95 protein-coding genes and 2 pseudogenes (2 of these 97 running past the window's edge) are annotated in these 115,343 nt (G+C 53.6%); 39 read left to right on the top strand and 58 right to left on the bottom strand.

Features of this window, described 5'->3' with window-relative positions:
- Both AC2IBB_RS29915 and AC2IBB_RS29910 read left to right on the top strand, forming a co-directional pair.
- Nucleotides 1-1,244: the 3' portion of an SAM-dependent methyltransferase gene (locus AC2IBB_RS29915; protein WP_486330312.1), read on the top strand. 73 nt of this gene lie to the left of the window's left edge; only the last 1,244 of its 1,317 coding nucleotides appear in the window; its start codon lies off the left edge, out of view; the stop codon is at nucleotides 1,242-1,244.
- The gene (locus AC2IBB_RS29910) at nucleotides 1,237-2,379 is read left to right on the top strand and encodes a hypothetical protein (protein ID WP_486330311.1); all 1,143 of its coding nucleotides are present in this window, start codon (nucleotides 1,237-1,239) and stop codon (nucleotides 2,377-2,379) included. The genes AC2IBB_RS29915 and AC2IBB_RS29910 overlap by 8 nt, the downstream gene beginning before the upstream one ends.
- Here AC2IBB_RS29910 and AC2IBB_RS29905 read toward each other — a convergent pair.
- Nucleotides 2,363-3,058, bottom strand: coding sequence for a 2OG-Fe(II) oxygenase (locus AC2IBB_RS29905; protein ID WP_486330310.1), 696 nt, complete (start codon nucleotides 3,056-3,058; stop codon nucleotides 2,363-2,365). The two genes, AC2IBB_RS29910 and AC2IBB_RS29905, sit on opposite strands and share 17 nt — an antisense overlap.
- A 233-nt stretch (nucleotides 3,059-3,291) precedes the next feature.
- On the opposite strand from AC2IBB_RS29905, the gene AC2IBB_RS29900 reads away from it, so the two are divergent.
- From AC2IBB_RS29900 to AC2IBB_RS29890, 3 genes are read left to right on the top strand one after another with little or no spacing between them, the layout of a single operon-like run.
- Complete coding sequence (locus AC2IBB_RS29900) at nucleotides 3,292-3,807, top strand: GNAT family N-acetyltransferase (RefSeq protein ID WP_486330309.1); 516 nt, start codon at nucleotides 3,292-3,294, stop codon at nucleotides 3,805-3,807.
- A complete protein-coding gene (locus tag AC2IBB_RS29895) occupies nucleotides 3,804-4,997 on the top strand; it encodes a nucleotidyltransferase domain-containing protein (protein WP_486330308.1) in 1,194 nt (397 codons plus the stop codon). Before AC2IBB_RS29900 ends, AC2IBB_RS29895 begins: the two co-directional genes overlap by 4 nt.
- 19 nt (nucleotides 4,998-5,016) lie before the next feature.
- Nucleotides 5,017-6,756: an ABC transporter ATP-binding protein gene (locus tag AC2IBB_RS29890; protein ID WP_486330307.1), complete on the top strand. Its 1,740-nt coding sequence runs from the start codon at nucleotides 5,017-5,019 to the stop codon at nucleotides 6,754-6,756.
- 20 nt (nucleotides 6,757-6,776) lie between these two features.
- On the opposite strand, the gene AC2IBB_RS29885 is transcribed toward AC2IBB_RS29890, so the two are convergent.
- Complete coding sequence (locus AC2IBB_RS29885) at nucleotides 6,777-8,669, bottom strand: asparagine synthase-related protein (protein WP_486330306.1); 1,893 nt, start codon at nucleotides 8,667-8,669, stop codon at nucleotides 6,777-6,779.
- Nucleotides 8,666-9,505: a 2OG-Fe(II) oxygenase gene (locus tag AC2IBB_RS29880; protein WP_486330305.1), complete on the bottom strand. Its 840-nt coding sequence runs from the start codon at nucleotides 9,503-9,505 to the stop codon at nucleotides 8,666-8,668. The genes AC2IBB_RS29885 and AC2IBB_RS29880 overlap by 4 nt, the downstream gene beginning before the upstream one ends.
- A 197-nt stretch (nucleotides 9,506-9,702) precedes the next feature.
- On the opposite strand from AC2IBB_RS29880, the gene AC2IBB_RS29875 reads away from it, so the two are divergent.
- Nucleotides 9,703-10,602 (top strand): hypothetical protein, encoded by a 900-nt coding sequence (locus tag AC2IBB_RS29875; RefSeq protein WP_486330304.1) that lies wholly within the window; start codon nucleotides 9,703-9,705, stop codon nucleotides 10,600-10,602.
- 23 nt (nucleotides 10,603-10,625) lie between these two features.
- Here AC2IBB_RS29875 and AC2IBB_RS29870 read toward each other — a convergent pair whose 3' ends face one another.
- Together AC2IBB_RS29870 and AC2IBB_RS29865 are read right to left on the bottom strand one after the other, a co-directional pair.
- Entirely contained in the window at nucleotides 10,626-10,763 is a 138-nt protein-coding gene (locus AC2IBB_RS29870; protein WP_486330303.1) for a hypothetical protein, read from the bottom strand.
- A 66-nt stretch (nucleotides 10,764-10,829) separates the two neighbouring features.
- Nucleotides 10,830-11,123, bottom strand: a complete 294-nt coding sequence (locus AC2IBB_RS29865) for a PqqD family protein (protein WP_486330302.1) — start codon at nucleotides 11,121-11,123, stop codon at nucleotides 10,830-10,832.
- Nucleotides 11,124-11,418: 295 nt separating this feature from the next.
- On the opposite strand from AC2IBB_RS29865, the gene AC2IBB_RS29860 reads away from it, so the two are divergent.
- Nucleotides 11,419-11,721, top strand: a complete 303-nt coding sequence (locus AC2IBB_RS29860; protein ID WP_486330301.1) for a DUF6916 family protein — start codon at nucleotides 11,419-11,421, stop codon at nucleotides 11,719-11,721.
- Between the two features lie 72 nt (nucleotides 11,722-11,793).
- On the opposite strand, the gene AC2IBB_RS29855 is transcribed toward AC2IBB_RS29860, so the two are convergent.
- The 4 genes from AC2IBB_RS29855 to AC2IBB_RS29840 all read right to left on the bottom strand — a co-directional run bounded on the left by AC2IBB_RS29855 (nucleotide 11,794) and on the right by AC2IBB_RS29840 (nucleotide 14,131).
- The gene (locus AC2IBB_RS29855; RefSeq protein ID WP_486330300.1) at nucleotides 11,794-12,324 is read right to left on the bottom strand and encodes a phage tail protein; all 531 of its coding nucleotides are present in this window, start codon (nucleotides 12,322-12,324) and stop codon (nucleotides 11,794-11,796) included.
- An 18-nt stretch (nucleotides 12,325-12,342) separates the two neighbouring features.
- Nucleotides 12,343-12,882 carry a phage tail protein gene (locus tag AC2IBB_RS29850; RefSeq protein ID WP_486330299.1) on the bottom strand — a complete coding sequence of 180 codons (540 nt, stop codon included), beginning with the start codon at nucleotides 12,880-12,882 and terminating at the stop codon, nucleotides 12,343-12,345.
- Nucleotides 12,883-12,959: 77 nt separating this feature from the next.
- Entirely contained in the window at nucleotides 12,960-13,490 is a 531-nt protein-coding gene (locus tag AC2IBB_RS29845; RefSeq protein ID WP_486330298.1) for a phage tail protein, read from the bottom strand.
- Nucleotides 13,491-13,606: 116 nt separating this feature from the next.
- The gene (locus AC2IBB_RS29840) at nucleotides 13,607-14,131 is read right to left on the bottom strand and encodes a phage tail protein (RefSeq protein ID WP_486330297.1); all 525 of its coding nucleotides are present in this window, start codon (nucleotides 14,129-14,131) and stop codon (nucleotides 13,607-13,609) included.
- A 237-nt stretch (nucleotides 14,132-14,368) separates the two neighbouring features.
- Here AC2IBB_RS29840 and AC2IBB_RS29835 point away from each other — a divergent pair, with 237 nt between their 5' ends.
- From AC2IBB_RS29835 to AC2IBB_RS29825, 3 genes are all read left to right on the top strand, one after another.
- On the top strand, nucleotides 14,369-14,905 hold the full coding sequence (locus AC2IBB_RS29835; protein ID WP_486330296.1) for a hypothetical protein: 537 nt from the start codon (nucleotides 14,369-14,371) through the stop codon (nucleotides 14,903-14,905).
- Between the two features lie 85 nt (nucleotides 14,906-14,990).
- Nucleotides 14,991-15,341 carry a hypothetical protein gene (locus tag AC2IBB_RS29830; protein ID WP_486330295.1) on the top strand — a complete coding sequence of 117 codons (351 nt, stop codon included), beginning with the start codon at nucleotides 14,991-14,993 and terminating at the stop codon, nucleotides 15,339-15,341.
- Entirely contained in the window at nucleotides 15,338-15,709 is a 372-nt protein-coding gene (locus tag AC2IBB_RS29825) for a hypothetical protein (RefSeq protein WP_486330294.1), read from the top strand. Before AC2IBB_RS29830 ends, AC2IBB_RS29825 begins: the two co-directional genes overlap by 4 nt.
- 61 nt (nucleotides 15,710-15,770) lie before the next feature.
- On the opposite strand, the gene AC2IBB_RS29820 is transcribed toward AC2IBB_RS29825, so the two are convergent.
- Nucleotides 15,771-18,503, bottom strand: a complete 2,733-nt coding sequence (locus AC2IBB_RS29820) for a methyl-accepting chemotaxis protein (protein WP_486330293.1) — start codon at nucleotides 18,501-18,503, stop codon at nucleotides 15,771-15,773.
- 859 nt (nucleotides 18,504-19,362) lie between these two features.
- On the opposite strand from AC2IBB_RS29820, the gene AC2IBB_RS29815 reads away from it, so the two are divergent.
- From AC2IBB_RS29815 to AC2IBB_RS29805, 3 genes and pseudogenes are all read left to right on the top strand, one after another.
- Entirely contained in the window at nucleotides 19,363-19,992 is a 630-nt protein-coding gene (locus AC2IBB_RS29815; protein WP_486330292.1) for a DNA-methyltransferase, read from the top strand.
- Between the two features lie 11 nt (nucleotides 19,993-20,003).
- A pseudogene (locus AC2IBB_RS29810) lies at nucleotides 20,004-20,318 on the top strand (DNA methyltransferase); the annotation flags it as partial.
- 74 nt (nucleotides 20,319-20,392) lie between these two features.
- Nucleotides 20,393-20,641 carry a M15 family metallopeptidase gene (locus AC2IBB_RS29805; protein ID WP_486330291.1) on the top strand — a complete coding sequence of 83 codons (249 nt, stop codon included), beginning with the start codon at nucleotides 20,393-20,395 and terminating at the stop codon, nucleotides 20,639-20,641.
- A 71-nt stretch (nucleotides 20,642-20,712) separates the two neighbouring features.
- On the opposite strand, the gene AC2IBB_RS29800 is transcribed toward AC2IBB_RS29805, so the two are convergent.
- Nucleotides 20,713-21,495 carry a substrate-binding periplasmic protein gene (locus AC2IBB_RS29800; protein WP_486330290.1) on the bottom strand — a complete coding sequence of 261 codons (783 nt, stop codon included), beginning with the start codon at nucleotides 21,493-21,495 and terminating at the stop codon, nucleotides 20,713-20,715.
- 162 nt (nucleotides 21,496-21,657) lie between these two features.
- Between AC2IBB_RS29800 and AC2IBB_RS29795 the strand changes: the two genes are divergently transcribed.
- Entirely contained in the window at nucleotides 21,658-22,032 is a 375-nt protein-coding gene (locus tag AC2IBB_RS29795) for an HNH endonuclease (RefSeq protein WP_486330289.1), read from the top strand.
- Here AC2IBB_RS29795 and AC2IBB_RS29790 read toward each other — a convergent pair.
- From AC2IBB_RS29790 to AC2IBB_RS29695, 20 genes are all read right to left on the bottom strand, one after another.
- Nucleotides 21,956-22,456: a GNAT family N-acetyltransferase gene (locus AC2IBB_RS29790; protein ID WP_486330288.1), complete on the bottom strand. Its 501-nt coding sequence runs from the start codon at nucleotides 22,454-22,456 to the stop codon at nucleotides 21,956-21,958. The two genes, AC2IBB_RS29795 and AC2IBB_RS29790, sit on opposite strands and share 77 nt — an antisense overlap.
- A gap of 1,111 nt (nucleotides 22,457-23,567) precedes the next feature.
- Nucleotides 23,568-24,170, bottom strand: a complete 603-nt coding sequence (locus AC2IBB_RS29785; protein ID WP_486330287.1) for a DUF2239 family protein — start codon at nucleotides 24,168-24,170, stop codon at nucleotides 23,568-23,570.
- A gap of 240 nt (nucleotides 24,171-24,410) precedes the next feature.
- Entirely contained in the window at nucleotides 24,411-25,028 is a 618-nt protein-coding gene (locus AC2IBB_RS29780) for an RNA ligase 1 family protein (RefSeq protein ID WP_486330286.1), read from the bottom strand.
- 507 nt (nucleotides 25,029-25,535) lie between these two features.
- On the bottom strand, nucleotides 25,536-26,267 hold the full coding sequence (locus AC2IBB_RS29775; protein ID WP_486330285.1) for a DUF1295 domain-containing protein: 732 nt from the start codon (nucleotides 26,265-26,267) through the stop codon (nucleotides 25,536-25,538).
- A gap of 104 nt (nucleotides 26,268-26,371) precedes the next feature.
- A complete protein-coding gene (locus AC2IBB_RS29770) occupies nucleotides 26,372-27,499 on the bottom strand; it encodes a nitroreductase family protein (protein ID WP_486330284.1) in 1,128 nt (375 codons plus the stop codon).
- A gap of 37 nt (nucleotides 27,500-27,536) precedes the next feature.
- Nucleotides 27,537-28,340, bottom strand: a complete 804-nt coding sequence (locus tag AC2IBB_RS29765; protein WP_486330283.1) for a 4'-phosphopantetheinyl transferase family protein — start codon at nucleotides 28,338-28,340, stop codon at nucleotides 27,537-27,539.
- A complete protein-coding gene (locus tag AC2IBB_RS29760) occupies nucleotides 28,327-28,644 on the bottom strand; it encodes a RedY protein (protein ID WP_486330282.1) in 318 nt (105 codons plus the stop codon). Before AC2IBB_RS29760 ends, AC2IBB_RS29765 begins: the two co-directional genes overlap by 14 nt.
- Before the next feature lie 29 nt (nucleotides 28,645-28,673).
- The gene (locus AC2IBB_RS29755; protein WP_486330281.1) at nucleotides 28,674-31,502 is read right to left on the bottom strand and encodes a beta-ketoacyl [acyl carrier protein] synthase domain-containing protein; all 2,829 of its coding nucleotides are present in this window, start codon (nucleotides 31,500-31,502) and stop codon (nucleotides 28,674-28,676) included.
- Between the two features lies 1 nt (nucleotide 31,503).
- Nucleotides 31,504-33,129, bottom strand: a complete 1,626-nt coding sequence (locus tag AC2IBB_RS29750; protein WP_486330280.1) for an amino acid adenylation domain-containing protein — start codon at nucleotides 33,127-33,129, stop codon at nucleotides 31,504-31,506.
- An 87-nt stretch (nucleotides 33,130-33,216) separates the two neighbouring features.
- Entirely contained in the window at nucleotides 33,217-35,466 is a 2,250-nt protein-coding gene (locus AC2IBB_RS29745) for an aminotransferase class I/II-fold pyridoxal phosphate-dependent enzyme (protein WP_486330279.1), read from the bottom strand.
- A gap of 30 nt (nucleotides 35,467-35,496) precedes the next feature.
- Nucleotides 35,497-35,739, bottom strand: a complete 243-nt coding sequence (locus AC2IBB_RS29740; RefSeq protein ID WP_216738632.1) for an acyl carrier protein — start codon at nucleotides 35,737-35,739, stop codon at nucleotides 35,497-35,499.
- Between the two features lie 51 nt (nucleotides 35,740-35,790).
- Nucleotides 35,791-36,810: a methyltransferase gene (locus tag AC2IBB_RS29735; protein WP_486330278.1), complete on the bottom strand. Its 1,020-nt coding sequence runs from the start codon at nucleotides 36,808-36,810 to the stop codon at nucleotides 35,791-35,793.
- A gap of 34 nt (nucleotides 36,811-36,844) precedes the next feature.
- Nucleotides 36,845-39,385 carry a prodigiosin MAP biosynthesis aminotransferase PigE gene (gene pigE / locus AC2IBB_RS29730; RefSeq protein ID WP_486330277.1) on the bottom strand — a complete coding sequence of 847 codons (2,541 nt, stop codon included), beginning with the start codon at nucleotides 39,383-39,385 and terminating at the stop codon, nucleotides 36,845-36,847.
- A 39-nt stretch (nucleotides 39,386-39,424) separates the two neighbouring features.
- Entirely contained in the window at nucleotides 39,425-41,890 is a 2,466-nt protein-coding gene (pigD, locus tag AC2IBB_RS29725; RefSeq protein ID WP_486330276.1) for a prodigiosin MAP biosynthesis protein PigD, read from the bottom strand.
- Between the two features lie 193 nt (nucleotides 41,891-42,083).
- Entirely contained in the window at nucleotides 42,084-44,819 is a 2,736-nt protein-coding gene (pigC, locus tag AC2IBB_RS29720; RefSeq protein WP_486330275.1) for a prodigiosin ligase PigC, read from the bottom strand.
- 26 nt (nucleotides 44,820-44,845) lie between these two features.
- Nucleotides 44,846-46,543: an FAD-dependent oxidoreductase gene (locus AC2IBB_RS29715; RefSeq protein WP_486330274.1), complete on the bottom strand. Its 1,698-nt coding sequence runs from the start codon at nucleotides 46,541-46,543 to the stop codon at nucleotides 44,846-44,848.
- A gap of 109 nt (nucleotides 46,544-46,652) precedes the next feature.
- A complete protein-coding gene (locus AC2IBB_RS29710) occupies nucleotides 46,653-47,066 on the bottom strand; it encodes a DUF6041 domain-containing protein (RefSeq protein WP_486330273.1) in 414 nt (137 codons plus the stop codon).
- A gap of 232 nt (nucleotides 47,067-47,298) precedes the next feature.
- Complete coding sequence (pigA, locus tag AC2IBB_RS29705) at nucleotides 47,299-48,447, bottom strand: prodigiosin MBC biosynthesis dehydrogenase PigA (protein WP_486330272.1); 1,149 nt, start codon at nucleotides 48,445-48,447, stop codon at nucleotides 47,299-47,301.
- Between the two features lie 385 nt (nucleotides 48,448-48,832).
- Nucleotides 48,833-49,702 (bottom strand): 4-hydroxy-tetrahydrodipicolinate synthase, encoded by an 870-nt coding sequence (gene dapA, locus AC2IBB_RS29700; RefSeq protein WP_486330271.1) that lies wholly within the window; start codon nucleotides 49,700-49,702, stop codon nucleotides 48,833-48,835.
- 276 nt (nucleotides 49,703-49,978) lie between these two features.
- Entirely contained in the window at nucleotides 49,979-51,751 is a 1,773-nt protein-coding gene (locus AC2IBB_RS29695) for a hypothetical protein (RefSeq protein WP_486330270.1), read from the bottom strand.
- Nucleotides 51,752-51,989: 238 nt separating this feature from the next.
- Here AC2IBB_RS29695 and AC2IBB_RS29690 point away from each other — a divergent pair, with 238 nt between their 5' ends.
- The gene (locus AC2IBB_RS29690; protein WP_486330269.1) at nucleotides 51,990-53,246 is read left to right on the top strand and encodes a diguanylate cyclase; all 1,257 of its coding nucleotides are present in this window, start codon (nucleotides 51,990-51,992) and stop codon (nucleotides 53,244-53,246) included.
- Nucleotides 53,247-53,261: 15 nt separating this feature from the next.
- Here the strand turns inward: AC2IBB_RS29690 and AC2IBB_RS29685 are convergent, their stop codons facing one another.
- Together AC2IBB_RS29685 and AC2IBB_RS29680 are read right to left on the bottom strand one after the other, a co-directional pair.
- On the bottom strand, nucleotides 53,262-54,152 hold the full coding sequence (locus tag AC2IBB_RS29685; RefSeq protein ID WP_486330268.1) for a DMT family transporter: 891 nt from the start codon (nucleotides 54,150-54,152) through the stop codon (nucleotides 53,262-53,264).
- Between the two features lie 209 nt (nucleotides 54,153-54,361).
- Nucleotides 54,362-54,871 carry a GAF domain-containing protein gene (locus AC2IBB_RS29680; RefSeq protein ID WP_486330267.1) on the bottom strand — a complete coding sequence of 170 codons (510 nt, stop codon included), beginning with the start codon at nucleotides 54,869-54,871 and terminating at the stop codon, nucleotides 54,362-54,364.
- Nucleotides 54,872-55,222: 351 nt separating this feature from the next.
- Between AC2IBB_RS29680 and AC2IBB_RS29675 the strand changes: the two genes are divergently transcribed.
- A complete protein-coding gene (locus AC2IBB_RS29675; protein WP_486330266.1) occupies nucleotides 55,223-55,741 on the top strand; it encodes a hypothetical protein in 519 nt (172 codons plus the stop codon).
- Nucleotides 55,742-55,747: 6 nt separating this feature from the next.
- On the opposite strand, the gene AC2IBB_RS29670 is transcribed toward AC2IBB_RS29675, so the two are convergent.
- The 13 genes and pseudogenes from AC2IBB_RS29670 to AC2IBB_RS29610 all read right to left on the bottom strand — a co-directional run bounded on the left by AC2IBB_RS29670 (nucleotide 55,748) and on the right by AC2IBB_RS29610 (nucleotide 71,537).
- Nucleotides 55,748-56,029: a circadian clock KaiB family protein gene (locus tag AC2IBB_RS29670; RefSeq protein ID WP_486330265.1), complete on the bottom strand. Its 282-nt coding sequence runs from the start codon at nucleotides 56,027-56,029 to the stop codon at nucleotides 55,748-55,750.
- Nucleotides 56,013-59,801, bottom strand: a complete 3,789-nt coding sequence (locus AC2IBB_RS29665) for an EAL domain-containing protein (protein ID WP_486330264.1) — start codon at nucleotides 59,799-59,801, stop codon at nucleotides 56,013-56,015. The genes AC2IBB_RS29670 and AC2IBB_RS29665 overlap by 17 nt, the downstream gene beginning before the upstream one ends.
- A 217-nt stretch (nucleotides 59,802-60,018) precedes the next feature.
- The gene (purD, locus tag AC2IBB_RS29660) at nucleotides 60,019-61,317 is read right to left on the bottom strand and encodes a phosphoribosylamine--glycine ligase (protein WP_486330263.1); all 1,299 of its coding nucleotides are present in this window, start codon (nucleotides 61,315-61,317) and stop codon (nucleotides 60,019-60,021) included.
- Between the two features lie 96 nt (nucleotides 61,318-61,413).
- Nucleotides 61,414-62,991 (bottom strand): bifunctional phosphoribosylaminoimidazolecarboxamide formyltransferase/IMP cyclohydrolase, encoded by a 1,578-nt coding sequence (gene purH / locus AC2IBB_RS29655; protein WP_486330262.1) that lies wholly within the window; start codon nucleotides 62,989-62,991, stop codon nucleotides 61,414-61,416.
- Between the two features lie 183 nt (nucleotides 62,992-63,174).
- Nucleotides 63,175-63,483, bottom strand: coding sequence for a DNA-binding transcriptional regulator Fis (gene fis, locus AC2IBB_RS29650; protein ID WP_011399718.1), 309 nt, complete (start codon nucleotides 63,481-63,483; stop codon nucleotides 63,175-63,177).
- Complete coding sequence (gene dusB / locus AC2IBB_RS29645; protein ID WP_486330261.1) at nucleotides 63,480-64,490, bottom strand: tRNA dihydrouridine synthase DusB; 1,011 nt, start codon at nucleotides 64,488-64,490, stop codon at nucleotides 63,480-63,482. Before dusB ends, fis begins: the two co-directional genes overlap by 4 nt.
- A gap of 255 nt (nucleotides 64,491-64,745) precedes the next feature.
- Nucleotides 64,746-66,014 (bottom strand): DUF3426 domain-containing protein, encoded by a 1,269-nt coding sequence (locus AC2IBB_RS29640; protein WP_486334011.1) that lies wholly within the window; start codon nucleotides 66,012-66,014, stop codon nucleotides 64,746-64,748.
- A 30-nt stretch (nucleotides 66,015-66,044) separates the two neighbouring features.
- A pseudogene (locus tag AC2IBB_RS29635) lies at nucleotides 66,045-66,107 on the bottom strand (MJ0042-type zinc finger domain-containing protein); the annotation flags it as partial.
- A 232-nt stretch (nucleotides 66,108-66,339) separates the two neighbouring features.
- Nucleotides 66,340-67,218 (bottom strand): 50S ribosomal protein L11 methyltransferase, encoded by an 879-nt coding sequence (gene prmA, locus AC2IBB_RS29630; RefSeq protein WP_486330260.1) that lies wholly within the window; start codon nucleotides 67,216-67,218, stop codon nucleotides 66,340-66,342.
- A gap of 14 nt (nucleotides 67,219-67,232) precedes the next feature.
- Nucleotides 67,233-68,573 carry an acetyl-CoA carboxylase biotin carboxylase subunit gene (accC, locus tag AC2IBB_RS29625; protein ID WP_486330259.1) on the bottom strand — a complete coding sequence of 447 codons (1,341 nt, stop codon included), beginning with the start codon at nucleotides 68,571-68,573 and terminating at the stop codon, nucleotides 67,233-67,235.
- An 89-nt stretch (nucleotides 68,574-68,662) separates the two neighbouring features.
- Entirely contained in the window at nucleotides 68,663-69,118 is a 456-nt protein-coding gene (gene accB / locus AC2IBB_RS29620) for an acetyl-CoA carboxylase biotin carboxyl carrier protein (protein ID WP_486334010.1), read from the bottom strand.
- A 16-nt stretch (nucleotides 69,119-69,134) separates the two neighbouring features.
- Nucleotides 69,135-69,578, bottom strand: a complete 444-nt coding sequence (gene aroQ / locus AC2IBB_RS29615; RefSeq protein ID WP_486330258.1) for a type II 3-dehydroquinate dehydratase — start codon at nucleotides 69,576-69,578, stop codon at nucleotides 69,135-69,137.
- Between the two features lie 342 nt (nucleotides 69,579-69,920).
- Entirely contained in the window at nucleotides 69,921-71,537 is a 1,617-nt protein-coding gene (locus AC2IBB_RS29610) for a GGDEF domain-containing response regulator (protein ID WP_486330257.1), read from the bottom strand.
- Between the two features lie 262 nt (nucleotides 71,538-71,799).
- Here AC2IBB_RS29610 and AC2IBB_RS29605 point away from each other — a divergent pair, with 262 nt between their 5' ends.
- Together AC2IBB_RS29605 and AC2IBB_RS29600 are read left to right on the top strand one after the other, a co-directional pair.
- Nucleotides 71,800-73,803 (top strand): EAL domain-containing protein, encoded by a 2,004-nt coding sequence (locus tag AC2IBB_RS29605; RefSeq protein WP_486330256.1) that lies wholly within the window; start codon nucleotides 71,800-71,802, stop codon nucleotides 73,801-73,803.
- Between the two features lie 38 nt (nucleotides 73,804-73,841).
- Nucleotides 73,842-74,891 (top strand): DUF2333 family protein, encoded by a 1,050-nt coding sequence (locus tag AC2IBB_RS29600; protein ID WP_486330255.1) that lies wholly within the window; start codon nucleotides 73,842-73,844, stop codon nucleotides 74,889-74,891.
- Between the two features lie 26 nt (nucleotides 74,892-74,917).
- Here the strand turns inward: AC2IBB_RS29600 and AC2IBB_RS29595 are convergent, their stop codons facing one another.
- Nucleotides 74,918-75,694, bottom strand: coding sequence for an aldo/keto reductase (locus tag AC2IBB_RS29595; protein WP_486330254.1), 777 nt, complete (start codon nucleotides 75,692-75,694; stop codon nucleotides 74,918-74,920).
- Nucleotides 75,691-76,893, bottom strand: coding sequence for an NAD(P)/FAD-dependent oxidoreductase (locus AC2IBB_RS29590; RefSeq protein ID WP_486330253.1), 1,203 nt, complete (start codon nucleotides 76,891-76,893; stop codon nucleotides 75,691-75,693). The genes AC2IBB_RS29595 and AC2IBB_RS29590 overlap by 4 nt, the downstream gene beginning before the upstream one ends.
- A gap of 150 nt (nucleotides 76,894-77,043) precedes the next feature.
- Between AC2IBB_RS29590 and waaA the strand changes: the two genes are divergently transcribed.
- Nucleotides 77,044-78,321 carry a lipid IV(A) 3-deoxy-D-manno-octulosonic acid transferase gene (waaA, locus tag AC2IBB_RS29585; protein WP_486330252.1) on the top strand — a complete coding sequence of 426 codons (1,278 nt, stop codon included), beginning with the start codon at nucleotides 77,044-77,046 and terminating at the stop codon, nucleotides 78,319-78,321.
- Between the two features lie 67 nt (nucleotides 78,322-78,388).
- On the opposite strand, the gene AC2IBB_RS29580 is transcribed toward waaA, so the two are convergent.
- Nucleotides 78,389-79,717: a TolC family outer membrane protein gene (locus AC2IBB_RS29580; RefSeq protein WP_486330251.1), complete on the bottom strand. Its 1,329-nt coding sequence runs from the start codon at nucleotides 79,715-79,717 to the stop codon at nucleotides 78,389-78,391.
- A gap of 397 nt (nucleotides 79,718-80,114) precedes the next feature.
- On the opposite strand from AC2IBB_RS29580, the gene nudF reads away from it, so the two are divergent.
- From nudF to gcvH, 5 genes are all read left to right on the top strand, one after another.
- On the top strand, nucleotides 80,115-80,762 hold the full coding sequence (gene nudF, locus AC2IBB_RS29575) for an ADP-ribose diphosphatase (RefSeq protein ID WP_486330250.1): 648 nt from the start codon (nucleotides 80,115-80,117) through the stop codon (nucleotides 80,760-80,762).
- Nucleotides 80,763-80,798: 36 nt separating this feature from the next.
- A complete protein-coding gene (locus AC2IBB_RS29570; RefSeq protein ID WP_486330249.1) occupies nucleotides 80,799-81,242 on the top strand; it encodes a DUF1249 domain-containing protein in 444 nt (147 codons plus the stop codon).
- Between the two features lie 208 nt (nucleotides 81,243-81,450).
- Nucleotides 81,451-82,254: a 3',5'-cyclic-AMP phosphodiesterase gene (cpdA, locus tag AC2IBB_RS29565; RefSeq protein ID WP_486330248.1), complete on the top strand. Its 804-nt coding sequence runs from the start codon at nucleotides 81,451-81,453 to the stop codon at nucleotides 82,252-82,254.
- 54 nt (nucleotides 82,255-82,308) lie between these two features.
- A complete protein-coding gene (locus AC2IBB_RS29560; protein WP_486330247.1) occupies nucleotides 82,309-82,902 on the top strand; it encodes a YqiA/YcfP family alpha/beta fold hydrolase in 594 nt (197 codons plus the stop codon).
- 91 nt (nucleotides 82,903-82,993) lie between these two features.
- The gene (gcvH, locus tag AC2IBB_RS29555; RefSeq protein WP_486330246.1) at nucleotides 82,994-83,389 is read left to right on the top strand and encodes a glycine cleavage system protein GcvH; all 396 of its coding nucleotides are present in this window, start codon (nucleotides 82,994-82,996) and stop codon (nucleotides 83,387-83,389) included.
- Between the two features lie 64 nt (nucleotides 83,390-83,453).
- On the opposite strand, the gene AC2IBB_RS29550 is transcribed toward gcvH, so the two are convergent.
- Entirely contained in the window at nucleotides 83,454-84,329 is an 876-nt protein-coding gene (locus AC2IBB_RS29550; RefSeq protein WP_486330245.1) for an HDOD domain-containing protein, read from the bottom strand.
- A 191-nt stretch (nucleotides 84,330-84,520) separates the two neighbouring features.
- Here AC2IBB_RS29550 and AC2IBB_RS29545 point away from each other — a divergent pair, with 191 nt between their 5' ends.
- Nucleotides 84,521-85,714, top strand: coding sequence for a class I SAM-dependent rRNA methyltransferase (locus tag AC2IBB_RS29545; protein ID WP_486330244.1), 1,194 nt, complete (start codon nucleotides 84,521-84,523; stop codon nucleotides 85,712-85,714).
- A 192-nt stretch (nucleotides 85,715-85,906) separates the two neighbouring features.
- Here AC2IBB_RS29545 and AC2IBB_RS29540 read toward each other — a convergent pair whose 3' ends face one another.
- Nucleotides 85,907-87,049, bottom strand: coding sequence for an imelysin family protein (locus AC2IBB_RS29540; RefSeq protein WP_486330243.1), 1,143 nt, complete (start codon nucleotides 87,047-87,049; stop codon nucleotides 85,907-85,909).
- Between the two features lie 2 nt (nucleotides 87,050-87,051).
- Nucleotides 87,052-87,708 (bottom strand): histidinol-phosphatase, encoded by a 657-nt coding sequence (locus AC2IBB_RS29535; protein WP_486330242.1) that lies wholly within the window; start codon nucleotides 87,706-87,708, stop codon nucleotides 87,052-87,054.
- A 239-nt stretch (nucleotides 87,709-87,947) separates the two neighbouring features.
- On the opposite strand from AC2IBB_RS29535, the gene rppH reads away from it, so the two are divergent.
- From rppH to AC2IBB_RS29520, 3 genes are all read left to right on the top strand, one after another.
- Entirely contained in the window at nucleotides 87,948-88,433 is a 486-nt protein-coding gene (rppH, locus tag AC2IBB_RS29530; protein ID WP_127973470.1) for an RNA pyrophosphohydrolase, read from the top strand.
- 12 nt (nucleotides 88,434-88,445) lie between these two features.
- Complete coding sequence (gene ptsP / locus AC2IBB_RS29525; RefSeq protein ID WP_486330241.1) at nucleotides 88,446-90,722, top strand: phosphoenolpyruvate--protein phosphotransferase; 2,277 nt, start codon at nucleotides 88,446-88,448, stop codon at nucleotides 90,720-90,722.
- A gap of 281 nt (nucleotides 90,723-91,003) precedes the next feature.
- The gene (locus AC2IBB_RS29520) at nucleotides 91,004-92,260 is read left to right on the top strand and encodes a patatin-like phospholipase family protein (protein WP_486330240.1); all 1,257 of its coding nucleotides are present in this window, start codon (nucleotides 91,004-91,006) and stop codon (nucleotides 92,258-92,260) included.
- 78 nt (nucleotides 92,261-92,338) lie between these two features.
- Here AC2IBB_RS29520 and AC2IBB_RS29515 read toward each other — a convergent pair whose 3' ends face one another.
- The 5 genes from AC2IBB_RS29515 to AC2IBB_RS29495 all read right to left on the bottom strand — a co-directional run bounded on the left by AC2IBB_RS29515 (nucleotide 92,339) and on the right by AC2IBB_RS29495 (nucleotide 97,721).
- On the bottom strand, nucleotides 92,339-92,704 hold the full coding sequence (locus tag AC2IBB_RS29515; protein ID WP_486330239.1) for a gamma-butyrobetaine hydroxylase family protein: 366 nt from the start codon (nucleotides 92,702-92,704) through the stop codon (nucleotides 92,339-92,341).
- 22 nt (nucleotides 92,705-92,726) lie between these two features.
- Complete coding sequence (hslU, locus tag AC2IBB_RS29510; RefSeq protein WP_486330238.1) at nucleotides 92,727-94,055, bottom strand: ATP-dependent protease ATPase subunit HslU; 1,329 nt, start codon at nucleotides 94,053-94,055, stop codon at nucleotides 92,727-92,729.
- Nucleotides 94,056-94,070: 15 nt separating this feature from the next.
- Entirely contained in the window at nucleotides 94,071-94,616 is a 546-nt protein-coding gene (gene hslV / locus AC2IBB_RS29505) for an ATP-dependent protease subunit HslV (RefSeq protein WP_486330237.1), read from the bottom strand.
- Between the two features lie 155 nt (nucleotides 94,617-94,771).
- Nucleotides 94,772-95,326 carry an SPOR domain-containing protein gene (locus AC2IBB_RS29500; protein ID WP_486330236.1) on the bottom strand — a complete coding sequence of 185 codons (555 nt, stop codon included), beginning with the start codon at nucleotides 95,324-95,326 and terminating at the stop codon, nucleotides 94,772-94,774.
- A 154-nt stretch (nucleotides 95,327-95,480) separates the two neighbouring features.
- Nucleotides 95,481-97,721, bottom strand: coding sequence for a primosomal protein N' (locus tag AC2IBB_RS29495; RefSeq protein ID WP_486330235.1), 2,241 nt, complete (start codon nucleotides 97,719-97,721; stop codon nucleotides 95,481-95,483).
- 160 nt (nucleotides 97,722-97,881) lie between these two features.
- On the opposite strand from AC2IBB_RS29495, the gene rpmE reads away from it, so the two are divergent.
- Together rpmE and AC2IBB_RS29485 are read left to right on the top strand one after the other, a co-directional pair.
- Nucleotides 97,882-98,100, top strand: coding sequence for a 50S ribosomal protein L31 (rpmE, locus tag AC2IBB_RS29490; protein ID WP_486330234.1), 219 nt, complete (start codon nucleotides 97,882-97,884; stop codon nucleotides 98,098-98,100).
- A gap of 239 nt (nucleotides 98,101-98,339) precedes the next feature.
- Nucleotides 98,340-99,611: a malic enzyme-like NAD(P)-binding protein gene (locus tag AC2IBB_RS29485; protein ID WP_486330233.1), complete on the top strand. Its 1,272-nt coding sequence runs from the start codon at nucleotides 98,340-98,342 to the stop codon at nucleotides 99,609-99,611.
- Between the two features lie 197 nt (nucleotides 99,612-99,808).
- Here AC2IBB_RS29485 and AC2IBB_RS29480 read toward each other — a convergent pair whose 3' ends face one another.
- Complete coding sequence (locus AC2IBB_RS29480; RefSeq protein ID WP_486330232.1) at nucleotides 99,809-102,220, bottom strand: penicillin-binding protein 1A; 2,412 nt, start codon at nucleotides 102,218-102,220, stop codon at nucleotides 99,809-99,811.
- A gap of 177 nt (nucleotides 102,221-102,397) precedes the next feature.
- Between AC2IBB_RS29480 and AC2IBB_RS29475 the strand changes: the two genes are divergently transcribed.
- The 9 genes from AC2IBB_RS29475 to gltB form a co-directional block, all read left to right on the top strand.
- Nucleotides 102,398-103,462 carry a pilus assembly protein PilM gene (locus tag AC2IBB_RS29475; RefSeq protein ID WP_486330231.1) on the top strand — a complete coding sequence of 355 codons (1,065 nt, stop codon included), beginning with the start codon at nucleotides 102,398-102,400 and terminating at the stop codon, nucleotides 103,460-103,462.
- On the top strand, nucleotides 103,462-104,025 hold the full coding sequence (locus AC2IBB_RS29470; protein WP_486330230.1) for a PilN domain-containing protein: 564 nt from the start codon (nucleotides 103,462-103,464) through the stop codon (nucleotides 104,023-104,025). The genes AC2IBB_RS29475 and AC2IBB_RS29470 overlap by 1 nt, the downstream gene beginning before the upstream one ends.
- A gap of 1 nt (nucleotide 104,026) precedes the next feature.
- On the top strand, nucleotides 104,027-104,641 hold the full coding sequence (locus tag AC2IBB_RS29465; protein WP_486330229.1) for a type IV pilus inner membrane component PilO: 615 nt from the start codon (nucleotides 104,027-104,029) through the stop codon (nucleotides 104,639-104,641).
- Complete coding sequence (locus tag AC2IBB_RS29460) at nucleotides 104,641-105,183, top strand: pilus assembly protein PilP (protein WP_486330228.1); 543 nt, start codon at nucleotides 104,641-104,643, stop codon at nucleotides 105,181-105,183. Before AC2IBB_RS29465 ends, AC2IBB_RS29460 begins: the two co-directional genes overlap by 1 nt.
- Nucleotides 105,183-107,300 carry a type IV pilus secretin PilQ gene (locus tag AC2IBB_RS29455; protein ID WP_486330227.1) on the top strand — a complete coding sequence of 706 codons (2,118 nt, stop codon included), beginning with the start codon at nucleotides 105,183-105,185 and terminating at the stop codon, nucleotides 107,298-107,300. Before AC2IBB_RS29460 ends, AC2IBB_RS29455 begins: the two co-directional genes overlap by 1 nt.
- A 90-nt stretch (nucleotides 107,301-107,390) precedes the next feature.
- Nucleotides 107,391-107,969, top strand: a complete 579-nt coding sequence (gene aroK, locus AC2IBB_RS29450) for a shikimate kinase AroK (protein WP_486330226.1) — start codon at nucleotides 107,391-107,393, stop codon at nucleotides 107,967-107,969.
- Between the two features lie 11 nt (nucleotides 107,970-107,980).
- Nucleotides 107,981-109,063, top strand: a complete 1,083-nt coding sequence (aroB, locus tag AC2IBB_RS29445; RefSeq protein WP_486334009.1) for a 3-dehydroquinate synthase — start codon at nucleotides 107,981-107,983, stop codon at nucleotides 109,061-109,063.
- Between the two features lie 15 nt (nucleotides 109,064-109,078).
- A complete protein-coding gene (locus tag AC2IBB_RS29440) occupies nucleotides 109,079-110,755 on the top strand; it encodes an AAA family ATPase (RefSeq protein ID WP_486330225.1) in 1,677 nt (558 codons plus the stop codon).
- A gap of 202 nt (nucleotides 110,756-110,957) precedes the next feature.
- A protein-coding gene (gene gltB, locus AC2IBB_RS29435; protein ID WP_486330224.1) for a glutamate synthase large subunit crosses the window boundary here: on the top strand, nucleotides 110,958-115,343 show its 5' portion. It continues 66 nt past the right edge of the window; 4,386 of the gene's 4,452 nt are visible here — the first part of the coding sequence; the start codon lies at nucleotides 110,958-110,960; the stop codon falls past the right edge of the window.

Genomic DNA, 115,343 nt, shown 5'->3' with positions numbered 1-115,343 from the left:
CGACTTCTGCGGGTGACGCAAAATCGCACCTGGATACGTTAGTCAGAGCGCTTGCTACCGTGGCGGGCATTGATCTGTACCCTGCCAACTACTCTGAAGACCTGGCTACACAAACCGGATTCGGCAAGGCGATTTCGCCTCTGGAGGCAGGCAGATGCGCCTGGGATATTGAGCGCACCCGGATATTCATGGCGGGCGTTTATAACGCCATTCGGGATCTGCTGCAGCGACAGGACAAGGTGGAGACGCTGTATGCGGGAACGGGCCCCTTCGGTCTACTGCTGGCGCCGCTGCTGCCGCTGTTTCCTGCAGAGAAGCTGAAAGTGACGCTGCTGGATATCCACCAGGCGTCGCTCAGCTCGCTGGAGCGCGTGATATCACTACTGGAGGTCAATGACCGTATTGCTCATGTAACCTGCGCTGACGCCACTGTCTGGACGCCTCCGGCGAACGTCGCCTATGACATCGTGCTGTCGGAAACCATGAAGCATATGTTGCAGCAGGAGCCGCAAGTGAAAATATTCGCTCACCTGCAGCAGTTTCTGCGTCCGAACGGCATACTGATACCCGAGTCCGTGCAAATCGACGCATGGCTGCAATCTGACGTAAATCAGCGGACGCTACCACTAGGAGAGCTGTTCCGGCTGGACCGCTCGACGGCGGCGGCGCTCGATGCCGGGGATCAATCCCGACTTGCTGGCGCCCTGACTGTGCCAGAGTGTGGCGACGACATGACGGATCTCAAGGTGACCACATTCATACGCGTGTATGGAGACCATTGTCTGGAGGAGAATCAATCGCAATTGACGTTGCCCAGATACGTGAAAAATATACGCCCGATCTCCGGTAGCGCTATTGGCTTTCATTACCATCTGAATGATTTTCCTGATTTTGAGTTCTCCTATCGCAGTCGTCCCGCGACAGAGGATCTTCCGTTGCCTGCCAGTACGGAAGTGGGAGAACTGGGCGTTTATCACCTCAAACGGATATGGTCGAAAGCCGCGCATGCCAAAGTTGGCAAGCTGGATGAGGTGGTCCGCAGTCGAGAATGGTTACTGGATCAGCTGGTGTTTGAATTATTGGGCGCACCGCTGGAAAAGGCCCTGACGACGATATATCAAAGCCGGCGCTTTCAGGACGTCGAGCAGTGGTTTAGAGATGCGATGGAGGAAGGTATCAGCGCCCAACGGGTCTCGGCCATCAACGCCAGGGTGATGGATGAGCTGGAGGCTTTGCATGGATAGTCGCGCTGTTTATACGCGACTGCTCGAATCAGAGGACGTATTGGCGCAGTGTGCGGCCTGTCAGCAGCTTGATGAACTGCATTCAATGCTACAGCGCCATGTCAGCGCTGAATCCTGTAATGAAGTTGATATCTTATCGGCTTTGATCGCCTGCAACGGGCAGGAGTGTGAGCCTGATCTGTCTTTGCTGTTGCGCCAGTGGACGCCAGTACGCTACGAAGCCGTGCGCAAGCGTGTGATATGGGGCGTGGCGCCGTCTGCGGGAGACTGGGCGCCTTTTTGGGATGAGCGCATCGCCACACAAAGGGCGCGTTCGATAATTGGAAGCATCATTAAACCCGCTATGCGTATCGAGTATCTGATCCGGCATTCCCATTTGTTTGATGAAGTTCGTCCTGCTGGCTTTATTTTTCATCTGTCCCGTTGCGGCTCGACGCTAGTATCAAATCTGTTGGCCGTCTCTTCCGCGCATTGCGTGATCTCAGAATCCAGCGTATTGACGGAGTTATTGCTGGACCAGGATCTGGCGAAGAATCAAAAAGTGGAAGCGCTACGTTTTCTGCTGGCTGCGCAAGGGCTGGCGGGAGGCTGCGATCAGGACCTGATTGTGAAGTGGAACGCCTGGGATATTGGCTTCTGGCCGCTGCTGCGCCAGCTCTATCCCGACACGCCATCGGTGTTTGTAATTCGGCGGCCAGAAGAAATACTGGCGTCGCATCAAAGGCTTGCCGGAAGGCATATGGCGACAACAGATTTGTCTGTGCTGTCGCATCTTGTTTCAAAAGTGGATGACGCCGCCTCGGACGTGTTGCTGTCTTATCAGCTGGAGGTATTGGCCGCGCTTATGAACGGCATGGCGCAGTCGCTGGATAGCTCTGTACTGGTTGTGGACTACACGGAGCTTCCAGACGCCGTGGAGAACCGCATCGCAGATCACTTCGGCGTGTCTTTCTCTGCGGATGACCGGCAGCGCCTGAAGCGCAGAGCGGGACAGTACTCCAAAGACCCCAGCCGGTCTTTTCAGGGGGACAGCGAGGACAAACGCCGCGTATTCTCAGCGCAAGACGCGAACATGATTTCCCAGAAGCTGGACGGCCTCTACGCTCGCCTACTTCAGGCTAGCCGTACCAGATAGTCTGGCTGTAACGCACCTTTCCCGCCGCGGACCTGGCGAAGGGCGTAACGCTATGAAGCAGGTCTGGTTTGAAGATGATGCAGCGGTTAAAGAGGGCGGGTAGAGTTATTGTTTCTCCTTGCAGCGTCTGAATCTTAAGGCCGCCTTCATCTTCCTCCCGCCAGTCCTGCGACAGATAAAACACGATACACACATGTCTTTTTACTCCCGTTCCCCTGTCGGTATGGGGGCGCAGATATTGTTGCTCCCGCAGCGCGGTCAACAGCATATCCTGGCAAAGCATTTCGCTGGGAGGATCTGGCGTCAGGCTGGCGGCGTAATGAGCGAACAGACTCTGCACGGGGCGCTGTTGAAATCTCATATACGTCAGACTGGCGGGCGTCATCATGAACTCCGGTTTGGGGCCCTGATAACGGGACATGTGAAAAAATCGTCGTTGTTCATCGAGTTCAGTCCATTCTTCCGCGGACACTTTTATATCGTTTTGATAGGCGCCGTACACCGGAGAATAAGAGGCTTCGTGGGCGACAAAATGAGCCAGCTTGACAGCGATTTCCCGCCGCAGGAAGTCATCCAGATAAACCAAGCCATTCGCGGCGAAGCGCTCGGCGTATTTGTTCACTCTGGAAGACGTTAAGTGTTCTTCTGCGATCCAATAAGCAAGTTCCGACTGTTGCATGATGCTCCGTTACGCCGTTTCCGCTTCCTACCAATCCAACTGTATCCGCTAATTCGACAGTGGGCTTTTCTTCGCCAGGGAAGATTGTTTTCTAGCATAGGACGCTTTGTCATAGAGTCCAATGGCGCCGCGAACTTTGCATCACTCAGGCCCGAGCTATACTTGTTGCATGGATGAGAGCGCATCCCGGTTCATTTAGCGAGCCGGAACTATAAAAAAGGGGTAAAGGAATTATGAAAGTGAAGGATGTGAAATTAGGGCAGGGCCTGGTTGTCCGCCCCTCTACCGCTTCCGACAAGGCGTTTCTGGAGCAACTTCATAACAGCACGAGAGAGGATTTGCGACTGATAGATGGCGAGCGCGACTTTGTTGAGTCCATCATCGACATGCAGTTCAAGGCGCAACAGCAGGGCTATGGCGCGCAATACCCTAACGCCATGTATTTCATCATTGAAAAGCAGCATGAGCGCATCGGTAAAGTCACCATCGATTTTGGCCACAACGAAGTGCATGTGATCGATATTGCATTTATTCCCCAAGCCAGGGGCAAAGGCTTTGGAGAGGAGGTCATCCGCAGCCTGCAGGCCGCCGCGACCCAGATCTGCGCGCCGTTGACTTTAAGTGTGTTGATGCAGAACGTCGCAGCGAAAAAACTCTACCTGAAACTGGGGTTTGTCACCGAATCAGTATCGCCGCCTTATGAACGGATGATGTGGCGTCCTGAGGTCATGCAGCGTGTGATGGTATGACTGTAGCCGAGGCGGCGCAGAGAAACCGCCGCGCGTCTTATCAACTTTTGCGTACATGCCTGGCTTATTCCGCTACGCCTTTGTCGAGTCTTAAAATGCAGTGCTCGCGGCTTGATGACTCGGGCTGGGAGAGCTTCTTGCATCAGTTAAGATGGCACCGGGTTACGCCCTTGGTATGGCGAAAGTTACAACCCATGGAAGATATGGTTCCTCCTCAGATTCGTTCACGTCTCCGCGTCATGGAGAGGGAGGCCAGACTTCGCAACTTGAGACACTGTGCTGAACTCGCAAGGGTGAGCGAGCGCCTGCGAAAAAGTCAGCTGCCCTGCCTGTGTTTAAAGGGGCCTGCTTTATCGGAGAGGTTATATCAGGACGGGGCTTTTAGAGAGTGTCGTGATTTGGATGTGCTTGTGTCTCAACCCAATGCAGCGGCCTTTGATCGATTGCTTAGAGACGCTGGCTATCAGCGAACCATGCCTATCGAGAACGCTTCACCGCTGGTCTTGGAAGCCTATCTGAAAAGTAATAAGGACTTTATCTATTACAATGCGTCGCGAGATATTTATCTTGAGTTGCATGTGCGTTTGGATGATAACGAGCACATGCTTCCTGAGTTGCGAAATAAAGTATCTGAGAGGAATTATCCCTGCTATCTGAATAAATACGGCCAGGCTAGCATGAGCGCTGAAGACGAGTTCATTTATCTGGTCATGCATGGGGCCAGATCATGCTGGGCAAGGTTAAGTTGGCTGTCTGATATTGACGCATATCTCTCCGCCGGACTGGTGGATATTAATGTTGTGATGGTCAAATCTCGCCAGTGGAAAGTTGAGCAATCGGTTTTGGCCGCGATCAGGCTTTCTCACCAGTTACTATTCACGCCAGTGGATAAACAGCTGTTGGCGTATGCGAAGAAGAGCATTAACGCACGTCTGTTATGCTCTCGATGGGCGCGCGCGAATCAGGATGGCGTTTATCTCAGGCCTGTAGAACAGTATGCTCTGCTATGCCTTTTTTCGTTCAGGAAAGAGTATTTGATTAGGCACTTAACCCAGTTTTTTCGTGTGTCGGCTAATGATATCGCACTCCTTCAGCTCCCCAGATATATGTACCCTGTTTATTATCTTCTCAGGCCAGCTTTATGGATCTGGCGATACCTGATCTCCAGGAAAAGGGTATGGGTGGAATAACATTTGGCAGGTCCGAAGCTTGAACAGAAAAGTTCAAAAGCGTATTTCGTCATACCTGATAATGACATGGCGTTATGACAAGCGCAGTATTTTGCTGCTAATAGTGTTGCTCTTCGTTCTGGCCTGCGTGCAGGGCGTCGGCGTGTTGGCGTTGATCCCTTTGTTGACCTTGGCGGGTGTCGACGCTGGCTATGAGCTGGGTTCGCAATGGGCTTGGCTGGGAGACGAACTGGAGCTGAATGAAGCTTTGATCATGTTCGTCGTTCTAACCGGTACTTACTCCTTCATCAAGTATTTCCAGCAGACACTCGCCGGCAAGTTGCAAACAGGGCTGGCTCTTTATATCAGAGGGCGACTGACGACGACGATCCTCTCATTTCCATGGCGGCGACTCGCCGGTCTGCAGATCTCACGTTTGGCTCAAGTTTTGACTCATGAAGTGGATAGAGTTTCGCAACTATCCATACTGCTTGTTCAACTGGGATCTTCGGGCTTTGTTTTGTGCGTTTATGGCGTTATTTCATACCTGACGTCTCCAGGCCTGACGCTGGTCGCGCTGGCGAGCGGGGGGGCTATATATGCAGGGGCGCGAAGTTTAAACCGTTTAAGCTTTCAGAATGGAGAGGAAGGAAAGGGGTTGCGCCAGACCTATTTCTCTGCGGTAAGCGAATACATGCTGGGGATGAAAGTCGTCAAAACATTTATGCAGGAAGCGCGCGCGTTTAGTGATTTGGAAGAGCAGAGCCAACGCTTGGGGAGCATATTGCTGAGGTTCAAGAAATTAAGCGCGCTTCTTTCCCTGTATTACGAAATACTAATCGCTGTGTGCTTGGGAGGGCTTTGTTACGCCTTTATTAAGTGGATCAACATCCCGGCGGCTGAGTTTATTGTATTGCTTTTCATTTTTTCACGGTTCGCGCCAATTCTTAAAGACATGACTTATCGTTATCAGCAGATACTCAATATTTTGCCCTCTTATGCCGAAGTGGAAGATATCGTAAACAGTGGAGAGGCAGTGGAGTCGATGGCGCCGGATACTTCTGCAGGACACATAACTCCGACGCAAAGCATTCGGTTGGATCACGTCTCTTTCTATTATCCTTCGTCACAGGGAGGATACAGGCTACAAAACTTCTCGATACATTTACCTGTCAATAGCGTCACAGCGCTGATGGGGCCCTCCGGCTCAGGCAAGTCTACGGTGGCGGATATTCTGTCAGGACTCTTGGCCCCGTACGCTGGGCAGGTGCTCATTGATAACGAGAGACTCTCTGAAAAAGAGATGGCGCGGTGGCGGCGTTCTGTCAGTTATGTGACGCAAGAGAGCTTTCTATTCAACAAGAGTATTCGTGAGAATTTACTTTGGATTGAGCCATCGCTGCAAGAAGGTGAGCTATGGGAGGCTTTACGGAGGGCTTCGGCAGAGACCTTTGTTCGTGAGCTGCCTTATGGATTGGATACCGTTATCGGTGAAAGAGGAGGGTTGTTGTCGGGAGGCGAAAGGCAGCGACTTTCGATTGCAAGGGCGTTGTTGAGAAAACCGGCATTGCTTGTTCTGGATGAGGTGAGCAGTGCGCTGGACAAAGTGAACGAGGCGGTAATTATAGACGCGATTCATGAGCTAAAAGGATCTACGACCATCCTTGTTATTACTCATCGACGGACCTTACTATCCTGCGCGGACTTCGTTGTGCGCATGGAAAATCCTGGTGAGCTGCGTTGCGATGCTTCCTGCAATCCGTTGCAGAGTATCGGATAAATAGATCCATACGCTCCTCTTTAAAGTCGCTGAAACCAGCGAAGGAATACCAGGCTCTGCACGCCAAAATCAACGACTTTACGCGCGAAGTCCACGCCTTTGTATGGGGCCCACGATGGGCGTTGATTTAACTCTGAGATAATGCGCTTGATCCTCTCGACATCGATGTAGTCTCTAACTGGGTCTGACAGGGATACTTCCTGAATGATCCTCTCGTAGACTGGCGCGTCTGCCTGCATAAGTCTGTGGTAGCTTGGAGAAAAAGGCTTTTTATCCTTACGCCACTGAATTTCGGGAGGGAGGGTGTTCTCCATCGCCGCGCGAATGAAATAGCGTCGCCAGCCTTTTTGTATGAACCACTCATTCGACAGTCCCAGACAAAACTTCAATATCCGTTCATCCAAATAAGGAAAAGTGTTGCGGATGTGAAAGTGCGGTGAATACCACTCTCTTGGCGTACGCCCACTGAGCACTATGTTCAAACGTCTGGTCAGGGGAGATTTATCTGAGGATAGCGCATGCGGTGACGAAGAGGAGTACAGGTTGTGCAGTCTACTGGTCAGGGGGAGTCGGTTTTCCTCTAATAAGTAGCCTTTCATCTTGTGGCGCATGGTGCGCAGAAATCCGGGCTCCAGCGGCGCCAGAATCTCGTTTTGAACAATGCTGCGCGGGGACTGGGAGTAGTTATTCGATAAATTGATGACTGTTTCTTTCAGCTTGTCCCAGTGCATTTGCTGCAGCAAGCGCCACAGATAACCCTCACCAGTCCAGCTAGGCCCCCATTCGCCGCCCACGCCATCTATAACGGTGCGCGCGCCTTCACTCTGCGCTTTGGCGTAGAGCGCTGTATAAACATGCGGATTGAGGTTAACTGGAAGGCCGGTCATGTCGTGTACTTGATGCAGCAGGGCGGCGGGGCTGGAAGTGGGGGTTATATAGTGAACCTGCAGTTGCTTTTGCTGCGCAACGATATCAATAAAGCGTTTCTCGTCCTGTTCAGGGTCTTGGCTGGACAGGCAGGATGATACGGCGAAGAGTGGAGGAGATGTTGTATGCAGGTGGTCGGCGGCCATACAGCTGATAGAGGACGAATCCAGTCCGCCGCTTAGTAATGTCGCTACGGGGAAGGCGCTGCGCATTCGGCAGGTCACCGCCTGTCGGAATGTCTCCCTGAACGCCTCAAGCGTTTCTTCGGGTCTCTTGAAATGATGAGTGTCGGGTTGAAGAGAGTAGTAACTGCGCTTTTCAACCTTCCAGCCTGATTGTCCGGGAGTGGGAGGGATGACAGATAGGGACTCTCCACCGGTAAGCCGGGTTATGCCTTCAAAGCACGTGAGTTCTGGCGCCTCCCGTCTGCGGCCTGACGCGAGAAGGACAAACCCTGTTTCATCTAGCTTTTTATCTACTCCTGGAACCGCCAGCAGGGCTTTAACGTCTGTTGCGAACGCAAAAAGGTCTGGGGAGTGAAAATAGAGTAGCGACCGGGTTCCCATCGGGTCCATTGCAAGAAACAGGCGATGTTCGCTCTTGTCCCAGATGGCGAAGCAGAAGTCGCCCAATAAACGGTTTACACAGGCTACATCCCAATAACGATACGCCATGAGTATTAGCTGGCTGTCACTCAGCAAAGACAGGTCGCACCGACTGACTCGTAATAGTTCAGCAAGCTCTTCTCGGTTGTCCAGGCGAGCGTCAGCGGTAATGGCGACCTGTCGGTCGCTTGACTGCGCAGGCAAAACTTCAAATAAAGACTCCGGCGTGGTGTGCAGCATATTGTGACAGAAGCCGATTTGCGTATGTCGCCAAACATTCCTCCCATCAGGTCCTCGATGGGACATGGCGTTTGACATGGCGCGCATGTCCGCCTCGGCGATGACTTTTTTTGTGTGATATAAACCGGCGATGCCACTCATGCGCTGGCGCCCTGAGTCATCCCGCCTATCCTCTCTTGAACGTGCAAAGCTTCGCAAAGGTGGCCATTGATGGCGAACCTGCCGTTCATAACTTCTCCCGACGCTTCCGTGACTTTAAGGACTTCATGAAAAAAGCCGCTGGGGAAAAGCACCAGTGAGTTGAAGCGTGGAGGAATGGATTCCATTCGTGTGTGCGAATAGATGCTGTGTTTTCTGTCTGTGGCGTAGAGCCGTAACTCTCCCCCGCTAAAACGCTTAGGAAGACGGTGAAAATAGTAGGCGAAGCTGATCCTGCGCTCGCTTGGAGGATGACTGCCTGAAGAGCCGACGTAAGTGGCCTGGTCATCCCGATGGACATGAAAATAGGCGCCGCTGGGGTAGCAGCAAAATTTCAGTTCTATCTCGCTGATTTCGAATTGGGGGACGTTTAACTGGGAGCAGTACTCTGTTAGCCCCCTGCGAAGAGGAGGAGGAAACCAGTCGTTAAGCTTTTTCTCTATTGCAGGGTCTCTTAAACGCAAGCTGTTCCTCATCTCCGGCGCAACCTCTTTTGTCCCAGACACTGTTCCTATTTCGAATTTGCTGACATGTTGCTCCGCCGCCCTCAAGAGTTCATCAATCTGCACTTGGGATAGGAAGTCAGTGACAATTATGCGTGGGGTTGGAATGACGCCGGTATTCTGTTTTCTGCGATTATTGATGCTTTTGAGTAGGCCTTGCGCATGCGGGCAATCCGGGTTGGCATGCAAGTGTTGGATAAGTATCGACGCGGCCTTTTCGAACTTATCGTAAGAAATGAAAGTCCTGGCGAGTTGAATCAGGTCCAACGTTCCCATAGAGCTTGCTCCCTGCGCAATAATATTTCCGCTGAACTGATCTGCTTGATAACACCTCTTGTGGTATGAAGCATCTGCGGCTATACATTTTTATTATGAATGGCCCCACTGCAGGTGATCGCCATTTGTCTGTCGAATAGATATAAGCGTAGTCCAAAACATACCGGAAGAAAGCAGGCCATACAGGAAAAGGGCGAATGTATTATTACCAGGTTTATGGATTGCAAATTCAAACTGAGTTTGAATTTCCTTGGCTCGTGCAAGGCGGCGATGGCTCTGATCTCTCCGTCACGATAGGGGAAGCGCCTCTCAGGCTCGAAAAAGTGCTGAAGCAAGGTAAGCGGTTTCAGGCGGATGAAAGCGAAGTGCTGATATTTGACGACGACGGAGGACGATTCTGGGTTCGGCCGAGGATGGTTGTCGTTACACCGGGCGAAACGTCACAAAGCTGGAGTATTTTTGCGCACGTGCTGGGATCATGTATGGGCGCCATACTGCAATGGCGCAAACGACTGGTTCTGCATGCATCCGCTGTGCGTTTGCCAAATGGAGGGGCGCTCTTGTTTTGCGGTAATAAAACCGCAGGAAAATCGAGTATGGCGGGGTTCTTTTACCATCAGGGGCACGACCTGCTAAGCGATGATATTTGCCCCTTATCATTAGAGGGGGACAACATAGGTTTATGGCCAGGATTTCCACGGCTTAAGCTTTCGCCTGATGTATTGCAGGCCATAGGGGAGGCGCCAGAGCGATATCCCCGCTTACCCTTTAATACGCGTGTCAAACACTGTTATCCGGCGCATCGTAATTTCTCATTGTCCAGGGCGCTGGTGCAAGGCGTCTATATTTTATCGGAAGGTAGTGAATTTTCGTTGCGTAAACTTAACCCCCAGGAGGCCGTCACAGGACTGTTTGAGCAGTGCTTTCGGAAAGTGCTTCTGGTGTCGCGTGAGCAACGACAACAGACGCTTGACGCCTGCGCTTTGCTTGCCGGAGCCGTTTCCGTATACCGCTTGTCCCGCCCTAAGCGGATGTCGGAAGCCAATAGCATTGTGAAGACGTTGGTGCTTCGAGAAACGGAGGCGTCTACCGCATGAGTGACGCCTTGCTAAGCCTGACGCTAGGAACGTGAGTCTCCGCCAAACCCCCCGTCAAGACCGTCACCTGGAAGGTTTTGCGCTTGACTTGCGTCCATGACGGTAAAGTCAGGCGCTTCCCATTCTTCAATAACTTTGGTGTCTTCGTTTTCCTGGTCCATAGTGTCAATACTCTTTATTTAATGTGAATTTGGCCACACTACAGGAGAGGCGTTAGGTTGGTTCTGTTAGCGTTTCATTTTTTGCGCTTCGATGACGCCTTTTTCCCGCAAACGGTTGAGCAGGCTTAGCACATCTTTTTCGCAGCGTTCGGAGTCGACGTTATATCTTTCGCGAAGGCGATCGCACAGTGTCGACACTTTTGTAGGAGAGTCCAATAGCCTCCAGACATCGGACGCGGAATGATTTAAGTCGTAGAATTCACCGGCGTTGACGTTCATGACGACAACGCCCTGATCGACAGAGCAGGAAACCTGTTTGTCACTATGCATGACCACATCATCCCTTGTGATGGCTTCCATCTGTTTCCTCCGTATTTGGGTTAACAAGGAGGTCCACATACAGCGTGTGGGCCGGTCAGAGAAGGTACAACCGCTCCTTCAGCATAGACCTGAACCTTTTGATTTATCAAGTTAATAGGTGGGTAGTCTAGAAAGACTGGCGTAAGACTATCTGTGACAGGAGCGTTGTTCCTAACGTGGATATTCTACATGTCACTATCAGTCGCCCGGGTGTTGTCTATACTCTATAGGAGCATGCAGGGTTAAATGCATGTGCGTGGTGTAAAAAGCTTATGAACTCAGCAGGGAGACGCCGATGTTTACCCATGACCAGTTTCAGTCCAATCAAGATAAAACTTTCTACGCAACTTATGATTCCAGCCAACCGCCTTTGGAGTTAACGCTCGTGGAAGTGACGGATAAAAAAGAGTTGGGAGGCGGTTTTGAAAGCTTCTCGGTCATCTTCAAGGCGGGAAAAGACAAAGGCCTGATGCCGCAGCAAACCTGTGCGGTTAAGAACGATAACTGCGGCGCGCACGATATCTTTATCGTACCCGTCGCGGAAAAAGACGATTGCTATCTGTATGAGTCCGTGTTCAGTTACAAAGTGGGTAGTTGATAGCGGTTATCCAGCCTGATTGCTGGCGAGTGATATCAAGAAGGGCGCATAGCGCCCTTATCTGGTTCGGGTTTAGTTTCTTGGTGGATAAATACCTTCCAGCGCGATACAGAAAGAGAGAGTCAAAAAGGGCTGCCGATTATCGAGCGCGCCACTGTCGCCGGTATTGGTGAGCATTTGAGGATGCATTGACACGAGATTGCCCAATGGAGGTTGCTTGTAGTCAGGCTGAAGGTCGCCCCCTTGATAGGCGAATAGCTGGTTCTGCGGCTCAGGGGTTGTACCACTGGAGGCAACTGCCTTAAGGGCGTGTGTATGACGGGGAATTTGTATCTCATCAAGCACTGTGTAGGGCGTTCCTCCAAAGCTGGATAATTGGCGAGGCGTCAGGCCTAAGCCTGTCCCAGCCTGCAATGGGCTTCGGCATTGAAGGTTAGGTAAGCCCATCGTCGTTCTTCCATCGCCTCCGTAGAGGCTTCCAATAAGAGAAAATAAAGCCTGGTTTTGACCTATAGCGTACAATTGTCCGCTACAATACGCCCAACTGGCGGGAGGGAAATTAAACGAGAATATGCGGACTTCTGCGATAAATGGTTCAGACATAGCGCCACACTCCTTTGATTAATTGCGACTTGGATACATGCCCTTTAACGAGATAATAAAGTTCAACGCTAAATAGGGCATCATGATGGAGTGTGGGTAGGTTTGTTGACTTTGATCGCCTCCTGCGTATCCCACTGCCTCTGACGCCAGAGGCGTTATATTGCCTGTTGTCGTGTAAAACGGAGCTGCGGGGTCAGTAACGCCGGTCACTTGATTTGAGGGAGAGACATCAGCAGTGACAGCGTCATTCGACGCCATAAGCGTGTGTGTGTGCCGGGGCATGTTTTCCATCGACAAAGTGACGGATTCGACGCCTACTCTTGCTCCAATAGGGTAGGGGGTTAGTCCTGGCCCCTGTCCAAAGTGCAAAGGAAGACGGCCGCGCATATCCGGTAGGGCGAACGTGGTCCTTCCATCCCCTCCATAAGAAACTCCCAGCAAGCTAAATAAAGCGGGCTGCTGTGAGACCGTCAATACCTGACCATCGCAAAAGCTCCAGTTACGTGGTGCGAAAGTAGCTGCGAAAATACGTATCTCACTAAGAAATGAATCTGCCATTTTCTCCTCTCCTTGTCCGCCGCGGCGGCCTCTGTATCGACGTATGCGAAAGATCTATGACGAAAGATGCTGAACCTCTAGTTTCGCGGTGGAAAAATTCCATCTAAGGCTATGCAGAATGAAAGTCCCAAAAAAGGCTGGCGATTTTCAACCATTGAACTCTGACCTGTGTACGCCAACATTCCTGGAGACATGGCCTCTAGATCTCCAAGAGGCGGCTGTTTGTAGTCAGGTTGTGCGTCCCCGGCCTGATAGGCGAACAGCTGGCCACTGGGCTCGGGGGTTGTTCCTGCTTGTCTGGCGGCATACAGGGTATGTGTATGAGAAGGTACATGTGCTGTTGCGAGTTGAACTTCTGGCAATCCACCATATTCTGCTAACCGGCGCTCAGTGAGGCCTGGGCTTTTACCTGCCTGAAGTGGACTGCGTCCTTGAAGATTGGGGAGCCCCAATGTCACCCTGGCGTCGCCGCCGTAAATGGAGCCTATCAAGGCGAAAAGGGCTTGGTTTTCATCGATAGGGATGATTTGACCACTACAAAATGACCAACTGCGGGGAGGGTAGTTGAACCCAAAAATTCTTATTTCGGCGATGAAAGGCAATGACATGCTTGTGACCTCCGTTTCTGAAGACGCGCTTGGCTCAAGAGTAAAGTTTGATCGTGGGGAATATGGTCTTTACTAATCGCGCTGGTCGATAAAGTAAGCATACTTGTCAACCCTCGTTAGTTGCGCGGGGGAAAGTAGCCCGAAATAGCAATGCAGAAGTTTATCGCCAGTGAAGGCTGCATGTTTGGAAAAGGCGTTGCGTATGCGCTGCTACTGCCGCCAGTCATGCCAACAGCGGAAGAACTCATAGGGACAGGATTGGTAAGTGGACGATAGATGTCAGGAGTGGCGGCCAATATACGCTGGTCATTGGGGCCGCCTTTATCGGCGTCTTCCGATGAGGCGTAAACTGTGTGAGTATGCTGGGGTAATGTGCTTTCAGTTAATGTTATGGTCTCGGTCCCCCCTTTCTGTCCCAGGGTATATTCGTATTGGTATAACCGGCCCCAGTGTACTGGCGCTCGCCCTCTCAAGTCCGGTAAAGCGTAGGTCGTTCTGGCATCCCCTCCATAATAGGTACTGATAAGGGCGTAGAGCGCTGGGTTTTGGCTTATTTGCTGGAGATCCCCACTGCAAAAAGCCCAGTCTTTGGGGGGGAAACTAAAGCTCATCATGCTGATCTGTCCGAGATAGGGTTCCATAAGCGGCTCCTTGTTTGATCCTTGTATGCGCATACCTGAGGCTTGGGAGCGCCGGTTAGGAAGGCATGCAGCTCGAATACTCAACAGCGAAACAGGCCCGCTCGCGGAGGCGGGCCGTATAAAGAAGCCTAGTAGACGTTTTTTTGTACAGCAAGGCAGGCCCACCATTAACAGTCGGGCTGGCCCAAACTGTCACAAACCTGCTACACAGGCAGGTATTCTCCCATCGTCTCGGCGATGCCTGAAGAGCTTTGTCTGACTTACCTGAATGATGTGTTTGGTGCTGCGGGTGTCGTGGTGTGCAGCCGGCAAGTGGGTTGCGAGCACATCGACGCCACGCGCATGGCGGCATGTCTAACCAAAGAACAGATGGAAGCCCAGGTGTCCGTCATCGAATTGGGTATTCACCCGGACTTAGAGTCCGCCCGTCGCGCCTATCAGGAAGTGTCCGAAGCGGTCGCCACGGGGGCGGCTGTTCTGGGCGAGCTGGAAAGAACCTATCCCGAGCTGAACTATAAGGACGCTGCAATGGCCGCCGAGTTCGCCCGAGCCAAGGCAAATCGGGTTTACCTGACGGAGGAAGAGGCCCGGCTGCACTGGGAACTACGGACGGCGGACAAAGTCAGCCAACAAGCGAGCGGAGCGGATGAGGTATGGGGCGTGATTTATCGAAACAACAAACTACTAGCGGCTATCCGGCAATTGCCTTGCGCGACTTGCGGCATTGAGGGGGGCACAGGCGGCGCATTCGAACTTGCTGAGGCATGGCGCTGACGAAGACGTAACGGGAGCAACTGACTATGGACTGGCTTGCCTGGACGCACATACAACTGATTGAAAACGAACTGTTGGGGGTGAGGTGAGCAAGTTGGAGGAAACCCTGGCGCTACATATTCGGGCGCTGAAACTGCCGGAGCCCGTCAGGGAATACCGATTTCATCCGGTGCGGCGCTGGCGCTTTGACTTCGCGTGGCCGGAGTACCGGATCGCGGCGGAGGTGGAGGGGATCACCTGCTACGGCAGGAACAAAAACGGAACCCTGAAGCTGGGCCGACACCAAACGGCGAAAGGCATCAGCGCGGATATGGAGAAATACGCCGAAGCCATGGCGCTGGATTGGAGCGTGTTCCGTTGCGACGCCAAGCTCATTAACAGCGGGCGAGCGGTGGAAGTGATTATGCAAATGATGAAGTTAAGAGGGGCTGCATGAATAGAGCAATGAATGAAACGCCCTGGCTGCTGGAGCAATGGGTGCGGTGGTCAAAAATGGACGCGGACGTGGGGTATCCCACGTCGACGCCTTTCTCCCGTTTAGGCGGCAGCTCGGTCCGCTCGCCGGTGATTACGGATCAGGAAGCGGCCAAGGTGGATTTGGCTGTTTCCAAACTGCGCGCGCGGGATGAGGAGATGGAGGAGGTCGTGCGGCTGTATTACATGGCGGGGGAGAACCTGTCCTATGTGGTGCGACGCATGCCGAAGCTGGATCGGCGCAAGGCGGACCTGTTGGTGAAGTCGGGCGTCGCCTGGATTGATGCGGCGCTTTACTCGTCCAATGAGCGCAGCGCCAGAAGCCAATAATTAATTGGGTGGGCGTCTTTGTCCGGTGACGCCAATCACTGCAATCGAAAGCTAACGCTGGTTAGAATACCTCCCAGTCCTCGTCCTCTTTACCAGAATTTTTAGGGAGAGCGCCAGATTGTTGAGTGGCTGAGGCCTTTCTTGGAGGAGCCTTTTTAGTCTCTGGTGAGGTTTTTTTAACGTTTTCAAGCCCTTCAGCTGTCTTGAAAAATGACATTAACTGAGACATTTGGTTTACATTTTCTAGGCAGGACTCTGAAGACGATGCAATTTCTTCCGCCAGCGCGGCGTTTTGCTGGGTAATATCGTCCAACTCCATTATCGCTCTGTTGACCTGGTCAATGCCGGAGCTTTGCTCTTCCGTTGCGGCGGCAATATCGGAGATCAGGTCTCCCACTTTTTTAACTTGCGAGTTTATCTCTTCCAGGGTCTTTCCAGATTCATCAACTAGCGTTGAACCCAACTGTACTTTTTTGACACTGTCCTCTATTAGCTCTTTGATTTCTCTTGCTGATGTGGCGCTGCGCTGCGCTAAATTGCGCACTTCAGTCGCCACTACAGCAAACCCACGTCCTTGATCACCAGCGCGGGCTGCTTCAACTGATGCGTTTAACGCCAGCAGGTTAGTTTGAAAAGCAATATCATCAATAACCCCAATAATTTCCGCTATTTTTCGACTTGCTTCATTAATTTCTTTCATGGACCCTACTGCTCGGCCTGTGACTTCTCCCCCGGTAGCCGCCGCATTTCTGGCAAGGTTGGCTAGTTGGTCTGCTTGTCGAGCGTTATCCGCTGTATTACGAACATTGCTAGTTAGCTCTTCAATGCTTGAAGCTGTCTCTTCAAGACTTGAGCTTTGCTTTTCTGTTCTTTCTGACAGTTGAGAATTGCCTGTGGAAATTTCTTGGTTAGAAGCCTTTACACTCACACTACTTTGAGAGAGCTGCACAATGATGTCATCTAGTCGTTCCATGCTGCTGTTTACTGAGCTTGCGAGGTTTGCATATTGCCCCTCATAACTTTCCTTCATGCGTCCATGTAACTCGCCCTCAGTAAGCAGGCCCATCACTCGCCCTACGTCTGACAAGACTGCATCCATAACGGAAACCAGCTCATTGAGTCCCTGCGCGAGCGATTTGAAGAAGCCTGTCTTTCCTTCTATTGATACTTGTACTTTCAAGTTTCCACTTCGAGCGCTTTCAACTATTTGTTGAACTTCTCTTTCTGTTACAACTTGATTGGTTACATCTAACCATTCGACGACAAATCCCAGTATCTGCTCTTCAGAGTTTCTGATAGTTCCAGCAGTTAAATCAAAGTGCGCGTTACCTAGCTGCAGCTTCGCACCATAAGGCTTTCGCAGCCCTTTTAGCAAATCGCGTTGGTGACTTGGGTTCTTGTGAAAAATATCTATACATTGCCCATCCAGTTTATCCGCATCAAACTGAGGGAGTTGTTTTTTAATCTCTGATTCTGCGGCTTTTAGCGTCTGTCTTACAGCTGGGTTCATGTAGATTATATTGAAGGACTCGTCTGCCACCATTAGTGCTGTTGAGGTGGTATCTATAGCTTGTTTTAGTCGAGTGGTGACTATTAGTTGCTCACGGTCTTTCTGAATCTGCTCTCTTAATTGATCGCGCATGTTTTTGAGGGTCGCCATTACCCCTTTTACTTCCCCTAACTTCTGATCAAGATTACCATTGGCAATACTGGTCGCAACTTCACCTAGCTCTGAAGGCTCAGCGCCCAGGCTGTTTGTAATGTTATGGATTATTCTATAGCCAGTAATTATTGTTATTACTAGCACAAGCAATGCCCCACCAACGATTAGATTTCTTGTCAGTTCAGCCTCTGACTTATTCTCGTCAGACAGAAGCCTAATTTCTTCCATGATAGACTGCCATAAGTTATATAATGACTCTATGCTTCGGGTTGATTGTTGGAAGTACTCTACTGCAGCCCCCTCCTTTAACGGTCGTGCGTTATAAATTATGCCACGATAGTCTCTTGATATATCCAGCATGCGCTCTACTTCTATTATAGATGCATCTACTTTGCTCTGGAGTCGGCCCCTGATTGCGCTGTTGTTGGATGTAACCTTTTCAAGGTAGTGCTCTAAAGAAATCTCACGAGATCTTATAGCTCCAATATATCCTGATATCCCTGCTAAGACTTCTCTATCAATATCATGTCCTAATGCGTACTTAGACATTAATGAAGATAGCTGTCCTCTCAGTTTTCCTGCTTCTTCTGCTATATTTGGAGTTAGGAGAAGTGAAGCGGTAGTGAGCTGCCTTATATCTTCAGACTTACTTAGGCTGAGCTTTCCTTTTTCAGTAATTACTAAATATACACCAATTATTTTCTGAATGAGTTCGCTATGTGCATCAAAACTATCTTTTAGGCTCTGTTGAGAATAGCCATTTTTTAAACTGCCCCATTCTTCATTTAGCTGAGTTATAACATCTGTCATGCCAATTGTTGATTCCGTACTTTTTGATAGTTCTAGTAATTGACTGAATAGCTTGTCCAGTTCCCTGTCTTGAGCCTGCAATTTTGTTATGAGTGACGAGTCTTCTTCCTTCCAGATAACGGTCGTCCCTCTATGTGTCGTTATATTTTGCTGAATTATAGTCAGGCTTGTTACTAATTTTGTTGCCTCTATCTGAGCCTTTGCGTCGAACACTTCTTGCTGCTGGGCATTTATAATGCTAATTAAAGAGATAAATAATGGTATGGCGATAACCAAAGATGCAAGCGCTAACTGCTGCCATATTTTTAGACGATTCAGCATGGTCCCTCCTTGTTCTATACTTTGGTATCTTTAACTAGTATATATTCTTGTTACTAACCTTATTAATATTGGTGGTAATATGACTTTCATCTTTTGAACAATCTTTGTTGTCAGCTCCATTGAGGGCCAGAGCGGTGGTGTTATCTGGCATTCTTTTAGAGTTATCCAAGGATAGTCGGAACTTATACTTCGTGCCTGACGAGTAAGACTCGGCTCTTTTTAGCTTGCTCTGCATTAGCGATTTCTTGAACGTATGCAGGGTTTGGGAGTGGAGGGAGAGAAGCCGGCATGAAATAGAACAACGCCTTCTCCCTGTGTAGGAAGAAGCAAGAAGGGTAAAGCCAAGCCTCACTAAGCAAGTTATTGGACAAAAAGAAAGGTGCGTGACCATTTACCCCTCTCATCCTAGCGTGAGTGATTAGAGCAAAGATTCTGCAATCAAGATCACTGGTAAACGTAAGACAAAGTGTGCTGATTGCCTGACTGGAACCAAGAGTTATTAAAGCTTAGCAAAGATTTCTCGAGTCAAAGTGAAATTATCAGAGTCTGGCATAGTTGGAGGCGCCGTCGAAGTGAAAAACAGAGGCGTTAGCCATCTTCAACGACTGATTGTAGACGCTTTCGAGTGGTGGTGTGTTTTAATCATTTGTTCCAAAATATAGAACAATATTTTTCATTGTCGATATAATTTGAATAATTGAGTGTTTTGTAACTACCATTGTGTATATTTACGCCTAGAGCAATATTCAACTCATACACATTAGCAGCCCGGTATCCGCAAGGAGCCGGGTTTTTGCGTTTTAAAGGGCCGCTCGCCGTTGCATGGACAGGGGGTAACCCGGCCCATTCAGGAAGGATCATGACACCAGAACACGTAGTGCCCGTACCGGGAGTTCAACTCTATAACGCTGATTGCCGCGAGGTGATGAAGCAATTACCTGATAATTCCATTGACCTGATCGCCACGGACCCGCCTTACTTCAAGGTGAAGACCGACGCCTGGGATAACCAGTGGCGGAAGGAAGACGACTTTTTAAACTGGCTGGACGATCTCCTGGCGGAGTTTCACCGGGTGCTGAAGCCATCCGGCAGCCTGTATCTGTTATGCTCCGACCGCATGGCCAGCAAGATAGAAGTAAGAGTCGATGAGCGTTTTCGGCTTCTAAACCATATTGTATGGCGTAAGCCTAGCGGCGTGTTTAGGCGTCACCGTAAGGAATTGCTGAGACAATTTGTCAGCCAAACCGAGCGGGTTCTATTCGCCGAACACTACAACGCAGAAAGTGACCCAGTTTGGCAATCTGGCTATAGGCAGAGGTGCGCGGAGTTAAGGGCGCGTGTATTCGAGCCACTGATAGCCTACTTTAGGGATACGAAGCCCTTCAGCGACTCTTTGCTGAGCGCGCCACCAGTCATGGCGAGCTATCAAAAGAATACAGCACGCTACAGCGCACCCATGCGGAACTACGGCAGGAATATGAAGAGTTAAAGAAGGAAAACAAAAGCCTGCGACGTCCGTTCTCTGTCAGCGACGATGCGCCTTATACAGACGTGTGGGACTTCAGGCCTGTGGAGCGCTACCCAGGCAAACACCCCTGTGAAAAGCCGCTCGATATGATGCGCCATATCGTACAGACCAGCACAAGGCCGGGGCGGATTGTTTTCGATCCTTTCATGGGGGCCGGCTCCACTTGGAAAGCCTGCATCGAGCTGGGGCGCAAGTTTATCGGCGTCGATATGGACGAAGCCTACTTTAAAAGCGCGCAGCAGAGCTTACTTGAGTATCAAACGGAACCATTAAAGGTAGCGGGATAACCCGCCAACCACAAATAAATCCTACCAAGGGCCTCGCAACTGTGGGACTTTTTTATTTCTGGAACCCATAAAGAATGACTTATTACCTGGGCAAGCGCTCCAAGCCGCGCTTGGCTGGCCTGCATCCTGACATTGTGAAAGTACTAGAGAGAGCGATTCAGATCACGCCGATAGACTTCACTGTACTGGAAGGCCTGCGACCCATCGAGCGCCAAACCGAACTGTATAAGGTCGGTAAATCCAAGACGATGCGCAGCCGCCACTTAACCGGTCATGCGGTGGACCTGGGTGTTTTGATTAACTGTTCAATCACCTGGGAGTAAACGATAAGGCCGTTATAACCTGTGCGGTTATAGTGCAAGGTTAAGGCGAGTAAACTGATGTAATGCTTTCTTTACTTGAGCGAGAAAAGATCCATCGTATATCCATGCTTTTTAACAATTGATTCGAAAGTGCCGTCGGAGCGAATTTCCTTTAAGTGCATATTGAAATCGTTAACTATTTCTTCATGATCGCTTCGCTTTTTTGATACTAAAATGTAAAGTTCATCTTCTTGAACAGGCGGGTGGACTTGTTTTAGCTTTCCAATGTATTCAGGGTATTCCTTAAGTAAATCGGCGAGAGCTAGAGGGTTTATGATAATCAAGTCGATTCTATTTGACATAAGCTTTTTGATATTTTGCTCATAGCGAGTTAGCGGCTCCAATTTTAACTCTATGCCTTCAAAGGAGGGGTATGTTCCCCCTAGTAATGTGCCAATTCTATAAGGTTTAAGATCTTCTGGGGATTTAAACTGTATCTGGTCTTCAGTTTTTGAATAAATATATTCTCTACTTACATATAAAGGGTCTGTCCAGACAAAATAAGGGGCATATTGCTCCCTTTTCTCTCCGCCCATGATTCCATCATAGTGGCCAGACTTGGCGCTCTCAACAGCTCGTACCCATGGTAAAAATTTCACATCAAAGCTATAGCCTGCTCTACGAAATACTTCAGCCGTTAGTTCAGTAAATACGCCTTTATTGGGAAGGCTTTCAGAAAACATGGGAGGCCAGTCAGTGGTAGATAAAGTTATGCTTTTATCTTCTGCCTGAGCAGAGGAGGAAAAGAGGAGAATAGCAAAAAGTGTAATTCGTAGCAGAGCGGAAGTGGCGCTGAAAATTCGCTGATTTGGCATTTGATTTCCTCCTGAACCATTAGCCTAGCTTTTGGAGCTGATTTACAAGTCTGAACAAGTATAGCATTTCACAATGGAGAGCAAGGTAAGGGGACAGGTAATGACCCAGCGAACCATCAACGACAAGTTAGACCGCCTGATCGAGCGGCAGAGTGACCGTTAATGCCAAAGGCATCGCTAAGACCCTGCAAGGATAAGGGCCGCCCTAATACGACCCGGCGTAAGTCAGGGTACTGTGAGAGCCACGCAGACAAGCGAGAGACGACACGCTGGGGAGACTGGCGACAACAGAAGGGTAGCGACACCCAACGCGGTTACGGTTGGCAATGGGGCAAGCTTAGAGCGCGGATACTGAGACGAGATAACTACCTGTGTCAGGTGTGTTTAAAGCAGGGGCGTACTAGTGCGGCGATTGAGGTGGATCACATTGTGCCCAAGGCTAAGGGTCGGGGCCAAGGTGCTAAAGCGCTATTGCCTCAACCACAAACTCATAAAACCCTTCTACTTCTGGTGGCGATATTTCACCGACAGACCTAAATGGTAACTTATGGAATATGCGCTTCCAAAATGCTAACGCCAGTGTATCGCCTTGATAAACGGAAATATGCCACGCCTTATCTTCTTTGAAGATCATGTTTTTAATAGCGTAACTGGCTATACCACGAGATCGGTACTTAGGAAGAATGAATAAGTCTGCAAGCTCTAGTAGCTCTTTCCCTCTAATCTCCACGGGCTCAATGGTAAGGAACCCGGCGACAGACTGGTCCGAGATAATTAAGTAGACCTCGCATTCTTCTTTTTCTTCAAGAGTGGCCAAAATATAGTCATTGTCGATATCGAATAGGCCGTTGTGATCGATATCCTCGTGTGTGAAATAGGAGTTATGGTATTCGTAAAACTGCCACAGCATGCGTAATACGGGGAAGTCTTCTTTCTTTGCCTTTCTGATAGTGCAGCTCACTATAAGTCCTCGTGCGTAAGAATTTGAAATGGCGGGTAATATTACCTGGTTGGGTGCTGAGCTGGCTAATTGTGGCATATTGGTGTAGTGGTCCAATAACCAAGGCTACCACTAAGGGGGTAGACCTATATACCCAATAATAGTTATTGATGCAGCCTCTACAAATAACTAGCTTTTATTTTGTGCTATGTGGACTTCTAACCCATTTGAAGCTTAAGCACGAGGGGGGGGATGGAAAGCTTCACGTTGACTGATGAGGATTGGCATAAAATTGGAACTCAGTGCTGTAACCAAGAAGCTGTTTCATGCATTGAGGCGAAACTTGAACTCCTTAGAGAGTTAGAGAACAGCTCTTCATTACCGTCAGCAATACTTAATCGGATAAGAGTCTGCGAAAACTGGTTGGAAAATCTGAGACGATACTGGTTAGACATTCAGTCCCAGCCTTTCGAAGTCAATGATTGCGTAAGCTTCCATAGCCTTGTGACAGTGGAGCTTAAGGCGCTTGAAACGATGTTAAGTTGATACTTTTTGAATAAAAGCTAGCTTAATGCTGCTGTGAAGCAGGCTATTTGCTCTATACAACCTTGTGAGCACATATAAACGGACATTTTATGCACGTTGCCTTTGTTCTCTATGAGCTAGGCTGTTCAAAAGCCGGCTGGCTTGAGCTTAACTACCATCACAAACCTTTTCCTTGTGCTTTAAAAGCAGACGTAGTCAACGCGATCATACAAAAAGAGGGTCTTCGCACAGTCACATTGTGGAATATAGCCACAAACGATTCACTATACGAAAAAACGAGCATTCCATCCGCCATGGAGCTAATGGCTTTATACAGAATTTCATTCATTCAAGTAGTATTCGACGACAGGCCATATGTATTACTTACCAATAATGCGTGAAGTAAGAAATACTTCTGGACAGAATCACTCTCCGATGATGTAGCGAAAGTGGACGCCGAGCTTTACGCCATGCAGGAGAATCTGCGCGGCGCGCAGGGATTCCTGTCTGTGGCGGTGACCTATCAGTTTTAGTCTCTCCGCGCGAAAACGGCGACCCGCGCTATAAAAGGGCGCGGGTCGCCGAGCTGAATAGGGGGGGCTCAGTCCTAGGCCTCCGCTTGTTTCTCCATCTCCAACGCCTTCTCAGTCTGATGCCGGATATAGTCCTGAATGTCGTCAGGCCATAGCGAAATCATGTCATCAAAGGTCTCATAGTCTTTAGCGAAGAAGGCGCGACAGGCCTCTTCAAAACCGGGGAAATCGCCGGCGACGGTGGACATAAAGCGATACACGGCTTCCAGCGCCAGGCGTGACCGGTCTTTGTCCACATTGTCGCGTCTGGCTGCTTCGACCAGCTTGCGCAGCGCCACAGATGCGCCGCCGGGTTGCGCTCTTAACCAGTCCCAGTGACGGGGCAGCAGCGTGACTTCTCGCGACACCACGCCAAGTTTGGGACGTCCAGGCCCGGCTTTAGGTTTGGGGGCGCCGTCTTCACTAAGTGCTGCAATTCTGGCGAGGACATCCTCAGCTGCGCCGCGATAATCGACCTCTACAATCCGTCCGGTGGCGTTGTCGTAAATGGCGACGGGAGCGTTGGCGTCCTGCTCCAGTAAGGATTTGGCCTTTAACGCTACTTCCGGTAAGTCGCCGGCGGCGAAAAGCTGGTGGCCGTGAAAGCCGGTATAACTCTGAGTTTCTTTTGCGCTCATCTGTTTCACTCCTGTGCTCGCTCGGATAGTCGGTAACCACGACTATCCTGAAAAATACGTCGCCAATAATACCCGGGTAAAAAATGAAGTCAATATTACCCGGTAAATAATATTTCTTTGGATGTATAAAAAAGCGTTTTTAAAACCACAGGTTAGTGGCGGTGGGCTAGCGCTTAAATGGACAAAGGGGGGAGTTGGGGTGGGGAAAATAAAAGCCTGGGAATCTTCCCAGGCCTGTATTCACCATGAAAAACCGAAGTCTTTTCGTCTCAGTTTGGCCATGCGTCCATCCGGCGCATGCCACACGACGCCTTCCATATTTTGCGCCGCCATCCAGTCGCGCAGAGTGTGGAAGTCCAAGCGTTCCGGCGGCGTCAGGATCTTGCCGCCATGGGCCCACAGCACATGGCGCTGCAGCTGGTAGCGGTTACCCTGAACTTTCGGGCCGACCAGTTCGTAGGTCTGGCCTTCGATCAGTGCGCCGGCGGCCTGTTCAAGGGCTTCGCAATGCCAGCGATCTTCCGGGCTGGCCTCGGAAACCGGCAGCCAGCCGGGCCAGTGTCCAGTGAGGGCGTCAGGTTCCGCCTCGCAAGGCGCAAATCCGTCCGGCGCCGATTTGAACATGGCGTGGTCCAGCGTTGCGAGACGCCCGGCGCGGAGCTTCGCGGCGAACGGCTTACGCAGTTTGCGATCGTAGCGTTTCCACAAACGGCCTGCTCTGAACAGACAGGCGCTGCCGTCGAATTTCTCGGTGGCGAGCCCTATGCCTTGCAACACCCAGGCGGATTCAGGAGCCACTTGCTCCGTAGCCAGATGACTATGGCGATCGATGACGAATAAAGTCTTGATCTTTTTCATGTTTTTTCTCCTATGAAGGTTAAACGGATTTCGAGTCCCGTCCGGCTCCATAAAGAGAGGCGGCATGGTAACGCCAGTTATCAATGGCGGTCAAATCAGGCGGCCCGATTGCACAGAATTTTTCAAATAAATGCATACGACGACGGCCTTTGTCGCTCCGCTGCGTAATATGTCTCTTGTAAGGCGGCGCTGGTCGAAGGTGTGATCGTTTCACTGCAGGGAAGCCACTGCCGTCATGCTGTCTATGTGGTAATGGAAGGCGTAAGAGATAGGGATTTCTCACCCCCACTGAGTTGATGTCCTTGCGCGCACGGAACAGCGCTTAACCCAAAGGGATTTGGGGTCTTTTTCTAAACTGCGGCCAGTAAACTACATTGACAGGCTTTGTTAATCCTCAAATAGCTTCCTTCTATTTGTTTGCAACGACAGGGCCTGCGCATGCCAGGTCCTGCCTCCCGCACCTTGTCGTCGCGCAGTCTCATCCTGCGCCATGAAAATAAATGCAGATTAGATCACAAACGGAATCAGGCACTTGGCCTTTTTCTTATAGTTCCGCCAGGCTTCGCCGTAGCGCTCTTCCGCCATTTTTTCGCTTTTGGGAATGGCGTCCGTCATGTACTGCGCGATATTGGCCAATGGCGCAATGACGCCCCAGGGATTGCCGGCGGTGAGGCCGAAGGCGACGTAAATCAGGAAGTCGCCGAAGTAGTTAGGATGACGGGAATAGCGCCAGAAGCCGGTGTCCAGGATCTGGCCGCGTGAGTTGGGTTGCTGCTTGAATAAGTGCTTCTGATAGTCGCTGCCGAAATGGAAAATGGTGCCGACCAGATAGACGGCGACGGCGCTGTAATCGATCCAGTTTAATGGGCCGACCCGGTCTGCGGCCCATTGGAACGGCAGGCAGTAGAGCCAGCCAAAAACGTTGGCGAGAATGATGGGTAAAAAGTAGATGGCCGACAGCGGCATGACTTCCTTGAGCTTGGCGGCGGCGGTGTTGTTGTACCAAAGCGTGAGCACGACGTTCATACGCAATTGGTAAATAATCACCATGCCGAGCAGCAGGGCTTTGCGCACCAGATCTGCGTCCCCGTACCAGCAATACACCAGCGTGACCGGCAGCAGGGTGTTAAACCCAAAGATAAACGGCGCTTTGGTGTCCTTGGTGATCAGGGCAGCGATGACGCCGGCGACGGCCATGGCCTCGATCACAATGATCATGATTATCCATTGTTGCTCCATATTTCCTTTTCCTTTTTCTATCGAACTTGAGTAGGCCGTCTGGCGACGGGGTTAGGTTGTAATGACGGTCCTGCTGGGTGAGCTGTTCTTTTCGGCTCCGTGCGTCATCCGGCGGCGATGATGCCGTTGGTTTTTCTTCTGGGGCTTTTATCGAAAACTTCTTTGATGGCGCCAAGCCTGGCGAAGAAAATCATGCGCCCGTTTTCGTCCCGCAGACGTTCGATCTCAATGCGCGCCTGATCATGTTGCAGCATGACGCTGGCCGGGTGTATCGCCAGCTTCTGCTCCTGAGCGTTAAGCCAGACCTCCATCAAACGCGCGCCAGCCTGAGTCAGCGCTTTGGGCGTCATATGCTCGTTTCCAAGGTGACAGAACAGCAATTGCGATGAGTCCTCCACCAGCGCGCCAAGCTGTTCCGCCATGCGTTGCGGGGCGCCGAAAGGCCGTAGCGCCTGCATGACCGGCGGCGCCAGCACGCAGCGATAGAACAGACTGCTCCACTTGCTTTGCGGACCGAGCAGGCTTTGCAGGTAGAATCCGTCTTCCGCGTCTTCTTCCAGGGAAAAGTGGATATAACGATAGGTCTCGCGCCAGGCTTTATAGTTGGCGAAGTCCAGCACCGCGTACTGTTTCACCAGCTGCGCCGCGCGACGAATCGTAGCGGGATCGCGTTCGATCAGCATCAGCAAATGCTCACCAGTCAATGACAGTGGCCAGCGCCGCGCCAGCAGTTTCTGTAACCCGTCGTCGCTGATGCGCAAAGGGTTAAAAGGTCCGCGGTGGGTGCGTCGCTGCAGAACCAGACGCCGCCACGTTTCAGCATCCGCGACGGGCGTAACGCGGTCCGGCGTGATACGCACTGCGGTCAGCGTAAGGCAGCCGTGCTCTTGCTCCAGTGCGGCGATGGGCGAACTCTTCTCGTCTTCACAAAGCCAACGCAGGCGCCAGTCATGGCCACGGACTCCCAGCGTCATGCAAAACAAGCCCAGAAATAAGCCGCAACTCATCAGCATTTCAATTTCCAGACTTTCCAGGGCTTTGAGTTTACGAGCGCTGTTCAAGGCCAGGACGACGCATTGCTCTCCTTCCTGAAGCGCTTCTCCAAGGAGTGCGCTGGCCCGCTCGCGTTCCTGAACATGTATTAACGTCCAGGGTTGCGAGTTGTGGGATGACGGCGCCCAGCGCGCCATATCCACGGTTTCCTGAAGTTCATGGGTGAAATCCGACGGCATAAATAAAGCTCCAATCTTTAAATAAATTCCTTGCGAACTAAGAACCCCTAAGCCGGTCGCAGACCTCCGGCGGGCTGCCGACAACCACCAAGGCGCATCCCTGAAATCGGTCCGCAATCGCCACCAGAGGCGTATTGGCGACGGCGCCGAGTTCCCGGCTGAGTCGTCGTGATAGCGTCCAGGACAATGCGCTGGCGTCCCCTGGCGGATGCAGTTCTACGTCAGCGAACCAGCCAAAAATGCTGCGTCCGTAGCATTTCAGTAGCGCCTCTTTGAACGCCCACGCCATGGTGGCGGAAGCGTCGCGTTCGATACGTCCGCGGCGTAACAGCCAGCGCCGCTCCTCTGGGGTGAACGCCATTTCCCAGACTGAGCCGCAGAAGGTGCGAACGGGTTCGATATCGACGCCGACGGGGCAACGCCCAGCCGCCGCAACGGCCCAGTCGCCAGCGTGACTGATGCTGACGTAGCCTTCCATGTTGGCTTCCGGACGGCCTTGATGGGGATCAGTTTTGCAATTGCTGATAATGATGTCCCGTAAGGCGCGCTGGGGCGCCGCCAACTCTGCCTGCAAGCGCTGGAGTGCCTGTTTTCCGGCCAGTCTTCCCGCGCCCCATTCCAGCTTACGTTTGGCGAAACGAATCTGGCGCAGATGGCGTCGTTCGCGCAGGTCGAATACCCGCCGCAAGTCCGCCTCCGTTTCAAAATGGCTGCGCCAGCGATTCACAGACACGGCATACAGACGCCAGGGACCGACCATCAATGAGCGGTTCCAGTCTGATGCCGGTAATTTCCCCGAATGCAGCCGGGGGTGAGACGCAGCAGGCTCAGCCTGCGGCATAGCCCGAGCCCAGCTGCTCGCCCGCCAACTCTTCAACGACTTCCGCCATACGGGAAAAGGCCTGCACCAGTCCGGCGAAGGTTGATGTTTCCATATCGGCGTCAAAGGCGGCGCGGTCGGTTATTTTTATCACCTCCACATAGTGATAAGGAGCGTTTGGCTCCAAAGAGGCGCGATGCACGTCAAAGCGCACGACGCTGGGCAGGTCGGGGCAGGTGGCGTAATCGACGTTTTGCACCCAGGACTCAAAGGCGTCAGCTTGAGCGACATCGAACAGGCGGATTTTGTGAATGATGGTTTCCATTTCGTTCCCTTTCCTTTCCTTTCCTTTCCTTAATTTGCAGTGTATTGAGAGTCGTCCTGCGCCGCATGGGTATCGGTTACGGACTTTAAGAGCAGATGATAGTTAACGCCGCCGGTGCCGAATGAACTGACGGCGGCGTATCGGGCGTCTTCGCCCAATGGCCAGGGTTGCAGGGCGGTGGCGGGCTCCGTGGGAATTTCCGCCAGGGGCAGCTCCGGATTCATCTCCCGTCTTAACAGCGTGGCGGGGATATCACCGTAACGGATCGCCAGCAGGGTTTTCAATAGGCCGGCTGACCCTGCTGCGGCGAAGGTATGTCCGATATTGGATTTGATCGAACCGACCTTAAGCGAACCGCTTCGTTCTTCTGTCCGGTACACCTCATTCAGTGCGGTCAGCTCCGCAATATCTCCCAATCGGGTGCCCGTGCCGTGGGTCTCCACATACTGCACGTGAGCGGGAGAGTAGCCAGCTTGAGCGAAGGACTTGCGCATGGCCAGCGCCTGTCCCTGTGGGTCCGGCGCCGTCATGGAGCGGGCGTCGCAGGAAGCGCCGACGCCGGTGATGGCCGCGTAAATACTATCGCCATCCCGCAATGCGTCACTCAGACGCTTGAGGACGAACATGCCGGCGCCGTCTCCGGGTGAAAACCCATCGGCGTCTACCGCGAAAGGCGCAATTTTGTGTTGCGACAGCATCATTTGCGCGGAACACAGCGTTAGATCGCGAATGTTCACCGGCAACTCCACGCCTCCCGCCAGCACCATATCGTAGCGATGACTGCGCAGCGCCAGCACGGCGTTATGCAGCGCCGCCAGGGAAGAGGCGCAGGCCGCTTCCACTGCTGCGGGGGCGGCGTTGAGCTGAAAGCAATTGGAGATCAGCGCTGCGATGCCGCTGGCGGAAAAGCTGTCGAGCGTGAAGTGATCGACCTCTTCAGGGGAGAGCCGCTGTTTTTCTGAGGCGTCTTGAAAGTACGCCGCCAGCGGCGAGCCGGCGAACAGCGCCTGCAACTGGGGATAATGCAGCGCCGCCGAAAGTGCGCGTTCCTGTCCCAGATTCAGGTTGCTGGCGATAAACACCGCTGTGGCGCCTTGGCGCTGATGCTTGCGCGACAGTCCATAATCCGCCAGCGCCTCGGCGGCGCATTGCAGCCCCAGCTTTTGTGCTTTGTCCATGCCGGCGGCGCGGCGCGGAAATATTTTGTAGGGGGATAAGTCAAACTCGCTTTGCTCCAGCGCCGCGCCATATTGCGCGTAACAGCTCAACGGTCGCGATGCGTCCGCGCTGAAGAAGGCGCGACGGGGCAGTACTGATTCCGGCAATAGCTGAACGCCATCGGCGCTGTCCCACAGGCCTGCGCGTATTGCCGCCACGTCGCGCCACGGACCGAAAGAACCTCCAATGCCGACAATGGCGATGGGTTCCTGGGACGCCGGAGTTGATTCAATGTCCGCCGGGGCCGCACCCGGGCTGGACAGCACCAAATGCCAGCTGACGCCGCTCAGTCCGCCGCCGCACACGCCGGCGATACGCTCGTCCGTTTGCGGCCAGGACTCGCTGCGTCCGGCGCCGTAGTCGATGTTCTGGCGTAGCAATAAATCCTGGCTGTCCACTTGCGGCATGGCGGGAATGCGACCGTAGTGCAACGCCAGACTGGCGGCGGCGATGGCGTTAAGTCCGGCGCTGGCGAAAGCGTAGCCCAGGTTGGCGACGCAGGAGCGCAGACGCAAAGAGACCTTCTCGTCATGGCGCAAATCCGCCAGCGCGGTCAACAGGGCTTTGCTTTCTTCCACATGACCGGGCAAGGCGCACTCAATGTAGCTTTGTCTGGCGGGATCGATATTGGCCTGACGGCAGGCTTCCGCAGCGGCTTGATACTTCAATGCGGCATCGCCGCCGTAGCGGTAGCCTGAGGGGGAATCGCGGCGAGCGCTGGCGGCGCCGCGAATGACACTGTAGATACGATCGCCATCCCGGCGCGCATCGCTGAGCTTCTTCAATAATAACGCCGTGGCGCCTTCCGCTAACGGCGCTCCGGGTGAATTGGCGGTGAAAGGCGCGCCGGACGCGAAGCCTTTTTTTTCCAGAGCGAGGGCGGGCAGCAGGCTGTCATAGCGTTGCCCGGCGATGACCAGCGCCGCTTTGGTCTGGCCTCCTGACAGCGCCAGCAAGGCGGCCTCCAGCGCCACGTAACTGGTGGCGTCGGCGGACTCCAGCGCCTGGGCGCGGCCGCGAAATCTGAAATGCGAGGCGATGCGGGCGGGTATGCTGCTCGCCATTTCGCCGACGCGATCATGGGATGACAAGCCGAAATGCTCGCGCAGACGTCCGCGAATGGCGTCCAGGTCCGCTTCGCAATCTCCAGAACGTTGCTCCGCGGCTTCGTAAGCGAGTCGCACGCCTTCCACTTTCAAGGCGTTGTTAAGGGCGCTGTCGAAGCAAAAGCAGGCGCCGCTGTACACGTCCGTATCGTCGAGAGGCGGCAGCTTGTCGGGATAGCCTGCGTCACGCAGACATTGCTCCGCCGCGCGCAGCTGTAACAGCATCATCTGGGAAACGGATTTGCGGTAGGCGGGAGGGATGCGAAAGCGTTTGAAGTCGCTTTCCGCCTCTGTAAAAAATGAACCGCGCCAAGCGTCCAGGTGCGCCCTGGCCGCTGCGCTGGTTTGCGGTATCCGATGCGCAGGCATGGCGCGCAGAGGGGCGTGATCGCCCTGCTCAAGCAGTCTCCAGAACGATTCCGTATCCTGGGCGGAGGGGGTAATGCAGGCGATGCCGACGATAGCGACAGGCTCGCGCAACGTCTGGTCATGAGAGCCGGGTGAGGTGGCGGAAAGTAAGCTGGCGTCAGTCATATCAGGCAACCGGGTCCGTATGAGTTTTTGGCGCAACAGTCGGCTTGGGCGCCAACGCTGTTAACGCCAGATAATCAATTTTGCCGTTGCGGCTTTTCGGCAGTTCGTCCAGCTTGCGCACCAGCTTGGGAATCATGTAACGGGGCAGCCGCGTCTGACAGTGTTGCTTGATGGCGAGCACACTGGGCGCAGAGGAGGGATCAACCGCACTGAAGTAAGCAATCAGGTTTTGCGCCTGCTCGGTGATTTCCGCCACCACGGCGATTTCCCGGATGCCCGGCATGGTCGACAACGCCGCTTCGATCTCTCCCAGCTCCACCCGGTAGCCATTGATTTTCAGCATGCGGTCCTTGCGCCCGTGGTAGTACAGGTACCCGTTTTCGTAACCCACCAGATCGCCGGTCGCGTGGCGTCCCTGTAGGTGGTTGTCGGAGTTGACGGGATCGACGCGGTTGCGATAACCCGGCGTGACGCAGGAGCCCTCGATGATCAGTTCGCCGATTGCGCCGGGAGCGCTGACAGGTTGGCCCTGGTCGTCCAGCACAAGGGCGGTTTGTCCGGGCAGCGGAGCGCCGATATACACCGGCTTGTCCCGTTGCAGATCCTCCGCCGTCACTCGATAGTAAAGGCAGACATTGGTTTCGGTGGGTCCATAGAAGTTATAGAGCGCGCAATCACCGGGCAGACGCTGGCTTAGCTCCCGTAAAGGGCGAATCGGAAATACTTCGCCAGCGAAAATCAGATAGCGTAGCGAGGCGGTGACGTCAGTATCCAAAGCGCCTGCGTTCACCATCAGGGACAGGATGGAGGGAACGCTGTACCATACGCTGATCCCATAGCGCCGAACGCCCTCCGCCAGCGCGGCGACATCCCGTTGTTGTTCTTCGCCGATAACCCAGACCCCTGCGCCCGCCGCCGCTGCGGCGAACAGATCGAAGGTGCTGAGATCGAAATGGAAGCCGGCGTGGTTGGAAAAGACGTCCCGTTCGCTCAGGGAAAGTTCTTGCAACGCCCAGCCAATAAAGGCGTGCAGATTGCCGTAGCTGATCTGTACGCCCTTGGGCATGCCGGTGGAGCCGGAGGTGAATAGAATCGCCGCCAGATCCTGTGGGCCGGGATGATTCGGCGTTTGCTCCGGCGGAGGTTCGAAGGCGCCCGCCGACGCCCGTGACGCGATAGCGAAACGACCGGGCGCCGCCGCATCGGGAACTTTGTGAAAGTCGGTGACCAGCGCTAACCGTAATGACGTGTAAGTCATATCGTCCAGTTGTTCAAAACGGGCGCTGTCCGTGACCAGAATGGCGGGCTCCGCGCCGGCGAGAATTTTTTGCGCCCGCTCCACCGGCTGCATGCCATCCATGGGAACATACACGCCGCCGCACTCCATGGCGGCGTAGAGGGCGACGACATAGTCGATTTGTTTGGGCAGCCAGATGGCCACGCGATCCCCCGGCTGCAGACCGGCGTAGCGGAAATAGCCGGCCCACCGACGCACCCTGGCGTAGAACTGCTCGTAGCTCATTTCCTCCGGGCCGACAAACGCCGGACGCTGGGGAAAGTTGACGGCGGAGCGTCGTAAATAGTCGATGACAGGGACAAATCCGTTTTCCGTTTCTTGTACTTTCATGCCTGTTCTCCTCCAATCCTGCATTAAGCTGGCGCAGTGACGTCATCAACCCGGACGGCTGGCGGTGCGCCATCCGGGCTGATCGGATCACAGCGTGACGGGAATATTCACTTCTTTCGCTGCGTCGATGATGATCTGCGCCGCCAGATCCAGGTCTTCTTCGGTGTGTTCGCTGGTGACGCTGATGCGTAGACGCGCATCGCCCACCGCCACACCGGGGAACACCACGGTCTGGCAGTACATGCCGCGGGCGCGGACGGCGCGGCCGAGCTCCAGGGTTTTGCGGTCGTCGCCCACCACCACCGGAATAATGGCGCTGTTGGAATGCTCCAGATCGAACCCGGCGCCCAGCAGGCGACCGCGCAGGCGATGGATATTGCTCCAGAGTTTGCTCAAACGTTGCGGCTCACGCTCCATCACGTCGATAGACGCGATCACCCCCGCCGCCACGGCGGCGGGAATCGTGGCTGCGAACACGTAAGAGTTGGAATAGAAACGCAGGTACTCCACCACGTCTTCATCCGCGCACACGAAGCCGCCGACGCCAGCCAGCGCCTTGCTCATGGTGCCCAGCTCCAGATCAGCCATGCCCTTCATGTTGAAATGCTCGGTGGTGCCGGAGCCGGTTTTGCCGAGAACGCCGGTGGAGTGGGCGTCATCCACCAGTACGCGGGCGCCGTATTGCTGCGCCAACTCCACCAGGCGCGGCAAATCGACGATATCGCCATGCATGGAGAACACGCCGTCCGTGACGATCAGCTTGCCGCCGTCGTGGTCGGCGTATTTTTTCAGCGTGGTTTCCAGGCTTTCCATGCTGTGCTGATAGATCTTGCGGGAAGCCCCGGAGAGTTTGCAGCCGTCCTGAATGCTCATGTGGTTGATGGAGTCGGTGAACACCAGATCGTTGCGTCCGGCCAGTGCGGAAATACAGCCCAGGTTGGCGGAATAGCCGGACGGATACACGATGCAGGCCTCGCGTCCTTTCAGCTTGGCCAAGCGATGCTCCAACTCTTTGTGTAAGACATTGCTGCCGCCGATCAGACGACAGCCTGTGTTGGTGGCTCCGTAGCGACGGGCGCCTTCGGCGATGGCTTCGATGACTTCGGGATGGTTGGCCAGTCCAAGATAATTGTTGGAGGCGAACATCAGAAACTCACGACGGCGTCCGGTGACTTCGTCATAGATCACCGCGCGATTGCGGCATTGGGACTCCAGAGGCATGCCGTACCAATACAGCTGCGCCTGTTGCTTCGCCAGATAAAATTTGCGGAACTCCCGGGTCTTATGAAACAGATCCTGATCCGGCAGATTGACGAAATCCTTCATGGTGCGGGGGTCGTTTTCCGCCGCTGCGTTGGCGTCGTAGCTCGCTTCCAGATGCTCCGTTCCCAGAGCTTCAACCTGATGCGGACGGCTGGCGCGGATGTATTGCAGCAGCTTCTCGGGGGTATCGCAGTCCGCCAGACTCAGGTGAGCGGGCATGCCGTGCTCACTGCGTAGACGGTCATGCAGGGCGGATATGTCCTTCTGCCCAAAACCGCTGGCGAGGAAGCTCAGCTTGAACTGGTCCGCCAGTTCTGTCGTCGCGTCGCTGGGCTCCTTCACGTAGTCCTGATTAAGACGATCGATGAAATCCGTCCACTTGCCATCACCGCTGGCGCGGCCTTCCGCTGGTTGTTTGGAAGCAGATGGTTCGGAAGCAGATAGCTTGGAAGCCGGTTGTGACGCCGGAGCGGCGCCAATTTCTTTGGCGGGACGGGCCAGAGCGGCGTCGGCGCCGATTTCGCGCAGGTAGGCGATAACCTGTGCGATGGTGCTCAGGCCGGCGGGAAAACCGGCTTTCTCCATACGCATGAGCTTAGCGATCTCCGCCAGCACGGCGGCCTGAGTGACGGAGTCGACGCCCAGATCGCCTTCCAGGTCTGCTTGCAGATCCAGCTCGCTGCGACGATAGCCGGTGTGAGCCTGATACACGTCGAGCACGTTCGCGCTCAGTGCGTCGTCCTGTACGTCAGCGCGGTGGGCCGGCGCCGATTGCTGCGCAGCCTTGGCGACGCTGAGGCCTTCTTTCTGCAGGCGTTGACCGATATGGCGCAGCAGTTGCCCGACGTTGTCCAGGCCTGCTTGCACGGCTTTATTCTGCAGCCCAAGGGTTTGATAAATTTCCGCCTGCACGGAAGCCAGGGTGATGGAGTCAACGCCCAGGTCGCCCTCGAAATCCGCTTCGTCGTCAAAGTCTTCCTGTGCGTACTCCGTGTGACGTTGCAGGGCGCTCAGCACCAGGTCCCGCAGAGACTCTTCCGCCTGTTGCGTATCGGCAAATACTTGTTCTGTCATGGTGTTACCTCATTCCTTGAATATTCGGGGCTAGTGTTGTTGCAGGCGCGTGACCAGATCCACCATCTTACGCACGGAGGCGAAGTTGCCGGGGGTAACCTGATTGAGGGGGATTGATGCGCCGGTTTCCCGCCGCAGTAAATCCACCAGATCGAACAGGGAGCCGGAGTCAATAATGTTGAGTTCCAGAATCGGGGTGTCCGCGTTGAACCCCTGATCGTCCGAGCCCAGATAATTCTCGGAAATGTAGGTTAATAATGTGTTCTCTAGCATTGTGCATCTTCCTTTTTGAGGGGGGCTGGAAGACGGGCCGAAGCCCGTTGGTCAGGCCTTTTCTCCGACGAATAACGTGCGCGGTCCGTTGATGCGCAGCACTCTCACGTTGCTGAACCCGGCCTCTTCAAAGCGCTGCATGTACTGCTGCGCCGTGGACTCCACGCCGCCATCCGTGGACACCAGCATGTTGATGGAGAGCAGGGAGGTGAACAGCGGGCCGCTTTCGTCCTCGTCCAGGGGCGTTTCGCTGGCCATGAAGACGCCGCCGGTCGGCAGGGCGTCGTAGATGTTGCGCAGAATCTGCAGCTGCGTGTCAGGGGCGTAGTCGTGCAACATCCAACCCAGGTGAATCAGGTCGTACTCCTGTTGCGGAATGGTTCCGGTGATGACGTCGCCTTCAACTACCTTGATGCGATCAGCGAAATCGCCGGACATGATTTTGTCGCGCACATAGCAGGCCGCTTTGGGTAATTCACAAATGGCGATCTCCAGATGCGGGCAGGCTTCCGCCACGGCGACGGGCAAGCTGCCGACGCCGCTGCCGATGTCCATGAAGCGGCTGTAAGCGGAAAAGTCCACGCCTTCCACCATGCCGTCAATAAAGGGCTTGGCGAAGATGCCCAGGAACTCCTGAAAGTCCGTTACGTCGGACGGGTTTTGATACAGGATATCGAACCAGCTGCGTTTGTCGCCGAACACCGCCTCCCGTTGATCTTTGTCGTCACGTACCGACTGGGCGGTGTTGGACCACAGCGGATACAGGAATGCATCGATATGGCGACCCAGCCAGCCCAGCCACTGCGGCGACTGGCTGACCAGATAGGGCGCGGCGCCCGGAGCCAGGGAATAGGCGTCCCCCTCGCGTTGCAGCAGTCCCATCGCCTGCAGCGCGATCAGCATGCGCTTGCCCGAAGCGACTGGCGCATTGGCGCGGGCGCAAATGTCTTCCAGGGAGGCGGGGCCCTCCGCCATGGCGTCGAACAGCCCCAGATCAAAGGCGGCGGTCAGAGTTTTGGTCTTGAAGAAGCCCATCATCAGGTCAACAATTTGGTCTTTGCTACTTTCCATCGCTATCTCTCCATACGTTCAAAAAAGGCGTTATTTAGTTCATAAAAGTGGACATTTCTTCGCATACGGTGGCGAAGGATTTCACGAAGTGATCGACTTCCTCCTTACTGATGATCAGCGGGGGTTGGATACGGATCACGGTGGAGCTGTTGGCGGTAACGAACGTCAGAATGCGGTGATCGTTACTGAGCTTGGTGACGAAGCGCATGCAGAACATTTCCGCTAACGACTCCTCCATCTTGTCCACAGCCGCCGCCAGGTGCTCGCGAACTTCATCAGGGAAAAAGCGGTACGCCAGATGCCAGTCTCCTGGCAGACGCGTGCCGAATTCCCGGGCGCAGGCTTCCACGGCGCCGCTGAAATCGTTGTTGAACTGGATGCCCAACATCAGGCCGCGGCCGCGCACTTCTTTGATAAAGGGATAGGTTTGCACCGCTTGTTGCAGTTCGGCTTTGAAGTAGTCGCCCATCTCTTGCGAGCGGCGGGGCAGATCCTGCTCTATCACGCCTTCCAGCGCGGCGAGCCCGGCGACGCCAGCCAGGTTGCAGCCGCCGAAGGTGGAGGTGTGCAACAGGAAGCGGCCGGTGGAGGCGTAGGCCGCGTCCCAGATCTTCGCGGAGCTGAGCGTGGCGCCAATGGGAATCAGCCCGCCGGACAGGGACTTCGACAACACCATGATGTCAGGCTCCACGCCTTCCCATTCGCAGGCGAACAGGCGTCCGGTGCGTCCCAGGCCGGTCTGGATTTCATCCACGATCAGCAGGGTTCCTGTGCGCCGACACAGTTCCTGGGCGGCTTTCAGATAGCCGTCCGGGGGCAGATAGACGCCGCCTTCTCCCTGGATCGGCTCAATGATGAACGCACACACGTCGCCTTGCTCCAGTTCAACGCGCAGCGCCTCCAGATCGCCGAACGGCACGCCAGTGCAACCCGGCAGCAAGGGGCGGAAGTGCTTCTGATGCTTTTCGCGACCGGTGACGGAAAGCGCGCCCAGTGTCTTGCCGTGGTAACTGTTGTTGGCGAAGACAAAACGGGAGCGGCGGCTGGCCGCTTTCGCCAGTTTCAGCGCCGCCTCCACGGCTTCCGTACCGGAGTTGCTGAAGAAGACCCGTTCGAAGCGCCCTGGCGCCACGGCGCAAAGCCGCTCCGCCAGCTTGGAGGTTTCTTCCGGCAGGGAGACGTACTGCACGAAGTTGGGCCCCATATTGGCTACGTATTTCTGAATCGCTTCGGTCACCACTTGCGGGTTATGGCCCAGATTGAGGCAGCCGTAACCGGACACCATATCCAGAAAACGCTCGCCGTCCGTATCGGTCAGGGTGCATCCTTCCGCGCGTTCGAAGACCTTGTCGCAGCGCTGCATCTGCAGGAAATCCGCCAGCATCGGGTTGATATAACTGCGGAAACGCTGCACTGTTTGCGAGCGGCGCGCTTCGCCTGAATCCGGCTCTGTCGCCGCCAGATCCGAAGGGGTATACCCTGGCGCCAGAGCTTTACCGCTATGGTGAAAACGACGCAGGCCGTTGATCAGTTCGATGTTGATGCGCTCGCCAAAGGACGCCAGAGGGAAGGCGCGGAAGCCATGACGTTCCGCCATCGCTCCAATCTCCAGCACTTTTTCCGGTGGCAAGTCGCGTCCGATGGAGAAGCATTCCGCACGGCCTTCCAGAGCCAGCACCATGGTTTCCGCCAGACAGCCGTTGATCTGCTGCTTGATTGACATATTCATGGATTCGCCGCCCAATTTGGTATCCGGCGAAGCGGTGACGCATCCGCCGTCCAACACCAGTACGTCGGTGCGGGGCGTAGGGGGACGTTCCGCGTCACGGGGCAGGGCGATGTCTACGACAATGGAGCCGGGCGACAGGCGGGATACATCGATCACGCCGCCGGACGAAGTGGCGGCGGCGAACAGACGATTGCGCTCATACGCCGCATCCATGGAGTTCAACAAGGTGACCCGGCCGCGCCGATGCTCGGGCAGATGCTCCAGCAGTTGCGCATCATCCGCTGTGCCCCGGTGAACCAGATCCAGACGACATCCCAGTTGCAGCAACAGCTTGGCCAGCGCCAGACAGATGGAGCCGGGATAGCCGACTATCGCCACCTGCGCGTCCGCCGGATCGAGCTGCAAACGCTCCAGCGTCTGTAGCAGTACGGTGTATCCCGCGTAGGTGGTGAGAGAATTGCCGCTGGTCACGGGGATGCCGGCGCGCTCCGCCGTCACCAGCCCGCGCTTGCCGATAATGGAGGTAAAGCCGCCCAGCCCTACGAGCTGAGCGCCCTGCGCCTGCAACGATTCGATGCCTTCGAAAATACGCTGTTGCACCGCCCGGGGCGTGGACAGCATTTCCTCAGCGGTGAGTGGAAGGTAATGCACGATGCCTTCGCAGCTCACTCCGGCGGGGGACTGAATGCGGCAGAAGTCGACGAAGGGCACCAGATTGCGATGGCTCCAAATGTCCCGCTGATAGCCCACTTGCAGGTCTCGCGAGCTGCGGTCGAGCAAGTCGAGCATTTTTACGTAGCGTTTCAGCCCGATGGAGGTCGGGTGTCCGATAAATCCGAATTTCATAACAGTGATATCCTTTACTGAACTGCTATCCGCCAGCGTCTAAACGACAGGCTGCGCGCTTTCCGTTTCTGTTGCCGTTGCTGTTTCTGCTTTCGCTTCAGCTTGCGGCTGAGTGGCCGGGTCGCGCTGCCAGCCGGTGGCGGTGGCCAGACTGATGCCGTCGCCTTCGTTGTTGTGGGAGACCATCACCGAGAACAAATTGACGCAACCCGGGCGCAGTAGCGCGGACGTCAGCGCCGCCGGATCGAATGTGGTCAGCGTGCGCGAGGTGAAACGCAGCCCGCCCAGCTCGTCCTCCCAATCCTGATCGGTGACATTGACCAAGCGCATTTGCCGCGAGGTGTAATTGAATAGAATGCGTTCCTGATAGGTGTTAATGACCGAATGCCCGCCATTGCAGAAATAGAAAATGGTGAGATTGCGGTTCATGCGACCGGGATAGCTCAGGGCGTTCTCCAACAGCGAGGGGAGCACGTCGGGAGTGAGGCCTTTGGCGCCGTCTCCGATGAACGCCACTACGTTGGAAGGGCTGGTGAACGCGAGGCTGATGCTGGCCATGAGGGCGTCGCCCATCAGGGCGCGTCCGTACCAGCCGGAAAAGCCGCGGCGGGTGCGCGCCAGATTGCGCACGGCTGAAATACCGCAGCGCCCGACGTCATAGAGACCGGTGTAGTCGTAACCATGCTCGACGATCAGTTTCTCCATCAGCTTGTTGAGGCGGGCGAAGAAATAGTTCGGCGTCATGGGGGTAGTCGGCAGGCGGCTCGCCATATCCGAGGGGGTGTCAGGCACAGACGCAATGGCTTGATAACGTCGCGCCACCAGCTCCGGAGACGGGGCCAGATGCTTGTCCACGTAGCGGAGAAACTGTTTGTGCTCCAGCACCAGCGGGAAGTCGGTGTAAGGCGAAATATGCTCGGGATTTTCGGTCAGCTGCACAATCTGCAGCTTGCGCTGCAAACGGCCATCGGAGAAAGGCGTGCACACCTGATGCAGCTTGCTCTTTATGAAAAACAGACACTGCTCGGACTGCGGATTCATTTTGTCGTTGGTGTGCAGAAAGTTGTACACCCGCGGGCTGTAGCCATAGACCGCCAGGGTGCCAAGGTAATTGCGATTGCGTTGGCAATGGCGGAACTTGGGTACGGAGCCGGGATAGGTGAGTGAGTCCACCAACGCGACGCCCGCGCGCTCTGCGATGGACAGCGTCAGCTCCAGTTCTTCATCATCCATGGCGCCGCACTGCCAGACCAGCTTGTCCGGGCCCTCATTCAGCAACGACATGACTTGATCCAGCACCGGCTGGACCGACTCAGGAATGATGTCCGACGGCGCTTCCGGAGCGGGCGGATAAGCAATGTCGAAGCGGCTGCAGGCTTCCAGCACCGCCTGGGTGGCCAGCAGCACCACCGGACCGCGTTTAGCGTCGTACAGCTCCATCGCTTTCTGCAGATCTTCCTGCAGGCGATCGACATCGTTGAGGTACAGGCAGGGCAGCCCACGGGCGTTAATCACCTCCCGCGAATCCTCTTCCGCAGATACGGTGCCCTGAAAGGCGAACCATTGATCATGCCGGTTTTCCGCGCAGACGATGAAACCTTGCGCCCGCGCTTCCCGCAGGTTGGCGATAGTGCCCTTGAACTCGTCGATCATGCCGCTGGTGACCACGATCAGGAAGGGGCGGCGGTACAACTGCCAGTTGGCCATCGCGCCGCAGGCCAGACTGTGTTCGCTGGGACCGCGCAGCAGTAGCACATTACGGCTCTCAGCCTCCTGCTCCAGATGGTTGATCATGTTGGAGACCAGGGAGCCGGTGAAATAGAAGCCCAGCCATTCCGATCCCGCCCGCGCGCTGAGGAAGTTGATCAGATGCTCCCCCAGAGTGTTGTGCGGCAGCACCCGGGCTGCGGGTTTGACGCGCCGGTTGACGTAACTCATTTCAAAGAAGTCCATCCACAGACAGAGTAAATCCGCCTGCAATAGAGAACGGTCGTCCGGTAGCTGGCGCTCAATGTATTCCATCGGCTGGTGCCGTATGCGCGGACGTTGCGGCAGGGTGTAAACCACGGTTGAAAATGAGGACTGGAAGACGGGAATGTCCGCCTCCCGCAATGCCGTATAGAAAGCCTGTAATTGCGTGTCGATCTGCTGAGGCGTCAGATCTTCAAACTGCGGATCGGCGTAGTCGACGTACACCATACCCACCTGAAAGTTGGCGCCGGGCAGGGGCGTTTGCTGGATTTTCTCACGCGCTCGCGCAAGGTTGTCCGCCTGGATCACCCGCATGGAGATACGCTCCTTGCGCTTGCCAAGGAAGCGCACCGCTTTGTCGCGGGCTTCTTCATAAACGGGGTGCGTACTGGGCAGCTTCTCTTCGAATTCGATATCCGCGTCCAGAGATACTTGTTGGAATACTTCACCGCGAATGTCGCTCAAAACGCTGAGTCCGGTTTCGAAAAAACCGCGACTGCGGGTGACGACGATGACCCCTATCGTAATTTCCATAATCAATCTCCCTCTATTCTCGTCACTGTTCCAGGGACTTTTTCAGGCGCAAAGAAACCCCTGATCCCTGCTAGCTGGAATCTGTCTGCAGCCGGACTACAACTTGGCTGAGGTCGATGTTTAATTAACGCAAATTCAAAGCGGCCGATTTTTCTGTCTGTGGCGGGCCGCTACGCTCATTGCATCTTTTGTGTCAGGCGGATATCTGCTGGCTGGCGTCCTCCTTGCGTTCTTCTATGCGCACGATGCCCGCGTCTCCGTCGAGATAGAGCATATCTCCGGTGCGGATGCGGCGAGTGGTGGTTTTCGTGTTGACGATGGCGGGGATACCGAACTCCCGAGACACGATGGAGCTGTGCGATAACATTGATCCCACGTCGGCGACGACCCCGGCGGCGAGTACGAACAGCGGCGTCCAGGAGGCGTCAGTGAAACGGGCCACCAGTATCTCTCCCTGCTGAAACTCCTCCGCCTGCCGCGGCAGATCCGTGATCACACGGGCGCGACCCATGGCGACGCCGGGACTGGCGCCGATGCCCTGAAACACCTGGTTGTTATCTGTGGGCGCTGTTTCTGCGGTTTCCCGGCGGGGTTCATGTCCGCCGACAATCGCCATGGGCGGTTCCTGCAGACGCTGGTTTAGCAGGTGACTGCGGCGGTTTCGCTCAATCAGCTCAGCGGAGAAAGCCTGTTGCGCGGGTTTTCTTCCCGCCACGTAATCGCGCAGCTCGTTGAAGTCGATGTAAGGTAAGTCCTCCATTTTCAGCACTTTCTCCGCACTGAGGCGACGCATCACTTCGACGATGATTTTGCGGTAGAACCAGGTTTGCGCGATATAAGTGGGCCGGGTGGCTTCGCGTCGCTCCGCCATTTTGGCGTAGGTGGAGATGACGAACTTGAACAACAGACGAATGCGCAAGGGCAGGCCGGACAGCAAGGCGCGGGTGTCGTCGTCCCGTTTGCGATCAATCTCTTCCAGCCGCGACTCCAACTGCACGTCGCTGGTCAGGTACATACGAATCACCTGCAGCAGGTAACTGGGATCGTCAGCCCAACGGGGGATGCTGAGTTCAAACTCCTGACGGCCGCGGGCGCCATAGTCGCGCAGGAACGTCATGAAATCATTGTTCCAGAAGCGCGCGCCTTCGTCGTCGTTCTGTAGCGCCTGCGCCAATTGGTCCAAAGGCGTTTCCAGAACCAGTTGACGCAAGTGGCTGGAACGTTGAACGGAGGCCGTCAGATCACAGACGCTGCGCGTCACCTCGATGGTGCGCAGGTTGCTGAGAGACGCTTTGATGCGATTCTGTAACCCTTTTCCGGTGTCGCCGAGCCACTTTTCACATAACTCCGCGAGTGCGTCATACAGTGCGAATGACTGCAGAAAAAACGGCATATAGGCGGCGCAGGATTCCAGGAAGTAACGGTCGATACGTTGCAGTTCCGCATCCAGCTCGCGCAACGACATCGTGCTGAGATCCAGCTTCAGAAAGCGCTCGGTTTCCCGCTTGCGCAATGAGATCATGTCGCGCACGGTGCGCTCCGCAGTCGCCAAATTGCGCACTTGATACAGCGTCCAGTACCCCACGCTCTTGAGATATTGCAGCCCTTGCGGCGCTTTGCCGTAGGGGTTGGTGTAGAAGTTCAGGTCCACTTCCTCCGTAGAGTAACGCTTGGTGAACTTCAACGGGTCCCGGGTTGGGGGGCATTGAGTCAACAGCATCGCCGACGCGGAAATATTGAGATACACATGCCCTTGTAAATAACCCATGTAATGTTGTGAATCACCGATATCCAACAGCCCCATGGTTTTGACTGCAGGGCCGTGTACGTTGTGCTGGTAGAAGCGGCAGAACGACAACCCCAGCGGCGTCATCAACCCTGTGACGATCTCGCCGGTATCCATACGTGAGAACAGTGCGTTATCGCGTATGTAGCTGTTGCTTTCCTCTGCGTCCGCAAACAGCCGGTTGTCGCAGTTGGTTGGCGTGACGGTGATGGGGCGCGCCTGCAGAATCCAGATCTTGCCGTCCTTCAGCGCCCACTCAATATCCATCTCCCGCCCGTAATGGCTGCGAATGGCGTTGGCGTAACCCGCCAGGGCCAGAGCTTCGTTTTCGTTGAGGGTGGGGGCGCTGATTTTATCCGCCGCGGTTTTTTGCAGGCAGACGCCGCCGTTCTCCGCGCGGGTGGACATCAGCGGTTTTTCCCGCAGGGTTTGCTCCAGCAGTTCCATTTTCTGATTGTCGACGACAAAGGTGTCGGTGGTGACCTGACCTGAAACCACGCCTTCGCCCAGGCCCCAACAGGACTCGATCACCGTACGCTGCGGATCGCCGTTCAGGGGATCGGCGGTAAACAATACGCCGGCGGCGTCTGCGTCGATCATGGCTTGAATCACCACGGCGATGCCTTGCGTGGGGGCGTCAGCGTCGCTGCTGCGGCGTTGATCCTGACGGCCTTCGTAAGCGTGCGCGCGCTCTGTCCAGAAAGACCCCCAGCAGCGCTTTACGCAGTCCACCAGGGTTTCTTCGTTTTCTACATGCAGATAGGTGTCGTACTGGCCTGCAAAGGAGTGTTCTTCGCTGTCCTCGCTGATGGCGGAGGAGCGCACCGCTACGCGTGCAGCCCCGATATCCTTGTATGCGCCGACAATCGCCTGACGTAACGAGGAGGGCAGTTGCGTTTCCTCGATACGCTGACGGATTTGCGTAAAGGCGCTGGCGTCCTGTTGATCCAGACCGCTGATCCATTGGTCCAGTCCTGACTCGCGCAGGAAGGAGGCGTAAGCGTCCACGGTCAGACAATACGCCCTGGGTACGGGGAATCCCGCCGCCGCCAGTGTATTAAGCGAGCTGGCTTTGCCGCCCAGACTCTGAGTGTTGGACTTCTGTTGTCCGGAGACTTCAACAATATGCGAATCGTATGTCATGTCAGTTCCCTTTCCTTGGTTGGCGTCTAGCTCTGGGTTGTTGCGTAGTCGCCGATATGGGAAACGACGCTGCTGTGGGCGCGGAAGTGTTGGCGCACCTGTTCTGCGGCGTGGCAGCCCGCCCAAATGGCGCTTTCCATATTTCCCATGCCGACGCTGTCCTGATTGGCGAAGAACACCGCGCCGATGGGCTGGGAGGCGTTGGCGAACACGTCATGTTTCATTTGGCCGACTTTGGATACCACCAGACCGTGGGGCCAGCGCCATAATTTGATGTCTTCAATCAGGTCGGGGGAGTGACCGGTGGCGACCAGCATGTCGCGCACCTCGCCGTAGGCGGTTTGCTGCAGGTTGCGGAAGTCGGCTTTATCCAGCTTGCCCTGGTCGGCGGCGCCGGAAATAGGTTTCAGCAGAGTGAGTACGCCGAGGTCGCCGGCGTAGGAAGAGTCTTTCCAGTTCGCCGCCAGGCAGACGCCGCTACGGCACCAGCTATTCGGATAGCGACCGCTGATATCGCCTTCAATGACGTAGCCGCCGAAGTAATGGGTCAGCGCCGCTTTTTTCAGGTACACCCCGGCGATGGCGTAATCTCTGTGTTCGATTGCCGCAATGGCGGCTTTTTGATGCTGTGGTAGTCCATCCACCACCGATACGGCGGCGTGTTTGGCTCCGGCCCAGATCAGCGCATTGGCGTTGGCGTAATAATTTTTGCCTTCCTGCTGAAAACAGACTTTAACGCCCGCCTGATTTTGGGTGATGGAATAGGCTCTGGAGCCCGACTTGAATTTACAGGAGCCGGTGCTCATCAGACGCTGACGTATGCGATCTGCGATATAGCCGTTGCCGCCAGGGAAGGTGACCAGAGGACGGTAAAGATATCCCACCAGAAAATGCAGGCCGACATAGGCGGAGACGTCTTTTATGGAAAGGCACTCTACGCGCAGCGTGGTTTCCACCGCGTCTTTCACTAATGAACCAAAGCGATGTCTGGGAACCATGTCCTGAGGCAGAGAGCGCCGTGTCGCTGGATCGAACAGCAAGTCATGCAGAGATACGGAATCGAATAGCTCCATTTCTTCCCGCGTCCAGTCGCAGCCCTCCCGCCAAGGCATAGCAGGGTGTTTACCGGAATCAGGAGTGAAACGATTAAGATATTGAAACAAGTCGGCGAATATGGGATCGCCCAACTTCTTCTCCGCTGAGATGAAGGGTTTGCCGGACATGGCGCTGTACAGCAGGTTGGCGGTCAGTCCCCAGACGGCGGGTTTCAGCAGCTCTTTGGGCTGCTTCAACAAAGCGGCGGTGACTTCCCCCAAACCTTTCATCAGACGTTTGGTGTCAAAGACGACCAGGGTGTCTTCCGCGGTGGAGCGCCACTGGTTCCAAAGATCCAGATCCTGTAGCAGGCGAGAGACTTCATTGTCGCCGGTGGGCAACTGAAAGCAGGAGGCGCCGCTGGCGTATAACAGGCCATCCCGCTGTTCCAGACGAGCCGCGCCGCCGAAGCGATCCCGTTGATCCAGCACCAATAGCTTGCGCTCACGCAGCTTCCAGGCGGAAGACAGTCCGGATATGCCGCCGCCGACGACAATAACGTCATAATCGCCGGCGTGTTGCGGGGAAGATGTATCCGTATCGTCAAAGGTCCCTTGATTGCATTCAAAGTCTTTGCTGGGAAATACAGGTGCTTCGCCTGCATACTGGGAGTTATCTTGTGATTCCATCTGTTCCTACCCTTCCGTTGTTTTAGTTGAAATGAGTCCGACCACTTCCTGACGTGCGCAGATACTGTCGATTACAGACAAATTAAGAGGGGCCTGTTTGTCCGCCGAATTAATAGTGGGACATGGCGTACAGAGATTTCTTCTGACTGACGGATTCCCACAGGACAAGCAGGGCGACAATCAGAAAAATCAGATCCACGAACACAATCTGTGGAAACGCCCGGTGGAGTATGGTGACGAAGCCCGCCAACATGACGCACTGGCCGATCACCGCAGGAACCAGCATGCGATTGAGTAAGTAACAAAGACCGGATGCGAGTAGCGCAACGCCGCTGATCCAGGCCATCAATTGCGCATTACCCGCCAGCCACTCGCTTAGACCGGCCATCCAGGTTCCCTGGTTGGCGGCGGCGGCTTTCTGTAGCGTGACGCCGACATCTTCAATTTGCGGAAACGCCTTGGCGATGCCCGCCATGACATAGAGGGCGCCAAATAAGTATCTGAGGATCTTAACTATTTTCATTGGATCTGCTCTGCTCGCTGTAGTGCGGCCCGTAAGCGTGCGGGCTCTTGGTTATAAGTCTGGCGAGGGGCGGCGGCGCGTTTGTACTTTTCACAAGGCGAAAGCAGCCCCTGAAAGCCGGTGAGGGCTTTCAAAACTCAAGTGACGGGGTAATGCAGGCAAATCAGCCGAATCGGCTGCTACAGACTTCCTTTCCCGTATTTTCCTTTTTTAGACCGTATGAAATGTTGCGTCAGCGTAATCCCATATGTCTGGCTATCAGCTCTTTCTGAATCTCAGAGGTCCCCGAGAATATTCTCGATGGCAGGGAGTCCAGAAGCAGCCGGTCAACGCCGGCGGCGCTGGAAACGCCTGTACCGCCAAAGATCTGCATGGCGTCCAGTCCGCTTAACACGGAACATTCGGAGATCCAGAGCTTGCTCAGGGCGATGGCTTCCTCGTAAGGTTCGCCCTGATCGTATAGCCAGCCAGCCCGATACAGCAGGAGTCGGGAGGTTTCCAGGCGCAACTTCATATCCACCAGCCGATCCGAGATAGACTGATTGCGGCCGATGGACTGGCCGAACTGCTTTCGGTTGCGGGCATGGTCGATGCTTTGTTGCAACGCGCGCTCCATCGCGCCGACATAGGCGGCGAAAAGGCAGCCGCGTTCCCAGATCATAGAGTCATGGAACATCGGCGCGCCACCGCCTTCTTCACCCAGTAGGGCGGAAGCGGGAATGCGACAGTCGTCCATGTACAGCGAGCCCCATGGACTGGTGCACAAGCCGGTTTTGAAGCCGCCATCGGTTACGGCAAGCCCTGGGGTGTCCCGAGGAACCAGGAAGCCGCTGACCCCGAAAAAGCTCTGATTGGGATCCGTCTTGGCGTATATCAGGAACAGGTCGGCCACCGGGGCATTGGTGACGAAGCACTTTTCTCCGCGCAGGATGTAAGTGTCGCCGTCCCGGACAGCGCTGGCGCGCATGGCGAAAGCGTCTGAGCCGGATTCCGGTTCGGTGATGGCGTTGGCGGCGATAAGCTCGCCTTTGGATATGCGATGTAAGTAGTGTTGGCGTTGGGCGTCATCGCCGTAACGCCAGATAGGAACTGCGCAGGCGAACATGTGCGCGCAGAGTGAGAAGACAAGGCCCATGTCCGTGCAGCCGAAGCCGAGAGCTTCCACTGTCAGCATGGTGTCCAGGGCGCCGAAACCGGAGCCGCTCCATTGCTCGGGGATAGGGAGCCCGGACAGCCCCAAATTCGCAGCCCGGTTCCAGAGTTCGCGATCAAACGCGGATTCTGCAATACGTCGCCGGGCCGACTCCGAAAGTACTTGCTGAGCGAATTCCCGCACGTGGGAGACACGAGCGAGCTGCTCATCATCGAGTCGAAAGTCCATTACAAAGTCCTTCTTTCAGGATTTCCATAGATCGCTGAAAGCCGCGTCGGAACACTCCGCAGCGGCGGGCCCAGGTTACGACTCCGTAACGATGGGCGTCCTTAATCTCGATATACCCACTAATACTGCAGGTCAGTACTTCCGGGACCTGCTGGAGAGGCGGTAGGAGAAGTTTAAAATACCACTGCCATTCCAAAACACAATCATTGAAATAAATATTTCATCTTAAACTTTGTCGTCTCGCGGCGCGTTAGCCCTGATGTTGAGACGGTAGGAGTTTACTGCTTGTATTTTTTGTCCGTATCAGTAGGGATATTCTTATCGCGAATATTTCCTCGACGATATTATCATTTGGTATTAGACGCTTAATTGTACGATTATTGATCTACTCGTATAACTCGTTGATTATATTCTTGATATCCGATTTTGTTTGCTCGCTTAACGGAACGACGGGTAAGCGGCATTCCTCGTTACAAAGGCCTAACAGCGAAGCGGCGTATTTGGCGCCCGCCGGGCTGGGTTCGCGAAATAACGCTTCGTGCAGAGGCGCCAGCAAGTCGTGAATACGCAGGGCTTCGCGGAAGTCGCCTTGCAGAGTGGCGGTTTGCATTTGACCGTACAGGGCCGGCGCTATATTGGCGGAAACCGAGATGCAGCCTTGCCCCCCACTGGCGTTATAAGCGATGGCGGTCATATCGTCGCCGGAAAGAAAGCTGAAGGGCTTATTGATCAGCATGCGCTCGCGACTGATGCGGGCCAGATCCGTGGTGGCGTCCTTTACCCCGACGATGCGCGGCAACTCCGCCAGTCGCGCCATGGTTTCAGGCTTGATGTCTACAACCGCCCTGGGAGGGATGTTGTAGACGATGATGGGAATATCAATGGCGTCATGCACCATCTTGAAATGCTGATACAACCCTTCCTGAGAGGGACGGTTGTAATAGCCTGCGACGCAGAGCACCGCGTCCGCTCCCGCCTGTTGCGCGTGCTGGGCGTAACGCACCGCCTCTACGGGATTGTTGGAGCCGGCGCCGGCGATAACAGGGACTCGTCCGTGCGCTTGCTGCGCCACCAGGGCCACCACCCGTTTGTGTTCCTCCTCCGTCAAAGTAGGGGACTCGCCTGTCGTGCCTACCGGGACCAGGCCGTGAGCGCCATGTTTGATTTGCCAGTCTACGAGCCCGGCAAGCGCCTTCTCGTCCACTTGGCCGTTGATGAATGGCGTTATCATGGCGATTAAGGAACCACGAAACATAAATTAACTCCTTGGCAATAGAATTGACGTACCTGGGTTACGGACAAAAAAAAACCGGCGGCGAAACATTCGCGACCGGTTTTTTTCATGGATTCCCCAGAAATTATTTTATTTGCATGCGCAAATCCCGGCCGCAAGGTGGAACCCCGGTTTCCCAGTCTTTCGTTTGAGCAGGAATGAAAATTTCGGCACGAGAATAAATCGTTAAGTAAATCAGACACCGGACTACTTTAATGCGGTCACGCGGCGACATCAATCTGAAATTATCCGGCGGCGTTACTCTTGCGGGTCGGAGTAGTTCAGTGTCATCGTCGCTGGCGTATCATCGGCGGTGAGCCACTGCCCGTCCGCGCCGGGAGATTGATAGCTGGCGTCCATGTAGTAGCCGGCTTGCGACTCACTGACGCTGTAGTAAGTGATGGCGTCGTCGCCGATTTGCTCTACGGTGGGGGCGGTCTGTGTGTTGTAAGTGGCGCTCAGGCTGTACTGAGATTCTTCCCCCTGCCGCTCCCAGCGTCTGGATAAGGTCGCTGGCGTATCGTCTTTGGTAAACCAGACGCCATCCGCTCCCGGCGCGCGAAAGCCAGCCTCCTCGATGCTTTCCCGGTCCGCGCTGGTTGTGGAGGTGTAGTATTCGTTAATCAGGTCATCGTCGGTGAATGGCTTCCTGTCCGGGCCCGTCGAGCTGTAATTGATCCAGCGGCTGAAGGCGCCGTTCTCATCGTTCTCGCTCTTGGCGTGACTGGCCAGTAAATCATCCTGCGTGAACCAGACGCCGTCAGGGCCGGGATTATTCACCTCTAAGCTGTAGATATTGTGAGCGTCGGCGTCGCTACGCTCCTCGGAGTAGCCGAAAGGAATGTCGTCTGCTGTGCGCCACAGTCCGTCATAACCGGGATCGCGGTAATAGACAGTGCGGGTAAGGCCGTCTTTGGTGGTGGTGATGCTGTAATCGGTCAGACGGTCGTCCTGCGTCAGCCATACGCCATCCTTGCCGGGAGAGGCGTAATTGGCGACGGCGCTGCTGTCATTGTCATAGTCGGAGACGCTGAAAGCGCTGATCTGATCGTCTGCATTTTCCCACACGCCATCGGCGCCGGGATGACTGTAGACCCAACTGGCGGTGCGGACTTTGTCGCCTTTAACATCCTGCTCGTCGCGGCTCACGTCGAGGATGACGTCATCATCGGTGAAACATTGATTATCTGCGCCTTGCCGACTGCGCTTGTACAGGGTCACGGAGTGTTCTTCGTCGCCCTCCGTGCTTTGCAGGGCGCAGTTGTCTGAAGCGTCGTCATCGGTGAACCAGATTGCGTCGGGGCCAGGACCTTGGTACAGCGCAGATTGGTATAGCCTGTCCGAAGAGCGTAAACGGGTGTAACTCTCCGGGATGTCGTCGGCGGTGAACCAGGACTCATCAGGTCCGGGGGAGATAAAGATCGCCTCCAGGGTTCTTTCCGCTGCCGAACTGGTGCGAACATAGCGGCTGATCTCATCGTCGCCGGTGAACCAAAGCTGATCGGAGCCTGGACTTATGTAATTAACGTTAAAGTTGACCTGCTCGTCGTCGCGAAACTCTCTCCACTCCTCGAAATAACCGGTGATGTGACCGTCCTGGAATTCAATGCCGCGATAGCGATAGGTATCGTCAGTGGTGAAGGTCAGATCGATAGCGCTGACCGCTTCGCCTTTTTCATTTTTCAGGCCGTTCACCTTTAACGCGACGTGCGTCGACAGAGGCGTCGGCGTGGATAGGCGTAAGGTCAACACACGGGCCTCGGCGTCGTACTCCCGTTCGATGATTTCAATGTTTCTCGCCGGAGTCAGAGCCAACTCCATGGGGCTGGTCTGGATGCTGGCGGGGTCCAGTGCGTCATTGAAGAAAAGCTTGATGACCGGGATGGCGGCGGCTTTGGTTTCACCCGTCGCTGGGGTGGAATAGGCCAGGGCTTCGTTGTTTGTGGTTGTCGCAGGGCCGGAAAGACCCGCGCATCCCTGCAGTCCGATGACGGCCGCAGTCAGGCAGATGATGGTAGTATTGGTTCGCATGGACGTCCTATGCCGGATTGTTGAGTATTAGCCAAGCAGATCAATAGGATTATTGTAAGTTGGGGCAGGCTAGCAGAAGCAATTTTTAACGCCAATTAGCCGGAAGTTCTATTATTAACATGGCGATGATATTGGCCTGATTAATACTTGCCGCGCGGTGCGCTTCAACTAATCTTAGAAGATAGGATGTAGACTCACCCGACTCTCTTGTCGAATTGCCGCAAAGACATACTCTGGCATGAATGAACGAATTCTTCTGATTGAAGACAGTGTGATGATCACGAAAGTGCTGCGTCACCTGATCAAGACCGAGCTTGGGCTGCCCTGCGATAGCGCAGGGACGCTGCAGGAAACCCAGGAATTTCTGGAAAAAGATCCCAACGCCTATTTTGTGACAGTGGTGGACCTGCACCTGCCGGACGCGCCCAATGGCGAAGTGCTGGACTACGTACTGTCGAAAAAACTCCCTTGCATCGTACTTACCGCCACTTATGACGAAGGCAAACGGGAAACCATTCTGCAAAAGCCGATCGTCGATTACGTTGTCAAAGAAAGTCGTTATTCCTATGAATATGTCACCCGCCTGATTCGTCGACTGCTGCGCAATCGCAGCATTAAAGTGGTGGTGGCGGATGATTCCGATACGTCCAGGCAATATGTGCGACAACTCTTGGGCACGCACCTGTACCAGGTGCAGTTGGCTAAACACGGGCGTGAAGCGTTGGAAATGATCAAGGCGGACCCTGAAATCAAAATGCTGATTTCCGACTACAACATGCCGGAAATGGATGGCTTTGAACTGACCCGGGCGCTACGCAGGGAGTACGATAAGAAGGATTTGGTGATTATAGGTTTGTCTGGATACGGCAGCGCGACGCTATCCGCCAAATTTATCAAGAACGGCGCCAATGACTTCTTGATGAAGCCTTTTTTTCACGAGGAGTTTCATTGTCGCATCATGCATAACATCGAAGCCATGGAGAACATTCAGGCGTTGAACGATGCGGCCAATCGGGATTATCTGACCGGCATGTATAACCGGCGTTATTTGTTCAGCGCGGCCAAGGAGCTGTATCGGGTCGCCAAGGAAAATGGCGAGCCCTTGACCTCGGCGATGATTGATGTGGACCACTTCAAACGTATCAACGACACTTATGGACATGAGGCGGGAGACCGCGCTATTTGCGCTTTCGCTGAGATGATAGGGGAAACCTTTACGGATTATCTCGCGGCCCGTTTTGGCGGCGAGGAATTCTGCGTATTGTTTCCCGGCATGAGCATCGAGAAGGTCTCGCCAATGCTGGAGTCGTTTCGACACAAAGTGGAGCAGACCTCTATCCCGTTTCTTTCCGATCACCTGCGTCTGACGGTCAGCATCGGCGCCACGGATGTGCTGGGAGATTCACTGGACAATCTGATCCGGCGGGCCGACGTCCTGTTGTACGAGTCCAAGGACAACGGACGCAACCGCCTCACAACGGATGAGGATATTTAACCTCTCAGAGTGCTCTCAGGCCTTTGACAGCGCCGGCTTACCCGCCAAAGCGCCGCGTCGCGCCAAATATAATCCGGCCACTACCAGCGCGACCCCAACACCGGTTTGCAGCGTTAAGGGCTCGTCAAATAACAGGTAAGCCATAACTGCTGTGGTGGGTGGCGTCAGGTACAGATACTGGGTCACTTTGGTGGCCTCGCCGATTTTCAGCATATACAGCCACAACAATACCGCCGCCAGTGAAAGCACGAACACGGACCACATCCAGGCGCCGATAAAGTTGGGATTCCATTGCACCTCACGAGTTTCCAGCGTAAAGGCGGCGATCAGGAACATGATCAGCGCTGCGATATATTGCCACAAGCCGCCAGCGATCAAGTCCGTCTTGCCCCCTTTAACCGATTGCCAGAGCGTCGCTCCGGATATGCCGAGCAAGGCGATGATGCTGGCGCTCAGGCCTTCGCCGGTGATGTGACCGGATAGTTTTCCTCCCTGTAGCACCACTACGCCTAACCCCGCCAGCCCTAGCATTACGCCGACCCATTGCAAGGGACGCAGGGGCGAGCCGATACCCAAAGGCCAACTGACCAGCGCGGTCAGCAAAGGCTGCACTCCGACAACCAGGGCGACGATTCCCGCCGGCATGCCCGCTGCAATGGCGTAGAACACGCCGCCGAGATAGAGGCCATGTGTTCCTATGCCGGTTATCATCTGCTGGCGGCGCTGCTCGGCGTTAAGTCGAGGACGCTTCATTACCATTGCGAGGAAGGCGAACAGGGGGACCACCAACAACATGCGCAGGCTGAGAAATGTAAAGGGCTCGGCGTAAGGCAGGCCCCATTTGGCGCTGACGAACCCGGTCGCCCACAACAAAACAAAAAGATAAGGGATATAGGTGGCCTGCATACAGTCTCTATCGCCGCAACGGCATTAATTTATCGAATTGAGGATCTTTATTGTACGGGGAGCGTTAAATCTACGATAAGCCACAGATTGTCGGCGTTTGCAGGTATACAGATTGATGGCGCTGATTCTGTTATGACGCCAGCGAGGAGTACAGATACGACCTTAAACAGCCCTCGGTATTTATCCCGAAGGCTTAGTATATTGCGGGTTCAGAACAAGGAAGTCGGAGCCAGGGGGATCAGGTCGGTCAGCAGTTCCGCCAGAAAACGCTCATCGACGGTGTCGAAAGCGTCTATGTGGTCAGAGTCGATATCAAGCACGGCGGCGACTTCGCCATTGGCGTTGAACAGCGGCAAAACAATTTCGCTTTGCGTTGTGCCGGAACAGGCGATATGGCCAGGAAATTCATTAACGTCAGGTACCAGCTGTACTTTTTGCTCGCGCGCGGCAGCGCCGCAAACGCCTCGGTTGAACGGAATGGTAAGGCAACCGTGACCGCCCTGATACGGACCTACTTTCATTAATTCATGGGCGACGACGCGGTAAAAACCGGTCCAGTGGAAATACTCGAAGCGATGATGAAGCTCGCAGACAACGGTGGAAAGAACCGCCGTCCAGTCCGTTTCTCCCTCAATGGCGTGACGGATCGCCCGCAGGGTATGTTGGTAATGAGCGGATTTTTCTTCCTCGGAGCTCAATAAAGGCAAGCTGTCATACATGGTTACGTATTCCCTGAATAAAAACGCTCATTATCATAGCGGCTGCGTTGGCGGCTTGGCCATATTATTAACATGGCGATGATACTGTCATGTTCATCCGCAGACGCATGGATACGCCTGTGTAGCGGCTAGCCGCGGGAGACAGGGCCTGACACGAGCCGGCGCTGGAGAAAATTGCCCGAAATCAGATAAGTAGCGGAATGTCACTGAAATAGTCGCGGAATTCAGTATGATCGCGAAAACGCCTACCGATGGCTTTTCGAGTGGAGTGGCTGTCCATGGAACTGATCTAGAAAGGCTATCTATAAGAACTATTTATAAGAACTGCCTACAACGGCTGCGAGGGATATTATGCTGAGACAACGGCTTTCGGGACTGGCGCTCGCGCTGACCTGCATGGGACTGACGGGCTGCTGGGCCGGCGCTGCGGCGGTGGCGACGGATGTGGCGATCGTCAAGCGCACGGAGCAAAAACATGATTTCGTCCATTCGGTGAAAGAGGGGTACGCCAAATACCAGAATGACTTCGAACGTGTCGACTGCCCGCGCCAGCAGTACCGCATCAGCCCGGAGATCATTGAGTTTGTGAAAAACCGGCCGCCCCATGGACTGGATCAGGCGATCGAGCTGCTGTTGGAGATCTACAACGATAAAACCCAGTCCGCGGAAGTACGCTCCCACGCTTTATATCATGTCGCCGTCGCGTATATGCGGCGCAGAGAAAGCAATCTGGATCTGGCTAAAGGCTATCTGTTGACCATCAAGGAAGAGTTTCCCGGTACGCATGATTGCGTTATCGCTTACCTGTTGGAAGAGATCAAAGAGCGAAAAGCCTATCAGGAGCAATTGGACGCGCTGGAGGACGAATAAGCGCGATCAGGGCGTTTTAAGGTCGAGCAGCTCCAATATTTTGGCGCTGTCGGACAGGTCGCCGATGACCCGTCGGTGTCCCCGCGCCAGCGTTGGCGTCGCCAGCACCGACTCTCTTTCTGCTGCCTGAGGGCTCTGGTCGAGATCGATAATGCGCAGAGAACAACGGCCCGCCAGGACGCTCTCGCAAAGGTGACGCGCGGCGCGTATTGCATTGAGCGATACTTTGGAGGCGGATTGCACGTAGAGTGTAAGTTCCACGGGCGAGGCGTCAGGCTCTGGCCGCATCGCTGACTCCATCCACAGTATCCAGCAATCGCGACTGGCGTTCTTTTTCGTATTGTTCAAAGGCTTCGGTGACGACTTGCTGCAGCTTGTCGTCCTGCCAGGGTTTGGTCAGGAATTTGAAAATCCAGCCTTTGTTCACGGCTTCTGTGATGGTCTCCATGTCCACATAGCCAGTCAGAATCAGGCGGATCGCATTGGGATGCAGCTCCTTGACCCGGTTGAGAAACTCAGTGCCTGACATATCCGGCATGCGCTGATCGGAGATGACGACCTGGATCGGAGTGCGCGCCATGACGTCGAATGCCTGACGCGACGTGGTGGCGTGGTAGACGTTGAACTGGTGACGCAGCAGACGTTTAATGGCGCTGCCCACGTTCATTTCGTCATCCAGCACCAACAGGTTGCGGGCGGCGGCGGAGGGTGGAGGACGCACGGAACGGATACGGGGGCTGGCCAAGAGGGCCTCGACGTTTTTCGCGCCTGCCGGGCGTCCCAGAAAATAACCCTGGCCGACGTCACACCCCAGACGCTGCAAATAGCGTAGCTGGGCTTCCGTTTCGATGCCTTCCGCGACCACCTGCATGTGCATGCTCCTGGCCATGGACATGACGGTGCGGGCGATGGAGGCGGTATTCGGGTCGGTAGTGATATCGCGCACGAAGGTGATGTCCAGTTTCAGCCGGTCAAAGGAAAAGCTGCGCAGATGGCTGAAGCTGGAGTAACCAACGCCGAAGTCGTCCACCGCTAGTTTGAGCCCTTGTGCTTTCAGTACATTCAGGCGTTCGCGCATTTCGTCCACATTGCGCATGATAGCGCTCTCGGTGAGTTCGATTTCGACGTGCCGGCAGTCGACGTCCGTTTCCTTCAGGATGTCGTGCAGCGCGTTGTCGAAACGCGCCATGGTCAGTTGCTTCGCAGACAGATTGATGGACATGGTCAGGGGATGGGAAACCTGCTCGGACCAGACTTTCGCTTGTAGACAGGCGGTGTGCAGCACCCACTCTCCAATCGCGCCGATAAGGCCTGTTTCCTCCGCAATGGGGATGAACTTTCCGGGCGGGATGTCGCCCAGCTCTGGCTCATGCCAGCGCAGCAGCGCTTCCACGCCAGTGATGACGCCGCTGCGCAGGTCCACCTGAGGCTGATATTCCAAGTGGAACTGCTGCTTCTCCAGTGCGGCGCGCAGGCGTACTTCCAGGTCCAGACGCTCCATAGCGGTTTTGTTGAGGTCTTCGGTAAAGAAATGGAAACGGTTGCGGCCTTCCCCTTTGGCCAGATACATGGCGATATCCGCGTTTTTGATCAGCACTTCGGGATGGTCGCCATCCTGGGGATAGATACTGACCCCGATGCTGGCGGAAACGCGGATATCGCGATGATTCAATTGAATAGGCTGGGCGATCACGTCCATCAGACGGGAAATGAAACTGGCGACTTTCTCCGGCGGTGAGATATCTGGAAGAAGGATGACGAATTCATCGCCGCCATAGCGCACAACCGTGTCGCTGGCGCGCGCCATGCCGGAAAGCCGTTTCGCGATCACCTTCAACAGAGCGTCGCCAGCGTTGTGGCCGAGGCTGTCGTTGATCAACTTGAACTGGTCGATATCCAGAAAAACGATCGCCACCTTGTGTTTGTTGCGGGCGGCGCGCCATAGCTCCTGGCCAAGGCGGTCGCGCATCATGTTGCGATTGGGAAGGCCGGTCAGGTCGTCATGGCTGGCTTGGTACTCCAGTTGCTCCTGATAGTGTCGGCTCTGGGTGACGTCGTTAATCACCGCGACAAAATGAGTAAGCATACGCCGGTCATCATAGACTGGCGCAATATGCAGCTCATTCCAGAACAGCGCCCCATCTTTGCGCTGGTTGCGTAATAACACGCAGCCTTCTTCCCGGTTGCGGATCAAAAAGTGCAGAGACTCTCTGCGTCGGTCTTCATCGATGTCGCACTGGAGAAAAAACGGACCTTTGCCCAACACTTCATCGCTGCCGTATCCTGTAATGCGCTCGAACGCCGGATTGACGTACACCAAAGGTAAATCAGGACGGCGCGCGTTGAGGATCAGAATTCCGTTGGGGGTGGACTCCACGGCGCGATTGCGCAGGCGCAGAGACTCTTCCGCTTTCTCTCTGGCGTGTCGCGTGCGCAGGGAGACAACGCCGTAATAAAGGTCGTCCGCCAGTTGTTCTAGCAGCTCAATCTCCTCATGATCGAACGCTTCCGCGTATTCTGAGTAGATGACCATGACGCCCAGCGTCTCGGGCGATTTACCCACGGGCAAGGCGATCATGGATTGACTCAGGAGCTGATTGTCCGCGCTTGCGGGGAGCCCGTAGACGCTGGACAGGTTATGCAGTGAAACTGAGCAGTCGTTCCGCAGCGCGCGGGTCACGGGATCATCGCCGTTGAGCGTCCGAGGGCGCTCTTTCATGAGTGAAAAAGGCGTCTCGTCTCCCGCCAGGATTACTGTACTTGCGAGGTCCAGACGCCCGTCATCCACCCAGCCGAACCAGGCGGTTTGATGACGACCCACCCCCACCAATTGACGGCAGAAAGACTCTATCAGACGTCGCTCGTCATTTTCTCTGACCAAGTGATGATCACAGGCCGTGAGAACCGCCAGGGTGCGGTTACGGCGTTGCAGCAATTGCTCGCGCTTACGATGATCCGTCACATCATGCAGGGTGATCAGGTGGGCCTGAATATCGTTCCAGGGTAACGGTTGCGCACGCATTTCAGCTATCCGTTTACCGCCTCTGGGAAGCTCGACTTCAGCATAGTCGCCAAGCAGACAAGGGACCCCGAAGGACTGGCCGACCAACGTGTCCCTGGGCTTTCCGAAAATACGCTCCGCCGCCGGATTGGCGAAGCGGATGACGCCAGCGTCGTCGATAACCAGAATGCTGTCGGCTTCGGCGGAGACCAGCGCGCCCAGACGGTTTTCGCTGCGGCGGAGCGCGTTTTCATTGTGCTTTTGTTTGCTGATGTCGGTGACATAGAGATTGGCGATTTTATCCTGGGAGGACGGAGAACGATCACAGGACAGGGTGAGAAGAAAGTGCCGCCCGTTGCGCTCCAGCTCCAACGTCTCGGTGTCGCCTGAGTCCATCACTTTCTGCAGGGAGGGGGTCCAGGTGGCGGGAATCTCCTCGCCGATAGCGGTCCCCCACAGCTTGAGGAACTCCGCCGCTGCGTAATTGACGTAAATGATGGCGCCGTCGCGGGTGGCGCGCAGGATGGGGTGAGGGCTTAAGGTCGCCAGACTGGCCATGGAGCTAATCTGCTCACTGGTTTCACGGCTGTCGGTGATGTCGCGGCCAATGGATTGAAACTCCAGCAGGCGTCCCCGTGTATCGAAGATTCCCCGATCCGTCCAGAGCAGCCAGCGTTCCGCGCCGGCGCCGTCAAGAACTTTGCGTTCCTGTTGGCTGACGGGGGAATCTGGGGTAATCCGGCGAGTTTGCTCCTGTATCGCCTCATGTTCTTCCGGCGGCGACAGGGTGAACATGGATTGTCCAAGCAAGGCTTCCCTGGAGGTCCTGAAGTAGTGGCGACACTGCGCGTTGACATAAGTGATGACGCCATTTGGTTTCCAACGGCAGATCAGTTCGGGGATGTCGTCGAGGATGAATTGGAAGCGGGCTTCATGAGGAACGGCTAAAAAAGGTCCTTTGATGGGGCGACGGCCGCCAGGAAGAGCTTTTTCGACGTCGGGGTCCACCTGTGGCTGGCGTTGGCGCTGACGTCCGCTGTTCCGTGTTCTCTTCGGCATCCATCGTTGTCCTTATAAGCCCTGAAATCACTCAGTCGGTTTCAAAAGAATAGGTCAGCTTACTCAATATATCCATGGCGCAGAGGCGGGAATCATGGGGTAGTGGGCGCATCGCCAAGGGAGTGGAAAGGGAAGGGAGGTTAAGTGCAGGAAATCGCGGCGGATTTATTTATGTGAGAAATTGGCGGCGAAATTTCGCCGCCAATAAAAGCAGATGTCAGATGTTTTTATTCGCCTGTTCCCGAGCGATCGCGCGGTAAGCGATATCTTTACGGTAGTACATATCTCGCCAGTTGATCCGGGCGACTTGTTCATAGGCTTTGCGTTGCGCTTCGGTTACGTCAGCGCCCAATGCCGTGGCGCACAATACGCGCCCACCATGGGTAACAACCTGTCCATCGCGCATTGCTGTGCCTGCGTGAAATACTTTGGCGTCATCCCGGTCGGCGTTTTCCAGCCCGGCAATGGCGGCGCCTTTGGCGTAGCTGTCCGGATAGCCGCCAGCGGCCAGCACTACGCCTACTGCAGCGCGGGCGTCCCACTCTGAGGCCTTGCTGTCCAAAGCGCCCTCGGTAGCGGCGATGCACAGTTCAACCAGGTCGGACTGCATGCGCATCATGATGGGCTGAGTTTCGGGGTCGCCGAAGCGGCAGTTGTACTCAATGACTTTGGGCGCGCCATCTGCGTTAATCATCAAACCTGCGTACAGGAAGCCCACGTAATCGTTGCCTTCTTGCGCCATGCCTTGCACGGTTGGGTAAATCACTTCACGCATGATGCGTTCATATACGTCGTCAGTGACGACTGGCGCAGGAGAGTAAGCGCCCATGCCTCCCGTATTGGGGCCCGTGTCGCCGTCGCCAACGCGTTTGTGGTCCTGGCTGGTGGCCATGGGCAATACATGTTCGCCATCCACCATGACGATGAAGCTGGCTTCTTCGCCTTCCAGGAATTCTTCAATCACTACGCGGTGTCCTGCGTCCCCGAACTTGGCGTCAGCCAACATATCGCTCACAGCGTCTTCCGCCTCTTCCAGGGTCATCGCAACGATAACGCCTTTACCTGCGGCCAGGCCGTCCGCCTTCACCACAATCGGAGCGCCCTGTTCACGCAGGTAGGCGATAGCGGGCTCGATCTTAGTAAAACTTTGATAGGCGGCGGTAGGGATGCTGTGGCGAGCCAGAAAATCCTTGGTGAAGGCCTTGGAGCCTTCCAGTTGCGCGGCGCCCTGTGAGGGACCGAAGATTCGTAAGCCTTCCGCCTGGAAGCGGTTAACAACGCCCTCCACCAATGGGGCCTCCGGGCCGACGATAGTAAGCTCCACTTGGTTGTCTTTGGCGAAAGCAATCAGCGCATCGAAGTCGAGCACATCAAGCGCCACGTTCTCCAGTTTGGGCTCCAGAGCTGTGCCGGCGTTGCCGGGGGCGACAAATACGGTTGTTACATAATCCGCCTGCGCCGCTTTCCAGGCCAGGGCGTGCTCCCGGCCGCCGCTGCCGATGACCAAAACATTCATCTCTCTGCTCCACATTTGCTTACGGAGGATAAGGCTCCGTGGTAATTGGGGTTGTGCGGCCACGTTAGTCTGACGCCTGTGGCCGCTGGTGCGGAATTAGTGGCGGAAATGGCGCATGCCAGTGAACACCATGGCGATGCCGTGTTCATTGGCCGCGTCAATGACTTCCTGGTCTCGCATCGAGCCGCCGGGTTGAATGATCGCTGTAATACCCGCCGCCGCCGCCGCGTCAACACTGTCCCTGAATGGGAAGAAAGCGTCCGAGGCCATGACCGAGCCTTTGACTTCCAGGTTCTCATCCGCCGCCTTGATCCCTGCGATTTTGGCGCTGTAGACGCGGCTCATCTGGCCGGCTCCGATGCCGATGGTGCGTCCGCTCTTGGCGTAAACGATTGCGTTGGACTTCACGAATTTGGCGACTTCCCAGGCGAACAGCAGGTCGTTCAGTTCCTGTTCCGTCGGCGCACGATCCGTCACCATTTTCAGCGCATCCATGTTCACCATGCCCAGATCACGATCCTGCACCAGCAAACCGCCAGTGACGCGCTTGAAGTCGAACGCGCTAAGGCGCTCGCCCTGGAAATCTCCGCACTCCAGAACTCGTACGTTGGTCTTGGCGGACAGCGCGGCGCGGGCGCCTTCGCTGACTTTGGGCGCAATGATCACTTCCACGAACTGGCGGGAAATGATCGCCTGTGCGGTGTCAGCGTCCAATTCGCGGTTAAAGGCGATAATGCCGCCAAAAGCGGAGGTGGGGTCTGTCGCATAGGCCAGTTCATAGGCTTGTTTGATGTCTACGCCAATGGCGACGCCGCAAGGATTGGCGTGCTTGACGATAACGCAGGCGGCGTCGGCGAATGGCTTCACGCATTCCAGCGCAGCGTCGGTGTCTGCAATGTTGTTATAAGACAATTCTTTGCCTTGCAATTGATTTGCCGTAGAGACTGAGGCTTCGCGCGCGTTCGCCTCTACATAAAAGGCGGCGCTCTGGTGAGGGTTTTCTCCATAGCGCAGAGCCTGCTTCTTAATGAACTGCTGGTTGAGCGTGCGCGGATAAGCGCTTTCTTCGCTTTGAACCTTCAGGCCGAGATAATTGGCGATGGCCCCGTCATAGGCGGATGTGTGCTCAAACGCTTTGACGGCGAGATCAAAGCGGCGTGCGAAAGCCAGCCCCCCATTGTTGGCCTGCAACTCCGCGACGATACTGTCGTAGTCGGAAGGGTTGACCACGATCGCTACATCTTTATGGTTTTTCGCAGCAGAACGCACCATTGTCGGGCCGCCGATATCGATATTCTCTATGGCGTCTTCCAGTGAGCAATTTGGGCGTGCGACAGTGGCTTCGAAAGGATAAAGATTAACAACCACCAGATCGATTGGCGCGATGCCATGTTCCGCCATCACTGCGTCATCCTGACCGCGACGGCCCAGTATGCCGCCATGTACTTTCGGGTGCAGCGTTTTCACCCGACCATCCATCATTTCCGGGAAGCCGGTGTAGTCCGAGACTTCACGCACGGGAATGGATTCCTGCTGCAATAGTTTATAAGTGCCGCCGGTGGACAGAAGCTCTACGCCGAGATCGGCCAGAGATCTGGCGAATTCGACGATGCCGGTTTTATCGGAAACGCTGATGAGCGCTCGTTTGATCTTCACATTATCTGGGCTGGACATGATAAGTTGATCTCTCGCCTTAGTGCAGAATTACCAGGGTCAGTTGCCGAAACGCCAACAGGCCCTAGCGTAAAAAGCTTAGCCTGTTGCGCAAAAAACAAAAGAGGGCTCTTGTACCGGACATTTCAGCGTTGGATGAGAAATGTCGGCGAGCCCTCTTTTAAAAGATGTGTGATTAAGTGATTACAGCAGGTCGTACTGCTTCAGCTTCTTGCGCAGAGTGCCGCGGTTCAGGCCCAGCAGAACAGAAGCCTTGGTTTGGTTGTTGCGAGTGTATTTCAGCACCTGCTCAAGCAGGGGAGCTTCAACTTCGGAAAGCACCATTTGATAGACGTCTTTGACGGGAGCTCCGTCCAGTTGCGCGAAGTAGTTCGCCAGCGCCTGATCAACGCTGTCGCGCAGTGTCATGGTTTGAGTGGCCGACTGCTCCACGGTCAGTAATTTATTAGCTCCAGAACCGGTTTCTGTTGTAACGATAGATTCTGTAGTCATGCGGCTTTTTCCTCTCCTTCAATACTCAGATGCTCAAAAAAGTGATGGAGTTCATCCAGCTGCGCTTGAGCATCGTTTAAACGATTAAATTGTGACTTGAAAATGGCCCCAATATTTGCGGTTTGCAGATACCATCCCACATGCTTGCGTGCGATGCGGACGCCTTGGTAGTCGCCATAAAACTCGTGTAACGCTTTAATATGACCGATGAGTATCTGCTTAATCTCATCCATTGGCGGTTCCGGTAAGCGCTCTCCGGTAGCGATAAAGTGTTCGATTTCTCGGAAAATCCAGGGACGTCCCTGGGCTCCTCTGCCGATCATCAAAGCGTCGACGCCAGTGTAATCCAGCACATGCCTGGCTTGTTCAACACAGGTAATATCGCCGTTGGCCACCACTGGAATGGAAACGCTTTGCTTTATTTCAGCTATAGTGTCGTACTCCGCCGTTCCCTCGTATTTGCACTCGCGGGTCCTGCCGTGTACAGCGAGTGACTGTATGCCGCAATCTTCCGCAATGCGCGCGACAGTCACCCCGTTCCGGCTTTGCCGGCTCCATCCGGTGCGTATTTTCAACGTCACTGGCACGGAGACAGCGCTTACCACAGCCGTCAATATATCTTTCACCAGGGCTTCATCTCTTAACAACGCTGACCCCGCCGCTTTGTTGCAGACCTTTTTAGCGGGACAACCCATGTTGATATCGATGATTTGCGCGCCATGTTCGACGTTGTATCTCGCCGCTTCGGCTAACATTTCCGGCTCAGCGCCGGCAATTTGCACAGCAATGGGCTCGCCTTCGCCGTCGTGATCCATACGTAATCTGGATTTTCGGGTATCTCGCAGATCCGGATTCGCAGCCATCATTTCCGATACCGCGAGGCCTGCGCCCAGACTACGGCACAGCAGCCGGAAGGGGCGGTCGGTCACTCCAGCCATTGGGGCCAGTATCAAATTGTTATGCAACTCATAAGGTCCAATTTTCACGGCCGCTTCCGCTCTGGTCATAAGAAATGACTAAAAAGTGTTCGCCCTGGATAGGGGTGCCTATGATACTCAGTTGATTAATGACGGGAAAGACTTGAAATTTTAAAAATAGAGTATTTTTTATCCCAAATCTCAATATGTTGATCAACCGTTAACCATAACGACGAAGCGTATAGGGCAAATGGCCTAATTCGGGAACTTGGCTGCAGAGTCAAGTCCAAATCCTGTTTGTTTGCATCCGTTCTTGTCGCTGCAGCGTGCTGCCTGTGGCCTTTATTACTGGGAGCCGGGTGCTGGACCGGATAAGGCGGAAATGAAATCCAGCGTGTAATTGACCGCCTGCTTGCCGGGATCAAGTATCTCCAGTGTGATATGCACTGGCGCGCTGGGCGGCATCTGGGTCATGTCTTTGGCTTCGCCGGACAGATACTCAAGCGGCGTAAAGACTCGGTGAGCGATGACATTGTTGTTAATGTCGGAAAAATTCAAAGAAATGTTAGGGAAAGGCTGCGCAAAGCTGGCCTGATTAGTAATGATGGCGTCGATAATCAGAGCCTTGTTGACTAAAGGGTGACTGCGCACCACCAGGTTCTGGCTGCGAATCTGGCCAACGTCGTACAAAGAGGGAAGGGTGCATCCGATTACCTCGCACGCCTTGGCGTACCATGGACGCAATTGGTCATAACGAGCCAGTTTATCGAAGTGGAACCACGCTAGTTGCGATACCAGGAACACCACCAGCAGCAGGTTGGCGAAGGTCCACATGACATTGCTCAAGACGCCGGGGGACGCTTTTTGCTCATAAGAGTGATCAATGCTGATCGGCTCTGCGCGCAGCCCATGAAATTGGGACTCGGGCTCCGCGTGCATGGGCGTTTCAAATTCGGGATAGCTTTCGTATTCCGGCTCTGGCTCAGGCGCTGCAGGGGCAGGAGGCGCAGGCTCTGGTTTTGGCGGAGGCGGCGGTTCGACTTTGAGCCCTTCTTTAGGCGCTGCTTTTTTAATGTCCTTCTTTTCTTCCTGAACAGGGGGGGGAGGGGGGGGCGTGTGTCCAGGACGCTCCAGCTCTCGCAACATCTGTTCAGCCCAGCTTTCGTCGGTGGTTTCTTCTTCTTTTGTCTCATCGGCGGTTTCAAATTCGCGCTTGGCGCTGGGGCCGCCTCGATCCAGCTCACGGAAGCTATCGCTTAGCTCGCTTTGGTCGAACATGCCGCCGGAATAGCCTTCATCATCTTTATCTTCTTCCGGGTTATCCTGGAAAATAAATTCGTCATCTTCGTCGCCCGCGGCAACCAGCGCATCGGTCAGATCGCCAAGATCGTCGTCCGGGTCCATTGCTGTGAGCGGAGTGATAATTGATGAAGAAGCTTTTGCCGTGCTTTCTTTTACGCTGGGTTCAACTTTGGGCTTCGCCGCTGCTTTAGGCGCGGGAGCTGCTGTCGCTTGTCGGGCTGGTCTGGGAGGTGGCGCTTTAACGGGAGTCGGGTCCACATGCGCTGGCGCGCTGTCAGACATCAAATGCTCCGCTGCGTTGAATACCTTCATGCAAGCGCCGCATCTTACTTTGCCATGGGCGGCTTGCAGCTGTTTATCAGTAACCCTGAAACTTGCAGCGCAATGTGGGCAGCGAGTGAGCAAAACGCCTCCTGGAAAAAACTGCGTCAGTAGTTAAATGTAGACCAACTCTATGTTAGGGATGTTCCTGCAAATGGGGCGCCGAGATCGTCGCACATTCACAAAGTTGTTTAAAAATGAATGAATTGTTCCCTATTTGCAAGAGCAACTTTGCGCTCCATTGTCGCCTGGCGAAGGGGGGCTGTCTATCGCGTGAGTGGCTAACCGGCGCCTTGAGAAGACGCCGGATTGGCGTTCAATAAGGCAGGCGTTTACCGCTGATCAGGACCCAGTCCTCTTTGTACTCGGTGGGGTCCAGTTCGAAGTAATTGCGGTACGCTTCCGCCACGGCTTCTTCCTGATCTTTCAGTATGCCGGACAGAGCGATAGAGCCGCCGGGCAGGGTAAGCGCCGCCAGCTTCGGCGCCAGACTGATCAAGGGATTCGCCAGGATGTTGGCGATAACGACTTCCGCCTGCATCTCCGGCATTTTTTCCGGGAAGTGCAGAGTCAGACCTTCACTGACGTTATTGCGTTCGGCGTTGTCGCGGCTGGCCTCCAAGGCCTGGGGATCGATATCCGCGCCAGTGGCGTGACCCGCTCCCAGCAACAAGGCTGCGATAGCAAGCACGCCGGAGCCGCAACCGAAGTCGATAACTTGTTTGCTTTGCAGCTTCTGGCTATCCAGCCATGTGAGGCAAAGCGCGGTTGTGGGATGGGTGCCAGTGCCAAAAGCCAAGCCGGGGTCGAGTAATAAGTTGACGCCGTTGGGATCTTCGGGCTCCCCCCAGCTTGGACAAATCCACAGCCGGGAGCCAAAACGCATGGGATGGAAATGGGTCATCCACTCCCTTTCCCAGTCGCGGTCTTCAATAACTTCGCACTCAATGTCCGCTGCTGCAATCTGATTACGCTCCAACTGCTCACGGATCATTTCCGCGCTGGTGTCGGCGCTGAACAGGGCGACTACCTGAGTATTACGCCACAGGGGAGTGGTTCCAAGATCCGGTTCAAGGACGGGATCGTCGGCCGCGTCGAGCATGGTGACGGAGAGGGCGCTCAGGCCCTCGAAAATCTGCTCCAGAGCGGCGGCCCCGGCTTCATCGGTTAAGACTTTTACTTGTAACCAGGACACCTGTGTTCCTCAAATCACGCTTTTAACAGCTTTTCCAGATAGTGAATGGTGTACTCCATACGGCGTACGCCTGCGTCGGTCACTAACCGTCGGTGCAGAGGAATATTGGTTTTGATGCCTTCCACCAGCATTTCGTCCAGAGCATTGTTCATGCGATCCAGCGCGTTGTTGCGGTTGGAGCCCCAGCAAATCACCTTGCCGATCAGTGAGTCGTAATAAGGGGGAACCTTATATCCGCTATATAAATGGGAGTCAACACGCACACCGTTGCCGCCTGGGGCGTGGTAATGCGTCACGGCGCCTGGGCTGGGTGTAAAGGTGCGGGGATCTTCCGCGTTGATGCGGCACTCAATGGCGTGACCGCGGAACTGGATGTCTTCCTGTTTGATGGAAAGAGGCATTCCAGAGGCGATACGCAACTGCTCTTTCACAATATCGACGCCGGTGATCATCTCTGAAACAGGGTGCTCGACCTGTACGCGGGTATTCATTTCAATGAAATAGAAGCGTCCGTCCTGGTATAGAAACTCGAAAGTTCCTGCGCCACGGTAACCGATATCCTGGCAAGCCTGCACACACGCATGAAGTGTCGCGGCGCGAGCTTCTGGATCGACATCCGGGGCGGGGGCTTCCTCCAGAACTTTCTGGTGGCGGCGCTGCAGGGAGCAGTCGCGGTCGCCCAGATGGATAACGTTGCCCTGTCCGTCAGCCAGCACCTGAACTTCGATGTGGCGTGGGCGATCAAGGAACTTCTCCAAATAAACGGTCGGATCGCCGAAAGCGGCTTTAGCTTCGCTCTGCGTTAACTGGATGGCGTTAAGCAGCGCCGCTTCGCTGTTGACCACCTGCATACCGCGGCCGCCGCCACCGGAGGCCGCTTTGATGATGACCGGGTAGCCAATCTTGCGAGCGACTTCCAGCGTACGTTCTTTGTCTTCTGTGATGGGGCCGTCGGAGCCCGGAACTGTCGGCACGCCCGCTTTGCGCATGGCCTGGATGGCGGAGACTTTGTTGCCCATCAGGCGAATGGTGTCTGGCTTGGGGCCGATAAAAACGAAGCCGCTTTTTTCCACCTGCTCGGCGAAATCGGCGTTTTCCGCCAGGAAACCATAGCCCGGGTGGATGCCAACGCTGTCGGTGACTTCCGCCGCGCTGATGATAGCGGGAATATTCAGGTAGCTGTCCGTGGGACTGTTTGGGCCGATACAGACGGACTCATCCGCCAGTCTCACATGCATCAGGTCGCGGTCCACGCTTGAGTGCACCGCTACGGTATTAATGCCTAACTCTTTGCAGGCGCGCAGGATGCGTAACGCGATTTCGCCTCGGTTGGCTATAAGCACTTTTTCCAACATGGTAGGAGTACCCTAAAAAAACATTGCCGTCCGGCTTGCGCCGGAATGATCTGGATGTCCCGCTGGACGGGAAGAGCCCATCCGGGCTCTTAAACAATCGAGAACAGCGGCTGATCGAACTCCACCGGTTGTCCGTTTTCCACCAGGATGGCTTCAACGGTGCCGGATTTGTCCGCTTCAATCTGGTTCATCATTTTCATTGCTTCGACGATGCACAGCACGTCGCCAGCCTTGACGGTCTGTCCTACTTCAGCGAATACTGGCGCAGAGGGCGATGGCGCGCGATAGAAAGTGCCCACCATTGGCGATTTGACCAGATGGCCATTATATTGTGGTCCGGAATCAGCTTCCGCTGCCGGTGCTGGCGCAGCGACGGGGCCCGCCGCAGGACGCGAGTCAACGGCTGCAGACGTCACGTACACAGGCTCTGCGCCCGCTAGACGGCGGCTGATGCGTACGGAATCATCGCCTTCTTTGATTTCGATTTCGGCGATGTCTGATTCTTCAATCAGTTCAATTAGTTTTTTTACTTTTCTGATATCCATCATAGGCTCTCGTAATTTATTTTCCGGTAATCTTTGAAAAAGCGGCCTGTAGAGCGAGTTCGTAACTCTGACTGCCGAATCCGCATATCACGCCAACGGCGATATCGGAGAAATAGGAGTGGTGGCGGAACGTTTCACGGGCGTGCACATTGGACAGATGCGTCTCAATAAAGGGAATGCCGACGCCGAGAAGGGCGTCGCGTATCGCCACGCTGGTATGGGTGAAGGCCGCCGGATTGATGATGATGAAGTCCACGCCTTCTTTCTTGGCTTCATGGATGCGATCAATCAGCTCGTACTCTGCGTTGCTTTGCAGCGTCAGCAGGTGGTGGCCCGCCTGTCTGGCGATTTCCGTCAGGCGGAAATTAATATCGTCCAAGGTCTCTGCGCCATAAATTTCCGGTTCGCGCGTTCCCAATAAGTTCAAATTAGGGCCGTGCAACACTAGAATGCTTGCCATGGCGTCTTGTCCTTATATGTCGGATATTTAAGGTGTAATAAAAGCAAGATTTCGGAAGTTTGACTCTTTTGTCTACTATATTCAAGCAGATTGCCGCAGTTTGCGGTCATACTTTGGTAGTAGCGCTGGAGCTGTGGGAATAGGAGCGATTTTCCCAGAAAAAACAGGGCGTTTCGCATACTTGGCGGAAGCTTTTACGTCACTGTCATGATAACGGCGACAGCGGCAATTTAACCCGGTCCTGTGAACTATTTTTGATACTTCGGTTTAAAACACAATAAGCGCATTGTTGTAGGCGGTTTCCACGATGGCTGGAAACCGGCGGATTCAGAGCCTTTGCGCCTACCTGAACACTTTCACGCAGTTCCGCCCTGCGTGTTTGGCTTCATATAACGCTTTATCCGCCTTTTGCGCCAATACTTGCTGGGTGTTGCCCGCCTGATACGCGGCGATGCCGCAGCTGAATGACACTTTGAACATGTCGTCTTCAGTCGGGTGCATCAGTTCGCCGAAACGCTCGCGGATGTCGTTCATCATGTTTTTCGCATCACACTCGTCCGTATTGGGGAGCACCACGGCGAATTCTTCTCCACCGTAGCGGCCTATATGGTCGGTCTTGCGCAGCCTTTGTTTTAGGAACAGCGACATGCTCTTCAGCACCCTGTCGCCGACAGGGTGGCCATGGGTGTCGTTGATGCGCTTAAAGTAGTCAATGTCCATCATGGCGAAGCTGAGCGGTTCGCCAGTTTGGTTTGCTTTGTTGATCTCCATGCTGAGCAGATTCAACGTGTGGGTATGGTTGTAGAGCCCGGTCAGACTGTCGCGGATCATCATGGCGTGCAGGGTGCGCGCGCGCCGCCCGCGATTATGAATGGTGGCGATCAGGTGGCGCGGATTGATTGGTTTCACCAGGAAATCGTCGCCGCCCAGGCTCATGGCGTGCAGCTGCTTGTTGATGTCGTCCTCGGCGGACAGATAAATAATAGGGACGCTGACGAATTTATCCTGCTGGCGAATCACTTTGGCAAGTTCGGTGCCGGTGCAGCCCGGCATATACATGTCCATGATGATGATTTCAGGAGAAAACTCATCCAGAGCAATTAAAACCTGCATCGGGTCGGTGATGATCTTGGAGGTCATGCCCGCCTTGCGGAGGGTGCTTTCCATAAATGCCGCCTGGGCCCTGGAGTCGTCTACTACCATAATGCGGTAGGGCTCGTGAGCGCTGGATCGAGTGTAGGTCTCCACTTTCTCGATAAGCTGCGCCGCATCCAGGGTGCGCTCTACAAACTCTTCACCGCCGCAACGCGCTGCTTCCAGGCGGGTATGGATATCCCCCTCGCGATGGCAGATGAACATGACGGGGATCGGCGTCTCGTGATTGGCCTGGATGCGTTTGATCAAGTCAATGCCTGCATTAGCCTCGCCGCCGAAGTCTACGTCGACAATCATGGTTTCAGGTTTGTTTTTCTGGGTCGCGGCCAGCAGAGTGTCGTGAGTCGAATACAGCTCTCCACGGAAGCCAAAAAATTGCATTTGCTGGGCGATGCGCTGAGCCAGGTCTTTTTGATTCAGAGCCAGATAAATCGGCGAGCGTAAATAAGTCCGATTGGCGCTGCTGTCGGTGCGATCGGTTTTGCGCTGGGTGACGGTCGCCAACTGCATGACCTGCTGCTCTACTGCGAGGATATCGGCGGTAGTGACGGGGGTTTTGCGCAGGCTGATGCTTTTAAGGCTGGTATTGATCGATTGTGCGATGCACAGATGATCCGTCATGTCGAAACGGGCTGCGTAACGACCCAATTTATCGGTTGCAAGCTGGAAGTCGGAAAACCATTGTTTGTCCTGCCAGTTCCTTTGCTTCAACTGTTGCCATGCTTCCAGGACAATGCGCGCCTGCGTCGTTACCCGGCCGGCGAAGTGCTGCTTGAGTTTGTCCCGTTGACTTTCTATGGTCATAGAGAGGGTAAATCCGCTTCCATTAGTGGTTGCAACCAGTTTTTCTTTCTTCTATGCGCCTGATTTACAAGTACAAAATTCAAGCCAGGACGTATTGATATAAGTTTCAGTATAGTTTGGCAATTTTATTTAAATATAGTCGTAAACTGTATGTGTATGTAAATTCTTGTGCATTTGTGTATTAGCGCAAACCTTTAGGCGTCTACCGCGGGGGATTTGAGCGGGAAGCGCTGGAAAAGTGACCAAATCCGACGGGGTCGTCATGATTGATAATAATAAAGCATTGCGTGACAAGCGATCGATCAAAGTACTGATGCTGGGGCTGATCTCGACGATGTTGTTGATTTTATTGGGCGGTGTGTTCGGCCTGAATCTGTGGCAGAAGAAGTTGTACCTGCAGGATCAGTTGCAGTCCCACGCCAGAGATTCTGCGACATCGCTTGGCTTGTCCGTTTCTCATGTGGCGGACCCGCAGGATTGGGTGGTCGCGTCGTCCATGGTGGACGCTATATTCGATTCGGGCGCTTATCAGGGTATCCGTATTCTGGATCAGGAGGGACGCTCCGTCGTGGCGCGTACAAACGCTGAGGATCTGGAAGGCGTGCCGAAATGGTTCGTGCGTTGGATCGACTTGCAGGCGCCAGTGGGCGAAGCGGATGTTATCGCTGGCTGGCGCCCGGTCGGGCGCTTGCTGGTGCAAAGCGACCCTGGCATCGCCTATCGAGAGTTATGGGCGACGCTGCGTAATCAGTTCGTCTGGTTTGCAGTAGTTACGCTGTTCGCTTTTGCGGCCTTTCATTTGCTCCTGAGTGGTTTGTTGAGACCGCTGCAGCGATTAGAGCAGGCGGCGCACCGCATCGAAGATAAGCACTTTGATGTGTCGCTGCCGATTCCGGGCACTCGTGAGCTGGCGAAAGTCACGCTGGCTGTCAATAGTATGGCGGATCACTTGCGGCGCTCCTTCGAAGAACAGGTGGCGACCATTGAGTCGCTGCGTAAGTTGGCGCTGCTTGATTCCGTCACCGGGGTATTGAACCGGCAATCTTTTGATAATCGTTTACAGGCGGCTTTGGCGGGAGACGATGGCGACAGCGTAGGAACCTTGTTGCTGGCGCAGCTATCCGGATTGTCTGAATACAACGATCAGTTTGGGAGAGAACAGGGTGATGCGCTCCTGAAACAGATGGCGGAAGTGATCCATGACGAATGCCTGTCGCATATCGGCAGTTATGTGGGACGGCGCGGCGGCGGTTGCTTCACTGTGTTTCTGAGCGGGTTGACGGACAGTCGTGCGGAAGCGGTGGCGGACCGCTTGCTGGAGAGGTTGACCTCGTTGCCGTTGCTCATGAATTGGGGCGGCGCTAATCGTTTGCATATTGGATTGGTCACTACAGAGGGAAGAACTCCCTTGGCGCAAGTGTTGTCGGTAGCGGACTTCGCCATGCGGATGGCGCAGAAGTCTTGCGCTAATGCTTGGCGCAAAGGTCGTAGCGGCGGCCGGGATGGGGGGCAGAAGCCGCTAACCGCGACAGAGTGGCAATCGTTGTTGTTGGCGACGCTGGCGGATAAGGGGTTTTATCTGCACTTTCAGCCAGTGTTGAGCGACGACTCCCGTAGTTTCGTCTTCCATCAGGCTTTGGTGCGTATGAATAGGAATGGGAGAGTGCTGGCGGCGGCGGAGTTTCTCCCTATGGCTGATCGCTTTAATCTGGCTTTGAAGGTCGATGCTCAAGTACTGGAGGATGCGCTGAAAAGATTGTCTGAGCATCATGAGGATGCTGCGTTTTGCGTCAGTCTGGCGGTATCCAGCATGCAGTCGGCGGAATTTGCTGATGCAGTGAGTGTGATATTGCGTCGTTTTTCCGCGCAGTGTCCGCGCTTGCTGCTGGAGGTTTCTGAGCACGCTTTGCAGGCGGCCTGGGCGGGGTTCGACCGTCTGTTACAGTTGCGTAATGAATTGGCTTTCCGTATCGTCATCAGCCGATTTGGCTCCACAGGCATGCCTTTCGGGTATCTGAAAAGCTGTCCGGTGGACATGATCAAGATCGACCCGGGTTTGGTGAAAAATATTCATAAAGATCAAGGGCATCAGTTTTATTTACGTTCCATTGTGCAGATTGCGCATTCGCAGGCCATAAAAGTCATCGGCGTAGGCGTGGAGTCACAGGATGACTGGGATAGTCTGGTGGAGATCGGGGTGGACGGCGCAATGGGATATTATCTCTTTCGGCCTCAGGAGAGCCCGCCACATATGGCGGCGCCGTGAGCGGCGGAGCTTGAAGATTGCGAGGAGCGGCAATATCTATGTGGCAAGCGATAAAAGACTTTTTTAATGAACGCGGAGAAGAACTCGGCGATTACGTGGGAGGTGGTTTTTTGGCTAAATTGATTGGCGGCGCACTGGGCGTATATCTGATCGTCGCGTTGTTTGTCGGCTGGTATTGGAGTGATGAACCGGCACTGTTTGAGGTCGGCCCCAACGCCAGAAGCGTGGTGACGGACCAGAACCGTCCGCTGGTGGTCGGGAGCACCACAACGGCGACAGTGATTACGCTGGTGGATACGCTTCTGGAAAAGCCTGGCGGTTACATATCCAATGACGTGTTTCCTCCTGGACTGTGGTTGGACAACATTTCCCACTGGGAGTATGGGGTGCTGGTGCAAGTGAGGGATCTGAGCCGCGCCTTGCGTAAAGATATCAGTCGCTCTCAAAGTCAGTCGACGGAGGATCGCGATCTGACGGTGGCGGAGCCTCAGTTTAACTTCGATAGCCGTTCCTGGATTATTCCGTCCACGGAAGATGAATATCGTCGCGGCTTAAAAGCATTGCGCAGTTATTTGAACCGTCTGTCCGACCCGAACAAACCGGACGCCCAGTTTTACGCCCGTGCTGACAATCTGCGCAACTGGCTGTCTGACGTGGAAACGCGTCTCGGCAGTTTGTCGCAGCGGTTGAGTGAGAGCGTCGGCAAACGGCAGCTGGATATGGCGCTTGCCGGAGATAAGGCGGCGAAACAGTCCACGCCGGGGCAGGGGGAGGTAGAGCTGAAAACCTCTTGGCTGGAGATCGACGACGTATTCTACGAAGCGCGCGGCACCGCCTGGGCGCTTATCCATATACTCAAAGCGATCGAGGTGGACTTCGGCGACGTGCTGCGGGACAAGAACGCGGTGGTCAGTCTGCGCCAGATTATCGTAGAGCTGGAGGCGACTCAGGAGTCGGTCTGGAGTCCGGTTATTTTGAACGGCAGCGGATTTGGCGTACTAGCCAATCATTCGCTGACCATGGCGTCGTTTATTTCGCGGGCTAATGCGGCGATCATTGATTTGCGCAGCCTGCTGGCGCAGGGATAACCTAAACTGAACGAAAACAGCGCGCGTTAAACTGGCAACGCGCGTACGTTTTCTTTGAAGTGCTCGGGATTGATCGTGCCGATAATGGCGCTGGATACGCCGGGGTGGGCGAACACGAACTCCATGCTTTTCCGCAATGGGTCCTCGTGGGGGCCCGCGCATATATGGCCGCTGGCCAGTGCTTTTTTAATCAAAACTCCCTTCTGATTCGCTTGGGCGTAATCCAGCACTGGTTTTTCTTCCTGATGCTCCAGGTTGTAAGTCACCATAGCGACATCCCCTTGTTGCAGGGCGGCGATTCCACCCTCCACGGTCTTGCCGGACAGGCCGATCGCGCGAATCATTCCTTTGGCCTTTAGTTCAGCGAGGGCTTGCAGCGCGCCTTCTTTCTGCAGAATCGCCATATCGTCGCCATCGGAATGAATTAGCACAATGTCGATATAATCTGTGCGTAACCGTTGCAGACTTCGCTCGACGCTCATGCGCGTGTGTTCCGGGGTGAAGTTGAAGTGGGATTGCCCGTCAACAAACTCCTCGCCCACTTTGCTGCATATCACCCAGCGTTGGCGGCGGCCTTGTAATAGCGAGCCCAGGCGAGTCTCGCTGGAGCCGTAAGCAGGCGCCGTATCAATAAGGTTAACCCCGAGTTCTTCCGCCAGACCAATCAGTTCCAGCGCTTGCCGGTCATCGGGGATTTTGAATGCGGTCGGATATTTAACGCCTTGGTCGCGTCCCAACTTCACAGTGCCTAATCCGAGCAGGCTGACCTCGATGCCGGTGTCGCCGAGTGGGCGATATATCATGCCAGCATCTCCTGCCATACTGGCGCGCTGATCCTGGGGCGAGGAAGGAAGCTTAAGGCTCCCAGGTCGCTGGACGCACCGGGCTCGACGCCATCCGCCTGCAGTTGCGCCATGACGTTGTCGACCAGATTGGGCGTTAGCGCCAGTTTGGTCGGCCAGCAGGTCAGAATATTCTTTTCGCTGTGAACAAACGCCGTATCCGGACGCAACATGCCTTTTTGTTGAGGCTCTGCGCGATGAATCAGGAAGCTGGACCAGCGTGATTCGCCCAGGTCAATCCAGGGGAGGAGGTCTTTCACCAGGGTTTTGGCGGAATTGATCTGCGTTTCGCGATCAAGCTCAACCCCGGTTTCCGCCAGATTGCCGCCCAGATACCAGACAGGCTGGCCATCCTGCATGTAGTGACTGGTGATCGTCAGCAGCGGCTTGGAGCCGGCGCCGATGCAGTGCGCGTAAACCGGGTGAGGATACTGGTGACGCACTATCACCATGTGCAGAGGTCTGCGCTGCATGGCGGGGCGATGTAATTGAGCGCCGTGCAGGACACTCTCATTACCTTCTCCCGCTGCGAGGATGAAGCGCTTGGCCTTGACGCGCACACGCTTGTTTTTACCTACCAGGTGCATCTCCACGATTTCCCCTTGATCCTGCACCAATGTGCCGGGTTGGGTGCAATCATATTGGAGTATGCCGTCGCTGAATGGGCTGATTAGCGCATTGATTACGGTGGGGACATCCAACACTAACTCGTTCAGTGCATAGAAGTTGCCATGGAAGTCTGGCGTATTGAACGCGGCGGGACGCTCTGTGGAAGCGTCTCCAGATACTTTGCCGCGCACGGCTTTACTGGCGAAGAAGGCTGTCAGCTTGGAGACGAGACGATCACGGGACCACATATAGTGATATTCGGAGAGTACGCGCGCAGAACTGAGATCCACGTCGCCCTCGCCTTTGAGGCAGGCGCGCCAGCGATCCGGCATTTCCGAAATGGCGTTGGCGGCGGTGGTTAGCGCGCCGTTGAGGGTGTACTTTGCGCCGCCATGAATAATGCCCTGGGAACGAACGCTTTGTCCGCCGCCCAGAGTTTTCTTCTCCAATAGCAGCGTGCTATAGCCCGCTTTGCGCAGCCGATAGTTCAGCCATAGCCCAGCGATTCCCCCGCCGATAATGACGACATCTGTCTCTAGAGTTTCTGCCATTCGGTGGCTCCATTACGAAAAATGCGCGCCATTATAGCCGTTCGTCAGACCGAACCCAAACCCGCCGCGAGCTTCATGAACAAGATTTAAAAGCCTGATTGCTCCTTCGGCGCTGTGCTAAACTCGCCTCCGGTTTGAAAGAGCGGCGACATGGCGAGATTCCTTTACACACTCATTTATTACTTGATCCTCCCCCTAATTCTAGCTCGTCTGTACTGGCGAGGGCGTTCAGCGCCTGCATATCGGTTACGCTGGCGGGAGCGTTTGGGCTGGTTCAAGGCCCCGGCCTTCGCCCAACGACCAATATGGGTTCACAGTGTCTCCGTAGGGGAGACTGTGGCCGCAGCGCTGTTAGTGAATCGCCTGCTGAAAGAGTATCCAGAGCGTCCTGTTGTCGTCACCACCATGACGCCGACGGGGTCTGAGCGAGTGAAAGCACTATTTGGAGAGCGCGTATTTCATGTGTATGCGCCTTATGATCTCCCCGGTCCAGTCATGCGTTTTTTACGCCGTCTGAATCCCTGCGCCCTGGTCATTATGGAAACGGAGCTATGGCCTAACTGGATTGCGCTGTGCGCGGCGCAAGGCATACCTACAATGGTGGCCAACGCGCGGCTGTCAGAACGCTCAGCCAAAGGATATGGCAAAGTATCTGCGGTCACCCGGCCAATGCTGCAAGGTTTGTCCTGGGTGGCGGCGCAAAATTCTGCGGATGGCCGCCGTTTTGTGGCGCTTGGGTTGCCTGAGGAGCGTCTCAGCGTCACTGGCAGCATTAAATTCGACTTAACTGTGAGTGAAGAGCTGCGGCAACAAAGCGTGGGGCTTCGCCAAGCCTGGGGCGGCGCCAAACGATTTGTTTGGGTGGCTGGAAGCACCCATGAGGGCGAGGACGCGGTGATGCTGAACGCGCATCAACAGTTGTTGGCGCATCGCCCTGATGCGCTTCTAGTGATTGTTCCCAGGCATCCTGAGCGTTTTGACAAAGTGGGAGAAGATATACAGAAAGCTGGCTTACGGATGGTCAGGCGCAGCGCTAACGAGACGGTAACCCTGGAGACGCAGGTTATACTTGGCGACACCATGGGGGAACTATTGCGCTTTTATGCCGCTGCGGATTTGGCTTTTGTTGGCGGCAGTCTAGTTGATACCGGCGGTCACAATCCATTGGAGCCGGCGGCGGTAGGTAAGCCCGTGCTGATGGGCCCCGCAGTGTTTAACTTTGCGGATATCTGCGCGCAACTGGAGCAGGCGCATGGACTTCGATTTGTTGAACGGGACTCTCTGGCGGATGTTCTGTCTGAGTTGTGTTTAAGTGAAAGCGAGCGACAAAGAATGGGCGATGCGGCGTCTAAAGTTGTGGATGATAATCGGGGTGCTCTGGAGCGACTTTTAAATGGCGTCGTGCAGCGCTTGCCTGACTTGAAGTAGCTGGCGGGATGGGAATTAAAAAAGCCGCAATATCAATTGCGGCTTTTTTACGCTATTTACATAACGATCAACGAGTCAGCACATTGACCGGCTCCGCCAGCCATTTGTTCAGTTCGTTGATATCGTTGACGGACAATACGCCGGCGGTCTGTTTGAATGACAGCGTATTCAGAACAAAGTCATAACGGGCGTTTGCGTAATTGCTGAGGGAAGCGTAGTACCTGCGCTCCGCATCCAGAACTTCAACAATGTTGCGAGTGCCCACGTCGTAGCCGGCGCGAGTCGCTTGCAGCGCGCTGTCTGAAGAAATAATTTCCTGCTTGCGGGCCTGGATAGACTCTATATTGGTTTGCAAAGTCCGGTAAAGGCTGCGCAGCTGCAAACGAATATTACGCTGAGCGGTGTTCAATGACTGCTCGGCCTGCACCAGACGGTAATTGGCCTGACGCACGCCGGACTGGGTTGCTCCACCGGTATAGATCGGGACGGAAAGATTTAAAGATACGGACAAATCATTGCTGCGTTCATCCGCAGCGCCTCGGCCGTCGGACTCACTGAAGCCATAACTCGCTTTGGCGTCAAGGGTCGGGTAATGCCCGGCTTTTTGCGCGGAAACGCTGCTTTGCGCGCTCTGAACGCTCCAGCTTGCCGCCAAAACCTGAGGATTGTTGGCGAACGCCGTCTCTTCCCATTTGACTGCAGAGTCTGGGGAGACCTGCACAACAGGCAAGTTTTCGCTGAGCGCCTGTACGGTATCCGTGTAGTCTCCGGTAATGCGCTGCAGACTTTCCAGAGCGACATCGAGCTGTCCCTGTGCGTTGATGCGTGACACCTTGCCGGAGTCATAGGTCGCTTTGGACTCATGCACCTCTGTGATTGCGATCAATCCAACTTCAAAGCGCTCTTTCGCTTGCTCCCACTGACGCTGAAAAGCTTCCTCCGCCCGTTTGGCCGTGGTCAGGTTGTCCCAGGCGCGCAGGACGCCAAAATAAGCGTCGGCGGTGCGGAACAGTAAATCCTGTTCTGCGCTGCGTAGTTCTTCATCTGCGCGATTGCGGGAATATTTGCTGGCTTGGTAGCTGTAATACGTGTCGAGCTTCAACAGTGGCTGAGTCAGAGTAACTTCGCCGCCCTGGCTGACGTAGCTGTCATCTGGGTTGATGCGAGTATCCACATCATGATGGGAGACGCTGGCGCCGGCGCCGACGTTGGGCATCAGTCCTGCGCGGGTTTGGATGACACTTTCTGCTTCTGCATTTCTTCCCGCCAATGCGGCCGCCAGTTCAGAGTCGTATTGCAGAGCTTTATTGTAGGCGGTGGTGAGATCCATGGCTTGAGTGGAGGCGCTAAGGCATAGCGCCCCGATGGAGATAAGCAACTTGCTTGGTCGGAACATGACGTCGGGCACCCCTCTTTAACAGTCCGGGTTGTGTGGAGTAAACACTTGAAAATTCGTATGAATTAAAAATGCCGCACAGTTTAACGCAGAATGCGTCTCATTAGATCACGAAGTGTGGAAATAAATCATTACGTATGTATACGGTGATTACATGGGGCGGTATCTTCGGTTATTAATAGGCTCCGCGCAATAGCGCCCAAGTGGGGCGGCCATGCATGGTCTACACTGCTAACTCGTTTAGAATTCAAATCTAGGGGGGGGAAGTCCGGGTAAGAGGCCGTAAAGCCATTGCAATCGAAAATGGTTTAACATGAAATAATTGCGCTTATCTGAGCAAAAAGCCGCGCCAGAAAGGGCGCTACGAAATCCGGATACATTGAGCGAGAGGTGAAAGGTGAAGCAGGATACCCAGAAACTGCCTACAGACAGTCAATTTGGTAAGGACGATGTGGAAGTGATTTCCAGGCAGACTGGCTATCAGGGTTTTTTTTCTATCCAGAAACTCGAACTCAGACATAAATTGTTCGCGGGCGCCTGGTCTGAGCCCATTCGCCGCGAGTTGTTTGTGCGCGGCGGCGCTACCTGCATGCTCCCTTATGATCCGGTGCGCGATCAGGTAGTGCTTTGTGAACAGTTCCGTATTGGCGCCTTGTATGAAGGCTCTTCGCCCTGGTTGATGGAGCTGGTGGCGGGAATCAATGAGGAAGGCGAAACGTCTGAAAGCGTTGCGTGTCGCGAAGCTCAGGAAGAGGCTGGGTTGGAGGTGAAGGCGCTGCGAAAAATTCGTCACTACCTGCCGTCTCCTGGTGGAAGTTCGGAATCCATTGACCTGTTTTGTGGTTTGGTGGATGCGGAAGGGGTTGAAGGGCTTTATGGATTGCCCCATGAAGGAGAGGATATCCGCGTGCACGTGGTGAGTCGTGAGCAGGCCTATGCATGGGTGGAAAGCGGACGCATCAAGGATGCGGCGGGAATCATTGCGTTACAGTGGCTGCAGTTGAATCGCGAGCAATTGCTGACGGAGTGGCGTGAGTTTTTATGAGATGATGATTACGACTTCAATTACGAAGGAGAATGCGTGAAACAACGGTACGTGCCAGACATCGCCCAGTTCGGAGCAATCTGCGAGGCTAATTATTTTCGCCTGAGCAAACTCGTCGCTGATAGGGAAGCCGGCTCGGAGGTTACTTATTCGCTGCAAAGCCATGCTGCGTATCTGGGGTTAATCCGTATAAAGGTACTGGAAGCCAGCCGTTATACTAACCTCTTGTTTTTGGAACAGGTTCACGCAATTGGTCGATGGGTGAATAACCCTCAGTTAACCGTTCGGATATATCACGACGCACGTATGGCGGAAGTCATCAGCGCGGTGAATCATGCGCGAGTAGAGGCGGTGAACGATTATCCTAACGGCAAAATGCATTTGCCTGATGAAAAACTGCAACTAAACCAGTTTCTTTCCGAGTGGCTGAATTATTGTCTTCACCATGGTCATTCGACGGAAGAACTGAGAAATTTATAATCCCTCCGGCTCAATGTTAGCCGGCTGATTCAGGGACGAGTAAACAGCCGGTGACGGGCCAAAAGTGTCTGATTGTTGTGAAATAACACAAATTTCAATGATTATGTGACTGACTAACTGGAAAATGTCCATATCCGGCATATATTTTTTATAAGTAAGCAAAAGGATTTTCCCGTAACAACTCACTCAGACTGCGGCGGATGATGAGGTGGCGTCAGACAATAATCAAGCGTTAACCGTTATTCAGGTAACGGACTCCCACCTGCGGCGGGAACCGGACGGCACTCTGTTGGGCATGAATACCCGACGCAGTCTGGATGCGGTTTTATCTCTGGTGCGCGCGAACCACGCCAATCCGGATATGGTGCTCGCCACCGGCGATATTGCGCAGGATGGCTCCACGGAAGCGTATGAGTGTTTCCACGAAAAAATGGCGCCTTTTCAGTGTCCTGTATATTGGTTTTCCGGCAACCATGATGATCCTGGCGTTATGGCCAGAACGGTGCGCGACGCTGAGTGCCTGGCTAAAGTAAAAAACTTCGGCGCCTGGAAACTCATCTTTCTGGACTCCTCCGTCCGGCGCAAAGTACACGGTAAGCTGGCCAGAAAAGAGTTACTGTTGTTAAAGGCGGAGCTGGAGAAAGATCAGGACAAACATGTGATGATCTGTTTCCACCATCATCCGGTCGATATCGACTGTGATTGGCTGGACACGATTGGTTTGCACAACAGGGATGAGTTTTTCTCTGTCATTGACGCATTCGAGCATGTCCGCTTGGTACTTTGGGGACATATTCATCAGGAATATGACAATATGCGCAATGGCGTGCGTCTGTTGGCGACTCCTTCCACCTGTGTGCAGTTTAAGCCCTACAGCAAGGACTTCGCTGTAGACAGTCTGGCGCCAGGTTATCGCTGGCTGAAGCTGTATGGCGATGGCCGAGTGGAGACATCGGTGGTGCGCGCCAGTCATATAGAGTTTGAAGTGGACCTTACCAGTAAAGGTTATTGAGTCTGTTTCCCCCTGTAGCGGTTATGATGTCCGCTCGTCCGATTGTGAGTACTGATGAACCATCCCTATATCCTTTATCTGCACGGCTTTAACAGTTCGCCGCAGTCTCTCAAGGCGCAATGCTGCCGGCAATGGCTTGCAAAATGCTATCCGGCCATAGAGATCGCCATTCCGGCATTACATTACTCCCCCGCTGTAGCTATGGAGCGGCTGGAAAGAGACTATTTTACAGAAAGCTGCAGGCCGCTGGGTGTGATTGGCAGCTCGTTGGGTGGTTATTACGCTGCTTACCTGCATCATAAGCATGGTGTTTCTGCGGCGTTGATTAATCCGGCGGTCAGGCCCTATGATCTGTTGGAAGGGTATTTGGGCGTAAATAAAAATCTATATACGGACGAAGAATATCTGTTGGAGCCTCGCCACATGAACGAACTATTGGCGTTGGATTCTCCGCCTCCAGTTGTCGGTGAGCGTATTTACACTCTGCTGCAGACTGGCGACGCCACCTTAAATTATCGTGAGGCGGCGTTGAAATTCTCAGCATGCGCACTTTGGGCGCAGCCTGGCGGATCGCATGAGTTTGAGGGCTTCGAGCGGGTTTTGCCAAGTGTCGTAAATTTTTTTCTATCGTCTACAATCCAGAAATGACGATAAAAGGATTTTAATAACGCAAACCAGCGTATGTCCGTATAAAATACCCGAATATTAACCTAATGAATTGACAAAGAAGGGTCAAAAGATGAGCAGCGTTCCAAGCGAACTGAAATACAGCCCCACTCACGAATGGGTATTGCTGGAAGACAACGGCGTGGTGACTGTAGGCATTACCGATCACGCTCAGGATTTGTTGGGCGACATCGTGTTTGTTGAGCTGCCTGAAGTCGGCGCGGAACTCGGCGCGGGGGACAATGCCGGCGTGGTTGAATCAGTTAAGGCTGCGTCCGACATCTACTCGCCAGTTACAGGTGAAGTGACGGAAGTCAATGAGGCGTTACAGGAGTCGCCGGAGCTGGTTAACAGCGACCCTTACAGCGATGGTTGGCTCTTCAAAATCAAAATAGCCGATGTAGAAGAGCTGGAAGGCATGATGGGCGCTGAAGCCTATACGGCGCAATGTGAAGCGGAAGAAGGCTGATTGGCTGACCCGATATTGGCGAATGCGTCCGGAAAGTTCCGGACGCGGGCCGATTTTTCCGCCTTTAGCGGTAGTTGCTGACGCTGACCCCCATTTCCGAAAACGATTCTTTCATCTCATCCACGTCATAGTTGGTTAAACCAACGAATTCCAGCACGTCTTTATGAATGCGGTTCCATTCATGGTCCTCCGACTGCCTGCCTAGCACGTGGAAATTGCCGCATATGTGTTCGGATATTTTCAGCACCGCCAATAAGGTTTTTTTCTCTGGATTACGGCTTTCCCGGTCGCCGAAGATTCTCTCGGCGCTGTGATGCTCCGCTATGGCTTCGCAGATATGCTTGGGAAGATTCCAGGATTTGGCGGTGTAATATCCCACCACGGCGTGATTGGTGTTGAGCCGCTCATTTTCCGTTTCGGTTATGCGCTTGTCCACTTGGCTATAGGCTTCCTCCACCACTTGCAGGTAATTGGGAAAGCGCTGAATCATCAATGGAATACCACAGTTGTGGAAAAGACCCAGTAAGTAAGCTTCATCAGGCGACTGAAAGCCGATTTTCTTGGCGATATTGGCTGAGATGCTGGATATGTCGTTGGCTGTGTCCCAGAAGCGGGTGAGCTCCACTATATGCTCATCGGACATCTCGCCTTTGATGGAAATGCCGTTGATGATATTGACCACACTCTTCAGGCCTAACAGTGAGACTGCCTGGGCGATGGAGCTAATCTTGTTGGAAAGGCCGAACATGGGCGAGTTGACGAACTTCAACACGGTGCCGGCAAGTCCGACGTCCTGACTTATCAACTGCGCGATACGGCCAATATCCGGGTCCGGCATGACCTGTTCCATTTGAATATCCACCAGGATTTGCGGCTGTGGCGGTATTTTTATTCCTTGCAGAATATGCTGGATTTGCTCTTCGTTGAGTTCGGTGCTCATGAGGACTCCTGTGTGAATGCAGCGGATTCGACGCCGCAAATTAAGTTTAGTCCAACTGATAAAGTCTGGGGCGTTGAAGAATCCCGGTCGGGCCGACATTTAGCGGCTTCTGCCGCTCTTTATCAGTTATAATCCGCGCGGTTTCATTGAATCACCAGCGCCGGCGGCGCAGCAACTAGTGAGGGGCGAATATGGACGCGGGCGTATTGCGTTTACGAGAAAATGCCGACAAGAGGCTTCGTAGCGGGCATTTGTGGGTTTACAGTAACGAAATCGATATACAGAAAACGCCATTGACGGACGTGACGGCGGGCCAGCCAGTCGTTATTGAAAACGCCAAGGGGAAAGCGCTGGCGACGGCCTTTGCAAATCCCCACGCATTGATTTGCGCGCGAATTGTCAGCCGCAGCCCCAAACTGTTTCTGTCCCGCTCCTTGTTGATAAAACGAATGCTGGCGGCGGACGAATGGCGGCGTGAATTATTTGCGTCTCCGCATTATCGGATGGTGTTTGGCGATAGTGACGGATTGCCTGGCCTGGTGATAGACCGTTTTGGCGCAGACTTCGTAGCGCAAATCTCCACGGCTGGTATGGAGCAATTCAAGGATGATGTCGTCGATATCCTCAAAAATAACTTTTCCGCTCGCACCGTCATCTTAAAGAACGACGGCAAGATGCGGGAAGTGGAAGGCCTGGAGCGGTATACCCAGTGTTTTGGGGACGAAATCGAGGCATTGGAGGTTGTTGAAAACGGTGTGTCCATGTCGGCGCCTGCTCAAGGGGGCCAAAAAACGGGATGGTTCTATGATCACCGCCCCAACCGCGCCGCGCTGTTTCCCTGGGTGAAGGGAAAGCGCGTGCTGGACCTGTTCAGTTACGTTGGCGGCTGGGGTGTTCAGGCATTAGCCAATGGCGCGGAGTCAGTCACTTTTGTCGACTCATCAGAGAGTGCGCTGGAATGGGCGCAACGCAATTGCCGGATACAGATGGATAACCCTCCCTGCAATCTGATTCGTGAAGATGCTTTCAGCGCATTGGAAAGTCTGTGTCAGGAAAAAGAGAAGTTTGATGTAGTTATCGTAGATCCTCCTGCGCTAATACCGCGGCGTAAAGACCAAAAGCAGGGAGAGCGCGCATATCAGCGATTGAACCAGATGGCGCTGAGATTGACGGCTCCAGGCGGTATGCTTATGTCGGCGTCCTGCTCTATGCACCTGTCTTCTGAGCGTCTGAGGGATATTTTGAGGGCGGCGACGCGGGAGGTTGACCGTACGGCGCAATTGATATTTCAAGGAGGACAAGGCGCAGATCACCCAATTCTTCCTGCGATCCCGGAAACGGATTATATCAAGGCTATGTTGCTGCGCGTGACGCCGACTTTATAGCGGCTCCTATGCGGAGATAATGGCCGGAGCCACCCACCGGTCTTCAATAAACTATTAATCAGGCAGACAAATAGCTTCTTTCTATTTGTCTGCAACGACAGAGTCTGCGCATGTCAGGCCCTGTCTCCCGCCGCGCAGGCGCATTCATGCGCCTGAGTATCAACATGTCAATATCATTGCCAGGGTAATAAGCTAGTCTCCGGCGAAGCGGATAATTATCTGCTCGCGAAGCTGCAGTGCTTGATTCTCGCAGATGGCGATTTGTTCTTCGTTGTCTGTGGCTGTTGGCTTTACTGCTGTTAAACAGTTTTCCAACTTCAGACGAAGCTCCTTCAGGCTGTTGCGGGTCTGGGTGTCCGTGAACAGAGCGGGCTCCGCCAGAAAAGGCTGCATGGCTCTGATTCGACCTCGCCAGAAATGAGCGGCGTCTTGACTGAACTCCAGATGTTCTTGAAAGCGCCAGCCCGGTTCGCCGTCTTTGGGCTTCAGTGCGCCGACTACCTCTCGATCGATAAAGTCAATGAGAGCGATGAGCCAGGGATTGGCTTCCCTCACTTCTTCCATCTGGCTCATGCTTCTCCCTTTCAGGAATATGCTTCCCGAAGGAGGACTCCAGGCCGCGGTGAGGTCAGCCACATCCTGTAATAGCCGCTTTCCCTGTAAAAGCAGGAGCTTGCGCCTGCGTTCAGTGTCAGGGGCGTCGGCATTGGCAGTGAAGCGAGCGGCTTGTTGCGAAGGATCATTATGCGACCAGAGCATGAACTCGATGGGATGCATTCCGTAGACAAGGTAGTACTCGTCCGCAAACTGATGCTGTTCCGCCAGGGTTGCATCGTTTATTTCCAGATCTTCCGCATAGACCAGGCCGCTTTTAGGGTAGCCGGGCACCTCGTCAAGATATCCTCCCAGCAAGGGAGCGGCGTCCAGCAATGAGGCGCGATTATAGGGCGCGCCATTCATCTTGCGATTAAGGTAGCTTTTGGCTGCGGGCAATTGGCTCCATACTTTCAGCTCCTGCAACGCTGTATGCGTTTGCAGCCAATCCTCACGAGCTTCATTCAGGGAGGACTGCGTTGGCGTATTAACAAATTGCTGCAAGCTGCGATTCAGCTTTTCGACTGCGTGCAGAGCAGTTTTATGTCTCTCGGTTGCGGCGTTCCAAAGGGGGGATAGGGTAGTCTCGGCTTGTGCGTCAGCATGCTCTTGTGTTGCGAGCGGCATGGCGGTTTGATCTTGCGCCGCTGGTGCTGGAGAGCGCTGTTCAACGCTTTTGTCACAGCCCGCCAGCGCCATGCACACAGACAGCAGTGTCGCAGAAGTTCGAGGTCTGCTCATTCTCATGGACGCAGACTCATGATTTCCCAGCCGCGCTCACGGGCGGTTTGCAATAAACGTTCGTCTCCGTCCACGACAACAGGGGCGCCGACATGCTCCAGTAGTGGAATGTCATTGTGGGAGTCACTATAAAAGTAGGCGTCTTTTAAGTCGTACGGGTTGTGTTGCAGCCACTCGCGCAGACGCGTCACTTTCCCTTCCTGATAACTGGGCGTACCGCTGACTTTTCCTGTGTAGCAATTGTTGAGGAATTCCGGTTCGGTGGCGATCAGTTCATCCACTTCCAACAAATCGGCGATAGGTTGGGTGACGAAGCGATTAGTGGCGGTGATGATCAGCAGGTAATCGCCACGGTCGCGGTGGCTACGAAGCAGCTCAAGCGCCTTTGGAAGCAACAGAGGGCGGATCGACTCTTCCACAAACTCTTTTCGCCATTGGTGCAGTTGCTCCAAAGGGTGCTGGGTCAGGGGCTGTAAGGCGAACCCCAGATACTTGAAGATATCTAACTGGCCTTTGAGGTAGTCCTGATAGAACTCGTCGTTTACGCGTTTGAAGTCTTCCTGATCGACAATCCCCCGGTTTACCAGAAAATCGCCCCAGGCGTGGTCGCTATCGCCGGCGATGAGAGTATTGTCCAGATCAAAAATAGCTAGAGCCAATGCTTAAACTCCTCTGTGATGGGCGTGGGGATTGTACACTATAAAGGAAATCGATCCGTAGCGGCCAACTGAAGCGGAAACCAGGAGGGCTGGGCGTCCGGGATGACATACTGTTATTTATTGACTAAATCCTAATATATTATTAGAAGAGTTAGCTAAAAGCCCTTAAAGTAAAGCTAATTTGTATACAGCTGTTCAATTGTGGAACAATGTTGAAAAAATTATAAGGATGGCAGTTCGTGATAGACGCTGAAGGTTACCGTCCCAACGTCGGCATCATACTGTGCAACCCTCGTGGTGAAGTGTTCTGGGCCAGACGTATCGGACAAGACTCCTGGCAGTTTCCCCAAGGCGGAATCAAGAAAGACGAATCGCCTGAAGAAGCTCTGTTCAGAGAGCTAAAAGAAGAAGTAGGGCTGCCGCCTGAGGCTGTGGAAATTGTCGCCGGCACCCGCGGCTGGTTGCGTTACCGCCTGCCGAAGAAAATGATTCGCTATGACTCTCATCCTGTGTGTGTGGGACAGAAGCAAAAATGGTTCATGCTGCAACTGTTGGCGGATGAATCTGAAATTTGCACGAGTTACACGGACAAACCTGAATTTGACGGCTGGCGTTGGGTTAGCTATTGGTATCCCCTCGGGCAGGTAGTATCCTTCAAACGAGAGGTATATCGACGGGCGATGAGGGAGTTCGCCCCGGTCTTGTTCAAGCGTGAGGAAAGTTGAAGCGTCCCGCCTATGCTGAGTGTATTGCGTAGTATTGTACAAGAAGTCAACGCCGCTCCGAATCTGGTGGAGGCGTTGGAGCTTATTGTCAAACGCGTACATGAGTCCATGAACACAGAAGTGTGCTCGATCTATTTGCTGGACCCAGAAACCAATCACTATATTTTGATGGCGACTCAGGGCTTGAATCCCGAGTCTATCGGCAAAGTCAAACTGGGTCACTCTGAGGGGCTGGTGGGGTTGGTGGGAGTGCGCGAAGAACCTCTCAACCTGCATAATGCGCCAGCCCACCCTCGCTATCGTTATTTCCCTGAGACTGGCGAAGAAAAATATAAGTCCTTTCTCGGCGTCCCTATCATTCATCATCGTAAAGTACTGGGCGTACTGGTTGTCCAGCAACAGGCCAGTCGCCTGTTTGATGAAAGTGAAGAAGCCTTCCTGGTGACCATTTCCGCCCAGCTTGCGGCGGTTATTGCTCATGGGGAAGCGACGGGTATTATCTCGGGATTGAATTTTACGGGACAAAAAGCCCGGGATATTTGCTTTAAAGGCGTTGCTGGCGCCTCAGGCGTCGCTATTGGTAAATGTGTCGTCAAGTTCCCTCACGCAGATTTGAAAGCCGTGCCGGAAAAGCCCTGTGCGGATGTTGACGCGGAGCTGACGTTATTTGACGCCGCCGTCGCAGCGGTGCGTCAGGACATAAAACAAGTGGGGGAGCGTTTAGCCACGCAATTGCGGCCAGAGGAGCAGGCGCTGTTTGATGTCTATCTGGGAATGCTGGATGACAATGCGCTCAGCGGTGAGGTGAAAAACATCATTCGAGAAGGCAACTGGGCACAGGGAAGCCTTAAGGTTGTCGTTCAGGAGTATGTGCGCCACTTCGAGGCTATCAATGATGCGTATTTGCGGGAGCGGGCGGTTGATATCAAGGATCTGGGGCAGAGGGTTTTGGCCTATTTGCAGAAGCAGCACATTGATGAGCAGCGCGACTATCCGGAAAACACAATTCTGGTGAGTGAAGAGCTGACGCCTTCCATGCTGGGAGAAGTGCCTCGTGAAAAACTGGTTGGCTTGGTTTCGGTGCAAGGGTCAGGCAACTCCCATGTAGCTATCCTCGCCAGAGCGATGGGCTTGCCGTGTGTGATGGGCGTTATAGATATGCCTATCAACAAACTCGATGGCAGGGATATCATCATTGATGGCTATAACGGCGAAATATACAGTCATCCATCTCCCGAGCTATTGAGTTACTACAACTCCATTGTCGAGGAAGAGCAGCAAATCTCTAAAGGGCTTGAGGAGCTGCGCGATCTTCCCTGCGTGACGAAAGACGGCCATCACATGACGTTATGGGTCAATACTGGATTAATGACCGACGTTGTGCGTTCTTTGAATCATGGTGCGGAAGGAGTGGGGCTTTATCGCACTGAAGTCCCTTTTATGATCAATGACCGCTTTCCCAGTGAGCAGGAGCAGCGGGACTGTTACCGTGAACAGTTGGATGCTTTCGCACCCAGTATGGTCACCATGCGCACTCTTGATGTTGGCGGCGACAAGGCGCTGAGTTATTTCCCGATTAGCGAGGAAAACCCTTTCCTTGGGTGGCGAGGCATTCGCGTGACGCTGGATCACCCGGAGATTTTTCTGGTGCAGGTTCGGGCGATGCTGAAAGCCAGCGAAGGCTTGGACAATCTGCGTATCATGCTTCCCATGATTTCCAATATCTCGGAAATAGAGGAGGCGTTGCACTTGATCTACCGCGTTTACCATGAGGTTAGAGAAGAAGGCGCTAATGTGCGGATGCCGCCGGTAGGGGTAATGATTGAAGTGCCCAGTGCGATTTTTCAGGTTAAGGAGATTGCGGAGCGGGTGGACTTTATCTCGGTAGGCAGCAACGACCTGACTCAATATATGCTGGCGGTGGACCGCAACAATCCCCGTGTTGCTTCGTTATATCACTCATTTCATCCCTCGGTGCTGCAGGCGCTATATAAGATCGCCTGCGACGCTCATGCTGTTGGAAAACAGGCGAGCATATGCGGAGAGCTGGCGGGAGATCCCGGTGGCGCAATCCTGCTTACCGCGATGGGATACGATGTTTTGTCCATGAACGCGGTGAACCTGCCAAAAGTAAAGTCGGTGCTGCGTTCGATCTCACTACGCTGGGCGGAAGACCTGTTGCGTAGATTGTTGATCATGGATAGTCCCCAGGTCATTAAAAGCACACTGGAGCTGGCTTTGAAGGAAGTCGGATTCGAGCATCTCACGCGCCCGATTCGGCAGAACTAATCGGCTGGACCAAAGTCCCAATGACGAAGCGCTTGGAAAAGGACTTATTCGTAGATTGAATAGTATGAGGCTGTTCGTTAGACGCATCAATCTGACGATAGAATGAAGGAAAATGCGTCGTTATAACTCCCTGTGAGGCTTGTCGGACGGCGTTTATTTAGTATGAATATTCTAATTCCGTCTGCTAGCTTTTGGACTAAGTCACATAACAATAAAAGCCATCTGCGCAGTGATTACGCGCACTATCAAGCACGAGCTTAAATTTAAAGGTTGGAGAACTAATGGCGGCAATCCCTGAAAAAAATATGGCCGGTCCGAAAATCGGATTGGTGTTGGGAGGCGGCGGCGCGCTGGGCGGCATCTATGAAATTGGCGCTTTGCGGGCTCTCGACGAGGCATTAGAAGGACTGGATTTCAACGACCTGTACGTTTACGTCGGCGTTAGCGCAGGAGCATTTGTTGCTGCGAACCTGGCGAACCAGATGACGACGGCGCAGATGTGTCGCATATTTGTCAAAAACGAAGCGGACGTACACCCTTTTCACCCCGGCGTATTCTATCGCCCCGCTTTGCGTGAGTATCTGCGCAGGGCCGTTTCCGTACCAGGTTTGGTAATGGAAGCTTGCGCCAAGTTTATCGAAAATCCGCGGGACCAAAGCCTGCTTGAGGCTATGACGATTCTTGCGCAAGCCGCCCCTTCCGGGTTGTTTGAAAATGAAGGTCTGCACGAATATCTCGAACGCTCCTACAGTCTGTTGGGGCGGACCAATGACTTCAGGAAGCTCAGTCGCCGTTTGTACTTGATCGCGGCCGACCTAGAAAGTAGCGACGCTGTTCGCTTCGGTTCTCCCGGTTTTGACCACGTGCCTATATCCAAGGCCGTGCAAGCCAGCGTCGCCGCGCCGGGTATTTACACACCGGTGGAAATCGACGGCCGTCACTATGTCGACGGCATACTACGGAAAGGGATGCATGCTTCCGTGGCGTTGGAAGATGGCGCTGACCTGGTGTTGGCGATAAATCCGGTCGTGCCGATAGATGTACAACAGGCGGTGGAAGCAGGGACTATGGCTCAGGGCGCCTTGCTTAACAAAGGAATGCCTAATATCTGGTCGCAAACATACAGAACTATGGTCTATTCCCGTATGCGCGCAGGGATGGCGATGTATGAAAGCGAGTACCCTGATGCGGATATTGTCATGTTTGAGCCGGCCCGCTACGACGCCAAGCTGTTTTTCTCCAATGTTTTCAGCTTTCAGTCACGGCGCATTGTATGCGAGCACGCATATCAAATGACCAGACAGGACTTGCTGCACCGGTATGACGCACTGTCAGAGCAGCTTGCGGCATATGGAGTCACTATTCGCAGGGATATTTTGGAAGATGAGCAACGGACAATTAGCACGAGTCTTTACGGTGAGATGCTTCCAGTCTATGTCGCGAATGAGAAGCGCAGTAATGTCAGCTACTTAAGCCGGATCGGCAATAGCCTGGAAGGTGTGGCGGATTTATTGCAGAGCGCTAAGAACATAATTTGAGGTTTTGCCCTTCGTCCGATTTCCCCCTCCTATCAAACCCCATTTGGACGAAGGGTTTTTTCTTCTATGGAAGGGGTTTCAGTCCCTGGAGTCGCCGGCGGCTTCTAGTTGGGTGAGGTAGTCCGCCCAGTAGCGTTCCTTGTTTTGACAGAGATCGTATAGGTACGACCAGGAGTATATGCCGCTGTCATGCCCATCGCTGAATGCCAGCTTTAATGCATAATTGCCAGCGGCGGCGACCTCTTCTATACGCACTTGGCGTTTACCTGTCTGCAACACAGCTCCCTTGCCCCCATGTCCTCGTACTTCCGCAGAGGGCGAAAGTACGCGCAAAAACTCAGCTTCCAGCACATAGGCTTCCGTTTCGCTATATATGAGTTCAAGCGTCGCCGAGCGCTGGTGTAGTTGAATTTGACGTGGAATAGGGGCCCGAGTCGCTGACATTAAAGCTATTACCTACGAAAAATTAGAGAATATAACGGCTGAGGTCTTCGTCTTCTGACAACTCGCCAAGGCATTTATCGACGTATTCGGCGGTGACCTCAAAATTATCCCGGATCTTATCGCCTGCTGCGAAAGAGACTTCTTCAAGCAGTTTCTCCATGACAGTATGGAGCCTTCTGGCGCCGATGTTCTCGGTTTTCTCATTCACTTTCCAGGCGATTTCAGCGATGCGCTGAATGGCTCCCTCGCTGAAACTGATATCCACACCCTCTGTTTTCATCAACGCAACATATTGTTCAGTCAGTGATGCGTTGGGCTCCGTCAGAATGCGTTGAAAATCGCTGGGGGACAGTGCGTCTAACTCTACGCGAATTGGCAGGCGCCCTTGAAGTTCCGGAATCAGGTCGGAAGGTTTGGCGAGGTGGAATGCGCCTGAGGCAATGAAAAGGATGTGATCGGTCTTCAGCATGCCGAATTTAGTGCTGACGGTGCAGCCTTCAATCAGTGGCAGCAAGTCTCTCTGAACGCCTTCTCGCGATACATCTGCGGAGCTGGTTTCCGAACGCTTGGCGACTTTATCGATCTCATCAATAAAGACAATCCCGTTCTCTTCCACCGCACGTAGTGCGCGCTGCTTGATTTCTTCTTCATTAACCAGCTTTGCGGCTTCTTCGTCTTTGACCTTTTTCATGGCGTCGGCCACTTTCATACGCTTGGTGCGCTTACGGTCTCCGCTCATGTTTGAAAACATGCTTTGCAACTGGCTGGTCATTTCCTCCATGCCGGGAGGCGCCATAATCTCCACCCCAACTGGCGTGGCTTTGATCTCAATATCTATCTCTTTGTCATCAAGCGTACCCTCGCGCAGCTTCTTACGAAATACCTGGCGAGCTGCGGACTCTTTCTCGACGGGCGCATCGCTGTTGAATGAGCGGGCGGGGGGGAGCAGAACGTCCAGAATTCGCTCTTCGGCGGCATCCAGGGCGCGGTTCTCCACTTTCGCCATTTCTTTTTCACGCAGCAGCTTGATAGCCATGTCCGCCAAGTCACGGATGATGGACTCCACATCACGGCCGACATAACCGACCTCTGTGAACTTAGTGGCTTCTACTTTAATGAATGGCGCGTCAGCCAGTTTAGCCAGACGCCGGGCGATTTCTGTTTTCCCGACACCGGTAGGGCCGATCATCAGGATATTTTTGGGAGTGACTTCTTCACGCAGGCTCTCGTCAATCTGCATTCGGCGCCAACGATTACGCAGCGCGATAGCGACCGCACGCTTGGCGGAGTCCTGTCCTATGATGTGCTTGTCTAGCTCCTGAACTATTTCACGGGGAGTCATGGACGACATTGTTTAAACCTTCTCTTACACAGTGGAGGGAGTCTGAGTCCCGTCAATTTCTTCCAGCGTCAGGTTCTGGTTGGTGAAAACGCAGATATCCCCCGCTATTTCCAGGCTCTTTTTAACGATATCGGTCGCCTCCAACTCTGTGTTCTCGAGTAGAGCGCGCGCCGCCGCCTGAGCGTAGGGGCCGCCTGAGCCGATGGCGATCAAGCTGTTTTCCGGCTCTATGACGTCGCCGTTGCCGGTGATGATCAATGACGCTTTGCTGTCTGCAACCGCCAACAGAGCTTCCAGACGCCGTAATGCACGATCAGTTCGCCAGTCTTTAGCGAGTTCAACAGCGGCTCTGACGAGGTTGCCCTGGTGTTTTTCCAACTGGGCCTCAAAACGCTCGAATAATGTGAATGCGTCAGCTGTGCCGCCAGCGAAGCCAGCGATAACTTTATTGTGGTAGAGGCGGCGCACTTTGCGGGCGTTCCCCTTCATAACAGTATTGCCCAGGGATACCTGGCCGTCGCCGCCCATGGCGACCTTACCGTCTCGACGGACTGAAACAATGGTGGTCATGCCTTTCTCCAGGCGATTGAATGAATAACCGTAAGGAAAGGTATATGGAGCCGCTAGCGACTATTTCAAGGAAGAGGGCGGGTAGAAAATAGTCGTAGTTAAGGCGGGAGATCTATTGCCGAAGCGGTCCGGCGCAAAGCTGAAGGGCAGCGGGATCAGTTCTCCCGCTTTTGCTTTTTCACCAAGGGCTGAATATTGATGGCGACTAAACGGTCCATAGCGCTGTTCATTTTTGAGCGTGAGGAGAATGGGCCGACTTTCACTCTGTACCAAACATTCTCATTGGAGAGTTTTACCTCCTCCACCTGGGCTTTTAATCCCTGAAATCCGATGGTTGCGCGCTGCTTTTCCGCATCGTCAAACTCTCTGAAGGAGCCTGTTTGCAACATATAGATAATAGTCTCGTTGGACTTTTTAGGCGTATAAGCCTCCACTTTGGGAGCCACAACCTCCGTTTCCGGGAGCATATCGTAGAACTTGAAGCGTGGTTCGTCCGACTCTTTTGTTTCTGTTTTGGCGATATTGGCTGATGAATTGGGTGTGGATGTCTGTCCTGTGGCGGAGGGGACGCCTGTGTTTAGCTTGGTTGCAGGTACAGAATTCAAGTAAAACAGAAAATAGAGAAAGGCGGCGGCCAAACCCAAGTTGATAAACCAAACCCAAGGCGAAACTTTCTTTTCAGGTTGTTTTGTTGCGGCTTTTTTACTCATTTACCTAAGATTAGTCAGTCTGTATTGGCTGGGAAATGTGCGACAAAGGCAGGTTTTGCTTTCCGGCGCATAATCCTGAGATAGCCGCTCTCTCGGCGCGACCTTCGTCAAGTTCGTCATTATCCATGTGGCTGAGCCAACTCGCAACCGCATGCTAAAGCGTTTCCAGCGGATCGACGTCAATCAGCCAGCGGAAGTTCGAGGGTGTCGCCAAACCTTCACAATGATGTAGCCAGTGCTTCAGAAACTGGCGCAACTCCGCTTTTTGGGGAGCGAACAACCAAAGGATAGTGTGAAAACGGTTTTGCTTTCGCTGCATGACGCTAGGGAAGGGGCCGTGAATCTCAATTTGAACGCTGTGGTTGTGCTGCATCAATTCTGTGAGAGACTCTTTAAGGGACCAGAGCCCTCCCAGCGAGGCTTCCAGCGTAGGCGCCTCTGCTCGAATCAAAGCCATAGCCGTAAACGGCGGTAGCTTTCCAGCCTCGCGAACATGCAGCTCCTCTTCGCATATAGCGTTGTAATCCTGTGCTGCGATGGCTTGCAGCAAGGGGTGGCTGGGGAACAGTGTCTGAATGATAACCTTGCCAGCCACTCTAGAGCGTCCCGCTCTTCCCGCGACTTGCAGCAACAGCTGCGCCGTTTTTTCCGCTGCTCTGAAGTCACTGCTGAATAATCCGCTGTCGGCATTGATGATTCCAACCAGTGCAAGGTTGGGGAAGTCGTGTCCTTTCGCCAGCATTTGTGTTCCGACAATAATGCAGGGTTCGTTGCTGCGAATTTGACCGAGCTTGTCCTGCAGGCTGCCTTTAGCCTGTGTTGTGTCTCGGTCGATTCGGATCACGGGCGTGCCGGGGAATGTGGCTTCCAGAAACTCTTCCGTGCGTTCAGTACCCGCGCCGATCGCTTTAATGGAATCCTGTTTGCAATTGGGGCATAAAGTTGGAAGCGGGTACGTGCTATCGCAGTGGTGGCATCGAAGCTGGGCCGCTTTCATATGATAAGTCAGGCGTGCGTCACAACTGCGGCACTCCGCCAGCCAGCCGCATTCGACGCACATTAATGTGGGAGAGAATCCGCGACGATTAATGAACAGCATGATTTGGCGCCGCTCCGCCAAGTGCTGTTTGATCTCCTCTAATAAAGGAGGGGATATGCCGCCTTGCAGCGGACGACTCTTGATATCCAATAGCCGAATGCTGGGAGTATTGGCGTTGACGGCGCGCTGAGTCAATAAAATGGACTCATAGCGACCGGCGCGTGTATTCATGAGTGACTCAAGTGACGGGGTGGCGGAGCCCAATACGATAGGACAGCTATGTTCCTTGGCGCGTAAAATTGCGAGATCTCTGGCGTTGTAACGCGCGCCATCTTGCTGTTTAAAAGAGCTATCGTGCTCCTCGTCCACAATAATTCCGGCTAGATTATTGAAAGGCAGAAATATCGCTGAGCGGGTGCCTATCACTATTTGGGTTCGGCCTTCGAGAATATTCATCCATACACGCATGCGTTCTTTGTCACTGAGCCCGCTATGGTAGGCGGCGACTTTGTCGCCAAAACGTGAGGCGAATCGTTGTCTTAATTGTGGAGTGAGTGAGATTTCGGGTGCGAGTGCGAGAAACTGACTGCCAGAACTTTGCGTCAGGGCGTGTGAAATCCAGGCTAAGTAAACTTCCGTTTTACCACTGCCTGTAACGCCATTTAATAGGATGACGCGAAAGCTACTTGGTAGAGACATGATGACGTCTAGCGCATCTTGCTGCTCTTGATTTAGTTGGGGGCCAACGATGTCTTGTGGCGCGATGCAATCCTCAACAGTTATGTGGGATTGTGAATCTATCAACCCTTTATCTTTAAGTGCGCGCAGTTGAGTCAGGGTAAATCCTTGGCTGGTGATTTCGCTCTGCAGCATGGATTCTTTTTGCAGGAGCAAGTTCCAGAGTAGTTTTTGCTTGGCGCCCTTTATCAAGTGCTCAGCGTTTCCAGTTGAGCGTCCCAAGGTGGAAGCAGCCCAATAGGTCTCCTGCAATGAGTTGATGATGACTGTGTCGGCGCCGGCAGTGCGTAAAGGAGGCGGTAGCGCGGCGAATACCACCTCGCCAATAGGTGCGTGATAATACTCCGCGACCCATTGGCATAACTGAAGGATAACCGGTGGAATCAGCGGGGTTGCGTCCAGTACTTTTGCAATTTGCTTAAGTCGGGAGTCCGGTAACTCGGACTCATTGGTGACGGCGAGAACAACGCCGGTCAGGCTTCTACGCCCAAAAGGAACCTGTACTCGTGCGCCTGCGGGGTAATGCGCCCTGAGGTTTGCGGATTGTGACGGAAGATAGTCAAATTGCCGCCTTAGAGGGACAGGCAACGCGACGCGTACTACGAAAGAGGTTGACATTTCAGATCAAAGGCATCTAATGCTTGTGAATTGTTCATAATCTGGTATGATCACGCGTCTTTTCCACAGGCCAAATTGGTTGTGCGCTAGTTTGCCTAACATTGCGGTGCCCGACAAGTTCAGGGTTCGGGTAGCGGCAGTTTTTAAGCGAGGTAAGGTTATGAAGCAAGGTATTCACCCGGAATATAAAGAAATTACTGCAACTTGCAGCTGCGGTAATGTTATCAAGACCAAGTCTACTCTATGTGAAGATATTCACGTAGACGTATGCTCCAGCTGCCACCCTTTTTATACTGGTAAGCAGAAGGTTCTCGATACTGGCGGACGTATCGATCGCTTCAAAAAGCGTTTCGGTGGTCGCATGGGACGCTCCAGCTAATTGCGGGGCACCCAATAATAAAAAAGGCGCTTTAAGCGCCTTTTTTATTTTCTGGGCCTGCGTCGCCCCAGGCCGGGCTTAAGTCGCTGAAACCGCCGTGGTTTCCCTTGAGCGCAGAAATTAAACAAGTAATAATGTGCCTCCGGTTCTTTCGGGCAATATAAAATATATAAAAAAGTGGAGGTTCGTTTAGCCTTTGGGCGACGGTAATCCCATCATTAGAGAGTAGGATAAAAGCAATGTCAGACGAGTTGAAAAAAGCGGCGCTGGAGTATCATGCACAACCGCGCCCGGGTAAGTTGAGTGTTGAGATTACCAAACCTACGGCGACTTCTCGTGATCTGTCCCTGGCTTATAGCCCGGGCGTAGCTGAGCCTGTTCGCGAAATCGCCAAAGATGCGGAAAATGCTTATCGCTACACCAATAAGGGGAATTTGGTTGCGGTGATATCTGATGGGACGGCCATTCTTGGGCTGGGTAATTTAGGGCCCTTGGCCAGTAAGCCGGTTATGGAAGGCAAGGGCGTTTTATTCAAGCGTTTTGCCGGGATTGATGTCTTTGACATTGAGGTCAAAGCTGAGAGCCCGCAGGCCTTTATCGACACGGTTGCGCGTATCGCAGATACCTTCGGAGGAATTAATCTTGAAGATATCAAAGCGCCAGAGTGCTTCGAGATCGAAAGAGTGCTAATTGAGCAGTGCTCTATCCCCGTATTTCACGATGATCAGCATGGGACAGCTATTGTGACGGCGGCTGGCATGTTGAATGCGCTGGAGCTGCAGGGCAAACAAATTGGAGAAGCCAAGATTGTGTGCTTGGGCGCTGGCGCAGCGGCTGTAGCCTGTATGAAGCTTTTGATTAGCTGTGGCGCAAAATCGGAAAATATCTATATGATTGACCGTAAGGGCGTTATCCATAGTGGTCGTGATGACCTTAATCAGTACAAGGCTATGTTCGCACTGGAAACCGACAAGCGCACTTTGGCTGATGCCTGTGATGGCGCTGATGTGTTTGTGGGGCTATCTGGACCAGACTTGCTGTCGGTGGATATGCTGAAGAGCATGGCGCCGAATCCGGTAATCTTCGCCTGTTCCAATCCTGACCCGGAAATCAAGCCTGAATTGGCTTTGGCGGCTCGTGATGACTTGATCATGGCTACGGGACGGTCCGATTATCCAAACCAGGTCAATAATGTGCTAGGTTTTCCTTTCATATTCCGGGGAGCTTTGGATGTTCGTGCAACTGCTATCAATGAAGAAATGAAAGTGGCTGCCGTTCATGCAATTCGTGAGCTGGCCAAGCAGCCTGTGCCGCAGGATGTCGTCGACGCCTATGGCGGTGAGAAATTCGAGTTTGGAAAGAACTACATTATTCCTAAACCGATGGATGTTCGTTTATTGACTGACGTGTGTGCGGCGGTAGCAAAAGCGGCGGTAGATTCAGGTGTGGCTCGCTTGCCATATCCTGAGCATTACCCGCTGAACTCAATTGACGACATTAAAATTGTCTAACTGAACTTGCGAACCAAAAAAGCCGCGCAGTTGCGCGGCTTTTTTGTGTAAGAGGTTGATACTATTATCAGGCAGATCAGTAGATTCCCTCTATTTGTCGCAGCGACAGGGGGGCGCATGTCAGGCCTTGTCTCCCACTGCTAGCCGCGCGAAAGCGCCGTCTTGGTCCTGGGCTGGCAATGGGGAGTTAAATGCGACTAGTTAAAGATCATTTCCATTAAGGGCGTATCACTGGCGCTAGTCCCTCCCCCATCATAAGTAGGAGAGTCTTGGCGGACTACCTGAGGAACCGTCTCGGCTTTAAACATTTCAAATATCGCGTTTTCTTGGCCAGGCGCTGCACGATCACCAGTATCCGGGTCAATTTTCACTGTCACTATGCCAGGGGGCTGCTTAAGCTGTGACTCCGGCATATCCTTAAGTGCGTCTTCCATAAAATCGATCCATATGGGGAGAGCAGCTCGGCTACCATACTCGCGGCGGCCCAACGTTGACGGTTGATCAAAGCCCACCCAAACAGTAGTTGCGATGTTGGCGTTGTATCCAGAGAACCATGCATCTATTTGGTCATTAGTTGTCCCAGTTTTGCCTGCAAGATCATTTCTGCCCAGAGCCATCGCTTTTGTGCCAGTGCCGCGCTTAATAACGTCTTGCAAAATGCTATTTAAAATGTACACAGACCTTGGGTCTGCAATGAGGGGGGCGGCATTGGTCTGGTGCTTATCCTCACCGGCAGCCACTTTGCGGTTAGCGCCACATTGGCTGCAGGCTGTTGCGGGATTGCTTTGGTAAACGACTTTGCCGTTATAGTCGATCACTTTGTCAATGAGATAAGGGCTGACACGGTAGCCGCCATTAGCGATAGCGGCGTAACCTGAAACGACATTCAGAGGTGTGTATTCAACTGAGCCTAAAGCAAGAGAAAGGTTGCGTGGAATTCGACTTTCCTCAAACCCTGCTTGAGAGAGGAAACTGACAGTCGTGTCGATACCTACTTTTTGCAGAAGTCTAATCGATACGAGGTTACGGGATTGATACAGGGCTTTTCTCAATCGCATTGGACCGTTGAAATTCAGGGATGAATTTTGTGGGCGCCATGAGTCTTCCAGGTTGGCGTCTTCAAAAACGACAGGGGCGTCATTAATCGTGGTGGATGCGGTGGCGCCATTTTCCAGAGCGGCTAGATAAACAAAGGGTTTAAAGTTAGAGCCTGGCTGCCTCAACGCCTGGGTGGCGCGATTGAACTTACTTAAAAAGAAATCAAAACCGCCAGTCAGCGCCAAAATGGCGCCGTCTTCAGGCGCTAACGACACCACTGCGCCTTGAACATTGGGTATCTGGCTTAGGAATAGTTTGTCATCATGACGTTTAACATAGATAACGTCGCCTTGTTTGAATATATCCTCTGCTTTTTTGGGGGAGCCGCCGCGCTCATTGACGTGGACATACTTCCGGGCCCAAGCCATACCTTCCCAGTTAAGGGTGGCGCTGTCGCCCGATGACATTAACAGGGTCGCTTTCTTTTCGGTGACAGCGACAACCCATGCGGGCTTCAGCTCTCCAACAGAAGGGAACTCTTTCAACCGCTTCGCAACGACGTTCAGGGCGTCATCGCCTTCTGGAGCGTCAATGCGTCCTGCTGGGCCTTTATAACCGTGACGTTCGCTATAATCGACGAGTCCCCGTTTCAGGGCTGCATCTGCTTCTTTTTGTAATTTGCTGTCAATGGTCAGAATGACGTTGTACCCATCGGTATAGGCGTCTACGCCAAACCTATTGACAATTTCCTGACGCGCCATTTCCGCCACATAAGGCGCATCAGCTTCAGGTTGGGCTCCGTGATAGCTGGCGGTGACCGGCGCTTTGCGAGCCTCGACCTGTTGCTCTGGCGTGATCATGCCTAACTCCTGCATACGGCCTAGTATCCAGTTTCTACGGATAAGCGCCCGATCCGGAGAGGCGATAGGGTTATATCTTGAAGGAGCTTTGGGGAGTCCGGCGATCATTGCTGCTTGAGCAAGTGTAAGATCTTTGATGCTCTTCCCATAATAAGCATTTGCAGCGGCTTCTATGCCATATGCCCTATTCCCTAGATAGATTTTGTTTAGGTAAAGTTCAAGGATTTCCGGTTTTCCAAGTTCGCGCTCAATCTTTAAAGCCAAAAGTATCTCATTGAATTTTCGGTCGAAAGTGCGTTCCTGACTGAGAAAGAAGTTTTTTGCGACTTGCATTGTAATCGTGCTGCCGCCGGACTGAATACGGCCAGTGCTGACGAGTTGCAAAGAGGCGCGCATCAGGCTTTTTATATTAACGCCCTGATGTTCGAAGAAAGCGGAGTCTTCTGCTGCAAGGAAGGCGTTAACTAGGTTTTTAGGTATTTGATTGTAGGAAACGGGCGTTCTTCGCTTTTCGCCAAATTCGCCTAATAGCTGTTGGTCGCGGGTATAGATTCGCAGCGGGGTCTGAAGTTGGACTGATCGTAGCTGTTCCACGTCTGGCAGATTAGGCGATAAGAAAAGATAGAAGCTGGATGCAATAACGATACCGGCGGCGAGGCCCGCCGCGAACATCCAACTAAAAAATCGTAAGAGCCTCACAAAATTTCGCATGTTTTTCCTGACATCTTTACAATCTATGTCTATTATTTAAGAAATTTCTTTAGGTTTGGATAACACAGACAGATTATACGCTTTTTGCGCTGGAGATTTTAGTAATCTTCGAATGTTGGCTATGCTTTCAGAGCAGACTTTAACCTTTTAACCGTAGTGCGATAAGAAGGCAACTTTGTGTTTGGACTATTTGGAAAGAAAAAACAGCCGGTTTTAGGGCTTGATATCAGTTCTACATCGGTCAAGCTGATTGAACTCAGTCAGCAGGGCAGTCGATATCGAGTGGATAGTTACGCCGTTGAGCCTTTGCCGCCGAACGCAGTCGTTGAAAAGAATATCAATGATGCCGAAGCAGTGGGTGAAGTGATTTCAAGGGTGGTCAGCAAAGCGCGTGTCAACACCAAACATGCGGCGGTTGCCGTCGCAGGTTCAGCGGTTATCACCAAAGTCATCCAGATGAGCGCCTCCATTCGAGAGCAGGATCTGGAGTCACAAATTCAAATAGAAGCGGATCAGTACATTCCATACCCTCTGGACGAAGTCGCTCTGGACTTTGAAATGGTGGGACCGAATGAAGTTAATGCCGAGATGATGGATGTTTTATTAGCGGCATGCAGACGGGAGAATGTTGAACTACGTGAGGATGCGCTGGAAATTGGCGGCCTCTCCACTAAAGTAGTGGATGTTGAAGCATACGCCATGGAGCGCGCCATGGGGTTGATTGAAGCCCAGCTCGGCACTGGGGATGAATCTCAGACTGTCGCCGTTGTCGATATCGGCGCCACAATGACGACATTGAGCGTGTTGTCTGATGGTAAAACCATCTACACCCGCGAGCAGTTGTTTGGCGGCAAACAGTTAACTGAGGAAATACAGCGTAGATACGGCTTGTCGCAGGAAGAAGCCGGGTTGGCTAAAAAGCAGGGCGGCTTGCCTGATGATTATGAGCAGGAAGTTTTGCATCCATTCAAAGAGGCTGTCGTTCAGCAGGTAGCCAGATCACTTCAGTTCTTTTTCTCTTCCACCCAGTTCAATGAAGTGGACTACATCGTACTGGCGGGAGGAACCGCCTCGATTCCCGGCATCGCTGAACTGGTCCAGGAGCGAGTAGGAACCACTACCCTGGTCGCAAACCCATTTGCAGACATGACTGTGTCGTCAAAGGTTAATGCATCAGCATTAAGTAATGACGCCCCCTCCCTCATGATCGCGTGCGGATTGGCAATGAGGAGTTTTGACTAATGGCGCGTATTAACCTTCGTCCCTGGCGGGAAGAACTTCGGGCTGAAAGGCAGAAGCAGTTTATAACAGTATTATTAGGAATGCTGATTATTAGTGCTGGCGCCGGGTTTCTTTGGCATCGGCATGTTGAAGGAACAATCGAATATCAAATTCAAAGAAACAATTTCGTTCGTAATGAGATAGCCCAACTTGAGAAGCAGATAAAAGAAATTCAGGAACTAAAGAAAAAGAGGGATGCCCTGATTGAGAGAATGAAGGTTATCCAAGACCTGCAAGGGAAGAGGCCTATCATTGTGCGAGTATTTGACGAGCTGGTCAAAACCAACCCCGATGGTGTTTATTTTACTAGTCTTCTTAAACGGGGAGAGGTTTTGGAGGTAAAAGGGGTTGGGGAGTCAAATAGTAGAATATCAAGTTTAATGAGACGTCTGGATGAGTCAGCTTGGTTTAAGGATCCTAACTTAACGTCTGTTAAAGCGCTCCAAGATGATGAGGCGAAGAGCTCGTTTATTATGTCTGTTAAGCAGGAAACGCCAGCCGAAGAAAATAAAGGGGGGGCTTGATATGGGGATCTCTAGCTCTCTGGAAGGAATGAAAGATTTTAATATCAATGATCTTGACTTTAATAATGCGGGCTCGTGGCCTGGATTGGTTAAGTTGATTTGTTGTGTGATTTTGTTGTCTTTGGTATTGGGAGCGGTGTTTTGGTTTGATATTAAAGAGCTTAATGCCCAATTAGAGCGCTACCAAACAGAAGAGATTGATCTCAAAAAACAGTTTGAGGGGAAAGCTGCTCAAGTAGCTAACCTTGAAGAATATAAAGCTCAAATGCTTGAAATGGAAAAAACCTTCGGTGACTTGCTTAAGCAGCTACCAAGCGATACTGAGGTTCCTGGTTTATTGGAGGATATATCTTCGATTGGATCTCTGAGTGGCTTAGAGCTTGCCTCTATTGACTTAAAGCCAGAAATATCAAAAGAGTTTTATGTTGAGTTGCCTATTAATATAAAGGTAACCGGAGGTTTTCATGACCTTGCTTCGTTTGTTAGTGGCGTCGCTGGTTTATCCAGAATAGTGACCCTTCATGACTTTACTATAGGTGGAGGGAAAGGCGGAGGTTCATTATCTATGGATATTCAGGCCAAGACATATCGTTATAATGGATCTGGAGCGAAGTAATGAGTCGTCTAATATTAAGTTTTGCTTTGCTATCGGTAGTTTTTTTACTGGAAGGTTGCTCAAATAGTGACGGGTTTGACGATTTGCAGGCCTTTGTAACAGAAGTAAAAGCTAGACCCAAAAGGCGCATCGAGCCTTTGCCAGAGCCTAAAGTTTACCAGGCTTTTTCTTACAGTGCGGCGAATAGACGGTCTCCATTCGAGCCGCCACAGGAAGTAAAGCTTGCTCAAGTTGAACAAAAGCCTAAAAGTAACGTAAAGCCTGATCTTGATCGTCCTCCTGAGTTATTAGAGAGTTTCGCAATTGGCTCGATGACGATGGTTGGAACCATAAATAAGGACGGAGAGTCTACTCTGTATGCTTTGCTTAATGATGGGCAAGGAGGGATTCATAGGGTTCGACAAGGACAATATGTGGGAAAAAACCATGGCAGAGTGGTTTCAATTAGAGAAACAGGCATAGAAGTAGTTGAGATAATTTCTGATGGGCAGGGCGGTTGGTTTGAACGGCCGAGGACCCTTGGGTTGAAGGAAGTGAATTAATGAAGGTTTACCTTAGGCCAATTGAAAATCTTGTGGAGAAAACAATGACAGCGCGCCTCTTTAAAGTATGGTTGTCGTTTATTGCGCTAGCTTTAAGTGGGTGGGTAAACGCCACCAACTTAACAGGAATTGAGTTTGCCGCACTGCCTGGCGATCGTACGGAGATACTGCTTGAGTTTGACGCCCCCCCTCCTGTAGCTAAGGGTTATAGTATAGAGCAGCCCGCCAGAATAGCTTTGGATTTGGAAGGTGTCGTTAATGGGTTGTCAGAGCGTAATCATCAGTTGTCAAAGGGCAATACGCAAAGTGTAACCGTTATAGAAGCTGGAGGGCGAACAAGGGTAATTATCAACCTTGCGGAGCTGGTTCCTTATGTTACTGAAGCTAAGGGAAACAATTTGGTGGTGCGCCTTGGAGATAGTGGTAGTTCTTCTGGTGCGGTCGTTTCGCAACCAAGTTCGCAGACATCCAGTAATGTTGCGTCATCTCGCCCAGTGGCAGTCTCCTCAGGCTCCTCAATATTGGATATAGACTTCCTTAGAGGAGACAAAGGAGACGGTCGTGTTCTGATCTCCCTGTCTAATCCGAAGGTCAGTGTAGATATGTCTGAAGAAGCGGGAAATATTAAGCTTGTGTTCAATGGAATGACGCTTCCCAAAGAGCTGCAACGTAGACTTGATGTGACTGATTTTGCTACCCCTGTGAGAATTGTGGACTCTTACTTGGTTGGTGGCGATGCGACGGTTCTGATTAAGCCAGAAGGCGACTACGATTATTTGGCTTACCAAACTGATAATCAGTTTACATTAGCTGTTGAGCCATTGACCGAGGAGGAGTCGGAGCAGCGCCTTAAGGATAAGTTTCCATACACTGGAGAAAAGTTATCTTTGAACTTCCAAGATATAGAGGTTCGGTCAGTTTTGCAGCTTATAGCAGACTTTACAGGATTGAATTTAGTTGCCAGTGACACGGTGGGCGGGAGAATTACCTTAAGGCTGCAAAATGTGCCTTGGGATCAAGCGTTAGAGTTAATATTGAAGACTAAGGGGCTGGATCAGCGGAAAGTTGGAAATGTGCTTTTAGTTGCACCGGCGGAAGAAATTGCAGCTAGGGAACGATTGGAACTAGAGGCAAGTAAGCAAGTTAAAGAGTTGGCTCCAGTAAGGCTGGAAGTTGTGCAAATTAATTATGCAAAAGCCAAGGACATAGTTGATCTCTTAAAAGAAGATAAAGATCTTATATCCACCAGAGGGTTCATTTCTTCCGATGAAAGAACGAACACCATCAGCATTAGAGAAACAACCGATAAGCTAACGCAAGTTCGTAGGTTGATTCAGACTTGGGATGTTGCTGTGAGTCAAGTTCTCATTGAAGCGAGAATAGTAAGAGCAAGAACGGATGCGGTGTCTGATTTAGGCATAGAGTGGGGAGGTTTATACAATAAAACGAATGGTGACTCTACTTTTATGGTGGGAGGTTCAAGAGGGACTCTAATTCAGCGTGCGAATACTGAAACAGTAACATTTCCTGGAGCATTGGCTGTGGATCTGGGGGTTACAAAAGCTAACGCGAGTTCTCTTGCCCTGGGTTTCCTTAAAGATGACAACTTGATCACAATGGAGTTATCGGCTTTGGAGGCGGATGGTAAGGGCGAGATTGTGGCTCAACCAAAGATTGTAACTGCTGACAGGCAAACTGCGAGAATTGAGTCGGGAGAGGAAATTCCTTACCAAGAGGCGTCATCTAGTGGCGCAACCTCGGTGTCATTCAAGAAAGCGGTACTGTCTCTTGAAGTCACGCCACAAATTACACCCGATGATAAGGTTATTATGGACTTGCTGGTTAACCAGGATTCTCGAGGCGTTACGACGGCAGGTATTCCGAGTATAGATACAAACGAGGTTCAGACACAGATCTTGGTTGGAAATGGTGAAACGATTGTTCTCGGTGGGATATTTACAGCTGAAAACTCAACTACTGTTACAAAAACACCTTTTTTTGGTGACATCCCATATCTTGGCAAGTTATTTACAAAGACTGAGCACACAAACCAGAGATCAGAGCTTCTGATCTTCATTACCCCCAAACTCATCACTAATGGCCTGATCGAAAATTAAGGTTAAGCGCCTAGATTGAAAAGCCGCCACAAGGCGGCTTTTTTGTGCTTGCTTACCAGCAAAAGTGGAGGGGGATGGGATTGGCGTGATATGCTCCGCTACCGTGGCGTATCATTATGGACTGTTCGGGTGAAAGCGAAGAAGAATGTTGTACTGGTGGGCCCTATGGGGACCGGGAAAACTACAATCGGCAAACTGCTTGCGAAAGAGCTTCAGTATGAATTTGTAGACTCTGATCGTGAAATCGAAGCCCGCTGCGGCGCCGATATCCCCTGGATATTTGATGTGGAAGGCGAGGCGGGTTTTCGTGGTAGAGAGAAAAGCGTCATTGCAGATCTTTCGCAGCGAGACGGAGTTGTCATCGCGACTGGCGGGGGGGCTGTTGTAGATCCTGACAACCAGTGTACATTGAAAGAATATGGCTTCATTGTCTATCTCCATACCTCTGTAGAGCAGCAATATCAGCGCACCCGAAAAGATCGTAAAAGGCCTTTGCTGAGAAGTGAGGACCCCCTTAGCGTACTGAAAAAACTGATGTCAGTACGCGAGCCAATATACAGGTCCATCGCTGACCTGATTATCAGCACCGATAGTAAGCGTCCCAAAGGCGTTGTGCGAGATATAGTGAAAACACTCCGGGCATCACGTGAGGAAACCGTCGAGCGATGAAACAGAAGACTATGGAAACTCTTCAGGTCGATCTAGGCGACCGCAGCTATCCAATCTATATCGGCGCAGGCCTGATGGCGGTCTCAAGTTACTTTGTGGACGCTATCAGGCACAAGCAAGTGATGATCGTCACTAATGAAACGATCGCTCCCCTTTATATGGAGCAACTTGAGTCAAGTCTCGAAGGCTTTCAAGTCGACAAAACTATTTTGGAAGATGGCGAGAAGTTCAAAAACCTGGACTCACTGAACAGCATTTTTGACCATCTTTTGACACAGAAACACAATCGCACAACAACGCTTATCGCTCTGGGTGGGGGCGTTATCGGTGATATGACCGGATTCGCCGCTGCTTGTTATCAGCGGGGCGTGGACTTTATTCAGGTCCCGACAACCTTGTTATCGCAAGTGGACTCTTCGGTTGGCGGCAAAACCGGCGTGAATCACCCGCTGGGGAAAAATATGATAGGTGCTTTTCATCAGCCGAAAGCCGTGGTTATTGACACAGATACACTCAAGACTCTGCCTGCGGCAGAGGTGTCAGCAGGTTTGGCTGAAGTTATTAAATACGGTCTTATCTACGATCAGGCGTTTTTCAATTGGTTGGAAGAAAATATTGATCTGATCAAGGAGCTCGATACTGCAGCAATTACATACGCCGTCAAGCGCTCCTGTGAGATCAAAGCGGAAGTGGTTGCTGCGGATGAGACAGAGCAGGGGGTGCGTGCAATTCTGAATCTCGGTCATACCTTTGGGCATGCCATTGAGGCGTATACGCACTATAAAGAGTGGTTGCATGGCGAAGCTGTAGCTGTCGGAATGTTGATGGCGGCGGATCTGTCGCGTCGTATGGGAAGGCTGAATGAACAGGATTGCGAGCGGATCACAAAGTTGATCAGTCGGGCGGATTTGCCTGTCCGTCCTCCCGTGAGTATGACGAAAGACGACTTTATTCGTTTTATGGCTATTGATAAAAAAGTGCTGGATGGACAACTGCGACTGGTGTTGTTGGAGTCGCTGGGTCGAGCCGACGTTACCGCTGACTTTCCTGCGGACTTGCTGCAGGAGACTCTGGCGCTTTTCACTACACATTAGTAATTTCAGACATTGATGCAAGAAACTGTCGTACAGCAGGAGCCTGCGTTTGCTCTAGACGCATGGCGTGAAATCTATGGCGTTGACGGGGACCCTTTTGATGCTCGTCACGCGGACCTGCTTCAAGTGGGGCGGTATGGCGAAATTATCGAAAACCTGCGCCATCTGGTTCATTTTTCGGAGCGTATAGTCGCGCTGACAGCCCCTAAAGGGGGCGGTAAGTCCTTGCTGCTGAAACACTTGGTAATGCTGGAAGGTGAGGCGCTTAGAATCGTATTGTTAAAGCCCGGCTTGCTGGAAGGGGCTGAAGCGCTCGTAATCCAGTTGGCCACGGGGCTTGAACTGCCGACAGTTGAAAATAATCTGTCTACTAAAGTGTTGCTGGCCGAAATAATGCAAAGCTGTGAGAGAAGTTTTGCATCAGGTTTGCGCACACTTTTTGTGATTGACGATGCGCATGAGTTATCTGACGAATCTCTTGAGTTGCTGGTTACTCGTTTCAACCCGGAACAGTCTGGGGTGTTTGGTCTGCTGTTGGTCGGTCAGCTACAGATTACCCAGCAGCTGGCACGCGCCTGTGGTGCGCGTGGAACCTCCATTCAGTATGTTGGCGTTCCGCCGCTTGATCTTAGTGATACTTCCCGTTATCTGAATGAAAAACTTCGTTCTGCCGGGTGGAGTGGTGGTGAAGGAGGGATACCTCCTGCATTAGTTGGTAAGTTATATCAACTAAGCAAAGGCATTCCCGGACGAATAGATCGTCTGGCGGGGTCTCTGCTTTTATCCGCCGAGGCGGCGAAGCCCAAAAACTTCAAGCCCAGCGCGAAGTTATATCAGTTGGTTTCCGGTTTCTTGCTGGCGGTTTTTGTAGGAGGCGTCGGTTTCATCGCGTGGCGTTATGAGGCGACGTCAACGGTGGAAAATAGTGTGGCGGACGCATCCAGAGTGACGATAAAACTTCCTGCTCCTGCTCCTGCTCCTGCTCCTGCTCCTGCTCCTGCTCCTGCTCCTGCTCCAGAGTCAGAACTAAAAGTGGATGTGGCGGCCGCAACCCCCCCCCCTCTGACTGAAGCCGCAGAGACCGATTTAGGCGAAGACGCATCAGAGTTGGCTACCGCTGCGCAGCAGCGAGACGCAGCGACGAAGTCTCCCGAAGAGGAGATGAACCACGACGGTGAGGCTCCTGTGTATCAGGTGGCCGAACCGGAAGCGAAGGATGAGAAGGCTGCCAGAGTCAAGCCTGTTGATAATTTACAGCAAGCAGAGCGTGACGTAGAGCCGGCGGTTGTGGCTGTGAAGTCTGAACCTTCCGTTCGGGTTGAATCGAAAAAAACTTCTCAAAAAGCCGCTGTCGCAGAACGGCCTGTGCCGCTCTCTAAAGCTGTAAATGACTTGGACCATTATTTCCGCACGAACGAATGGCTGCAGTCTCAGGCGTCTTCGGCCTGGACGATTCAGTTGTTGGGTAGCTTGCACAGGGAATCAGTGCAAACCTTTCTGAGAAGGGAAGGAGACACGCAGGATTTTTACGTTAAGTCCCTGTATCAAGGGAAAGACTGGTTTGTCGTGTTGCGCGGCGTTTACCCCTCCAAAGAGCAGGCCAAAGAAGCGCTTGCCCAGCTCCCTCAGCCGTTGGTTGAGCAGGGGGCGTGGGTGCGCAGTATTTCCGGCTTGCAGGGCTTGGTTAAATAAGGATCGAGACTTTTTCTCTCTTACCTCTGTCATAAGCACAAACCTTTAGGTATTTTTACTAATTAACAAATCTCTTTAGATTTGAGCTAAGGCTTGTCCGTGTGTATTATGGGCGGCCCATTTTTGCCTATCAAAAGCTGCTTGGTTTTGATTTCTTTCAGGCAAGCTTTTGATTCGTAAGGATTTAAGTGAGAGAAAGCATATGAAGACAGGTCTGTATCAACCAGGTGAGTTCAAAGATAACTGTGGTTTTGGTTTGATCGCCCATATGAATGGGCAAGCCAGCCATGATCTGCTGCGCACCGCTATTGAGTCCCTCACATGCATGACTCATCGAGGTGGTATCGCTGCGGATGGCAAAACCGGCGACGGTTGTGGGTTACTGATACAAAAGCCTGATTCCTTTCTAAGGGCGATAGCCGAAGAAAGCTTTAATGTTGAGTTGGGCGCGAATTACGCGGTGGGTATGCTGTTCCTGAATCAGGACGAAGCTATGGCGAAAGCCGCCCGTGAGCGCTTGGAGTCCGCGCTGGCCGAACAAGGCGTGAAAACCGTCGGGTGGCGCCTTGTTCCTACGAATACGGAATGTCTGGGGCCTATGGCTCTGGATTGCCTTCCTGTTATAGAACAAATATTCGTTGAAGCCCCGAAGGGCATTAATGAGCACGAGTTCGCGGTCAAACTGTATATTGCCCGCAGGATGGCCGAGAACGCCTTGGCGGAAGATAAAGAGTTCTATATCTGTAGCTTGTCCAGCCAGGTGCTTTCTTATAAAGGGTTGATGATGCCCGTCGACCTGCCAAACTTTTATCTGGACCTTGGCGATGCGCGCTTGGAAACCGCTATTTGCGTGTTCCACCAGCGCTTTTCCACTAATACGGCGCCGCGTTGGCCGTTGGCGCAGCCTTTCCGGTATCTGGCTCACAATGGTGAGATCAACACTATCGACGGCAACCGTAACTGGGCGATGGCTCGCGCAAGCAAATTTAAATCCCCACACCTGCCTGATCTGGAAGCGCTGCAGCCGATTGTGAATCGCACTGGCTCAGATTCCTCTTCCATGGACAACATGCTGGAAGTCTTGCTGGCGGGCGGCGTTAATCTATTCCGCGCCGTGCGTATGATGATTCCGCCTGCATGGCAAAACGTGGACACCATGGACCCGGATTTACGCGCGTTTTATGAATACAACTCCATGCACATGGAACCTTGGGATGGCCCCGCCGGTGTGGTATTGACTGACGGTCGCTACGCGGTGTGTCTGTTGGATCGTAATGGATTGCGTCCTGCGCGCTGGGTTATCACCAAAAACGGCTACATTACGCTGGCCTCGGAAGTGGGCACTTATGGCTACAAGTCTGAGGATGTCGTCGCCAAGGGCCGTGTTGGCCCGGGTCAGATTTTGGCGGTGGACACCCATACCGGCGAAGTGCTGCATACTCAGGATGTGGATAACCGTCTGAAATCGGCGCACCCCTACAAGAAGTGGCTGCGTGAAAACGCACTGCGTGTGGAAACCAAACTTAATCAGCAGACGCCTGAATTCACGCTGATGGAAAAGGAAAACCTGCATGAATACATGAAAATGTTCATGATTTCCTTTGAAGAGCGCGACCAGGTGCTACGTCCTCTGGCTGAATCCGGCCAGGAGGCGGTGGGTTCAATGGGTGACGATGCGCCAATGGCGGTGCTATCCACCCGCATCCGTTCCGTTGCGGACTACTTCCGTCAGAAATTTGCCCAGGTGACTAATCCGCCAATCGATCCGTTGCGGGAAACCATTGTCATGTCTCTGGAGACCTGTTTGGGCGCGGAACGCAATGTATTCCAGGAAACGGCTCAGCATGCTAACCGAATTATCCTGAGTACGCCGGTATTGTCGCCAGCCAAGTTCTTCCGAATCGCCAACCTGCAGCGTGAAGGTTTCTCCGTAGAGAAAATCAAGTTGTCGTACCGCCCAGAGTTAGGGCTCAAGCAAGCGATTGAAGCCGTGGCGGATCAGGCGGAAAACGCCGCGCGCAACGGCAGAGTGTTGGTGATACTGAGCGACAACTGCATTAACCAGGGCGAGCTGCCAATCAACGCCTTTATGGCGACAGGCGCTGTGCATCACCGTTTGGTGAACAAAGGCCTGCGTTGCGACGCCAATATCATAGTGGAAACCGCTTGGGCGAGAGACCCGCATCATTTCGCCGTGTTGTTTGGTTTCGGCGCCACCGCGGTTTATCCATACCTGTCTTATCAAGTGCTTAATGACCTGATTAACACCGGCGAAGTATTGATCGACCCTATCGAAGCCAAAAATAACTATAGGAAAGGCATTAACAAAGGTCTGTTGAAAATACTCTCCAAGATGGGGATATCGACAATCGCCTCTTATCGCGGCGCGCAATTATTCGAGGCCGTGGGGCTGGCGGATGATATTGTTGATTTGTGCTTCTGCGGCGTTCCCAGTCGTATCCAGGGCGCCTCATTCTATGACTTCCAGACGGAGCAGGCGGAGCTGGCCAAAATGGCCTGGGCCAAACGCAAACCAATATTGCAGGGCGGTCTGCTGAAGTTCGTCCATGGCGGCGAATATCACGCCTATAACCCGGATGTGGTCGGCGCGTTGCAGAAGGCGGTGCGCGAAGGCGACTATGGCGTTTATCAGGAATATGCCTCCTATGTAAACGGCCGGGCGCCGATGACGCTGCGCGACCTCTTCAAAATCTCTGATAAGGTCAAGCAGATTTCGATAGACGAAGTCGAACCGCTGGAAAACATTCTTCCCCGGTTTGACTCCGCCGCCATGTCCATTGGCGCGCTGTCTCCTGAGGCGCACGAAGCGCTGGCGGTCGCGATGAACCGCTTGGGCGGTCGCTCCAACTCAGGCGAAGGCGGTGAAGATCCGGCGCGCTATGGGACGGAGAAGCGCTCCAAGATCAAGCAGGTGGCTTCAGGTCGCTTCGGCGTGACGCCTCACTATCTGGTCAGCGCGGATGTGCTGCAGATTAAAGTGGCGCAGGGCGCCAAGCCCGGCGAAGGCGGCCAACTTCCTGGCGGTAAGGTTAACCAGTTAATCGCACGCCTGCGTTATGCAGTCCCAGGGGTGACGCTGATTTCTCCGCCGCCGCATCATGATATCTACTCGATCGAAGATTTAGCGCAGCTGATTTTCGACTTGAAACAGGTCAATCCAGAGGCGCTGGTGTCGGTCAAGCTGGTGTCTGAACCTGGCGTCGGCACTATCGCCGCAGGTGTGGCCAAAGCCTACGCGGACCTGATCACGATTTCGGGGTATGACGGCGGCACGGGCGCCAGTCCGCTGACCTCTATCAAGTACGCCGGTTCTCCCTGGGAATTGGGCTTATCAGAAGCGCATCAGGCGTTGCGTGCGAATGATCTGCGCGGCAACGTGCGCCTGCAGACGGACGGTGGTCTGAAGACCGGTCTGGATGTGGTGAAAGCGGCCATTCTTGGTGCGGAAAGCTTCGGCTTCGGCACTGGGCCAATGGTGGCGTTGGGCTGTAAATACCTGCGGATTTGCCACTTGAACAACTGCGCCACGGGTGTTGCGACGCAGAATAAAGATCTGCGCGATAAACATTTCCAGGGCACGGTGGAAATGGCGATCAACTACTTCAAATTCGTCGCAACGGAAACTCGTGAGTGGATGGCCAAGCTGGGCGTTCGTTCTCTGGAAGAACTGGTTGGCCGCACGGACCTGCTGGAGATTTTACCGGGCGCGACGGCCAAGCAGCGCAATCTGGATTTGACGCCGATGCTGAGCAACGACGCAATACCTGCGGACAAGCCGCATACCTGCCAGTCCGAGCGCAATGCCCCATACGACAAAGGCCGTTTGGCGGAAGAAATGGTGCAGGCAGCGCTGCCAACCATCGAAGCCAAAAGTGGTGGTGAGTTTGAGTTTCGCGTCACCAACTGTGATCGCTCTATCGGCGCCCGTTTGTCCGGCGAGATCGCTAAGCGACACGGCAATCAGGGTATGGCGGAAAACCCGCTGGTCTTCCGTTTGACCGGCACCGCTGGGCAAAGCTTCGGCGTGTGGAACGCTGGCGGCTTGCACATGTATCTGGAAGGCGACGCCAACGATTACGTGGGCAAAGGCATGACTGGCGGTAAGTTGACCATACGTCCTCCCCAGAACAGCTCTTTTGCATCGCAGGAAACTTCCATCATCGGTAACACCTGCCTGTATGGCGCCACTGGCGGCAAGCTTTTCGCCGGGGGTGTGGCGGGCGAACGCTTTGGCGTGCGTAACTCCGGCGCCTATGCGGTGGTGGAAGGCGTGGGCGACCACTGCTGTGAATATATGACGGGTGGTATGGTGGCTGTGCTGGGGAAAACCGGTTACAACTTTGGCGCAGGCATGACTGGCGGCTTTGCTTATGTTCTCGACCTGGAGAACCGCTTCGTCGACCGCTATAACCATGAGCTGGTGGAGATTCACCGTATTACCAGCGAAGCGATGGAAGCGTACCGCAACTATCTGCGCGACGTGATCGACGAGCACGTTCGGGAAACCAGCAGCGCCTGGGCGGAAAACATGCTGGATAACTTCGATGACTATGTGGGGCGCTTCTGG

Source organism: Hahella sp. NS-SX17 (assembly GCF_057367735.1).
The sequence above is the reverse complement of the archived record's forward strand: the minus strand, read 5'-3'. Positions and strand labels throughout refer to the sequence as shown.

What these genes read in the sequence shown, in the direction of transcription:
- AC2IBB_RS29910 (WP_486330311.1), top strand. Translation starts at nt 1,237, where the DNA reads ATGGATAGTCGCGCTGTTTATACGCGACTGCTCGAATCAGAGGACGTA.
- AC2IBB_RS29905 (WP_486330310.1), bottom strand. Translation starts at nt 3,058, where the DNA reads ATGCAACAGTCGGAACTTGCTTATTGGATCGCAGAAGAACACTTAACG.
- AC2IBB_RS29900 (WP_486330309.1), top strand. Translation starts at nt 3,292, where the DNA reads ATGAAAGTGAAGGATGTGAAATTAGGGCAGGGCCTGGTTGTCCGCCCC.
- AC2IBB_RS29895 (WP_486330308.1), top strand. Translation starts at nt 3,804, where the DNA reads ATGACTGTAGCCGAGGCGGCGCAGAGAAACCGCCGCGCGTCTTATCAA.
- AC2IBB_RS29885 (WP_486330306.1), bottom strand. Translation starts at nt 8,669, where the DNA reads ATGAGTGGCATCGCCGGTTTATATCACACAAAAAAAGTCATCGCCGAG.
- AC2IBB_RS29880 (WP_486330305.1), bottom strand. Translation starts at nt 9,505, where the DNA reads ATGGGAACGTTGGACCTGATTCAACTCGCCAGGACTTTCATTTCTTAC.
- AC2IBB_RS29875 (WP_486330304.1), top strand. Translation starts at nt 9,703, where the DNA reads ATGTATTATTACCAGGTTTATGGATTGCAAATTCAAACTGAGTTTGAA.
- AC2IBB_RS29870 (WP_486330303.1), bottom strand. Translation starts at nt 10,763, where the DNA reads ATGGACCAGGAAAACGAAGACACCAAAGTTATTGAAGAATGGGAAGCG.
- AC2IBB_RS29865 (WP_486330302.1), bottom strand. Translation starts at nt 11,123, where the DNA reads ATGGAAGCCATCACAAGGGATGATGTGGTCATGCATAGTGACAAACAG.
- AC2IBB_RS29860 (WP_486330301.1), top strand. Translation starts at nt 11,419, where the DNA reads ATGTTTACCCATGACCAGTTTCAGTCCAATCAAGATAAAACTTTCTAC.
- AC2IBB_RS29855 (WP_486330300.1), bottom strand. Translation starts at nt 12,324, where the DNA reads ATGTCTGAACCATTTATCGCAGAAGTCCGCATATTCTCGTTTAATTTC.
- AC2IBB_RS29850 (WP_486330299.1), bottom strand. Translation starts at nt 12,882, where the DNA reads ATGGCAGATTCATTTCTTAGTGAGATACGTATTTTCGCAGCTACTTTC.
- AC2IBB_RS29845 (WP_486330298.1), bottom strand. Translation starts at nt 13,490, where the DNA reads ATGTCATTGCCTTTCATCGCCGAAATAAGAATTTTTGGGTTCAACTAC.
- AC2IBB_RS29840 (WP_486330297.1), bottom strand. Translation starts at nt 14,131, where the DNA reads ATGGAACCCTATCTCGGACAGATCAGCATGATGAGCTTTAGTTTCCCC.
- AC2IBB_RS29835 (WP_486330296.1), top strand. Translation starts at nt 14,369, where the DNA reads ATGCCTGAAGAGCTTTGTCTGACTTACCTGAATGATGTGTTTGGTGCT.
- AC2IBB_RS29825 (WP_486330294.1), top strand. Translation starts at nt 15,338, where the DNA reads ATGAATAGAGCAATGAATGAAACGCCCTGGCTGCTGGAGCAATGGGTG.
- AC2IBB_RS29820 (WP_486330293.1), bottom strand. Translation starts at nt 18,503, where the DNA reads ATGCTGAATCGTCTAAAAATATGGCAGCAGTTAGCGCTTGCATCTTTG.
- AC2IBB_RS29815 (WP_486330292.1), top strand. Translation starts at nt 19,363, where the DNA reads ATGACACCAGAACACGTAGTGCCCGTACCGGGAGTTCAACTCTATAAC.
- AC2IBB_RS29805 (WP_486330291.1), top strand. Translation starts at nt 20,393, where the DNA reads ATGACTTATTACCTGGGCAAGCGCTCCAAGCCGCGCTTGGCTGGCCTG.
- AC2IBB_RS29800 (WP_486330290.1), bottom strand. Translation starts at nt 21,495, where the DNA reads ATGCCAAATCAGCGAATTTTCAGCGCCACTTCCGCTCTGCTACGAATT.
- AC2IBB_RS29795 (WP_486330289.1), top strand. Translation starts at nt 21,658, where the DNA reads ATGCCAAAGGCATCGCTAAGACCCTGCAAGGATAAGGGCCGCCCTAAT.
- AC2IBB_RS29785 (WP_486330287.1), bottom strand. Translation starts at nt 24,170, where the DNA reads ATGAGCGCAAAAGAAACTCAGAGTTATACCGGCTTTCACGGCCACCAG.
- AC2IBB_RS29780 (WP_486330286.1), bottom strand. Translation starts at nt 25,028, where the DNA reads ATGAAAAAGATCAAGACTTTATTCGTCATCGATCGCCATAGTCATCTG.
- AC2IBB_RS29775 (WP_486330285.1), bottom strand. Translation starts at nt 26,267, where the DNA reads ATGGAGCAACAATGGATAATCATGATCATTGTGATCGAGGCCATGGCC.
- AC2IBB_RS29770 (WP_486330284.1), bottom strand. Translation starts at nt 27,499, where the DNA reads ATGCCGTCGGATTTCACCCATGAACTTCAGGAAACCGTGGATATGGCG.
- AC2IBB_RS29765 (WP_486330283.1), bottom strand. Translation starts at nt 28,340, where the DNA reads ATGCCGCAGGCTGAGCCTGCTGCGTCTCACCCCCGGCTGCATTCGGGG.
- AC2IBB_RS29760 (WP_486330282.1), bottom strand. Translation starts at nt 28,644, where the DNA reads ATGGAAACCATCATTCACAAAATCCGCCTGTTCGATGTCGCTCAAGCT.
- AC2IBB_RS29755 (WP_486330281.1), bottom strand. Translation starts at nt 31,502, where the DNA reads ATGACTGACGCCAGCTTACTTTCCGCCACCTCACCCGGCTCTCATGAC.
- AC2IBB_RS29750 (WP_486330280.1), bottom strand. Translation starts at nt 33,129, where the DNA reads ATGAAAGTACAAGAAACGGAAAACGGATTTGTCCCTGTCATCGACTAT.
- AC2IBB_RS29745 (WP_486330279.1), bottom strand. Translation starts at nt 35,466, where the DNA reads ATGACAGAACAAGTATTTGCCGATACGCAACAGGCGGAAGAGTCTCTG.
- AC2IBB_RS29740 (WP_216738632.1), bottom strand. Translation starts at nt 35,739, where the DNA reads ATGCTAGAGAACACATTATTAACCTACATTTCCGAGAATTATCTGGGC.
- AC2IBB_RS29735 (WP_486330278.1), bottom strand. Translation starts at nt 36,810, where the DNA reads ATGGAAAGTAGCAAAGACCAAATTGTTGACCTGATGATGGGCTTCTTC.
- pigE (WP_486330277.1), bottom strand. Translation starts at nt 39,385, where the DNA reads ATGAAATTCGGATTTATCGGACACCCGACCTCCATCGGGCTGAAACGC.
- pigD (WP_486330276.1), bottom strand. Translation starts at nt 41,890, where the DNA reads ATGGAAATTACGATAGGGGTCATCGTCGTCACCCGCAGTCGCGGTTTT.
- pigC (WP_486330275.1), bottom strand. Translation starts at nt 44,819, where the DNA reads ATGACATACGATTCGCATATTGTTGAAGTCTCCGGACAACAGAAGTCC.
- AC2IBB_RS29715 (WP_486330274.1), bottom strand. Translation starts at nt 46,543, where the DNA reads ATGGAATCACAAGATAACTCCCAGTATGCAGGCGAAGCACCTGTATTT.
- AC2IBB_RS29710 (WP_486330273.1), bottom strand. Translation starts at nt 47,066, where the DNA reads ATGAAAATAGTTAAGATCCTCAGATACTTATTTGGCGCCCTCTATGTC.
- pigA (WP_486330272.1), bottom strand. Translation starts at nt 48,447, where the DNA reads ATGGACTTTCGACTCGATGATGAGCAGCTCGCTCGTGTCTCCCACGTG.
- dapA (WP_486330271.1), bottom strand. Translation starts at nt 49,702, where the DNA reads ATGTTTCGTGGTTCCTTAATCGCCATGATAACGCCATTCATCAACGGC.
- AC2IBB_RS29695 (WP_486330270.1), bottom strand. Translation starts at nt 51,751, where the DNA reads ATGCGAACCAATACTACCATCATCTGCCTGACTGCGGCCGTCATCGGA.
- AC2IBB_RS29690 (WP_486330269.1), top strand. Translation starts at nt 51,990, where the DNA reads ATGAATGAACGAATTCTTCTGATTGAAGACAGTGTGATGATCACGAAA.
- AC2IBB_RS29685 (WP_486330268.1), bottom strand. Translation starts at nt 54,152, where the DNA reads ATGCAGGCCACCTATATCCCTTATCTTTTTGTTTTGTTGTGGGCGACC.
- AC2IBB_RS29680 (WP_486330267.1), bottom strand. Translation starts at nt 54,871, where the DNA reads ATGTATGACAGCTTGCCTTTATTGAGCTCCGAGGAAGAAAAATCCGCT.
- AC2IBB_RS29675 (WP_486330266.1), top strand. Translation starts at nt 55,223, where the DNA reads ATGCTGAGACAACGGCTTTCGGGACTGGCGCTCGCGCTGACCTGCATG.
- AC2IBB_RS29670 (WP_486330265.1), bottom strand. Translation starts at nt 56,029, where the DNA reads ATGCGGCCAGAGCCTGACGCCTCGCCCGTGGAACTTACACTCTACGTG.
- AC2IBB_RS29665 (WP_486330264.1), bottom strand. Translation starts at nt 59,801, where the DNA reads ATGCCGAAGAGAACACGGAACAGCGGACGTCAGCGCCAACGCCAGCCA.
- purD (WP_486330263.1), bottom strand. Translation starts at nt 61,317, where the DNA reads ATGAATGTTTTGGTCATCGGCAGCGGCGGCCGGGAGCACGCCCTGGCC.
- purH (WP_486330262.1), bottom strand. Translation starts at nt 62,991, where the DNA reads ATGTCCAGCCCAGATAATGTGAAGATCAAACGAGCGCTCATCAGCGTT.
- fis (WP_011399718.1), bottom strand. Translation starts at nt 63,483, where the DNA reads ATGACTACAGAATCTATCGTTACAACAGAAACCGGTTCTGGAGCTAAT.
- dusB (WP_486330261.1), bottom strand. Translation starts at nt 64,490, where the DNA reads ATGACCAGAGCGGAAGCGGCCGTGAAAATTGGACCTTATGAGTTGCAT.
- AC2IBB_RS29640 (WP_486334011.1), bottom strand. Translation starts at nt 66,014, where the DNA reads ATGAAGGTATTCAACGCAGCGGAGCATTTGATGTCTGACAGCGCGCCA.
- accC (WP_486330259.1), bottom strand. Translation starts at nt 68,573, where the DNA reads ATGTTGGAAAAAGTGCTTATAGCCAACCGAGGCGAAATCGCGTTACGC.
- accB (WP_486334010.1), bottom strand. Translation starts at nt 69,118, where the DNA reads ATGGATATCAGAAAAGTAAAAAAACTAATTGAACTGATTGAAGAATCA.
- aroQ (WP_486330258.1), bottom strand. Translation starts at nt 69,578, where the DNA reads ATGGCAAGCATTCTAGTGTTGCACGGCCCTAATTTGAACTTATTGGGA.
- AC2IBB_RS29610 (WP_486330257.1), bottom strand. Translation starts at nt 71,537, where the DNA reads ATGACCATAGAAAGTCAACGGGACAAACTCAAGCAGCACTTCGCCGGC.
- AC2IBB_RS29605 (WP_486330256.1), top strand. Translation starts at nt 71,800, where the DNA reads ATGATTGATAATAATAAAGCATTGCGTGACAAGCGATCGATCAAAGTA.
- AC2IBB_RS29600 (WP_486330255.1), top strand. Translation starts at nt 73,842, where the DNA reads ATGTGGCAAGCGATAAAAGACTTTTTTAATGAACGCGGAGAAGAACTC.
- AC2IBB_RS29595 (WP_486330254.1), bottom strand. Translation starts at nt 75,694, where the DNA reads ATGATATATCGCCCACTCGGCGACACCGGCATCGAGGTCAGCCTGCTC.
- AC2IBB_RS29590 (WP_486330253.1), bottom strand. Translation starts at nt 76,893, where the DNA reads ATGGCAGAAACTCTAGAGACAGATGTCGTCATTATCGGCGGGGGAATC.
- waaA (WP_486330252.1), top strand. Translation starts at nt 77,044, where the DNA reads ATGGCGAGATTCCTTTACACACTCATTTATTACTTGATCCTCCCCCTA.
- AC2IBB_RS29580 (WP_486330251.1), bottom strand. Translation starts at nt 79,717, where the DNA reads ATGTTCCGACCAAGCAAGTTGCTTATCTCCATCGGGGCGCTATGCCTT.
- AC2IBB_RS29560 (WP_486330247.1), top strand. Translation starts at nt 82,309, where the DNA reads ATGAACCATCCCTATATCCTTTATCTGCACGGCTTTAACAGTTCGCCG.
- gcvH (WP_486330246.1), top strand. Translation starts at nt 82,994, where the DNA reads ATGAGCAGCGTTCCAAGCGAACTGAAATACAGCCCCACTCACGAATGG.
- AC2IBB_RS29550 (WP_486330245.1), bottom strand. Translation starts at nt 84,329, where the DNA reads ATGAGCACCGAACTCAACGAAGAGCAAATCCAGCATATTCTGCAAGGA.
- AC2IBB_RS29545 (WP_486330244.1), top strand. Translation starts at nt 84,521, where the DNA reads ATGGACGCGGGCGTATTGCGTTTACGAGAAAATGCCGACAAGAGGCTT.
- AC2IBB_RS29540 (WP_486330243.1), bottom strand. Translation starts at nt 87,049, where the DNA reads ATGAGCAGACCTCGAACTTCTGCGACACTGCTGTCTGTGTGCATGGCG.
- ptsP (WP_486330241.1), top strand. Translation starts at nt 88,446, where the DNA reads ATGCTGAGTGTATTGCGTAGTATTGTACAAGAAGTCAACGCCGCTCCG.
- AC2IBB_RS29520 (WP_486330240.1), top strand. Translation starts at nt 91,004, where the DNA reads ATGGCGGCAATCCCTGAAAAAAATATGGCCGGTCCGAAAATCGGATTG.
- AC2IBB_RS29515 (WP_486330239.1), bottom strand. Translation starts at nt 92,704, where the DNA reads ATGTCAGCGACTCGGGCCCCTATTCCACGTCAAATTCAACTACACCAG.
- hslU (WP_486330238.1), bottom strand. Translation starts at nt 94,055, where the DNA reads ATGTCGTCCATGACTCCCCGTGAAATAGTTCAGGAGCTAGACAAGCAC.
- hslV (WP_486330237.1), bottom strand. Translation starts at nt 94,616, where the DNA reads ATGACCACCATTGTTTCAGTCCGTCGAGACGGTAAGGTCGCCATGGGC.
- AC2IBB_RS29500 (WP_486330236.1), bottom strand. Translation starts at nt 95,326, where the DNA reads ATGAGTAAAAAAGCCGCAACAAAACAACCTGAAAAGAAAGTTTCGCCT.
- AC2IBB_RS29495 (WP_486330235.1), bottom strand. Translation starts at nt 97,721, where the DNA reads ATGTCAACCTCTTTCGTAGTACGCGTCGCGTTGCCTGTCCCTCTAAGG.
- rpmE (WP_486330234.1), top strand. Translation starts at nt 97,882, where the DNA reads ATGAAGCAAGGTATTCACCCGGAATATAAAGAAATTACTGCAACTTGC.
- AC2IBB_RS29485 (WP_486330233.1), top strand. Translation starts at nt 98,340, where the DNA reads ATGTCAGACGAGTTGAAAAAAGCGGCGCTGGAGTATCATGCACAACCG.
- AC2IBB_RS29480 (WP_486330232.1), bottom strand. Translation starts at nt 102,220, where the DNA reads ATGCGAAATTTTGTGAGGCTCTTACGATTTTTTAGTTGGATGTTCGCG.
- AC2IBB_RS29470 (WP_486330230.1), top strand. Translation starts at nt 103,462, where the DNA reads ATGGCGCGTATTAACCTTCGTCCCTGGCGGGAAGAACTTCGGGCTGAA.
- AC2IBB_RS29465 (WP_486330229.1), top strand. Translation starts at nt 104,027, where the DNA reads ATGGGGATCTCTAGCTCTCTGGAAGGAATGAAAGATTTTAATATCAAT.
- AC2IBB_RS29460 (WP_486330228.1), top strand. Translation starts at nt 104,641, where the DNA reads ATGAGTCGTCTAATATTAAGTTTTGCTTTGCTATCGGTAGTTTTTTTA.
- AC2IBB_RS29455 (WP_486330227.1), top strand. Translation starts at nt 105,183, where the DNA reads ATGAAGGTTTACCTTAGGCCAATTGAAAATCTTGTGGAGAAAACAATG.
- aroK (WP_486330226.1), top strand. Translation starts at nt 107,391, where the DNA reads ATGCTCCGCTACCGTGGCGTATCATTATGGACTGTTCGGGTGAAAGCG.
- aroB (WP_486334009.1), top strand. Translation starts at nt 107,981, where the DNA reads ATGGAAACTCTTCAGGTCGATCTAGGCGACCGCAGCTATCCAATCTAT.
- AC2IBB_RS29440 (WP_486330225.1), top strand. Translation starts at nt 109,079, where the DNA reads ATGCAAGAAACTGTCGTACAGCAGGAGCCTGCGTTTGCTCTAGACGCA.